Annotated in this window: 104 protein-coding genes, 1 other RNA gene and 1 pseudogene (2 of these 106 only partly in view); 70 read left to right on the plus strand and 36 right to left on the minus strand. The window is 60.2% G+C overall.

Features of this window, described 5'->3' with window-relative positions; translation table 11 throughout:
* Positions 1-351, plus strand: partial view of a glutathione S-transferase family protein gene (locus tag AC1ROI_RS06445; RefSeq protein WP_010465081.1) — the 3' portion only. It extends 309 nt beyond the left edge of the window; only the last 351 of its 660 coding nucleotides appear in the window; the start codon falls outside the window, past its left edge; the stop codon is at positions 349-351.
* Positions 352-472: 121 nt separating this feature from the next.
* Here AC1ROI_RS06445 and argH read toward each other — a convergent pair whose 3' ends face one another.
* A complete protein-coding gene (gene argH / locus AC1ROI_RS06450) occupies positions 473-1,867 on the minus strand; it encodes an argininosuccinate lyase (protein WP_010465079.1) in 1,395 nt (464 codons plus the stop codon).
* A 461-nt stretch (positions 1,868-2,328) separates the two neighbouring features.
* On the opposite strand from argH, the gene AC1ROI_RS06455 reads away from it, so the two are divergent.
* From AC1ROI_RS06455 to AC1ROI_RS06485, 7 genes are all read left to right on the plus strand, one after another.
* Complete coding sequence (locus tag AC1ROI_RS06455; RefSeq protein ID WP_010465077.1) at positions 2,329-3,075, plus strand: LytR/AlgR family response regulator transcription factor; 747 nt, start codon at positions 2,329-2,331, stop codon at positions 3,073-3,075.
* A gap of 138 nt (positions 3,076-3,213) precedes the next feature.
* Positions 3,214-4,155 carry a hydroxymethylbilane synthase gene (gene hemC / locus AC1ROI_RS06460; protein ID WP_010465075.1) on the plus strand — a complete coding sequence of 314 codons (942 nt, stop codon included), beginning with the start codon at positions 3,214-3,216 and terminating at the stop codon, positions 4,153-4,155.
* Positions 4,152-4,919 (plus strand): uroporphyrinogen-III synthase, encoded by a 768-nt coding sequence (locus tag AC1ROI_RS06465; protein ID WP_102595296.1) that lies wholly within the window; start codon positions 4,152-4,154, stop codon positions 4,917-4,919. The genes hemC and AC1ROI_RS06465 overlap by 4 nt, the downstream gene beginning before the upstream one ends.
* A 16-nt stretch (positions 4,920-4,935) precedes the next feature.
* Complete coding sequence (locus tag AC1ROI_RS06470) at positions 4,936-6,078, plus strand: uroporphyrinogen-III C-methyltransferase (RefSeq protein ID WP_010465071.1); 1,143 nt, start codon at positions 4,936-4,938, stop codon at positions 6,076-6,078.
* Positions 6,075-7,313, plus strand: coding sequence for a heme biosynthesis protein HemY (locus AC1ROI_RS06475; protein WP_010465069.1), 1,239 nt, complete (start codon positions 6,075-6,077; stop codon positions 7,311-7,313). Before AC1ROI_RS06470 ends, AC1ROI_RS06475 begins: the two co-directional genes overlap by 4 nt.
* Positions 7,314-7,672: 359 nt before the next feature.
* Positions 7,673-8,224 carry a disulfide bond formation protein B gene (locus AC1ROI_RS06480; protein ID WP_077747152.1) on the plus strand — a complete coding sequence of 184 codons (552 nt, stop codon included), beginning with the start codon at positions 7,673-7,675 and terminating at the stop codon, positions 8,222-8,224.
* Between the two features lie 177 nt (positions 8,225-8,401).
* Positions 8,402-8,860, plus strand: coding sequence for an Rsd/AlgQ family anti-sigma factor (locus AC1ROI_RS06485; protein ID WP_007899333.1), 459 nt, complete (start codon positions 8,402-8,404; stop codon positions 8,858-8,860).
* Between the two features lie 59 nt (positions 8,861-8,919).
* On the opposite strand, the gene AC1ROI_RS06490 is transcribed toward AC1ROI_RS06485, so the two are convergent.
* Positions 8,920-9,585: an FKBP-type peptidyl-prolyl cis-trans isomerase gene (locus AC1ROI_RS06490; RefSeq protein WP_010465064.1), complete on the minus strand. Its 666-nt coding sequence runs from the start codon at positions 9,583-9,585 to the stop codon at positions 8,920-8,922.
* Positions 9,586-9,777: 192 nt separating this feature from the next.
* On the opposite strand from AC1ROI_RS06490, the gene AC1ROI_RS06495 reads away from it, so the two are divergent.
* Positions 9,778-10,935, plus strand: coding sequence for an AlgP family protein (locus AC1ROI_RS06495; RefSeq protein WP_102595297.1), 1,158 nt, complete (start codon positions 9,778-9,780; stop codon positions 10,933-10,935).
* Here the strand turns inward: AC1ROI_RS06495 and AC1ROI_RS06500 are convergent.
* Positions 10,932-11,396, minus strand: a complete 465-nt coding sequence (locus tag AC1ROI_RS06500; protein ID WP_083375486.1) for a TIGR02444 family protein — start codon at positions 11,394-11,396, stop codon at positions 10,932-10,934. The two genes, AC1ROI_RS06495 and AC1ROI_RS06500, sit on opposite strands and share 4 nt — an antisense overlap.
* Positions 11,397-11,446: 50 nt before the next feature.
* On the opposite strand from AC1ROI_RS06500, the gene AC1ROI_RS06505 reads away from it, so the two are divergent.
* The 5 genes from AC1ROI_RS06505 to AC1ROI_RS06525 all read left to right on the plus strand — a co-directional run bounded on the left by AC1ROI_RS06505 (position 11,447) and on the right by AC1ROI_RS06525 (position 17,409).
* Positions 11,447-13,357 carry an ATP-binding cassette domain-containing protein gene (locus tag AC1ROI_RS06505; RefSeq protein WP_102595298.1) on the plus strand — a complete coding sequence of 637 codons (1,911 nt, stop codon included), beginning with the start codon at positions 11,447-11,449 and terminating at the stop codon, positions 13,355-13,357.
* Positions 13,357-13,938 carry a mechanosensitive ion channel family protein gene (locus AC1ROI_RS06510; RefSeq protein ID WP_010465057.1) on the plus strand — a complete coding sequence of 194 codons (582 nt, stop codon included), beginning with the start codon at positions 13,357-13,359 and terminating at the stop codon, positions 13,936-13,938. The genes AC1ROI_RS06505 and AC1ROI_RS06510 overlap by 1 nt, the downstream gene beginning before the upstream one ends.
* 208 nt (positions 13,939-14,146) lie before the next feature.
* Positions 14,147-14,779: a homoserine/homoserine lactone efflux protein gene (gene rhtB / locus AC1ROI_RS06515; protein WP_010465055.1), complete on the plus strand. Its 633-nt coding sequence runs from the start codon at positions 14,147-14,149 to the stop codon at positions 14,777-14,779.
* A gap of 150 nt (positions 14,780-14,929) precedes the next feature.
* Positions 14,930-16,828 carry an FTR1 family protein gene (locus AC1ROI_RS06520; protein WP_102595299.1) on the plus strand — a complete coding sequence of 633 codons (1,899 nt, stop codon included), beginning with the start codon at positions 14,930-14,932 and terminating at the stop codon, positions 16,826-16,828.
* A 125-nt stretch (positions 16,829-16,953) separates the two neighbouring features.
* Positions 16,954-17,409: a YaiI/YqxD family protein gene (locus AC1ROI_RS06525; protein WP_010465051.1), complete on the plus strand. Its 456-nt coding sequence runs from the start codon at positions 16,954-16,956 to the stop codon at positions 17,407-17,409.
* 56 nt (positions 17,410-17,465) lie between these two features.
* On the opposite strand, the gene elbB is transcribed toward AC1ROI_RS06525, so the two are convergent.
* The gene (elbB, locus tag AC1ROI_RS06530) at positions 17,466-18,134 is read right to left on the minus strand and encodes an isoprenoid biosynthesis glyoxalase ElbB (RefSeq protein WP_083375489.1); all 669 of its coding nucleotides are present in this window, start codon (positions 18,132-18,134) and stop codon (positions 17,466-17,468) included.
* Between the two features lie 116 nt (positions 18,135-18,250).
* Between elbB and AC1ROI_RS06535 the strand changes: the two genes are divergently transcribed.
* On the plus strand, positions 18,251-19,486 hold the full coding sequence (locus AC1ROI_RS06535) for a sterol desaturase family protein (protein ID WP_102595300.1): 1,236 nt from the start codon (positions 18,251-18,253) through the stop codon (positions 19,484-19,486).
* Here AC1ROI_RS06535 and AC1ROI_RS06540 read toward each other — a convergent pair.
* Positions 19,467-20,090: a DedA family protein gene (locus tag AC1ROI_RS06540; protein ID WP_077747159.1), complete on the minus strand. Its 624-nt coding sequence runs from the start codon at positions 20,088-20,090 to the stop codon at positions 19,467-19,469. The genes AC1ROI_RS06535 and AC1ROI_RS06540 overlap by 20 nt on opposite strands.
* Positions 20,091-20,296: 206 nt before the next feature.
* Between AC1ROI_RS06540 and hemB the strand changes: the two genes are divergently transcribed.
* Together hemB and ppk1 are read left to right on the plus strand one after the other, a co-directional pair.
* Positions 20,297-21,310: a porphobilinogen synthase gene (hemB, locus tag AC1ROI_RS06545; protein WP_010465043.1), complete on the plus strand. Its 1,014-nt coding sequence runs from the start codon at positions 20,297-20,299 to the stop codon at positions 21,308-21,310.
* A gap of 18 nt (positions 21,311-21,328) precedes the next feature.
* A complete protein-coding gene (gene ppk1, locus AC1ROI_RS06550; RefSeq protein WP_010465040.1) occupies positions 21,329-23,551 on the plus strand; it encodes a polyphosphate kinase 1 in 2,223 nt (740 codons plus the stop codon).
* A 195-nt stretch (positions 23,552-23,746) separates the two neighbouring features.
* Here the strand turns inward: ppk1 and ppx are convergent, their stop codons facing one another.
* From ppx to AC1ROI_RS06575, 5 genes are all read right to left on the minus strand, one after another.
* Positions 23,747-25,249: an exopolyphosphatase gene (gene ppx, locus AC1ROI_RS06555; protein ID WP_010465038.1), complete on the minus strand. Its 1,503-nt coding sequence runs from the start codon at positions 25,247-25,249 to the stop codon at positions 23,747-23,749.
* Positions 25,250-25,492: 243 nt separating this feature from the next.
* Positions 25,493-26,230 (minus strand): amino acid ABC transporter ATP-binding protein, encoded by a 738-nt coding sequence (locus AC1ROI_RS06560; protein ID WP_010465037.1) that lies wholly within the window; start codon positions 26,228-26,230, stop codon positions 25,493-25,495.
* The gene (locus AC1ROI_RS06565; protein WP_010465035.1) at positions 26,217-26,867 is read right to left on the minus strand and encodes an amino acid ABC transporter permease; all 651 of its coding nucleotides are present in this window, start codon (positions 26,865-26,867) and stop codon (positions 26,217-26,219) included. The genes AC1ROI_RS06560 and AC1ROI_RS06565 overlap by 14 nt, the downstream gene beginning before the upstream one ends.
* The gene (locus AC1ROI_RS06570; RefSeq protein ID WP_010465033.1) at positions 26,864-27,532 is read right to left on the minus strand and encodes an amino acid ABC transporter permease; all 669 of its coding nucleotides are present in this window, start codon (positions 27,530-27,532) and stop codon (positions 26,864-26,866) included. Before AC1ROI_RS06570 ends, AC1ROI_RS06565 begins: the two co-directional genes overlap by 4 nt.
* Positions 27,533-27,553: 21 nt before the next feature.
* Positions 27,554-28,339 carry a transporter substrate-binding domain-containing protein gene (locus AC1ROI_RS06575; RefSeq protein WP_102595424.1) on the minus strand — a complete coding sequence of 262 codons (786 nt, stop codon included), beginning with the start codon at positions 28,337-28,339 and terminating at the stop codon, positions 27,554-27,556.
* A gap of 257 nt (positions 28,340-28,596) precedes the next feature.
* Between AC1ROI_RS06575 and AC1ROI_RS06580 the strand changes: the two genes are divergently transcribed.
* The 7 genes from AC1ROI_RS06580 (at position 28,597) to AC1ROI_RS06610 (ending at position 36,804) form a co-directional block, all read left to right on the plus strand.
* On the plus strand, positions 28,597-29,304 hold the full coding sequence (locus tag AC1ROI_RS06580) for a FadR/GntR family transcriptional regulator (protein WP_010465028.1): 708 nt from the start codon (positions 28,597-28,599) through the stop codon (positions 29,302-29,304).
* A 120-nt stretch (positions 29,305-29,424) separates the two neighbouring features.
* On the plus strand, positions 29,425-29,754 hold the full coding sequence (gene trxA / locus AC1ROI_RS06585) for a thioredoxin TrxA (protein WP_008150340.1): 330 nt from the start codon (positions 29,425-29,427) through the stop codon (positions 29,752-29,754).
* Positions 29,755-30,002: 248 nt separating this feature from the next.
* Positions 30,003-31,262, plus strand: coding sequence for a transcription termination factor Rho (rho, locus tag AC1ROI_RS06590; RefSeq protein ID WP_007942421.1), 1,260 nt, complete (start codon positions 30,003-30,005; stop codon positions 31,260-31,262).
* A gap of 144 nt (positions 31,263-31,406) precedes the next feature.
* Positions 31,407-33,407: an acyltransferase family protein gene (locus AC1ROI_RS06595; RefSeq protein ID WP_102595425.1), complete on the plus strand. Its 2,001-nt coding sequence runs from the start codon at positions 31,407-31,409 to the stop codon at positions 33,405-33,407.
* 69 nt (positions 33,408-33,476) lie between these two features.
* A complete protein-coding gene (ubiD, locus tag AC1ROI_RS06600) occupies positions 33,477-34,943 on the plus strand; it encodes a 4-hydroxy-3-polyprenylbenzoate decarboxylase (RefSeq protein WP_102595426.1) in 1,467 nt (488 codons plus the stop codon).
* Entirely contained in the window at positions 34,943-35,911 is a 969-nt protein-coding gene (locus tag AC1ROI_RS06605; RefSeq protein WP_010465021.1) for a CDP-6-deoxy-delta-3,4-glucoseen reductase, read from the plus strand. The genes ubiD and AC1ROI_RS06605 overlap by 1 nt, the downstream gene beginning before the upstream one ends.
* 221 nt (positions 35,912-36,132) lie before the next feature.
* A complete protein-coding gene (locus AC1ROI_RS06610; RefSeq protein ID WP_010465019.1) occupies positions 36,133-36,804 on the plus strand; it encodes a gamma-glutamylcyclotransferase in 672 nt (223 codons plus the stop codon).
* On the opposite strand, the gene glpT is transcribed toward AC1ROI_RS06610, so the two are convergent.
* A complete protein-coding gene (glpT, locus tag AC1ROI_RS06615) occupies positions 36,777-38,129 on the minus strand; it encodes a glycerol-3-phosphate transporter (protein ID WP_102595427.1) in 1,353 nt (450 codons plus the stop codon). The genes AC1ROI_RS06610 and glpT overlap by 28 nt on opposite strands.
* A 240-nt stretch (positions 38,130-38,369) precedes the next feature.
* Positions 38,370-39,347, minus strand: a complete 978-nt coding sequence (locus tag AC1ROI_RS06620) for an NADPH:quinone oxidoreductase family protein (RefSeq protein WP_010465014.1) — start codon at positions 39,345-39,347, stop codon at positions 38,370-38,372.
* A gap of 150 nt (positions 39,348-39,497) precedes the next feature.
* On the opposite strand from AC1ROI_RS06620, the gene AC1ROI_RS06625 reads away from it, so the two are divergent.
* Positions 39,498-39,905 carry a flagellar basal body-associated protein FliL gene (locus AC1ROI_RS06625; protein WP_010465012.1) on the plus strand — a complete coding sequence of 136 codons (408 nt, stop codon included), beginning with the start codon at positions 39,498-39,500 and terminating at the stop codon, positions 39,903-39,905.
* A gap of 90 nt (positions 39,906-39,995) precedes the next feature.
* On the opposite strand, the gene AC1ROI_RS06630 is transcribed toward AC1ROI_RS06625, so the two are convergent.
* The 4 genes from AC1ROI_RS06630 to AC1ROI_RS06645 all read right to left on the minus strand — a co-directional run bounded on the left by AC1ROI_RS06630 (position 39,996) and on the right by AC1ROI_RS06645 (position 45,370).
* Positions 39,996-41,114 (minus strand): ABC transporter permease, encoded by a 1,119-nt coding sequence (locus tag AC1ROI_RS06630; protein WP_077747165.1) that lies wholly within the window; start codon positions 41,112-41,114, stop codon positions 39,996-39,998.
* Positions 41,114-43,837: a ribosome-associated ATPase/putative transporter RbbA gene (gene rbbA, locus AC1ROI_RS06635; protein WP_102595428.1), complete on the minus strand. Its 2,724-nt coding sequence runs from the start codon at positions 43,835-43,837 to the stop codon at positions 41,114-41,116. The genes AC1ROI_RS06630 and rbbA overlap by 1 nt, the downstream gene beginning before the upstream one ends.
* Positions 43,834-44,799, minus strand: coding sequence for an HlyD family secretion protein (locus AC1ROI_RS06640; protein WP_077747167.1), 966 nt, complete (start codon positions 44,797-44,799; stop codon positions 43,834-43,836). Before AC1ROI_RS06640 ends, rbbA begins: the two co-directional genes overlap by 4 nt.
* A 121-nt stretch (positions 44,800-44,920) precedes the next feature.
* Complete coding sequence (locus tag AC1ROI_RS06645; protein WP_077747168.1) at positions 44,921-45,370, minus strand: EVE domain-containing protein; 450 nt, start codon at positions 45,368-45,370, stop codon at positions 44,921-44,923.
* Between the two features lie 201 nt (positions 45,371-45,571).
* Between AC1ROI_RS06645 and AC1ROI_RS06650 the strand changes: the two genes are divergently transcribed.
* Positions 45,572-45,724 (plus strand): hypothetical protein, encoded by a 153-nt coding sequence (locus AC1ROI_RS06650; protein WP_007942433.1) that lies wholly within the window; start codon positions 45,572-45,574, stop codon positions 45,722-45,724.
* 35 nt (positions 45,725-45,759) lie between these two features.
* Here AC1ROI_RS06650 and AC1ROI_RS06655 read toward each other — a convergent pair whose 3' ends face one another.
* The 4 genes from AC1ROI_RS06655 to AC1ROI_RS06670 form a co-directional block, all read right to left on the minus strand.
* Positions 45,760-46,365, minus strand: a complete 606-nt coding sequence (locus tag AC1ROI_RS06655; RefSeq protein WP_010465002.1) for a 5-formyltetrahydrofolate cyclo-ligase — start codon at positions 46,363-46,365, stop codon at positions 45,760-45,762.
* A gap of 86 nt (positions 46,366-46,451) precedes the next feature.
* A non-coding RNA gene (ssrS, locus tag AC1ROI_RS06660) (6S RNA) lies at positions 46,452-46,630 on the minus strand.
* Between the two features lie 30 nt (positions 46,631-46,660).
* Positions 46,661-46,978 carry a cell division protein ZapA gene (locus tag AC1ROI_RS06665; RefSeq protein WP_007942435.1) on the minus strand — a complete coding sequence of 106 codons (318 nt, stop codon included), beginning with the start codon at positions 46,976-46,978 and terminating at the stop codon, positions 46,661-46,663.
* Complete coding sequence (locus tag AC1ROI_RS06670; RefSeq protein ID WP_003213954.1) at positions 46,975-47,184, minus strand: TIGR02449 family protein; 210 nt, start codon at positions 47,182-47,184, stop codon at positions 46,975-46,977. The genes AC1ROI_RS06665 and AC1ROI_RS06670 overlap by 4 nt, the downstream gene beginning before the upstream one ends.
* Positions 47,185-47,308: 124 nt before the next feature.
* On the opposite strand from AC1ROI_RS06670, the gene AC1ROI_RS06675 reads away from it, so the two are divergent.
* From AC1ROI_RS06675 to gcvP, 10 genes are all read left to right on the plus strand, one after another.
* Positions 47,309-47,869 carry a YecA/YgfB family protein gene (locus AC1ROI_RS06675; RefSeq protein WP_010464994.1) on the plus strand — a complete coding sequence of 187 codons (561 nt, stop codon included), beginning with the start codon at positions 47,309-47,311 and terminating at the stop codon, positions 47,867-47,869.
* Positions 47,870-47,895: 26 nt separating this feature from the next.
* Entirely contained in the window at positions 47,896-49,230 is a 1,335-nt protein-coding gene (pepP, locus tag AC1ROI_RS06680) for a Xaa-Pro aminopeptidase (RefSeq protein WP_102595429.1), read from the plus strand.
* Entirely contained in the window at positions 49,227-50,414 is a 1,188-nt protein-coding gene (ubiH, locus tag AC1ROI_RS06685; RefSeq protein WP_083375501.1) for a 2-octaprenyl-6-methoxyphenyl hydroxylase, read from the plus strand. Before pepP ends, ubiH begins: the two co-directional genes overlap by 4 nt.
* Positions 50,407-50,892 carry a DUF4442 domain-containing protein gene (locus AC1ROI_RS06690; protein WP_010464988.1) on the plus strand — a complete coding sequence of 162 codons (486 nt, stop codon included), beginning with the start codon at positions 50,407-50,409 and terminating at the stop codon, positions 50,890-50,892. The genes ubiH and AC1ROI_RS06690 overlap by 8 nt, the downstream gene beginning before the upstream one ends.
* A 9-nt stretch (positions 50,893-50,901) precedes the next feature.
* Positions 50,902-52,119, plus strand: coding sequence for a 2-octaprenyl-3-methyl-6-methoxy-1,4-benzoquinol hydroxylase (locus AC1ROI_RS06695; protein ID WP_169857240.1), 1,218 nt, complete (start codon positions 50,902-50,904; stop codon positions 52,117-52,119).
* Positions 52,120-52,339: 220 nt separating this feature from the next.
* Positions 52,340-53,344, plus strand: coding sequence for an extracellular solute-binding protein (locus AC1ROI_RS06700; protein ID WP_083375503.1), 1,005 nt, complete (start codon positions 52,340-52,342; stop codon positions 53,342-53,344).
* Positions 53,345-53,555: 211 nt separating this feature from the next.
* Positions 53,556-55,172, plus strand: a complete 1,617-nt coding sequence (locus AC1ROI_RS06705) for an ABC transporter permease (protein WP_102594811.1) — start codon at positions 53,556-53,558, stop codon at positions 55,170-55,172.
* A gap of 155 nt (positions 55,173-55,327) precedes the next feature.
* On the plus strand, positions 55,328-56,410 hold the full coding sequence (gene gcvT, locus AC1ROI_RS06710; protein WP_010464981.1) for a glycine cleavage system aminomethyltransferase GcvT: 1,083 nt from the start codon (positions 55,328-55,330) through the stop codon (positions 56,408-56,410).
* A 49-nt stretch (positions 56,411-56,459) separates the two neighbouring features.
* On the plus strand, positions 56,460-56,843 hold the full coding sequence (gene gcvH, locus AC1ROI_RS06715; RefSeq protein WP_083375505.1) for a glycine cleavage system protein GcvH: 384 nt from the start codon (positions 56,460-56,462) through the stop codon (positions 56,841-56,843).
* A gap of 173 nt (positions 56,844-57,016) precedes the next feature.
* Positions 57,017-59,890 carry an aminomethyl-transferring glycine dehydrogenase gene (gene gcvP, locus AC1ROI_RS06720; RefSeq protein ID WP_102594798.1) on the plus strand — a complete coding sequence of 958 codons (2,874 nt, stop codon included), beginning with the start codon at positions 57,017-57,019 and terminating at the stop codon, positions 59,888-59,890.
* A 175-nt stretch (positions 59,891-60,065) separates the two neighbouring features.
* On the opposite strand, the gene AC1ROI_RS06725 is transcribed toward gcvP, so the two are convergent.
* The 3 genes from AC1ROI_RS06725 to AC1ROI_RS06735 form a co-directional block, all read right to left on the minus strand.
* Positions 60,066-60,386, minus strand: coding sequence for a DUF2388 domain-containing protein (locus AC1ROI_RS06725; RefSeq protein ID WP_169857239.1), 321 nt, complete (start codon positions 60,384-60,386; stop codon positions 60,066-60,068).
* A gap of 69 nt (positions 60,387-60,455) precedes the next feature.
* Positions 60,456-62,240, minus strand: coding sequence for a type IV pilus assembly ATPase TfpB (gene tfpB, locus AC1ROI_RS06730; protein ID WP_077747176.1), 1,785 nt, complete (start codon positions 62,238-62,240; stop codon positions 60,456-60,458).
* 90 nt (positions 62,241-62,330) lie between these two features.
* Positions 62,331-62,669, minus strand: coding sequence for an ACT-like domain-containing protein (locus AC1ROI_RS06735; RefSeq protein WP_010466649.1), 339 nt, complete (start codon positions 62,667-62,669; stop codon positions 62,331-62,333).
* 125 nt (positions 62,670-62,794) lie between these two features.
* On the opposite strand from AC1ROI_RS06735, the gene AC1ROI_RS06740 reads away from it, so the two are divergent.
* On the plus strand, positions 62,795-63,259 hold the full coding sequence (locus AC1ROI_RS06740; protein ID WP_046045137.1) for an Lrp/AsnC family transcriptional regulator: 465 nt from the start codon (positions 62,795-62,797) through the stop codon (positions 63,257-63,259).
* A 121-nt stretch (positions 63,260-63,380) separates the two neighbouring features.
* Here AC1ROI_RS06740 and AC1ROI_RS06745 read toward each other — a convergent pair whose 3' ends face one another.
* Positions 63,381-64,748, minus strand: coding sequence for a CYTH domain-containing protein (locus AC1ROI_RS06745; protein WP_102594799.1), 1,368 nt, complete (start codon positions 64,746-64,748; stop codon positions 63,381-63,383).
* A 157-nt stretch (positions 64,749-64,905) separates the two neighbouring features.
* On the opposite strand from AC1ROI_RS06745, the gene argE reads away from it, so the two are divergent.
* Together argE and argA are read left to right on the plus strand one after the other, a co-directional pair.
* Positions 64,906-66,075, plus strand: coding sequence for an acetylornithine deacetylase (gene argE / locus AC1ROI_RS06750; RefSeq protein WP_102594800.1), 1,170 nt, complete (start codon positions 64,906-64,908; stop codon positions 66,073-66,075).
* 233 nt (positions 66,076-66,308) lie between these two features.
* Complete coding sequence (argA, locus tag AC1ROI_RS06755; RefSeq protein ID WP_102594801.1) at positions 66,309-67,607, plus strand: amino-acid N-acetyltransferase; 1,299 nt, start codon at positions 66,309-66,311, stop codon at positions 67,605-67,607.
* Between the two features lie 347 nt (positions 67,608-67,954).
* Here the strand turns inward: argA and tauA are convergent.
* Positions 67,955-68,146 (minus strand): annotated as a pseudogene (tauA, locus tag AC1ROI_RS06760) (taurine ABC transporter substrate-binding protein); the annotation flags it as partial.
* Positions 68,147-68,509: 363 nt separating this feature from the next.
* Between tauA and AC1ROI_RS06765 the strand changes: the two are divergent.
* The 9 genes from AC1ROI_RS06765 to AC1ROI_RS06805 all read left to right on the plus strand — a co-directional run bounded on the left by AC1ROI_RS06765 (position 68,510) and on the right by AC1ROI_RS06805 (position 77,553).
* Positions 68,510-69,838, plus strand: coding sequence for an OprD family porin (locus tag AC1ROI_RS06765; RefSeq protein WP_010466659.1), 1,329 nt, complete (start codon positions 68,510-68,512; stop codon positions 69,836-69,838).
* A gap of 373 nt (positions 69,839-70,211) precedes the next feature.
* On the plus strand, positions 70,212-71,555 hold the full coding sequence (locus AC1ROI_RS06770; protein WP_010466661.1) for an OprD family porin: 1,344 nt from the start codon (positions 70,212-70,214) through the stop codon (positions 71,553-71,555).
* Between the two features lie 293 nt (positions 71,556-71,848).
* The gene (locus tag AC1ROI_RS06775) at positions 71,849-72,487 is read left to right on the plus strand and encodes a peroxiredoxin (RefSeq protein WP_077747179.1); all 639 of its coding nucleotides are present in this window, start codon (positions 71,849-71,851) and stop codon (positions 72,485-72,487) included.
* Between the two features lie 315 nt (positions 72,488-72,802).
* Positions 72,803-73,396: an NADPH-dependent FMN reductase gene (ssuE, locus tag AC1ROI_RS06780; RefSeq protein ID WP_102594802.1), complete on the plus strand. Its 594-nt coding sequence runs from the start codon at positions 72,803-72,805 to the stop codon at positions 73,394-73,396.
* A gap of 101 nt (positions 73,397-73,497) precedes the next feature.
* A complete protein-coding gene (locus AC1ROI_RS06785; protein ID WP_010466667.1) occupies positions 73,498-74,463 on the plus strand; it encodes a sulfonate ABC transporter substrate-binding protein in 966 nt (321 codons plus the stop codon).
* A gap of 25 nt (positions 74,464-74,488) precedes the next feature.
* Positions 74,489-75,637, plus strand: coding sequence for an FMNH2-dependent alkanesulfonate monooxygenase (gene ssuD / locus AC1ROI_RS06790; protein ID WP_083375510.1), 1,149 nt, complete (start codon positions 74,489-74,491; stop codon positions 75,635-75,637).
* Positions 75,638-75,644: 7 nt separating this feature from the next.
* Entirely contained in the window at positions 75,645-76,427 is a 783-nt protein-coding gene (gene ssuC, locus AC1ROI_RS06795) for an aliphatic sulfonate ABC transporter permease SsuC (RefSeq protein WP_010466671.1), read from the plus strand.
* Positions 76,424-77,230 (plus strand): aliphatic sulfonates ABC transporter ATP-binding protein, encoded by an 807-nt coding sequence (ssuB, locus tag AC1ROI_RS06800; protein WP_077747183.1) that lies wholly within the window; start codon positions 76,424-76,426, stop codon positions 77,228-77,230. The genes ssuC and ssuB overlap by 4 nt, the downstream gene beginning before the upstream one ends.
* 107 nt (positions 77,231-77,337) lie before the next feature.
* A complete protein-coding gene (locus tag AC1ROI_RS06805; protein WP_003229256.1) occupies positions 77,338-77,553 on the plus strand; it encodes a TOBE domain-containing protein in 216 nt (71 codons plus the stop codon).
* A gap of 202 nt (positions 77,554-77,755) precedes the next feature.
* On the opposite strand, the gene AC1ROI_RS06810 is transcribed toward AC1ROI_RS06805, so the two are convergent.
* Positions 77,756-78,394, minus strand: a complete 639-nt coding sequence (locus tag AC1ROI_RS06810) for a TetR/AcrR family transcriptional regulator (RefSeq protein ID WP_102594803.1) — start codon at positions 78,392-78,394, stop codon at positions 77,756-77,758.
* 263 nt (positions 78,395-78,657) lie between these two features.
* Complete coding sequence (locus AC1ROI_RS06815; RefSeq protein ID WP_010466681.1) at positions 78,658-80,034, minus strand: glutamine synthetase family protein; 1,377 nt, start codon at positions 80,032-80,034, stop codon at positions 78,658-78,660.
* A gap of 278 nt (positions 80,035-80,312) precedes the next feature.
* Here AC1ROI_RS06815 and AC1ROI_RS06820 point away from each other — a divergent pair, with 278 nt between their 5' ends.
* The 8 genes from AC1ROI_RS06820 to AC1ROI_RS06855 all read left to right on the plus strand — a co-directional run bounded on the left by AC1ROI_RS06820 (position 80,313) and on the right by AC1ROI_RS06855 (position 89,134).
* Positions 80,313-80,693, plus strand: a complete 381-nt coding sequence (locus AC1ROI_RS06820; protein ID WP_077747185.1) for a glutamine amidotransferase — start codon at positions 80,313-80,315, stop codon at positions 80,691-80,693.
* Positions 80,694-80,730: 37 nt separating this feature from the next.
* Entirely contained in the window at positions 80,731-82,089 is a 1,359-nt protein-coding gene (locus AC1ROI_RS06825) for a glutamine synthetase family protein (RefSeq protein ID WP_010466683.1), read from the plus strand.
* Positions 82,090-82,148: 59 nt separating this feature from the next.
* Entirely contained in the window at positions 82,149-83,513 is a 1,365-nt protein-coding gene (locus AC1ROI_RS06830) for an aspartate aminotransferase family protein (protein WP_102594804.1), read from the plus strand.
* A gap of 169 nt (positions 83,514-83,682) precedes the next feature.
* The gene (locus AC1ROI_RS06835) at positions 83,683-84,795 is read left to right on the plus strand and encodes a polyamine ABC transporter substrate-binding protein (RefSeq protein WP_010466686.1); all 1,113 of its coding nucleotides are present in this window, start codon (positions 83,683-83,685) and stop codon (positions 84,793-84,795) included.
* 188 nt (positions 84,796-84,983) lie between these two features.
* Positions 84,984-86,081: a polyamine ABC transporter substrate-binding protein gene (locus tag AC1ROI_RS06840; protein WP_077747186.1), complete on the plus strand. Its 1,098-nt coding sequence runs from the start codon at positions 84,984-84,986 to the stop codon at positions 86,079-86,081.
* 73 nt (positions 86,082-86,154) lie between these two features.
* On the plus strand, positions 86,155-87,297 hold the full coding sequence (locus tag AC1ROI_RS06845) for an ABC transporter ATP-binding protein (RefSeq protein ID WP_010466690.1): 1,143 nt from the start codon (positions 86,155-86,157) through the stop codon (positions 87,295-87,297).
* 35 nt (positions 87,298-87,332) lie between these two features.
* A complete protein-coding gene (locus AC1ROI_RS06850; RefSeq protein ID WP_169857238.1) occupies positions 87,333-88,214 on the plus strand; it encodes an ABC transporter permease subunit in 882 nt (293 codons plus the stop codon).
* Positions 88,211-89,134 carry an ABC transporter permease subunit gene (locus AC1ROI_RS06855; protein ID WP_492573975.1) on the plus strand — a complete coding sequence of 308 codons (924 nt, stop codon included), beginning with the start codon at positions 88,211-88,213 and terminating at the stop codon, positions 89,132-89,134. The genes AC1ROI_RS06850 and AC1ROI_RS06855 overlap by 4 nt, the downstream gene beginning before the upstream one ends.
* On the opposite strand, the gene AC1ROI_RS06860 is transcribed toward AC1ROI_RS06855, so the two are convergent.
* Positions 89,106-89,747, minus strand: coding sequence for an HD domain-containing protein (locus AC1ROI_RS06860; RefSeq protein ID WP_102594805.1), 642 nt, complete (start codon positions 89,745-89,747; stop codon positions 89,106-89,108). The two genes, AC1ROI_RS06855 and AC1ROI_RS06860, sit on opposite strands and share 29 nt — an antisense overlap.
* Before the next feature lie 336 nt (positions 89,748-90,083).
* Here AC1ROI_RS06860 and AC1ROI_RS06865 point away from each other — a divergent pair, with 336 nt between their 5' ends.
* Positions 90,084-91,049, plus strand: coding sequence for a GlxA family transcriptional regulator (locus AC1ROI_RS06865; protein WP_010466698.1), 966 nt, complete (start codon positions 90,084-90,086; stop codon positions 91,047-91,049).
* A gap of 109 nt (positions 91,050-91,158) precedes the next feature.
* Here the strand turns inward: AC1ROI_RS06865 and AC1ROI_RS06870 are convergent, their stop codons facing one another.
* Positions 91,159-93,567 carry a penicillin acylase family protein gene (locus AC1ROI_RS06870; RefSeq protein WP_102594806.1) on the minus strand — a complete coding sequence of 803 codons (2,409 nt, stop codon included), beginning with the start codon at positions 93,565-93,567 and terminating at the stop codon, positions 91,159-91,161.
* Between the two features lie 102 nt (positions 93,568-93,669).
* Complete coding sequence (locus AC1ROI_RS06875; protein ID WP_083375517.1) at positions 93,670-94,248, minus strand: DUF6436 domain-containing protein; 579 nt, start codon at positions 94,246-94,248, stop codon at positions 93,670-93,672.
* A gap of 98 nt (positions 94,249-94,346) precedes the next feature.
* Here AC1ROI_RS06875 and bipL point away from each other — a divergent pair, with 98 nt between their 5' ends.
* On the plus strand, positions 94,347-95,294 hold the full coding sequence (gene bipL, locus AC1ROI_RS06880; RefSeq protein WP_010466703.1) for a phospholipase BipL: 948 nt from the start codon (positions 94,347-94,349) through the stop codon (positions 95,292-95,294).
* Positions 95,295-95,344: 50 nt separating this feature from the next.
* On the opposite strand, the gene AC1ROI_RS06885 is transcribed toward bipL, so the two are convergent.
* Positions 95,345-96,097, minus strand: a complete 753-nt coding sequence (locus tag AC1ROI_RS06885; protein WP_010466707.1) for a DUF2059 domain-containing protein — start codon at positions 96,095-96,097, stop codon at positions 95,345-95,347.
* Positions 96,098-96,220: 123 nt separating this feature from the next.
* Between AC1ROI_RS06885 and AC1ROI_RS06890 the strand changes: the two genes are divergently transcribed.
* Together AC1ROI_RS06890 and AC1ROI_RS06895 are read left to right on the plus strand one after the other, a co-directional pair.
* Positions 96,221-96,853 carry a 2OG-Fe(II) oxygenase gene (locus AC1ROI_RS06890; protein WP_102594807.1) on the plus strand — a complete coding sequence of 211 codons (633 nt, stop codon included), beginning with the start codon at positions 96,221-96,223 and terminating at the stop codon, positions 96,851-96,853.
* Positions 96,854-96,855: 2 nt separating this feature from the next.
* Positions 96,856-97,341, plus strand: coding sequence for a 2-thiouracil desulfurase family protein (locus tag AC1ROI_RS06895; protein ID WP_102594808.1), 486 nt, complete (start codon positions 96,856-96,858; stop codon positions 97,339-97,341).
* Between the two features lie 125 nt (positions 97,342-97,466).
* Here AC1ROI_RS06895 and AC1ROI_RS06900 read toward each other — a convergent pair whose 3' ends face one another.
* The gene (locus AC1ROI_RS06900) at positions 97,467-98,051 is read right to left on the minus strand and encodes a transporter substrate-binding domain-containing protein (protein ID WP_102594809.1); all 585 of its coding nucleotides are present in this window, start codon (positions 98,049-98,051) and stop codon (positions 97,467-97,469) included.
* Between the two features lie 136 nt (positions 98,052-98,187).
* Here AC1ROI_RS06900 and AC1ROI_RS06905 point away from each other — a divergent pair, with 136 nt between their 5' ends.
* Positions 98,188-98,613, plus strand: a complete 426-nt coding sequence (locus AC1ROI_RS06905; protein WP_010466714.1) for a DUF4399 domain-containing protein — start codon at positions 98,188-98,190, stop codon at positions 98,611-98,613.
* A 60-nt stretch (positions 98,614-98,673) separates the two neighbouring features.
* On the opposite strand, the gene serA is transcribed toward AC1ROI_RS06905, so the two are convergent.
* Positions 98,674-99,903, minus strand: a complete 1,230-nt coding sequence (gene serA / locus AC1ROI_RS06910; RefSeq protein WP_010466716.1) for a phosphoglycerate dehydrogenase — start codon at positions 99,901-99,903, stop codon at positions 98,674-98,676.
* 363 nt (positions 99,904-100,266) lie between these two features.
* Between serA and AC1ROI_RS06915 the strand changes: the two genes are divergently transcribed.
* The 4 genes from AC1ROI_RS06915 to AC1ROI_RS06930 all read left to right on the plus strand — a co-directional run bounded on the left by AC1ROI_RS06915 (position 100,267) and on the right by AC1ROI_RS06930 (position 104,556).
* A complete protein-coding gene (locus AC1ROI_RS06915; protein ID WP_010466719.1) occupies positions 100,267-101,661 on the plus strand; it encodes an FAD-binding oxidoreductase in 1,395 nt (464 codons plus the stop codon).
* A gap of 22 nt (positions 101,662-101,683) precedes the next feature.
* Positions 101,684-102,349 carry a fumarylacetoacetate hydrolase family protein gene (locus tag AC1ROI_RS06920; protein ID WP_010466720.1) on the plus strand — a complete coding sequence of 222 codons (666 nt, stop codon included), beginning with the start codon at positions 101,684-101,686 and terminating at the stop codon, positions 102,347-102,349.
* A 254-nt stretch (positions 102,350-102,603) separates the two neighbouring features.
* Positions 102,604-103,533 carry an SdiA-regulated domain-containing protein gene (locus tag AC1ROI_RS06925; RefSeq protein ID WP_102594810.1) on the plus strand — a complete coding sequence of 310 codons (930 nt, stop codon included), beginning with the start codon at positions 102,604-102,606 and terminating at the stop codon, positions 103,531-103,533.
* A gap of 105 nt (positions 103,534-103,638) precedes the next feature.
* On the plus strand, positions 103,639-104,556 hold the full coding sequence (locus AC1ROI_RS06930; RefSeq protein WP_010466724.1) for an SdiA-regulated domain-containing protein: 918 nt from the start codon (positions 103,639-103,641) through the stop codon (positions 104,554-104,556).
* Between the two features lie 123 nt (positions 104,557-104,679).
* On the opposite strand, the gene rpiA is transcribed toward AC1ROI_RS06930, so the two are convergent.
* Positions 104,680-105,351, minus strand: a complete 672-nt coding sequence (rpiA, locus tag AC1ROI_RS06935; protein ID WP_102595075.1) for a ribose-5-phosphate isomerase RpiA — start codon at positions 105,349-105,351, stop codon at positions 104,680-104,682.
* 301 nt (positions 105,352-105,652) lie between these two features.
* Between rpiA and ilvA the strand changes: the two genes are divergently transcribed.
* A complete protein-coding gene (ilvA, locus tag AC1ROI_RS06940) occupies positions 105,653-107,167 on the plus strand; it encodes a threonine ammonia-lyase, biosynthetic (RefSeq protein ID WP_010466728.1) in 1,515 nt (504 codons plus the stop codon).
* 39 nt (positions 107,168-107,206) lie between these two features.
* Positions 107,207-107,632, plus strand: coding sequence for a DUF2269 domain-containing protein (locus AC1ROI_RS06945; protein ID WP_077747195.1), 426 nt, complete (start codon positions 107,207-107,209; stop codon positions 107,630-107,632).
* A gap of 120 nt (positions 107,633-107,752) precedes the next feature.
* Here the strand turns inward: AC1ROI_RS06945 and AC1ROI_RS06950 are convergent, their stop codons facing one another.
* On the minus strand, positions 107,753-108,409 hold the full coding sequence (locus AC1ROI_RS06950) for a histidinol-phosphatase (RefSeq protein WP_010466731.1): 657 nt from the start codon (positions 108,407-108,409) through the stop codon (positions 107,753-107,755).
* A 143-nt stretch (positions 108,410-108,552) separates the two neighbouring features.
* Between AC1ROI_RS06950 and AC1ROI_RS06955 the strand changes: the two genes are divergently transcribed.
* Together AC1ROI_RS06955 and ptsP are read left to right on the plus strand one after the other, a co-directional pair.
* Entirely contained in the window at positions 108,553-109,032 is a 480-nt protein-coding gene (locus AC1ROI_RS06955; protein ID WP_007945562.1) for an RNA pyrophosphohydrolase, read from the plus strand.
* A gap of 22 nt (positions 109,033-109,054) precedes the next feature.
* A complete protein-coding gene (ptsP, locus tag AC1ROI_RS06960) occupies positions 109,055-111,334 on the plus strand; it encodes a phosphoenolpyruvate--protein phosphotransferase (RefSeq protein ID WP_010466735.1) in 2,280 nt (759 codons plus the stop codon).
* A gap of 105 nt (positions 111,335-111,439) precedes the next feature.
* On the opposite strand, the gene AC1ROI_RS06965 is transcribed toward ptsP, so the two are convergent.
* Positions 111,440-112,186, minus strand: coding sequence for an NRDE family protein (locus tag AC1ROI_RS06965; protein ID WP_102595076.1), 747 nt, complete (start codon positions 112,184-112,186; stop codon positions 111,440-111,442).
* A gap of 134 nt (positions 112,187-112,320) precedes the next feature.
* Between AC1ROI_RS06965 and AC1ROI_RS06970 the strand changes: the two genes are divergently transcribed.
* Positions 112,321-112,885, plus strand: the 5' portion of a protein-coding gene (locus AC1ROI_RS06970) for a sulfite exporter TauE/SafE family protein (protein WP_077747197.1). 218 nt of this gene lie beyond the right edge of the window; the window shows 565 of its 783 coding nt (coding positions 1-565); it begins with the start codon at positions 112,321-112,323; its stop codon lies beyond the right edge, outside the window.

Below are 112,885 nucleotides of genomic sequence, written 5' to 3' on the forward strand. Positions count from 1 at the left end.
GCTCGCGCCTGTTATCCCCAGGCATTTTTCGGCATGCAGGTGCCGGACGCGATCAGGGACAAGACCAAGACCGAGCTGCTGGCAGGCTTTGCCGCGTTGGGCAGGCACGGCAAGTTCGCCCCTTATGTGGCAGGGGACAGTCTGAGCATTGCGGATTTGTACTTCCTGTACAGCGTTCCACTGGCCTGTGCGGTGGCGCATAAGCTGTTCGATATCGATCTGCTGGCCGAGATGCCGGCGGCCAGGGCGCTGTTGGAGCGACTGGAGCAGAACCCGAACGTGCAGCGGATTGCGGCGGACAAGGAAGCGGCGATGCCGGCATTTATGGCGATGGTCGCTTCCAAGAAGTAGGGTTTTGTAGCGTTCTTGAGTCAGTCTTCGCGGGCAAGCCTCGCTCCTGCGGGATCGGTGTCGTTCGCGCAATTGCGGGGCGACACAGATCCCGTAGGAGCGAGGCTTGCCCGCGAAGCTTTTAGCGGCTGGCGAGCAATGCCTGACCGCGCGCCACGGCCTTCTTCACCTGCGCCGGCGCAGTCCCGCCGATATGGTCGCGGGCGTTCACCGAGCCTTCCAGGGTCAGCACGGCGAATACGTCCTGATCGATCTGGTCGCTGAACTTGCGCAGCTCCTCCAGGCTCATTTCCGCCAGGTCCTTGCCGCTTTCCACGCCGTACTTCACGGCATGGCCAACGATTTCGTGGCAATCACGGAACGGCAGGCCGCGGCGTACCAGGTAGTCAGCCAGGTCAGTCGCGGTGGAGAAACCACGCAGCGCCGCTTCGCGCATCATCGCGTGCTTGGGCTTGATCGCCGGGATCATGTCGGCAAAGGCTCGCAGCGAATCGCGCAGCGTATCGGCCGCGTCGAACAGCGGTTCCTTGTCTTCCTGATTGTCTTTGTTGTAGGCCAGTGGCTGGCCCTTCATCAAGGTCAGCAGGCCCATAAGCGCGCCGAAGACACGGCCGGTCTTGCCACGCACCAGCTCTGGCACGTCCGGGTTTTTCTTTTGCGGCATGATCGAGCTGCCGGTGCAGAAACGGTCCGGCAGATCGATGAATTGGAACTGGGCGCTGGTCCACAGCACCAGCTCTTCGGAGAACCGCGACAAGTGCATCATCGCGATGCTCGCGGCCGAGCAGAACTCGATGGCGAAGTCGCGATCAGACACGTTGTCCAGCGAGTTGCCGCCCACGGCATCGAAGCCCAGCAACTGAGCTGTGAACTCGCGGTCGATCGGGTAAGTGGTGCCGGCCAGCGCGGCGCTGCCCAGCGGCATGCGGTTGGTGCGCTTGCGGCAGTCGACCAGGCGCTCATAGTCGCGGCTGAGCATTTCGAACCAGGCCAGCATGTGGTGCCCGAAAGTCACCGGCTGCGCGGTTTGCAGGTGGGTGAAGCCCGGCATGATGCTGCCGGCTTCGCGCTCGGCCTGCTCCAGCAAGCCTTTTTGCAGGCGGGTGATTTCGCTGAGGATCAGGTCGATCTCGTCACGCAGCCACAGGCGGATGTCGGTGGCGACCTGGTCGTTGCGGCTGCGCCCGGTGTGCAGTTTTTTACCCGTGACGCCGATGCGGTCGGTCAGGCGCGCCTCGATGTTCATGTGCACGTCTTCGAGGTCGATGCGCCAGTCGAACTGACCGGCCTCGATTTCACCCTGGATGGTCTTCAGGCCATCGGTGATGCTGTCGCGCTCGGCGTCTGTCAGCACGCCGACCTTGGCCAGCATGGTGGCGTGGGCGATCGAGCCCATGATGTCGTGGCGATACAGGCGCTGGTCGAAAGTGACGGAGGCGGTGAAGCGGGCGACGAAGGCGTCGACGGGTTCACTGAAGCGGCCGCCCCAGGACTGATTGGTCTTGTCAGTGCTCATGAATTCGCTCGTGTCGGCTGAAGAAAAAATGACGGTGGAAGCTGCCGCGGATAATAACAGGGTTGCCAATCCTGTCGCTGACGCTGGTCGACAGGTTTTTTTCACAAGGCGGGGTCCATACTCGGGACATGCCTTGTGGGAAATTGCGCAACGATATTTTCCGATTGAGCAATATCGTCCCTGCAACCGTCTACAGTTGGACAATAGGAACAGCGCACTTCTCGGCGCTGCGGCTGACTATAAGAAGAGGGGGTGTTCATATTGTGTATCGGCAAACCCTACGGCGATACCTCGCTTATGCGGGCCAGAGCCTCCAATCAATTGGCAGATGAAAATTTAGCCGCCGGTCTCGCGGCACTTTTTGGCCCTCGCGCTAGTCTTAGCGTGGATCGCGGTGACGGACGTCACTTCACCTGTCTACGCTATCCTTGTGCGAGACTCACGCAGGAATCCAGCGCAATATGAATGTCCTGATCGTTGATGACGAACCCCTAGCCCGCGAGCGCCTGAGCCGAATGGTTGGCGAACTCGAGGGATACACTGTCCTGGAGCCCAGCGCCACGAACGGCGAAGAGGCGTTAGCGCTGATCGACAGTCACAAGCCGGATATCGTGTTGCTCGATATCGGCATGCCAGGCCTTGATGGCCTGCAAGTGGCTGCCCGGTTGTGCGAACGCGAAACCCCGCCCGCCGTGGTGTTTTGCACCGGGCCCGATGAATTTGCCGTGGAAGCCCTGCAGGCCAGCGCCGTGGGCTATCTGGTGAAGCCTGTGCGAACCGAACATTTACATGATGCATTGAAAAAAGCCGAGCGGCCCAATCGCGTCCAGCTCGCCGCCCTGACCCGTCCAGCCGCCGAAAGCGGCAGCGGCCCCCGCAGCCACATCAGTGCCCGAACACGTAAAGGCATTGAGCTGATCCCGTTGGGTCAGGTGGTCTACTTCATTGCCGATCACAAATACGTGACCTTGCGCCATGAAGGCGGCGAAGTGCTGCTGGATGAACCGCTCAAGGCCCTGGAAGATGAATTCGGCGACCGTTTCGTGCGCATTCACCGCAACGCTCTGGTCGCCCGCGAACGCATCGAACGCTTGCAGCGCACGCCGCTGGGGCATTTTCAGCTGTTCCTCAAAGGCCTCAATGGCGATGCCCTGATCGTCAGCCGTCGCCATGTGGCCGGCGTACGAAAAATGATGCAACAGCTTTGATTCGCTGATCAGAAGCGAACTTCACACCCGTTTGTTGGACGTCCGGGGCCAGGGAGGCCACGTAGTTTCTGATACAAGTCAAAGTGGATTTGGCTGAGCTGTTATTATCCGCCGTATCTATTCAGTACGGATTGATCCATGTCCTCTCGCGAAATCCGCATCGCCACCCGCAAAAGTGCTCTTGCCCTGTGGCAAGCCGAATACGTCAAGACACGTCTGGAACAGGCTCATCCGGGCTTGCTTGTGACGCTGGTGCCCATGGTCAGTCGTGGCGACAAGCTGCTCGACTCGCCCCTGTCGAAAATCGGTGGCAAGGGCCTGTTCGTCAAGGAACTCGAAACCGCGTTGTTGGAAAACGAAGCCGACATCGCCGTGCACTCGATGAAAGACGTGCCGATGGATTTCCCCGAAGGCCTTGGTCTTTTCTGCATCTGCGAGCGTGAAGACCCGCGCGATGCGTTCGTTTCCAATACCTACGCCAGCCTGGATGAGTTGCCGCAAGGCAGCATCGTCGGCACCTCCAGCCTGCGCCGTCAGGCTCAGCTGCTGACTCGCCGCCCGGACCTTGAAATCCGCTTCCTGCGGGGCAACGTCAACACGCGCCTGGCCAAGCTTGATGCCGGCGAATACGACGCCATCATCCTCGCGGCTGCCGGCCTGATTCGTCTCGGCTTCGAAGATCGCATCACCTCGGCAATCAGTGTCGACGACAGCTTGCCGGCCGGTGGCCAAGGCGCGGTCGGCATCGAATGCCGTAGCGCCGACAGCGTAATTCACGCCCTGCTGGCGCCGTTGCATCACCAGGACACCGCCACCCGCGTGACCGCGGAACGTTCCCTCAACAAACATCTGAATGGTGGCTGCCAAGTGCCAATCGCCTGCTACGCCGTGCTTGAAGGCGAGCAGATCTGGTTGCGCGGTCTGGTGGGCGATCCGAGCGGCGGCCTGCTGCTCAACGCCGAGGCTCGTGCGCCAAGGGCCGATGCAGAAGCCTTGGGTGTGCAAGTCGCTGAAGACTTGCTGAGCCAGGGCGCCGCCGACATTCTGAAAGCGGTCTATGGCGAGGCAGGTCACGAGTGACGGGCTGGCGCCTGCTGCTGACGCGCCCCGCAGATGAGTCGGCGGCGCTGGCCAGCGTTTTGTCGCAAGCGGGGATTTTCAGCAGCAGTTTGCCGCTTCTGGAGATTGAGCCGATTGCTGTCTCTGACACAATGCGCGAGGTGATTCAGGGACTGGATCGTTACTGTGCGGTGATCGTGGTCAGTAAACCGGCCGCGAGAATGGGCGTTGACCTGCTCAATCAGTATTGGCCACAGCCACCGTCCCCACGCTGGTTCAGCGTGGGCGCGGCGACGGCGCAGATCCTGACGGATAACGGGCTGGACGTGAGTTTCCCCGCCGAGGGCGATGACAGCGAAGCCTTGCTTGAGTTGCCCTCGTTGCGCGAGGCGATTGCCCGACCCTATCCGCGGGTGCTGATCTTGCGCGGGGAGGGCGGGCGCGAGTTGCTGGCTGAGCGTTTGCGCGAGCTTGGTGCTAGTGTCGAGTATCTGGAGTTATACCGTCGTGGACTGCCTCACTACCCGTCGACGGTGCTGCCTGACCGGATCGAAGCGGAACGCTTGAACGGGCTGGTGGTCAGCAGTGGACAGGGTTTTGAGCACCTGCGCCAATTGGCAGGCAATGCCTGGACTGAAATGGCGCAGTTGCCGTTGTTTGTTCCAAGCCCCAGGGTCGCCGAGCTGGCACGTGCCGCCGGGGCCCAAACAGTTGTGGATTGTCGTGGCGCCAGTGCCACGGCTTTGCTGACGGCGTTACGGGAGCATCCCGAACCCGTTCTCTAATGCAAAGGATGGATACGTGAGCGAAACAGCCTTGCCTAAAGATGACGTGCTGCCGGTGCTTGAAGCGCCGGTTGAAACTCCACCACCTGCCACAGTGCAGCGCCGGGGCAATGGGCTGGCAATCGTCGCGCTGCTGTTGGGCGCCGCCGGTGTTGCCGTGGGCGGTTGGGGTGTCTGGCAGGTGCGTCACCTGCAAGCCAACACTCAGCAGCAGTTGAGCCAGGTCCAGGCGTTGAGCGATCAGGCGCAGAGCCTGAAACTCAATGAACAGCGCTTGAGCGCGCGCCTTGAACAAATGCCTGCAGCCGAAGAACTGGACGCTCGCAGCCGTTTGGTGGCGCAGTTGCAAGGCGATCAGCAACGCTTGAATCAGCGTCTGGAGACGGTCCTCGGTGCGAGTCGCAAGGATTGGCGTCTGGCCGAAGCCGAGCACTTGTTGCGTCTGGCCAGCCTGCGCCTTTCTGCGCTGCAGGACATCAGCAGCGCCCAGGCCCTGGTGCAGGGTGCCGATGAAATTCTGCGTGAACAGAACGATCCCGGTGCCTTCGCAGCTCGCGAGCAAGTGGCCAAAACCCTGGTGGCGCTGCGCAGCACAGAACAGCCGGATCGCACCGGGTTGTTCCTGCGATTGGGCGCACTGCGCGATCAGGTCATCAACCTCACCGAGCTGGCCCCCGAGTACAAGGATCGTGGCGAATCGCTGTTGGGCCTGACGGCCGATGGCGACGGAGCCAGTCGTTGGGCGCAGTGGTGGGATCAGATTTCGCGCTACATCCGCATCGACTTCAATGCTGACAAAAATGTTCGCCCATTGCTGGCAGGGCAGAGCCTGAGTCAGGTGCGTCTGGCGCTGAGCCTGGCGCTGGAGCAGGCGCAATGGGCCGCGCTCAATGGCCAGGCAGCGGTCTACACCCAGGCGCTGGCTGAGGCGCGTGACGTATTGACGGGCAACTTCAACCCGGACAACCCTCAAAGCAAAGTCATGCTTGAGCAGGTGGGCGAGTTGAGCAAGCAGCCGGTCACTGTGGTCACGCCGGACCTGACCGGGACATTGAGTGCGGTTCAGGGGTATCTGGAGCGGCGTAACGTCAACGCCGAAGATTCGATCAAACCGATGGCAAAACCGGCCGCGAACACTGCGCAGGAGGCCACGCCATGAAACGCCTCTATGTGATCGTGTTTCTGGTCATCGCCGCAGCCGCTGCACTGGGCCTGGCGATCGCCGAGCATTCCGGTTACGTGCTGATTGCCTACAAGACCTTCCGTTATGAAGCGAGTCTGTGGGCCACCCTGGCGTTGGTCGCGGTGCTCTGGCTGGTGTTCTGGGGCATCAAGGCGTTGGTTGAGCTGGTGATGACGTCCAGCGGCGTGGTCAATCCGTGGTCGCGGCGCAATCGCAGCCGTCGGGTGCAAGTGGCGATCGAACACGGTCAGCTGGACCTGGCGGAAGGTCGCTGGGCCAGTGCGCAGCGTCATTTGCATCGCGCCGCCGAAGCCGAGCGCCAGCCGCTGCTCTACTACCTTGGCGCCGCACGCGCCGCCAATGAACAAGGTCACTACGAGGAATGCGACAACTTGCTGGAGCGCGCCCTCGAACGCCAGCCCCAGGCGGAGTTGGCGATTGCCTTGAGTCACGCCCAGTTGCAGAACGACCGTGGCGACACCGAAGGCGCCCTGGTGACCCTGCAAGCCATGCACGAGCGTCATCCTCATAACGTCCAGACCTTGCGCCAGTTGCAGCGTCTGCATCAGCAGCGCGGCGACTGGTCGGCGGTGATTCGCCTGCTGCCGGAGCTGCGCAAGGATAAAGTCTTGCCTCCCGCCGAGCTGGCCGATCTGGAGCGACGGGCGTGGGGTGAAAACCTTTCCCTGGCGGCGCATCAGGAAGCGGACGGCACGGTGGGTTTGCAATCGCTCAATCGCGCCTGGCAGCAACTCACCTCGGCTCAGCGCCAGGAGCCTCAGTTGGTGCTGGCCTATGCCGAGCAACTGCGGCAACTGGGAGCACAGGTCGAAGCGGAGGAGGTTCTGCGCACAGCGCTGAAGCGCAAGTACGACAGTCATCTGGCGCGTCTCTACGGTCTGGTGCGTGGTAGCGATCCGGCTCGTCAACTGCAAACGGCCGAGGGTTGGCTCAAGGATCATCCGGCCGACCCAAGCCTTCTGCTGACACTCGGCCGCCTGTGCCTGCAAAGCAGTCTGTGGGGCAAGGCGCGGGACTATCTGGAAAGCAGTTTGCGGGTCCAGCGCAACCCGGAAGCCTGTGCGGAACTGGCGCGGTTGCTCGCTCAGCTCGGCGACACAGAGCGCAGCAATCAGCTGTTTCAGGAAGGTCTGGGCCTGCTGGATGAGCGCCTGCTGGCGGCACCACTCCCAGCGCCCGTTTACGCCTGACGTATTCCTTCTGTAGCAGCTGGCGCAGCCTGCGTCCGGCTGCGAAGCTGTTGTAAAGCGAGCACCACGGTTTCATCAGGCCAATCGCGTTTAAATGTATGACGACTGCTCAGCAGCCGGATGCAGGCTGCGCCAGGGGCGGGAGTCGTTCCTGGGCGCGATCCGGCCGCTCGAATTTCGCTGAATGTTTAGCTTTGTAATCCCTGATCGGCTTTGTCCTACACGGGACTTCATCAAGTCCTCCCGACGCTGTCGGGAATTCCCTACACTTCTGGTGAAGTGTCCGTGCCGGCCTGCCTTGAAAGGCTGGCGCGCTTTCCTCTACCGTAACCGCCTGTCTCTACTGTTACGGATAAGCCATGTTTTTGGCCTGCTCACGCTCCTTGTTTTTCATGGCTTTTATTGCAGGTGCCTTGGCCTTGGGCGTTTCCTATTACCTGGAATACGCAATCGGCCTCAAGCCTTGCGGGTTATGCCTTTTGCAGCGAGTCTGCCTGGCGTTGTTCACCGGTGTCTGCCTGACAGCTTCGGTGCATGGCCCCGGCCGCTTCGGGACTTTTCTTTATTGGCTGCTCGGTTTGTCATGCAGTCTCGCCGGTATGGTCGCGGCGTGGCGGCAAGTCTTGTTGCAAAGCGATCCGGCGCATCAGCTATCGACCTGCTCTACCAATCCGCAGGCCTTATACGAGAACGTGCCCTGGCTGTGCAAAGTGACGCGGATGTTCAAAGGGGACGAAGATTGCGCAGAAATCTCCTGGACGCTGTTCGACCTGAGCATCCCGGAGTGGAGTCTGCTGCTCTTCATGGCGGTGACAATTCTGAGTGTTTATCTGCTGCTGCGCGTTGTCTGGCTTGCCTGCAAGCGACCGCTCAGCGGCGTGTCGTCGCACCGGGGGCTGGCGGGTGATTAAACACTTGTATGAACTTTATCTCCTGCGTACCTTGAAGCCATTGTCGCGCGGGCATAATCTGGCCCGCACGTGTCATTGGAATTATGTTGCTCGATGGCGCTCTGCCTGGCCGATTCTTGATTATCAAGACTGCGACAGGTGTAGGGCAGCATGACCCACAAGGGAAGAGAGATCACCATGCTCGAAAGTTGTCAGAATGCTCAGGAACGTTGGGGTGGAGTGCATCTGCTGATCGATCGCTGGTTGCAGGAGCGTCACGAACTGGTTCGAGCCTACGATGCTCTCGGTGCCAAGCCAGAGGCTTTGGGCGAAAACCGAAAGCCGTTGCAGGAATTCTGCGGCGTGCTGGTCGACTACGTGTCTGCCGGGCACTTCGAAATCTACGAACAGCTGACCGGCGAAGCCAAGGCTTTTGGCGATACTCGCGGGCTGGAGCTGGCCGAGACGATTTACCCGCGCATCGACGTCATCACCGAGAAGCTGCTGGCGTTCAACGACCTGTGTGATGCAGGCAAGTGCGTGGCAGAGAAATTCAAGGAGCTGGGCGGGCTGTTGCACGAACGCTTCGAACTGGAAGATTGCCTGATCGAAGTGCTGCACACTGCTCACAAGGAAGAGGACTCGGTTCAGGCCTGAACCTCTCCTGCAAGACTAAAAAACGGTGCGCTATGCGCGCCGTTTTTCGTTCTCGGTTTTCAGCTTGTGGCACCGCGCAATTCGACTTCGAACACCAGCGGCGTAAACGGAGCGATCAGGTCGCCGGCACCGTCCGCGCCATAGGCTTGCGACGACGGAATCACCAGGCGCCATTTCGCACCGACCGGCATGTTTTGCAATGCGCTGCGCCAGCCACTGATTACGCTATCCAGACTGAACCACTGCGGCTTGCTGTTCTGATCGAACACGGTGCCGTCGGGAAGGCGTCCGACATATAAAACTTCGACCTTGCCATCAGGGCCTGCCTTGGCCCCCGTGCCCGGTGCCAACTCGGTCAGCAAAATGCCATCCGCCAATTCACGAACACCCGGTTTGGCTTTTTCCTCGGTGAGAAAGCGCTGCTCTTTTTCCAGCGCGACTTCACTTTGTGGCAGGGCGGGTTGCTCGGCGACCTGGGCTTCGTGCTCGGCCAGAATCTGTTCGATCTGCTCGTCTTTCAATGCCAGTGGCTTGCCTTGATAGGCTTGTTGCAGACCGTCGAGCAATGCCTGGAGTTGCAGATCCGGCACCTCTTGGCGCAAGCGTTCACCCAGGCTCGCACCTAGGCTGTAAGCAAGATCGTGGGCCTCGTTCGGGGTGGTTTTTTCGGCGGCCTGGGCCACGGAAAAACACACACACAACGATAAAAAAAAGTAGCGCGACATGGGCACACTCCGATCTGAGATGCGGTGGATTATGCCAGTGTGAGTGCGCTCAAAGGTGAACTGGTTTTGCACCCGCGCAGAAGAATTTCAATCTGTTGCAACGCAGCGCTTTCGATACTGTCAACATGCCCTAGCGGCGGTGTCATCAGAGGTCTAGTATGAGCCGCACCCACGTCAGCCAGGAGGTAAACCATGTCGGCCACCAAGAAGCCTGTAAATACCCCGTTGCACTTACTCCAACAACTCTCGGGCAGCCTGCTCGATCATTTGGAAAACGCTTGTTCCCAAGCCTTGGCTGATGCTGAAAAGCTGCTCGCCAAACTGGAAAAGCAGCGCGGAAAAGCGCAGGAGAAATTGCACAAATCCCGTACCAAGTTGCAGGACGCCGCAACTGCCGGTAAAGCCAAGGCACAAACCAAAGCGAAGGGTGCGGTGAAAGAACTTGAGGACTTGCTCGATGCCCTCAAGGATCGTCAATCCGAAACGCGCAGCTACATTCTGCAACTCAAGCGCGATGCTCAAGAAAGCCTGAAACTGGCCCAGGGTATCGGTCGTGTACAAGAGGCTGTCGGCAAGGCGTTGTCCCTGCGTTCGGCCAAGCCTGCTGCGGCACCTGCCAAGAAAGCCGCTGCCAAACCGGCGGCTGCCAAAGCACCGGCCAAGCCTGCTGCCAAACCTGTCGCCAAAGCGCCGGTGAAAGCCGCAGCAAAACCTGCGGCGAAAAAACCGGTTGCTGCCAGCGCTGCAAAACCAGCGGCTAAATCGACGACTGCCAAAACGGCCGCCAAGCCAGCTGCTGCCAAAACGGCCACCGCTAAACCTGCTGCAAGAACCGCTGCTGCGAAACCGGCTGTGGCGAAAACCGCAGCGGCAAAACCAGCTGCAAAATCGGCTGCTGCGAAGCCTGCTGTAAAACCTGCCGCTGCAAGAACTGCTACCGCCAAGCCAGCCGCAAAACCTGCCGCGGCTAAAACCGTTGCCGCAAAACCGGCTGCAAAAGCTGCGGCCAAACCCGCTGCTAAACCCGCTGCCAAAGCTGCCGCCGCGAAACCCGCTGCCGCCGCCAAGCCAGCTGCTGCAGCGAAACCAGCAGCCAAACCAGCTGCAGCAAAACCTGCTGCCGCGAAGCCAGCTGCCGCGAAGCCAGCTGCAAAACCTGCCGCCAAACCGGCCGTGAAAAAGCCTGCCGCTGCTGCCAAGCCAGCTACTGCGCCAGTTACCAAACCAGCGACTCCAGCTGCATCGGCTTCGCCAGCGGCAGCAGCAGCAGCCACCCCCTCGACCCCATCGACTGCGCCAACGCCAGCCGCACCGTCGAGCACCAGCACCACCCCAGCCAGCGCTTCTTAAGTGCCGGTTGCCGCGACGCGCAGCTGATGCAGCGCGTCGCGGTTCAGGTGGGCGGCGCCTGCCGCCACACCTTCCAGCCAGGCCGTTGAATCGGTCACCTCATACTGCGGCCAACTCTGCGCCACACGTTCCAGTCGCAACAGCAGATGCCGTTCGGCTTCCATCTCCAGTGCTTTCACTTGTTCGCGCAGATCATCCAGTCCGGCATCCTCGCTGGCGGCGGCTTTCCATTGCATTCGCAAGGCGCGCAACGGTTGCACGACATCTGCGTCCCAAGGTCCGGCTATATCGCGAAGCAACTGCAAGCGTTGTTCGTTACAGGTGACGCCCCGTTCTCCCAGCCACAACCCGCATAGCAGCAAGCACACGTTCACACCCGCCGACTGCAACGTCAGGCACGCGTCTTCAATGCCGGGACGCGCGTAGGTGGTAAGGGAAAAGCTCCACAGGTCAGAGGACATAGTGCTACTCGCGCCAGTTGCGAGCGAAGCTGGTAGACTCCGCCGCCATTATGATTCGACTTCAGAACCTGACTTTACAGCGTGGCCCTCAACGTCTGCTAGAAGACGCTGAGCTGACCCTGCACGCCGGCCACAAAGCCGGCCTCATCGGTGCCAACGGCGCCGGCAAATCGAGCCTGTTCGCCTTGATCCGGGGCGAACTGCACCCGGACTCGGGTGACTGCTTCCTGCCGGCCGACTGGCGCATCGCCCACATGCGCCAGGAAATCGAGACCCTCGAACGCCTGGCGGTCGACTACGTGCTCGATGGTGACCTGCGCCTGCGTGAGGTGCAACGCGACCTCGCCGCGGCTGAAGCCTCCCATGACGGCGCGGCTCAGGCCCGCCTGCACTCGGAACTCGACAGCGCCGACGGGTACACCGCCGACGCTCGTGCCCGCAAGCTGCTGGCCGGCCTTGGGTTCACCAACGAGCAGATGGATCGTCCGGTAGGAGATTTCTCTGGTGGCTGGAGGATGCGTCTGAACCTGGCGCAGGCTTTGATGTGCCCCTCGGACCTGTTACTGCTCGACGAACCGACCAACCACTTGGACCTCGACGCCATCATCTGGCTCGAAGATTGGCTGAAAAGCTATCCGGGCACCTTGCTGCTGATTTCCCACGACCGGGACTTCCTCGACGCCGTGGTCGATCACGTCGCCCACGTTGACCAGCGCAAGATCACTCTGTACCGCGGTGGTTATAGCGCCTTCGAACGTGCCCGAGCCGAACGCCTGGCCCAGCAACAGCAGGCCTACGAGAAGCAGCAGGCGCAACGTGCGCACATGGAAAGCTACATCGCCCGCTTCAAGGCCCAGGCCACCAAGGCCCGTCAGGCCCAGAGCCGGATCAAGGCACTGGAGCGAATGGAAGAGCTGTCCGCCGCCCACGTCGATTCGCCGTTCGACTTCGTCTTCCGTGAATCGCAGAAAATCTCCAGCCCGTTGATCGATCTGTCGGATGCTCGCCTGGGTTATGGCGACAAAGCCGTGCTGGAGAAGGTCAAGCTGCAACTGACCCCCGGTGCGCGGATCGGTTTGCTTGGCCCGAACGGTGCCGGTAAGTCGACCCTGATCAAGAACCTCGCCGGTGAACTCTCGCCGTTGGCCGGGCGCCTGACCCGTGGTGAGAACACCGTCGTCGGCTACTTCGCCCAGCATCAGCTCGATTCCCTCGATTCCAAGGCCAGCCCTTTGCTGCACTTGCAGCGTCTGGCGCCGACCGAACGCGAGCAGACCCTGCGCGACTTCCTCGGCGGTTTCGACTTCCGTGGCGCGCGTATCGACGAGCCGGTGCTGAATTTCTCCGGTGGCGAAAAGGCCCGTCTGGCCCTGGCATTGATTGCCTGGGATCGGCCGAACCTGTTGCTGCTCGACGAACCGACCAACCACCTGGACCTCGAAATGCGCCTGGCGCTGACCATGGCCCTGCAGGAATTCAGTGGCGCGGTGCTGGTGGTCTCTCACGATCGTCATTTGCTCAAAAGCACCACCGATAATTTCTATCTGGTGGCCGACGGCAAGGTCGAGGAGTTCGACGGCGATCTGGAAGACTACGCCCGCTGGCTGGTCGACTACCGTCAGCGCAATGCGCCGGTCAGCAACACCCCGGTCAACCCGGACAAGACCGACAAGAAGGCCCAGCGCCAGGCCGCTGCTGCGTTGCGTCAGCAACTGGCACCGCACAAGCGTGAGGCTGACAAGCTCGAAACCGAGTTGGGCAAGCTGCACGAGAAACTGGCGAAGATCGATACCAGCCTCGGCGACAGTGACATTTACGAACCGGCGCGCAAGAACGATTTGCGCGATCTGCTGGCTGAACAGGCCAAGTTGAAGGTGCGTGAAGCCGAACTCGAAGAAGCCTGGATGGAAGCCCTGGAACTGCTCGAAAGTATGCAGGCGGAGCTGGAGGCGCTGTCTTGATGGAAGCCTTCAAGCTGCCGCTGCCGGCGGGGTGGGGCGAGCCGATCTGGTTCGCTGCGCAAATCCTGCTGATTCTGTTGGCGGGTTACCTTGCCCAGCGCTTCGTTGCTAAATGCCTGACGCGCCTGGGCGAGCGCTACCCGTTTCCACCGCAACTGCTGATGCCGCTGCGCGGAGGTTTGCGCTGGCTGATCATGGGCAGTGCGCTGATTTTCGTACTCGAACGCCTCGGAGTCTCGGCCACCGTGCTCTGGACCGCGTTGTCCGGGTTTGTTGCGGTCGCGGCAGTGGCGTTCTTCGCCATGTGGAGCGTGCTGTCCAACCTGCTGTGCGCGATCCTGATCTTCACCGTCGGCCCGTTCCGCATCGGTGACGTCGTCGAGTTGGTGGACACCACCGACAAGCCCGGCGTCAAAGGCCGGGTGGTGGCGATCAATCTGCTTTACACCACGTTGATTGAAGCGGAAGAACTGGGTACCGGCAGCGCCATGGTGCAAGTGCCCAACAGCCTGTTCTTCCAGCGTTCGGTTCGGCGCTGGCGCGGGAGTGATGTGTTTCCGTTGAGCGGGATCGAAAAGTAAACCTTCTGTTGCCGGACACACCGCTATCGCGAGCAGGCTCCTCCCATAGGGGAACGTATTTCAACTGTGGGCGTGAGCCGGCTCGCGATGGGGCCAAAAGTCATAAAACGTTGGTCGGCAGTCGCTCTATCCTTCAAAAAATCGGTAGTCATCAGCCCAAAGCCGCATTAGCTTAGACGTCTGTCACAAGTCTGAGTCGAGGTGTGCAATGGAGCTTCAAACATGGCTGGCGTTTTTTGCCGCCTGTTGGGTGATCAGTCTGTCTCCCGGTGCCGGCGCCATTGCGTCGATGTCCAGCGGTCTGCAATACGGTTTCTGGCGCGGTTACTGGAACGCCCTGGGCCTGCAATTGGGCCTGGCGGTACAGATCGCGATTGTCGGCGCCGGTGTGGGCGCGATTCTCACGGCATCAGCCACCGCTTTCTATGCGATCAAATGGTTCGGTGTGGCCTACCTCGTTTATCTCGCGGTCAAGCAATGGCGCGCGCTGCCCAGCGACATGAGCGACGACGCGGCCGTGCGTCAGATCGGCAAGCCGCTGGCTTTGGTGTTCCGTGGGTTCCTGGTCAATATCAGCAATCCCAAGGCTCTGGTGTTCATGCTGGCGGTGTTGCCGCAGTTCATTGATCCTCACGCACCGCTGCTCGCTCAGTACCTGATCATTGGTGTGACCATGGTCTGCGTCGACCTGATCGTCATGGCCGGGTACACCGGGTTGGCGTCGAAGGTGCTGCGCCTGTTGCGCACGCCCAAGCAGCAAAAACGCATGAACCGGACCTTTGCCGGGCTGTTCATCGGTGCGGCGGCGTTTATGGCGACATTGCGCAAAGCTGCGGTTTAAAGCACCAAAGAACACAAAAGGCGACCTCCGAGGTCGCCTTTTTCATGTCCGGAGCCCCTGCAGAAACGCCGGTACTTGCTAACAAAGCTTGAGTGAAAGTCATTGGAAGTGAACAATGTGTTACTTCGTATTTCCAATTGAGATTCATTCATGACTGCCCCGTCCCGTTTCCTGGCCTGGCTGGTGTTGCCGCTGTTTGCCTTGTGCAGTTTCAATCTGCTGGCGGACACCGTGGAAGGCGCGCCGCAAGCTCTGCATTTGCTCGATTACATCGGCGCGGATTACCCGCAGACGGTGCAAGCGGGCAAGGTCATCGACGAGTCCGAATACCGCGAGCAGCTGGAATTCATCAAGGTGCTGCAAGGCTTGATCGCGGCGATGCCGGCCAAGCCGGAAAAAGTCGGGCTGGAGCAGGGCGTCAGCACGCTGCGCAGCGCCATCGCTGCCCGTCAGGACGGCGCGGATGTGGCCCGGCAGGCTCGGCAACTCGGCGCGAAACTGGCCGTGGCCTATGAAGTCAGTCAGGCGCCGATCATTACCCCGGATCCGACCCGTGGTGCACCGCTTTACGCCCAGCATTGCTCGGTCTGCCACGGCGATACGGGGGCCGGTGACGGCCCGGCGGGTGTCGGTCTGACGCCGCCGCCAGCCAATCTGCGTGACACGGCGCGCCTGGATCACCTGAGTCTGTACGCGATCTACACCACAGTGGGCCTGGGCGTCGAAGGCACGGACATGCCGGCCTTCGCCGATCAACTGGACGATCGCCAGCGTTGGGACCTGGCAACCTACATCGCCGGTTTCAGCGCCGATCCGGCCGCCGCCACATCCGAAAAGACCTACAACATCGCCGACCTCGCTCGTCAGACGCCAGCCGAAGTGCAGGCCGCCGATGGCCCGCAAGCCGCCGCGACGTTCCGTGCGCAGCGGGCGCAACCGCCGCAGGTCAAGCGTGGCCCGGCGCAGTTGCTCGACTACACCGCCGCCACCCTGGACAAGAGCCTCGCGGCCTACCGTGCCGGTGATCATGATCAAGCCTATGACTTGTCGGTAGCGGCGTATCTGGAAGGCTTCGAACTGGTCGAGAGCTCGCTGGACAACGTCGACGCCAACGTGCGCAAGGACACCGAAAAGTCCCTGATGGCGTACCGTCAATCGTTGCAGGACGGTTTGCCGGTGGCCCAGGCCCAGCAGCGTCTGGACGCGGCCAAGGCCAAGTTGAAGGAGTCCGCCGGGCTGCTGGGCAGCGACGGCTTGAGCTGGTCCTTGAGCTACATCTCCGGTTTGCTGATTTTGCTGCGTGAAGGCCTCGAAGCGATTCTGGTGCTGGCGGCGATCCTGGCGTTCCTGCGCAATACCGGCCAGCAATCGGCGGTGCGCAGCGTCAACGTCGGTTGGGGCCTGGCGTTGTTGGCGGGTCTGGCGACCTGGGCACTGGCGGCCTATGTGATTGATGTCAGCGGTTCGCAGCGTGAATTGCTGGAAGGTGCGACAGCGTTGTTTGCCGCCGTCATGGTGCTCTGGCTGGGCGTGTGGATGCACGACCGTCGTCACGCGGCAGCCTGGCAGGACTACATCAAGAGCAGCCTGGTGGGCGGCGGCGGACGCTTCGGCTTTGCGACGCTGGCGTTTTTCTCGGTGTATCGCGAGCTGTTTGAAGTGATTCTGTTCTACGAAACCCTGTGGCTGCAGGCGGGGCCTGCGGGGCATAACGCAGTGTTGGCCGGTGGTGCAACGGCGCTGGTGTTGCTGGTCGGGCTGGCGTGGGTGATCCTGCGTGGCTCGCAGAAACTGCCGCTGTCGTTGTTCTTCAGCATCAACGCCGGTTTGCTCTGCGCGCTGTCGGTGGTGTTCGCCGGGCATGGCGTGAAGGCGTTGCAGGAAGCCGGAATCTTCGGCACCCGGCCGGTGCCGTTCTTTGACTTCGACTGGCTGGGGATCCACGCGGATGCGTATTCGCTGAGTGCCCAGTGCTTGGCGATCGTTGCGATTGTGGTGCTGTATGGCCGTAGCTGGATGGCGGAGAAGCGGCGGGTGCAGGTTTCTTAAGAGCATTCGCTGCGCTCATATTCGCGGGCAAGCCTCGCTCCTACAGGTTGTACGCGGCCCCAAATAACGCGCGAATCCTGTAGGAGCGAGGCTTGCCCGCGAAGCTTTTAACGGAGGGAAACACAATGCGCGTATGGATCGATGCCGACGCCTGCCCACGGGCGGCGAAGGATCTGGTGGTGAAGTTCGCTCTCAAGCGCCAGTTCGAAGTGGTGCTGGTGGCGGGGCAGCCACAGATCAAACCTGGCCTGGCTCTGGTGAAGCTGATCGTGGTGCCCAGCGGCCCGGATGCCGCCGATGACTATCTGGTGGAACACGCGGTGCCAGGAGAGCTGGTGATTTGCAGCGATGTGCCGCTGGCCGATCGGCTGGTGAAAAACGGCGTTTCAGCGCTGGACCCACGGGGCAAGGAATTCGATGCGCAGAACATGGGCGATCGGTTGGCAGTGCGTAACCTGTTCACCGATCTGCGTGAACAAGGCCAGATGAGCGGCGGGCCGGCGCCATTTGGTGAGCGCGAGAAGCAGGCGTTCGCCAATGCGCTTGACCGGATACTCACTCGGCTGACCCGTAAAGCCTGAGCCTTACTCAAATCAAAGGTGGGCGCGAGCAGGCTCACTCCCACAATTTGACCGCGTTAAGCGTCGTTTTCGTGGGTCAGTTCGAGGACACGGTCGACCAGTTTGTTGATCCCCGAGGCGGCTTCGCTGATGCTCTGGGCCAGCATATAAGCCGGGGTGCAGACGAGTTTGCGCGCCTTGTCTTCGACGATGTCGCTCACTGCGCAATCCTGGTGAGTGGCGCCCATCTTGTTCATGGCGGCGGCGGTATCGGCGTCGCTGCCAATGGTACAGGTCACGCCCGGCCCATAGATTTTCGCCGCCAGCGCCGGCGAAATGCACATCAACCCCACCGGTTTGCCCGCTTCGGCAAACGCTTCGGTCAACGCCAGGACGTCCGGTTGGACGGTGCAACCGGCGCCTTCGATGGCGAAGTTCGACAGGTTCTTGGCCGCGCCAAACCCGCCCGGCACGATCAGCGCGTCGAAGTCTTCTACGCTCGCCTCACGAATGTCCTTGATGTTGCCCCGGGCGATCCGCGCCGATTCCACCAGCACGTTGCGTGACTCGGGCATTTCGTCGCCGGTCAGGTGATTGATCACATGCAATTGCGAGATATTGGGGGCAAAGCACTGCACCTCGGCGCCACGCTGGTCCAGGCGCAGCAAGGTAATCACGCTTTCGTGGATCTCGGCGCCGTCGTACACGCCACAGCCGGAAAGGATCACTGCAATTTTTTTGCTCATGGGTTTTTCTCCAGATTCATGGCGTTAAATGTCCACTAATTTGTCACTCGTTGCCATAGGGTTAATTCGCGGCTACACCTAGCATCTGTCCTCAAGATTCCGATCAGGGCGCGTCAATGGACTTCATTCTGTATGCGGTGCCGTTTTTCTTTGTGCTGATTGCCGTCGAGCTGCTGGCGGACCGTTGGCGCGGGTTGAGCAATTATCGGCTGGCGGACGCGATCAACAGCATCAGCACCGGGGTGTTGTCGACCACTACCGGCCTGTTGACCAAAGGCGTCGGCCTGGTGACCTATGCGTTTGCCCTCCAGCACCTGGCGCTGTTCGAACTGTCGGCCGACAGCGTTTGGGTCTGGGTGTTTGCCTTTGTCCTCTATGACTTCTGCTACTACTGGCTGCACCGTATGGGCCATGAGCGCAACATCCTCTGGGCCGCGCACTCGGTGCATCACCAGAGTGAGGACTACAACCTCTCCACGGCCCTGCGCCAGACCAGTACCGGCTTTCTGCTGAGCTGGATTTTCTACCTGCCGATGGCGGTGCTCGGCGTGCCGTTGCTGGTGTTCATCAGCGTTGCCGCGCTCAACTTGCTCTATCAGTTCTGGGTGCATACCAAACACATTCCCAAGCTCGGCTGGTTCGAGTGGTTCTTTGTCACGCCGTCCAATCATCGGGCTCACCATGCACAGAACGCTCTCTACATGGATCGCAACTACGGCGGGGTGTTCATTATTTGGGACCGTCTATTCGGCTCGTTCCAGGAAGAGGACGACAACGAGCCGGTGATTTTCGGCGTGACCACGCCGTTGGCAAGCTGGAATCCGTTGTGGGCGAACGTGCAGTTTTACGCACAGCTTTGGGATGACGCGCGACGGGCTGAAAGCACATGGGACAAGCTGCGGATCTGGTTCATGCGCACCGGCTGGCGGCCGGCGGATGTGGCGGCCAAGTACCCGATGAACAAACCGGACCTGAGTCAGTTCCGCAAATTCGAGGTGCCGCTGGACGGGCGTCAGCAGGTGTATGTGGCGTTGCAGTTCTGCGTTTACATCGCGCTGGGCAGCTATTTGATGAACCTTGAGCCACGTTTGCCGACTGCCGCGCTGGTGTTGGGCTGGGGCGCAGTGGCGTTCGGCTTGTTTACGTTGGGCATGGCCCTGGAGAATCGCCCGCAGGCGTTGAAACTGGAGCTGCTGCGCTTGGCATCGAATGTGCCGCTGGTGTGGCTGGCGCCCGTGGTCGGGCTGTGGCCTGCCAGCGCAGTGGGCTGGATCGGCCTGTTCAGCTACAGCCTGCTCAGCGGCATCGGTCTCTACTGTTGCAGGGACCGCTTCACTCGGTTGGCGTCTTAGTCTCGGCGGCCTTGGCCAGCTCGGCTTGCTCGTCGGCGTAGATCTTCTTCGCCAGACGGGCATTCTTGAAACGCCGGCGCAGCCACAAGCCCAGGCCCAGTACCAGCAGGGCACCAAGCACCCACAGCTCGTACTTCTTGACGCTGCCCAGCATGCCCTCAAGCACCGCGCCGAAGTGATACGCCGCTGCGGCCAGTGCGGTCGCCCAGATCGCAGCACCAATCCCGTTGAGCAGCAGATAACGCCCCGGCGGATATCCCGACAGGCCGATCGCCACCGGCATGACCGTGCGCAATCCATAGACGAAGCGGAAACTCAGCACCCAGATGTCCGGGTGTTTGCGGATATGTTCCAGCGCCCGGTCACCCATCAGTTGCCAGCGTGGTTTGCGCGCCAGCAATTTGCGACCGTGTTTTCGCCCGAGGAAATACCACAGCTGATCGCCGGCATAACTGCCACAGAACGCCACGATCGTGACGATCTTGATGTCCATGTATCCGCGGAACGCGAGGAAGCCTGCGAGCACCAGAATGGTTTCGCCTTCGAAGAACGTGCCGAGAAAGAGGGCGAAGTAGCCGAATTCCTGAAGAAATTGTTGGAGCATTGTCTGGATGCTGGCGAAATGAACGCGCAGCCTAACCCTTCGTGAACATTCATGAAAGTGTCCAAATGTGTCTCGACGTGAACATTTCCTACAAGGACAATGGAATGCGACTACCTGCCGCAGGGGTGCACATAACTGTAATACCACGGTCATAATGGCCGCTTATAACTGTCACGCTCGCACGCCAGCGGGCTCAGGAGTCTGCCGTGAGCTTTACCCCCGCCAACCGTTTGTTTCCTGCAACCCGCCTGCGTCGCAATCGCCGTGATGATTTTTCGCGTCGACTGGTCCGTGAAAACGTTCTGACCGTCGACGATCTGATCCTGCCGGTGTTCGTGCTGGACGGTGAAAACCGTCGCGAAGCAGTCGCGTCGATGCCGGGGGTTGAGCGTCTGACCATCGATCTGTTGCTCGAAGAAGCGGCCAAGTGGGTCGAACTGGGGATTCCGGCAGTGGCGTTGTTCCCGGTCACGCCCCCGGAGCTCAAGTCCCTGGACGCCGCTGAAGCCTGGAACCCGAACGGCATCGCCCAACGCGCCACCCGCGCCTTGCGTGCGCAGTTCCCGGAACTGGGTGTGATCACTGACGTCGCTCTGGACCCGTTCACCACCCACGGCCAGGACGGCATTCTCGACGAAGAGGGCTATGTGCAGAACGACATTACCGTCGATGCCCTGGTCAAGCAGGCGCTATCCCACGCCGAGGCCGGCGCACAGGTAGTGGCCCCGTCGGACATGATGGACGGTCGCATCCAGGCCATTCGCGAAGCGCTGGAGCTGGCCGATCACGTCAACGTGCGGATCATGGCTTACTCTGCCAAGTACGCGAGCGCCTATTACGGCCCGTTCCGCGATGCGGTAGGTTCGGCGCTGAACCTGGGCAAGGCCAACAAGGCCTCCTATCAGATGGACCCGGCCAACAGCAACGAAGCCCTGCACGAAGTGGCGGCGGACTTGTCAGAAGGCGCGGACATGGTCATGGTCAAGCCAGGCATGCCGTATCTGGACATCCTTTACCGGGTCAAAGAAGAATTTAAAGTGCCGACATTTGTTTATCAGGTCAGCGGTGAATACGCCATGCACATGGCGGCCATCCAGAATGGCTGGTTGAGCGAAGGGGTTATCCTCGAATCCCTGACCGCTTTCAAACGTGCAGGAGCTGATGGCATCCTGACTTACTTTGCCGTGCGCGCCGCTCAATTGTTACGAGAGCAGAAATAGCCCTCCCAGGAACATTCCATGAATACCGAAGGACTCACTGAAGTTGCCGTAAAAGAAGCTCAACCCGTGGTCGAGCAAATCGCCGAGACGCCGCCGGAGCTGGAACCCGCTCCACCCGCGGCGGTGACCGAAACCGCAACAGCGGCGCCAGCGATTGCGATTCCCGGTCTGGATGACAGCAGCCTGTATATCCATCGCGAGCTCTCGCAACTGCAGTTCAACATCCGCGTGCTGGAACAGGCGCTGGATGAGTCCTACCCGTTGCTTGAGCGGCTGAAGTTCCTGCTGATCTTCTCCAGCAACCTGGACGAGTTCTTCGAGATTCGCGTGGCTGGCCTGAAGAAGCAGATCACCTTCGCCCGTGAGCAGGCCGGTGCCGATGGTCTGCAACCGCATCAGGCCCTGGCCCGCATCAGCGAGCTGGTACACGGTCACGTCGACCGTCAGTACGCGATCCTCAATGACATTTTGTTGCCGGAACTGGAAAAACATCAGGTCCGCTTCATCCGTCGGCGTCACTGGACCACCAAGATCAAGACCTGGGTGCGCCGCTATTTCCGCGACGAGATCGCACCGATCATCACCCCGATCGGCCTCGACCCGACGCACCCGTTCCCGTTGCTGGTGAACAAGAGCCTGAACTTCATCGTCGAGCTCGAAGGCATCGACGCCTTCGGTCGCGATTCCGGTCTGGCGATCATCCCCGCGCCACGCTTGCTGCCGCGCGTGATCAAGTTGCCGGAAGAAGTGGGCGGCTCGGGCGACAACTATGTGTTCCTGTCGTCGATGATCCACGCGCACGCCGATGACCTGTTCCAGGGCATGAAGGTCAAGGGCTGCTACCAGTTCCGCCTGACCCGAAACGCTGACCTCGCGGTCGATACCGAAGACGTGGAAGACCTGGCCCGCGCCCTGCGCGGCGAGCTGTTCTCCCGTCGCTACGGTGACGCGGTGCGCCTGGAAGTGGCCGACACGTGCCCGAAACACCTGTCCGACTACTTGCTCAAGCAGTTCAACCTGCACGAGACCGAGCTGTATCAGGTCAACGGTCCGGTCAACCTGACCCGCCTGTTCAGCATCACCGGCCTGGACAGTCAGCGAGCGCTGCAATACACGCCGTTCACCCCGCAGATCCCGAAACTGCTGCAGAACAGCGAGAACATCTTCAGCGTGATCAGCAAGCAGGACATCCTGCTGCTGCACCCGTTCGAGTCCTTCACTCCCGTGGTCGACCTGCTGCGCCAGGCCGCGAAGGACCCGCATGTATTGGCGGTCCGCCAGACTCTGTACCGCTCCGGCGCCAACTCGGAAATTGTCGATGCGCTGGTGGATGCCGCGCGTAACGGCAAGGAAGTCACCGCGGTAATCGAGTTGCGTGCGCGCTTCGACGAAGAGTCCAACCTGCAACTGGCCAGCCGTCTGCAAGCGGCCGGTGCGGTGGTGATTTACGGCGTGGTGGGCTTCAAGACCCACGCCAAGATGATGCTGATTCTGCGTCGCGAAGCCGGTGAGATCGTGCGTTACGCCCACTTGGGTACCGGCAACTACCACGCGGCCAACGCCCGCCTGTACACCGACTACAGCTTGCTGACCTCGGACGACGCCTTGTGCGAAGACGTTGGCAAACTGTTCAGCCAGCTTATCGGCATGGGGAAAACCCTGCGCATGAAGAAGCTGCTGCACGCGCCATTCACGTTGAAGAAGGGCATGCTCGACATGATTGCCCGGGAAACCCAGTTCGCCCTCGATGGCAAACCGGCGCACATCATCGCCAAATTCAACTCGCTGACCGATCCGAAGATCATCCGCGCGCTGTACAAGGCCAGTCAGTCCGGGGTGCGTATCGATCTGGTGGTGCGCGGCATGTGCTGCCTGCGTCCGGGTATCGCCGGGGTGTCGCACAACATCCATGTGCGCTCGATCATCGGGCGTTTCCTGGAGCACACCCGGGTGTTCTACTTCCTCAATGGCGGTGAAGAGCAGATGTTCCTGTCCAGCGCCGACTGGATGGAGCGCAACCTCGACAAGCGCGTAGAGACTTGCTTCCCGGTCGAGGGCAAGAAGCTGATCATGAGGGTCAAGAAAGAGCTGGAGCTTTATCTGACCGACAACACCCACAGCTGGAGCCTGCAGGCGGACGGTCGCTACATCCGCAACACGCCGACCGGCAACCAGAACCCGCGCAGCGCGCAGGCGACCTTGCTGGAGCGGCTGGGCAGCCCGATTCTCGCCGTTCGCTGACGCAGATTCGGTTGGGCAAAAAAAGGGCGATCCACATGGATCGCCCTTTTTGGTTTCAGCTTCCTACCTGTGGCGAGGGAGCTTGCTCCCGCTGGACTGCGTAGCAGTCCCCTTCTTTTCAGGGATAGACGGGGGCGCTTCGCACCCCAGCGGGAGCAAGCTCCCTCGCCACAGGGAATGTGTTCGCTGCAGTTTTTAGCGCACGTTCAGCGTGAAGCTGACTCGGGTGAGCCATTCCGCTTCGAGAGCGAAGTCGGCCTGGGTCAGTTGGTTTTCGTCCAGCCAGTTTTCAGGGAACAACACATCGAGGCTGTCGCGTTTGGCGTGCAACACCACCTGAGGCATTTCCTGGGTGCCGCGGATGTGATGGAACAGGATCGCAAAGCGCAGCAGCACGCACAGGCGAATCAGCTTGATCCCGTCCTCGCCGAAATCGGCAAACCGGTCCCGGGGAATGTTGCGTCGGTGACCGCGCACCAACAACGCGAGCATCAGTTGGTCTTCACGGGAGAACCCGGCCAGGTCCGAGTGCTCGATCAGGTAGGCGCCGTGCTTGTGGTATTGATAATGAGCGATGTCCAGGCCCACTTCATGGACCTTGGCCGCCCAGCCGAGCAGTTCGCGCCAGACGCCGTCATCCAGTTCCCAATCCTTGGCCACCTGATCGAAGGCATGCAGGGCTTTGCGCTCGACCCGCGCCGCTTGTTCCAGATCGACGTGATAACGCTCCATCAACGAGCTGAGCGTGCGCTCACGGACGTCTTCATGGTGATGACGGCCCAGTAGGTCATAGAGCACGCCTTCGCGCAGGGCGCCTTCACAGTGATCCATGCGCTGCAGTTCTAGGGCGTCGAAGATCGCTTCGAGAATCGCCAGGCCGGCGGGGAAAATCGCGCGGCGGTCAGGCTTGATGCCTTCGAAGTCGATTTTCTCGACATCGCCCAGCTTCATCAGTTTGCGCTTGAGCCAGGCCAGGCCTTCGGCGTTGACCTCGCCCGTGCCATGACCGCCCGCCTTCAGCGCCAGGCCAATGGCGCGGATGGTGCCCGAGGAGCCGATGGCTTCATCCCAGGTCAGGCGATGCAGCGCGTGTTCGATGCTCATGATCTCCAGCCGTGCTGCGGTGTACGCCTGGGCGTAGCGGGCCGGGGTGATCTTGCCATCCTTGAAATAACGCTGGGTATAACTGACGCAGCCCATCTGCAGGCTTTCGCGCAGCAGCGGTTCGAAGCGCTGGCCGATAATGAATTCGGTACTGCCGCCGCCAATGTCGGCCACCAGGCGTTTGCCCGGGGTGTCGGCGAGGGTGTGGGACACGCCGAGGTAGATCAGGCGCGCTTCTTCACGGCCGGAGATGACTTCCACCGAGTGGCCGAGGATTTCTTCGGCGCGGCGGATGAATTCACCGCGGTTGCGGGCTTCACGCAGGGCGTTGGTGCCGACGATCCGCACGGCACCGGGCGGCATACCGTTGATCAGTTGGGCAAAACGCTTCAGGCAATCGAGCCCGCGCTGCATGGATTCTTCGTTGAGCTGACGCTCTTCGTCGATGCCGGCGGCCAGCTGAACTTTCTCCCCGAGGCGCTCGAGAATACGGATTTCGCCGTTCTGGGCCTTGGCCACGACCATGTGAAAGCTGTTGGAGCCCAGGTCGATTGCGGCGATCAGGGACAGATTCTTGGCTTGGGATTGCGGCATGGTCATGGGGTCTCGGTCGATAACCTCGACATCCTGCCACGATCAAACGCTGCCGCCAACGCGCAGCGTTCAAAGCCTTGATCCAGAGCACGGACGGCATGAGTTCCTGTGGCGAGGGAGCTTGCTCCCGCTCGACTGCGCAGCAGTCGCAAAACCTGCACATGCGATCCAGTGAAAACGAGGTGATAATTTTTAGGGCCGCTGCGCAGCCCAGCGGGAGCAAGCTCCCTCGCCACAAAAGGGTTAGCCTGCTGCTTCAACTGTGCCGATGAAGTTCGCCAGCTCCGCCGTCTGCGGGTTCGCAAACAGAATCTTCGGATCCCCCACCTCATGCACCTTGCCCTGATGCATGAACACCAACTTATCCCCAACCTCCCGGGCAAAGCGCATTTCATGGGTGACCATGATCAGTGTCATGCCTTCCTTGGCCAGTTGCCGGACCACGCTCAGCACTTCATTGACCAATTCCGGGTCCAGCGCTGACGTGATTTCGTCGCACAGCAAGACTTTGGGAGACATTGCCAACGCCCGGGCAATCGCTACGCGCTGCTGCTGCCCGCCCGACAGCCGGTCCGGGAAGGCATCAAACTTCTCGCCCAGCCCGACCCGCTCCAGCATCTCCCGCGCCAGCTCGACCGCTTTGGCCTTCGGCACTTTTTGCACCACTTGCGGCGCGAGCATCACGTTCTCGCCCACGGTCAGGTGCGGGAACAGGTTGAACTGCTGGAACACCATCCCGACTTTCTGCCGCAAGGTGCGCAAATCGGCGCGAGCGGCATCGAGGTATTCGCCGTCGACCTCAATTACGCCGTCGTTGATCGACTCCAGGCCGTTGAGGGTGCGCAGCAAGGTGGATTTGCCCGAGCCGCTGCGGCCGATGATCGCCACCACCTGGCCTTCCTCGACGCTCAGGTCGATGCCTTTGAGCACATGGTGGTCGCCGTAATATTTATGCAGGGCGGAAATTCTAAGCAGAGGCATGCAGTCTCCTTTCCAGGTAGCGCGCACTGAGGGACAAGGGGTAGCAAAGCAGGAAGTAGCCGAGGGCGACGAGGCCGTAGACCATGAAGGGTTCGAATGTCGCGTTGGCGAGCATGCCGCCGGTCTTGGTCAGTTCGGTGAAACCGATGATCGAGGTCACGGCGGTGCCTTTGACCACTTGCACCGAGAAGCCCACGGTGGGTGCCACGGCGATCCGCAGCGCTTGCGGCAGAATCACGTAGCGCAGTTGCTCCAGCGGGTTGAGCGCCAGGCTTGACGAGGCTTCCCACTGACCATTGGGAATCGAATCGACGCAGCCGCGCCAGATCTCCGCCAGATAGGCGCTGGTAAACAGCGTCAGGGCCAGCGCCGCCGCCATCCACGGCGAAATCTCCACACCGGCCAGCGCCACGCCGAAAAACACCAGAAACAGCTGCATCAACAGCGGCGTACCCTGGAACAGCTCGATGTAAGTGCGGGCAATGTTACGCGGCAGAGGCTTTTTCGAGATGCGCATGACCATGATCAGCAAGCCGATCAGCCCGCCGCCGATAAACGCCACCAGCGATAACGCCAGGGTCCACTGCAGGCCGGTGAGCAGGTTGCGCACGACGTCCCAGAAGGTGAAATCGCTCATTGGCTGCTCCTTGATATGTAGCGACGGCCGATCCAGTTCAGCAGTTGGCGGATCAGCAGCGCCATGCACAGGTACAGCAGCGTGGTCAGGGCATAGGTTTCAAAGGCGCGGAAGTTGCGCGACTGAATGAAGTTGGCGGCAAAGCTCAATTCTTCGGTGGCGATTTGCGAACAGACCGCCGAGCCGAGCATGACGATGATGATCTGGCTGCTCAGGGCCGGCCAGACCTTGCCCAGCGCTGGCAGCAGCACCACGTGGCGGAACGCTTCGAATCGACTCATCGCCAAGGCCGCTGCGGCTTCCAGCTGTCCTCGGGGGATCGCCTGGATACCGGCGCGAATGATTTCGGTCGAGTAGGCACCGAGGTTGATCACCATCGCCAGCACCGCCGCCTGCCATTCGGAAATCTGTACTCCCAGCGACGGCAAGCCGAAGAAAATGAAAAACAGCTGCACCAGAAACGGCGTATTGCGAATCAACTCGACGTAGACCCCGAAGATCGCCGAGAACGGGCGAATGTTCCACGCCCGCACCAGCGCCCCGACGATGCCCAGCCCCACACCCAGCACCGCGCCGATGGCCGTCAGTTCAAGGGTGAACAAGGCACCGCGCAGTAGCAGATCGGTGTTTTGCACCACCGGCAGAAAGTCGAACTGATAGGCCATATCAAATCTCCCGAGCGACGATCAGAGGTCGGCCGGCAATGGCTCTTTCAGCCAGGTCTGGGAGTTTTTCTCCAGTGCGCCGTCGGTTTTGGCGGTGGCGAGGATCTGATTGACCTTGCTCAACAGCGCCGGCTCGTTCTTGTTCACGCCGACATAGACCGGCGAGTCCTTGAGCTTCACTTTCAACGCTGGAATGCGTTTAGAGTTCTTCTCGCTGATCGCGACCATCACCACGTTGCCGCTGGCGATGAGGTCGACTTGCCCGGCGATGTAGGCGGCAATGGTCGAGTTGTTGTCTTCGAAGCGTTTGATGGTCACACCTTCGGGAGCGACTTTGGTCAGCTCGATGTCTTCGATGGCGCCCCGGGTGACGCTGACGGTTTTACCCTTGAGGTCGTCCAGGCCTTTGATGTCGGCATCCGGCGGACCGAACACGGCGAGGTAGAACGGCGCATAGGCGCTGGAGAAGTCGATGACTTTCTCGCGCTCGGGGTTCTTGCCCAGGCTGGAGATCACCAGGTCGACCTTGCCGGTGGTCAGGAACGGAATGCGGTTGGTGCTGTTGACCGGGGTCAGTTCAAGTTTGACCTTGAGTTGCTCGGCCAGCAGTTTGGCGGTGTCGATGTCGAGGCCGCGGGGTTTCATGTCCGGGCCGACCGAGCCGAACGGCGGAAAGTCCTGAGGCACGGCGACCTTGAGGACGCCGCGTTTGACTACATCCTCCAGGCCGTCGGCGTGAGCGGGTGCCTGGCTCAACATCAGGCTGGCAAACAGGGCAGTGAGAAGGGCGCTGTAACGCAGGGTCATGGCGAATCTCCGAATCGACGAGGAATGAATTCTGCGGATCGACAGAGCACGGGCCATGCCAAGAAGCGGATTTGGGGGCCGCAGGCCACGGTTTTACTGGATTCTTTCGGTCTTACTGGTCTGAACAGTGGATGGGCATTTCGCACCCTCATGGCGCATCCGTGAAACGTGCCGAACCCCCATGGGGCACGACTTGCCGAGGGCTGCGAATAGCTTTACAACTAGCCGCTCATTGTCCTGGTTCGTCTGAAAAAACCATGAATTCGATTTCCAGAGCCGTACCTGAAGTGGCGCTGCAAGCCATCCGTAAACTGATCACCGAACAGGGTTTCGCGCCGGGCGATGCCTTGCCTTCGCAGCGAGATCTGGCGGTGCAATTGGGGGTGAGTCGGGCGTCCCTGCGTGAGGCGCTGTCGTCGTTGAGTGCGTTGGGCGTGATCAGCATCCAGCCGGGCAAGGGCGTATTCGTGCAGTCGCCGGTGGATTTGCCGCGCGGCGATGCGGCACTGAGCTGGCCCTTCGCAGCCCAGGCATCGCCGTTGGATATTTTCCAGTTGCGTTATGCCCTGGAAGGTTTTGCCGCCGGTTTGGCCGCGGTGACTCTGAGCACTCACGAGCTCGATACGCTGGAAGACAACGTGGCCGCCATGCGCAACGAATTGAAGGCAGGTGACTTCGAGGCGGCGGCACGACTGGATTTCGATTTTCACCGACGCATCCTGCTGGCCAGCGGTAATCAGGCAATGCTGAGCATCCTCACGGCCAGCGCCGACATCTTTCTGGAGAGCCAGAAGCTACCGTTCATCCGGGCCGAACGCGCCATGGAAACCTGGCAGGAACACCGCAAAATCCTCCGTGCGCTAGCCCGGCGTTCGTCCGGCGCGGCGCAGAAAGCCATGCAGGAACATGTACGCAATGCAGCCCTGCGTACCGGAATTGCCTTCGTCGCTCCCGCCACCCCGTGACTTGAGCTATACCCAAAGTCATGCGCCACCATAGCGAGACTCAATCAACTGCACCTTCCTGAACGAGGGAAGGGCGGCTATGATGGGCCACGTTTTTTTGCTTACAACCTGGAGACTTCCATGAGCAGCGATCTTATCAAACACGTCACCGACGCTAGCTTCGACGTCGACGTCCTCAAGGCCGAAGGCGCTGTACTGGTCGACTACTGGGCTGAATGGTGCGGCCCTTGCAAAATGATCGCTCCTGTCCTGGACGAAATTGCTGAAACCTACAAAGGCAAACTGACCGTTGCCAAGCTGAACATCGACGAGAACCAGGAAACCCCGGCCAAGCATGGCGTGCGTGGTATCCCGACTCTGATGCTGTTCAAGAACGGCAACGTTGAAGCGACCAAGGTCGGCGCACTGTCGAAGTCGCAACTGGCGGCCTTCCTCGACGCCAACATTTAAGCGTTGTTATAAAGCGTCAGGAAAAGGCCCCGCATATTGCGGGGCCTTTTCGTTATTGAGGGCTAGACGCTCCGAAACTCAGGTGGTACATTCGGCCCCGCACTGGTTTCTCCATTGCCCCCTGCTAGCCGTCGCCGACGCACTCCTTTTCGAATAAGTACGCGATCCTGTCGCCTTCTCTGCGGCGCGGCCTCATTAAGCCAAAAGCTTAATTTCCCCCCCTCCATAAATGATTACGTCATTCCTATATGAATCTGACTGAACTCAAGCAAAAGCCGATTACCGAACTGCTCGAATTGGCCGAACAGATGGGCATAGAAAATATGGCCCGTTCGCGCAAGCAGGACGTGATTTTCTCCCTGCTCAAAAAGCACGCGAAAAGCGGCGAGGAAATCTCCGGTGATGGCGTGCTGGAGATTCTCCAGGACGGCTTCGGCTTCCTGCGCTCCGCTGACGCTTCCTATCTCGCCGGCCCAGACGATATCTACGTCTCGCCGAGCCAGATCCGTCGCTTCAACTTGCGCACCGGTGACACCATCGTTGGCAAGATCCGCCCTCCGAAGGAAGGCGAGCGTTATTTCGCGCTGCTCAAGGTCGACACGATCAACTACGATCGTCCCGAGAACGCGAAAAACAAGATTCTCTTCGAGAACCTGACCCCGCTGTTCCCGACCGTGCGCATGAAGATGGAAGCCGGCAACGGTTCCACCGAAGACTTGACCGGTCGTGTCATCGACCTGTGCGCCCCGATCGGCAAAGGCCAGCGCGGTCTGATCGTTGCACCGCCGAAAGCCGGTAAAACGATCATGCTGCAGAACATCGCCGCCAACATCGCCCGTAACAACCCTGAAGTTCACCTGATCGTATTGCTGATCGATGAACGTCCGGAAGAAGTGACCGAAATGCAGCGCACCGTGCGCGGCGAAGTGGTTGCCTCGACGTTCGATGAGCCGCCAACCCGCCACGTGCAGGTTGCAGAAATGGTGATCGAGAAGGCCAAGCGCCTGGTCGAACACAAGAAAGACGTGGTGATCCTGCTCGATTCCATCACCCGTCTGGCTCGTGCCTACAACACCGTGATCCCGAGCTCCGGCAAAGTACTCACCGGTGGTGTCGATGCCCACGCACTGGAGAAACCGAAACGTTTCTTCGGCGCCGCGCGGAACATCGAGGAAGGCGGTTCGCTGACCATCATCGCCACCGCGCTGGTTGAAACCGGCTCGAAGATGGACGAAGTGATCTACGAAGAATTCAAAGGCACCGGCAACATGGAACTGCCTCTGGACCGTCGTATCGCTGAAAAACGCGTCTTCCCGGCCATCAATATCAACCGTTCCGGCACCCGCCGCGAAGAGTTGCTGACGGCCGACGACGAGTTGCAGCGCATGTGGATTCTGCGCAAGCTGCTGCACCCGATGGACGAAATTGCGGCCATCGAGTTCCTGGTCGACAAGCTGAAAACGACCAAGACCAACGACGAGTTCTTCTTGTCGATGAAGCGTAAGTAAGGCGGTTTTTACATCCGCTTAAAATGGCGTCCTTCGGGGCGCCATTTTTTTTGCCAGAAAAATGGGAGGTTTGTGATTAACTCCGGTCAGTTAGAAAACAAAAAAACGATCGTAAAAACAATCAACTGACTGGCCTTACTGTTTATGAGCACGCTTGCTTATCGAAGGGATATCGACGGTTTACGCGCAATCGCCGTGATTGCCGTGGTGCTGTTCCATTTTGGCGTTCCAGGGTTTACCGGCGGGTTCGTCGGCGTCGACATCTTCTTTGTGATTTCCGGCTACCTGATCACCTCGATCATCTGGAACCAGCGTCAGGCTGGGCGTTTCAGCTTTGTCGACTTCTGGGCCCGCCGTGCCCGGCGAATCCTCCCCGCGCTGTTTGCCATGATCATTGCCGTGCTGGCGGTGGGCTGGTTTCTGTTAGCGCCCAAGGACTATGAAGAACTGGGGCGCTCGGTGCGTTACCAGGTGATGTTTGTCTCCAACATCCTGTTCATGCGTCAGGACGGCTACTTTGACGTTGCTTCCGACCTCAAGCCGTTGCTGCATACCTGGTCGCTGGCGGTTGAAGAGCAGTTCTATATCGTTTTCCCGCTGTTGCTGACGCTGTTGTCGAGTCGCCTGAAAGCCTGGCGTCTGGCGCTGTTCGCCGTATTGCTGGTGTCTTTCGGGCTCAGTGTCTGGGCCGTTGCGCATCACCCTGAGAAAGCGTTTTTCCTGTTGCCGATGCGCGCCTGGGAGTTGTTGGCCGGCGCCATGCTGGCCGTGGCGCCCAGAAGCCAATGGCGCCTGACCACCGCCGGGGCTCAAGTGGTCAGCCTGGCCGGGTTCGGGTTGATTCTGCTGGCGATAGTGGGTTACGACAAAAGCACGCCATTTCCCGGTGTCGCGGCGTTGTTGCCGACCCTGGGCGTGGTTGCACTGATCTGGGCCAATGGACACCGGCAGACCCTGGTGGGTGGGCTGCTGGCCAGTCGCGTACTGGTCGGCGTCGGGCTGATTTCCTATTCCTGGTACCTGTGGCATTGGCCGGTGTTTGTCTTCGCCAGTTACGCCAGTGTCGAGGAGCCCGGCCCGTTTGATATTGCCGGCTTGATTCTGCTCACCCTGGTGCTGGGCTACTTGTCGTGGAAATTTGTCGAGACGCCGTTCCGTGAACGACGGCTGCTGGCGGGGCGTCGGCAGATGCTGCTGGCGGCGGGCGTCGGTGTACTGGTGCTGGGGCTGGCCGGGCAAACGTTGCGCTGGACCCATGGCTTGCCTTCGCGCCTGTCCGATCAAGCGTTGCAGTACGCCAAGGCGAAGGAATGGCGTCCGGAACTGATGCGCTGTTTGGCCGACGACCAAACCCCTGACGACAAGCTCTTCTGTCACTACGGGGCGCCGGCGTTGTCGTCACGGGTGCTGGTCTGGGGCGACAGTCACGCCACCGCGCTGATTCCGGTATTCGATGAGGGGGCGCAGAAGCATGGCGTCAGCGTGATTCTCGCCAGTTCAACGGGCTGCCTCCCGGTGGAAGGGCTTGAGCACGATCAACGGTGCGCCCGTTTCAATCGCCGGGTCGAGCAGGAGTTGAAGCCGCAGTCGGTGGGCGATGTGGTCCTTGTCGCGCGCTGGAGCCTGTATCTCTATGGTGATGCGAAAGGCGATCTCGGGCATGCACTGAAAGATGCCCATGGTCGTTACGAAAGGGCCAATGCCGAGCAGCAACTGGCGGAAGGGTTGCAGGCGACCATCCGGCAATTGCGCAATGGCGGGCATCGCGTCTGGCTGATCAAGGAAGCGCCGTTGCAACCCTTCAGCCCGCCTTACCGCCTCAGCCGCCTGGCCATGCTGCATCGTCCGACCGATGACGTCGGGTTAGCAGTGGCTGAGCACTTCAAGCGCCAGGCGTTCATCAGCCAACTGTTCGCGCAGATAGCGGCGGCGAACCCCGGCGTGACCGTGGTTGATCCGGCGCCATTGCTGTGCGATCACGCGGGCCTGTGCCGCGCCGAACTCGACGGTCATTCGCTGTATACCGACGACAATCACCTGTCGGAAGTCGGTGCGCGCTTTATCGCGCCGGTGCTTGAGCCGCTGTTCAAGCGCTTGCAAGCCCGCACGACACTGGGCAATGGCAACGCAAATGCGGCCAAGTAAGCAGCGATAAGCTGCCAGCGGGCGGCAGAGCAGGTAGGATGTACGCCTATTTTAGGGGTGCCATCGTCAATGAAATTCAAGGATCTTCGGGATTTCGTGCAGCAGCTTGAGCAGCGCGGAGAGTTGAAACGCATCCAGATCCCCGTCTCTCCAGTGCTGGAGATGACCGAAGTCTGTGATCGCACGCTTCGGGCAAAAGGCCCGGCGCTGTTGTTCGAAAACCCGACCGGCTACGACATTCCGGTGCTCGGCAACCTGTTCGGCACCCCCGAGCGGGTGGCGATGGGCATGGGCGCCGAGGCGGTCAGCGAGCTGCGCGAGATCGGCAAGCTGCTGGCCTTCCTCAAAGAGCCCGAGCCGCCGAAGGGCTTGAAAGACGCCTGGTCCAAGCTGCCGATCTTCCGCAAGATCATTGCGATGGCGCCGAAAGTCGTGAAAGACGCGGTGTGCCAGGAAGTGGTCATCGAAGGCGACGACGTCGATCTGGCGATGCTGCCGGTGCAGACCTGCTGGCCCGGCGACGTCGGCCCGCTGATCACCTGGGGCCTGACCGTCACCAAAGGTCCGAACAAAGACCGCCAGAACCTCGGCATCTACCGTCAGCAAGTGATTGGCCGCAACAAGGTCATCATGCGCTGGCTGAGCCACCGGGGCGGCGCGCTGGATTACCGTGAGTGGTGCGAAAAGCATCCCGGCCAGCCGTTCCCGGTCTCCGTGGCCCTGGGCGCTGACCCGGCGACCATCCTTGGCGCCGTGACGCCGGTACCGGACAGCCTCTCCGAATACGCCTTCGCCGGTCTGCTGCGCGGCAACCGCACCGAACTGGTGAAGTGCCGCGGCAACGACCTGCAAGTGCCGGCCACCGCCGAGATCATCCTTGAAGGCGTGATCCATCCGGGCGAGATGGCCAACGAGGGCCCTTACGGCGATCACACTGGCTACTACAACGAAGTCGACAGCTTTCCGGTGTTCACCGTCGAGCGCATTACCCATCGGATCAAACCGATCTACCACAGCACCTACACCGGCCGTCCGCCGGATGAGCCGGCGATTCTCGGCGTGGCGCTGAACGAAGTGTTCGTGCCGATCCTGCAGAAGCAGTTCCCGGAAATCACCGACTTCTACTTGCCGCCGGAAGGTTGCTCGTACCGCATGGCCATCGTGACCATGAAGAAGTCGTATCCGGGCCACGCCAAGCGGGTAATGCTCGGTGTCTGGTCGTTTTTGCGACAGTTCATGTACACCAAGTTCGTTATCGTCACAGACGACGATATCAATGCGCGAGACTGGAACGACGTGATCTGGGCCATCACCACGCGCATGGACCCCAAGCGCGACACGGTGATGATCGACAACACGCCGATCGACTACCTCGACTTCGCCTCGCCGGTCTCCGGGCTGGGTTCGAAGATGGGGCTCGATGCCACGCATAAATGGCCGGGCGAAACCACTCGCGAGTGGGGCCGGGTGATCGTCAAGGACGACGCCGTGACCCAACGGATCGATGCCATCTGGAATCAGTTAGGAATAGATTGATGCGTGTAACCTTGCAGCCTTCCGGAGCAGTGCTAGAGATTCTGCCCGGCGAGCGTATTCTCGATGGCGCGCGGCGCCTGGGCTATGAATGCCCGCAAAGCTGTCGTAACGGCAATTGCCACGTGTGCGCGGCGTTGCTGGTGGAAGGCCGGGTCGAACAGGACGGCGGTGTGCGTGACCATGGCGAGTTCTACACTTGCATAGCAGAGCCGCTGGAAGACTGCATCGTGCTGTGGGATGGCGTGCTCGCGCTGGGAGAACTGCCGGTGCGCAGCTTTTCGTGTCAGGTCATTGAATGCAGGGACGTCGGCGGCGATACCTTTCGCGTGCATCTGCGGGCGCCAGCCGGCAAGCCACCGCGTTATCACGCCGGCCAGTATTTGATGATCGAACGTGAAAACGGCGAGAAATCCGCCTTCTCCCTGGCCTCGGCACCGCATTCCGGCCGCGACCTGGAAATTCATGTGTTGGCGCGCGAAAGCAGTGCGCTGAGCCTGATCGAACAACTGCAACGCAACCCGATGGTGCGGATCGAGATGCCGTTCGGCGATACCCATCTGGCGGAATTGCCGGACGGTCCGCTGGTGCTGATTGCCGCCGGCACCGGCATGGGCCAGATCCACAGCCTGATCGAACATTGCCGGGCCGCGGGTTTTAAACATCCGGTGCATCTGTATTGGGGGGTTCGTCGGCCTGAAGACTTTTATGAAATCGAACATTGGGATGAGTGGCTGAAACTGCCCAATCTGTTCCTGCATAAAGTCGTCAGCGATCAATGCGGCTGGCAGGGGCGTTGCGGCATGTTGCATGAGGCAGTGTGTGAGGACTTCCCTGATCTGAAAGCGCTGCACGTATATGCCAGCGGCTCACCGGCCATGGTCTACGGCACGCTGGATGCGTTGGTTGAAGCGGGGATGGATGCCCATCAAATGCGTGCCGACGTCTTTGCGTACGCGCCGCGATCTTGATCCACGATCTTGATCCGCGATTCTAATCGTTATAACTCCCTATATAGCCGATCGGTATTTATAAATTTATATAAATGCCGGTAGGTTATATCCAAGGAAGGCAATTATTTAAGAACTGTGCCATGGCACTTAAATTGCCTGAAAACATATGTGCCTTATTGTTACAGCGGTGCGTTCTATTTAGTAATTCTTTATCCGCGGGGAGCTGAACGCTATTCGCCATGAGCGCCATTGAATCTTCATTTTTGAATCTGGCTTACCCTCCGCGGCTCGATCTGGGGCCGCAGCTTACGCACGAACAATTACTCAGCTCGATGCAGTCGACCATGGCTCGACACAAGGGCGGGCCCGTCTGGTTATTCGCTTATGGTTCGCTGATCTGGCGCCCTGAATGTGCGGCGGTGGAGCGAGTGCGCGGCCGAGTGCATGGCTACCATCGCGGGTTATACCTGTGGTCCCACGAACATCGCGGCACGCCGGAAGTCCCTGGTCTGGTCTTTGGCCTGGATCGTGGCGGCTCTTGCAGCGGTTTCGCTTACCGTTTGCCCGAAGAACAACTGGAAGCCTCGCTTTATGCGCTTTGGCAGCGCGAAATGCCGTTCCCGTCCTATCGCCCACACTGGCTCAACTGCCGTCTCGAAGACGGAAGCCAGGTTCAGGCCTTGGGATTTGTGTTGGAGCGACACTTGCCCAGCTATGCCGGCAACTTACCGGATCATGTGCTGAGCCATGTGTTCGAAAACGCTTGCGGGCGTTACGGCACCACTCGCGATTATGTCGAGCAGACCGCTAACGCCCTGCGTAGCCACGCCATGCCAGACCGGAATCTGGAGGCGCGGCTCAAGCGCTGCCAATCAAAAGCCGATCAGGCGATCGCTTCTTCGCGGGTCTGACTGGCGATTTGCTTGTGCCCCAGCGTGGGCGCCAGGAACGCCATTGCCAGCAAGCAGGCGGCGACCAACAGGATGAAGCCGCCATCCCAGCCGAAGTAGTCCACGGTGTAGCCCATCAGCGCACTGGCCGCGACTGACCCGCCCAAGTAACCGAACAGACCGGTAAAGCCCGCGGCGGTACCGGCGGCCTTTTTCGGTACCAGTTCCAGCGCTTGCAAGCCCACCAGCATCACCGGGCCGTAGATCAGGAAGCCGATCGCGAACAGCGAGATCATGTCGACCATCGGGTTACCCGGCGGATTTAGCCAGTACACGATCGTCGCAACGGTCACCAACGCCATGAACACCATGCCGGTCAGGCCACGGTTGCCACGGAAAACCTTGTCCGACATCCAGCCGCACAGCAACGTGCCCGGAATGCCTGCCCACTCATAGAGGAAATACGCCCACGAACTCTTGTCGAAGTCGAAGTGCTTGACCTCTTTGAGGTAAGTCGGTGCCCAGTCCAGGATGCCGTAGCGCAGCAGGTAGACGAAGACGTTAGCCAGGGCAATGAACCAGAGCATTTTGTTGCGCAGCACGTATTTGACGAAGATGTCCTTGGCGCTGAATTCTTCTTCGTGGCTGGCGTCGTAGCCTTCCGGGTAATCGTTCTTGTACTTCTCGATCGGCGGCAGGCCTGTCGATTGCGGCGTGTCGCGCATCGCAATGAACGCAAAGACCGCAACCAGCAGCGCCACGGCGGCCGGGACGTAGAACTTGCTGTGCCAGTCGTTGAACCAGCCCATGCCGAGAATCGCCAGCGGGCCGATCAAGCCACCGCCGACGTTATGCGCGGTGTTCCAGATCGACACCACTTGGCCACGTTCTTTCTGCGACCACCAGTGCACCATGGTGCGGCCACTTGGCGGCCAGCCCATGCCTTGCGCCCAGCCGTTGATGAACAACAGGATGAACATCATGGTCACGCTGGACGTCGCCCACGGTGCGAAACCGAAAACGAACATCACCCCGGCGGAGACCACCAGGCCGAAGGGCAGGAAGTAACGCGGGTTGGAGCGGTCGGACACGATGCCCATCAAAAACTTGGACAGACCGTAGGCGATGGCAATCGCCGACATGGCCACACCCAGTTGACCCTTCGTATAGCCTTGGGCGATCAGATCAGGGAACGCCAGGGTGAAGTTCTTGCGCAGCAGGTAGTAACCCGCATACCCGATGAAAATCCCGGCGAAGATCTGCCAGCGGAGGCGTTTATAGGTGTCGTCTATTTTTTCTTCAGGCAATGGAGCCTGATGTGCGGCAGGACGAAAGAAAGCAAACATTCAAGAGCTCCAGATTTCTTGTTTTGACTGCGGATGCGAATGTTACAGTTTCGTTACCGAAAATAGCACCGGTTCGCATCGACCAAACAGCGGAAATGTGGGCAGTCGCGTGTTCCTTTATGAACATGTCGCACAGGTATAAGTGAAGGGCGTTATGGGAATGGTCCTGGGCGGCGGTTGATGAGGCATTTCAAGCGTCCTGAAAAAGCGGCCCGAACAATCCGGCCCGCTTTTTAAGGTTCAGCGAACCTGTACCACCACTTTCCCGACCGCCTTGCGCTGGCCAAGATCATTGATCGCCTGCGCCGCATTGCTCAGCGGATACACCTGCGAAACCAACGGCCTCAGTTTGCCCTCGGCAAACCAGCCAAATAACTGCTGGAAGTTCGCCGCGTTGTCCTGCGGCTGGCGTTGGGCAAACGAACCCCAGAACACGCCGACTACGGCCGCGCCCTTGAGCAGCGCCAGGTTCACCGGTAGTTCTGGAATGCGTCCGCTGGCGAAACCGACCACCAGCAAGCGGCCATTCCAGGCGATGGCGCGGATGGCCTGGTCGAACAGATCGCCGCCGACCGGGTCGTAAATCACGTCGGCACCCTGGCCGTCGGTCAGGCGTTTGATTTCGTCCTTGAGGCTGGTTTCGCTGTAGTTGATCAGTTCATCGGCGCCGGCTGCCTTGGCCACCGCAAGTTTTTCGGCGCTGCTGGCGGCGGCAATCACGCGGGCGCCCATGGCTTTGCCGATTTCCACGGCGGCCAGGCCAACACCGCCGGAAGCGCCGAGCACCAGCAGGGTTTCACCCGGTTGCAGGTTGGCCCGTTGCTTGAGTGCGTGCATCGAGGTGCCGTAAGTCATGCTGAACGCGGCGGCGGTGTTGAAGTCCATCGAGGGCGGGATCGGCAGCACGTTGTAGCCCGGCACGGCGACCTGCTCGGCGAAACTGCCCCAGCCGGTCAGGGCCATGACCCGGTCACCGACCTTGAGGTGGCTGACTTTTTCGCCCACTGCACTGACCACACCGGCCGCTTCGCCACCCGGGGAAAACGGGAAGGGCGGCTTGAACTGGTATTTGCCCTCGATGATCAGCGTGTCCGGGAAATTCACCCCGGCGGCATGCACGTCCAGCAGGATTTCATTCTTCTTCGCGACAGGGCTGGCGACGTCTTCCAGCACCAGCGATTCGGCAGGGCCGAAGGCTTTGCACAGCACGGCTTTCATCAGGGCTATTCCTTTGGGAGTGATGGCCGATAAGTGTAGGTGTGTGAGTCGATGGGTCAACGAGCATGCCCGACCCTGATAGTCATCCATAAGCTTGTGCTTGAGCGGCGGGTCGTTATGCTAGGCCGCAAACCGGATAAGGAGCGAATTGTGAAAGCGTGGATCATGTTGTTGCTGGCCCTGTCTCTGCCTGTGGCAGCGATGGCCGAAGAAGCCAAAGAAGGTGAAGCTCCGAAGGTCAATTACATCACCCTGAGCCCGCCGTTCGTGGGCAACTATGGGCTGGACGGTACGCCGAAGCTCAAGGTCTACAAGGCCGATGTGGCATTGCGCGTGACCGGTGAGGAGGCGACCAAGGCAGTGAAGGCCAACGAGCCGTTGATCCGCAATCAGTTGGTGGCGTTGTTTGCCCAGCAGACGACCGAAGCGATGAGCAACGTTGAAGCCAAGGAAAAGCTGCGTCAGGAAGCCTTGAAGCAGACTCAGCAAGTGATGAACGATGAGACCGGCAAGCCGATGGTTGAGGATTTGTTGTTCAACAACCTCATCATTCAGTAAGTCTCTCGCTGCCCGGCCCGGCTTCTTCGCGAGCAATCCCGCTCCCACAGGACCTGAGCAGAACCCTGTGGGCGCCGGCTTGCCCGCGATTCAGGACGCCAGGCTCTTGCGAAACCGCATCAGCGCCACGCTAAAAAACAGCAGGCCAATGGCGCTCAATGCCAGCAAGTCCGGCCACACCACATTGATCCCCGCGTCGCGAAACAGTATCGCGGCGCTGAGGCTGACGAAGTGGGTCGATGGCGAGCCCTGCATGACCCATTGCAGCCATTGCGGCATGCTGTCGAGCGGCGTACTGCCGCCGGAGAGCAGCAACATCGGGATGATCACCGGAATCGCCAGCAGGCCGAATTGCGGTGTCGAGCGGGCGAGGGTCGCAAGGAATATCCCCAGCGCTGTGCTGGCGAACAGATAAACGGCCGTCACCATCAGGAACAGGGTCATGGAACCGGCCAGCGGCACGCCGAGTGCACCTTTGACGATCACCTCCAGCGAGATCCAGGTGCACAGCACCACCACCAGCATGTTGCTCCAGATTTTCGCCAGCATGATTTCAAGCGCCGTGAGGGGCAGCACCAGCAAATGGTCGAGGGTGCCGTGTTCGCGCTCACGCAACAACGCTGTGCCGGTCAGGATGATGGCGAGGATGGTGATGTTGTTGACGATTTGAATCACCGCCAGGAACCAGCCGCCCTCCAGATTGGTATTGAACAGCGCTCGGGTGGTCAGCAGCACGGGGGCTTTGCTCGCTGCATCGCCTTGTTCACTGTAGGTCTGCAGTTCGCGCTGGAAAATCCGTCCGATGTAGCCCGCCCCCATGAACGCCTGGCTCATGGCTGTGGCGTCGACGTTGACCTGCACGGCTGGCTGGCGGCCAGCCAACAGATCTGCCTGGAAATTGGCCGGAATATTGATGACGAAGGTGAATCGACCGCTGTCCAGCACATCGTCCAGTTGTTCATAGGGCAACGACACCGGCGCCTGGAATTCCGGCGGCTGCAGGGCTTGCGCCAATTGTCGTGACAGGTGGCTGTGATCTTCATCGACCATGGCCACGCTGGCGTTGTGCACGCCAATCACCGAGCCCGCGGCCGGCATGTAGATCGCGACGGTGAAGGCATAGAACAGGAACAGTAGCAACACGCTGTCGTGTCGCAGGCTGGTGAGTTCCTTGAGGCCAAGTCGCAGGATGTGCGCAAGCTTGTGCATCAGGCCTCCTGCTTTTTCAGCATGGCCAGGCTAAGGCCGGTAAACCCCAGGAAAAACCCGAACAGTGCCAGGCATTGCGGCCACAACTGCCGGATATCCAGGGCCTTGGTAAACGTGCCAACGGCAATATCGAGGAAGTAACCCGCCGGGAACAGCATCCCCATGACAGCGGCCGCGCCATCGAGTGACGAGCGCGGCACGATCAAGCCGGAGAACTGAATGGTCGGCAGACTGGTAATGATCATGGTGCCGAGAATGGCGGCAATCTGGGTTCGGGTGAACGCCGAAATCAACAGGCCCATGCTGGTGGTCGCCAGCACGTAGAGCAGCCCGCCGAAGGCCAGGGTCAGGCCGCTGCCCTTGAAAGGCACGCCGAACAGCCAGCGATTCATGGCCGTCAGGACGGCGAGGTTGATCAGGCTGATGGCCAGATACGGCGCTTGTTTACCTAGCAGGAACTCCAGTCGCGTCAGCGGTGTGGCATAGAAGTTGGTGATCGAACCCAGTTCTTTCTCCCGCACGATGCCCAGCGCCGTCAGCATGGCCGGGATGAACGCCAGGATCAGCGCCATCACCCCGGGACCGATGGCGTTGACGCTGACGACATCCTGGTTGTAGCGGAAGCGGGTTTCCAGTTGGGCTGCCGCTTGCCGGTTCAGTGCGGGGCTGGACTGCTCGGCCAATTGCACCAGGTTGCCCTGGTGTACCGCTTCCACGTAATTGCGGCTGGTTTCGGCGCGGAACGGCATGCCGCCATCGAGCCAGGCCGCGACAGCGGGTTGGCGACCGGCGAACAAGTCCCGGCCGAATCCCGGCGGGATTTCCAGCGCCAGTTTGATTTCCGAGCGCTGTAATCGTCGATGCAATTGCGCCGGATCGCTGATGGGCGGTTGTTCGTCGAAGTAACGGGAGCTGCGGAAAGCCTCCAGATACGCCCGGCTTTGTGGCGTCTGGTCCTGGTCGTAGACCGCGAAGGCGAGTTTTTCCACATCCAGGGAAATGCCGTAGCCGAAAATCACCATCATGAACATCGCCCCGAGCAGGGCAAAGGCCATGCGCACTTTATCGCGCAGCAACTCCTTGCCTTCACGACTCGCCAGCGCCCGCAACCGTCCAAAACTGAAGCGGCTGTCTTGCATCGGGGCGACGGGGGCGAGCGTCGTGTCGATGGGCGTTGGTGGCGCCGCCGTTGCGATCGGGCCCTGGGCCTGCTCCAGGCAGGTGACGAACGCCGCCTCCAGAGTCTGGCCCTTGAACTGCAGTTGCAGAGCCGCCGGGGTGTCGCAGGCCAGGACCTTGCCGGCGTGCATCAACGAGATGCGGTCACAGCGCTGGGCTTCGTTCATGAAATGCGTGGAGAGGAAAATCGTCACGCCCTGTTCGCGAGACAGTTCGATCAGCAGCCGCCAGAAATCATCCCGTGCGGCCGGGTCGACGCCGGACGTCGGTTCGTCGAGGATCAGCACTTCGGGGCGATGTAGCACCGCCACCGCCAGGGATAAGCGTTGGCGCAGGCCCAGTGGCAGTCCTCCGGACGGCTGATGAGCGACGCTGCCCAGGTTGAAGCGCTGGATCAGCTCATCGATGCGCTGTGCGCTCTCGGCCTTGGGCAAATCGAACAGTCGGGCGTGCAAGTCCAGATTCTGCCGCACGCTGAGTTCGCCATAGAGCGAGAAGCTCTGGGACATGAAGCCGACGCGCTTGCGGGTAGCCAGATCCTTGGCATTCACTGGATTGCCCAGCAGCGTGGCGCGGCCTTCGCTGGCCGGGATCAGCCCGGTGAGGACTTTCATGGTGGTGGTTTTGCCGCAGCCATTGGAGCCCAGAAACCCGAAAATCTCGCCGCGGCCGATGGCGAAGCTGACCTTGTCCACCGCCGTGAAATCGCCGAAGCGCAGGGTCAGGTCATGGGCTTCGATGGCGATGTCGGCCGTGGCGTTGGTTCGGGCAGGGATCACCAGCGGCTGGTTGTCACGGCCGCTGTCGCCCTGAAAGTGAGTAAAGGCCTCATCGAGCTTGCCGCTGGGGGTCGCTGCCCCGAGGTCGCGGGTCAAGCCGGCGGCAATCAGTTTGCCGCCATCGAGCATCAGGCAGTGTTCGAATTGCTCGGCCTCTTCCATGTACGCGGTGGCAACCAACAGCGTCAATTGCGGACGTTGACGCCGGACGTCATCAATCAATTCCCAGAAGCGCCGCCGGGACAGCGGATCGACGCCGGTGGTCGGTTCATCGAGGATCAACAGGTCGGGTTCATGAATCAGCGCACAACAGAGGCCCAGCTTCTGTTTCATGCCGCCCGATAACTTGCCCGCCGGGCGCTCGGCAAACCGCTGCAGGTCGGTGGCCAGCAACAGACTTTGCATGCGCTGATCGCATTCGGCTCCGGACAGGCCGAACAAAGTGGCGAAGAAGTGAATGTTTTCGCTGATCGAAAGCTCGGGATACAGGTTGCCGCCCAGGCCTTGAGGCATGAACGCAATTCGCGAATAGAGGCTGATACGGTGGCGCCGGTCCTGGATCGAGCCGCTGAGCACGTCCAGTTGGCCGTCTTGCAGCGTCTTCACACCGGCAATCAATCCCAGCAGGCTGGATTTCCCGGCGCCGTCCGGACCGATCAAGCCGCACCGGGTGCCGGCGGGCAGGCTGAACGTGATGTCGGTCAGCACCTGCTGTTGGCCGTATCGGTGCTGAAGGCCGGTGGCTTGCAGCGCCAGGCCGGTCATTGAAGATTGGCCGGCCAGCCAATGGGCGCGGTGCGCACGTAGCCGTTACCGGGCATCCCCGGTTTGGCCTGGGGCACGCTGCTGGGTTGGGTCAGGCGCAGCTTGACCCGAAACACCAGTTTCTGACGTTCGTCGCGGGTCTCGACTTCTTTGGGGGTGAATTGCGATTTGGCTGCCACGAAGCTGATTTTCGCCGGCAACGGCTGGCCGGGCAGGGCGTCCAGCAGGATCCGCGCTTCATCACCGACCGCCAGGCGTCCCACTACGGATGTGGCGAGATAGAGGTTCATGTACTGATCGTTCGGATCAATCAGCAACAACACTCGCCCACCGGCACCGAGGACTTCACCGGGTTCGGCCATGCGCAGCTGAATCACCCCGTCAATGGGCGCCCGCAGGCTGCTGTCGTCAATCTCGCTGGTCAGCTGAGCGACTTGTGCCTGCGCCGCGCCAATGGCGGCGCCGACGGCGGACACCTGCGCACGGGCCGCGGTGACGGCCGCGTTGCTCGTTTCGAAGCGAGATTGTTGCTGATCGATGGTCTGGCCACTGGAGAAGCCACGCTTGAACAATTCCTGAGAACGGCTGAGCTCTTGGTGGGCAAGCCGTTGCTCGCTCTGGCGAAGTTGCACATTGGCCTGGGCGGCATTGAGGTTTTCCCGGGCGCGTATCACTTCGGCTTCGGCCTGGTTGCGCTGGGCTTCGAGGGTCCGGGTGTCCATGCGTGCCAGCAGTTGACCCTTGGTCACCTTGTCGCCTTCATCGACCAGGACTTCGGCCAGCCGGCCGGCTGTTTTGCTGGCGATCTGTACTTCAGTGGCTTCAAGTCGGCCATTACCGACATACAACCCTTCGGGCAGTCGGCTAAGGGTCGACTTCCAATAACCAAAACCCCCAGCGGCCAGTAACACTGCCCCCAGTAAAAAGGCGAAAAAAAGTGAAGAGCGGCGGTGAATCGACATGTCGGCATCCTGCGTCTGTAGCGTCGTAGTCTGACAGGCAAGCGGCGGGGCGACTTGATATCCGTCAACGGGGTGTCACGTCTGACCGATCCAGGCCAGAGCGTCGGGCGGTTCAGCTTGTTTAGCGCAGGCCGAGCACCGCTGTCCATTGCTCGGCGGTAACCGGCATCACCGACAACCTTGAGCCTTTCTGCACCAATGGCATCTCGGCCAACGCCGTCTGCTGCTTCAAGTAATCCAGCTTCAACACCTTGGAAAACGTCTCGACATGCGCAACATCAATCGCGCTCCAGGCGTTTTTCTCTGGCGTGGCCTTTGGATCGTAGTAATGACTTTCCGGCTCCAGCGCCGTTGGGTCCGGATACGCCGCTTGAATAATCTTTCCGATCCCGGCAATCCCGGGCTCCGGGCAGCTGGAGTGATAGAAGAAAAACTCGTCGCCCACCGCCATCGTCCGCAAAAAGTTACGCGCCTGATAGTTGCGAACCCCATCCCAGCGCGCTTTGCCAAGCTTCGCCAGGTCTTTGATCGAGAGTTCATCGGGCTCGGATTTCATCAGCCAATAGGCCATGGTTTTTGCTCCTTGCGAGGTGATTGGGCAAGTTGTCGGGCAATTTTATGACAAACCGACAGTCGGTTGACGCCAGCGTTTGCGTGTCAGTTCACGTTGCCGCAAAATGCCGGCCTTCTAAGCTTGACGCTGCTGCACGGCCTACACCTACAACGGAAACCGCTGCTGTCATCGTGTTGATGTGCCTTTGGGGGGCAATCGATGAAACGCAAACCGGATTTACTATGGATTTTGGTTATTTTGTTCGGCCTCGGCGTCGTGACCACCGGCTATGCCCAAAGCCTGTGGAACAACAAGACTGACGCGCCAATCGAAATCGCACAGCAACAACAGCCGTCGGCCTTCAAGCGCTGAGCCTGTTTTTCGGGCGCCGCTGATTCCAGTGGCGTCTAGCCTGCGAAATACCACGCCTTGTCGGTAACCGTTCCTTGCAACGGCACATCCCAGCTCGCCTGAGCCAATCGTTCTACCTTCTGACATTCATGGGCCAGGCCCAGCAGCGTCGGCTTGCGCCAGTTTTTTCGCCGCGCCAGGTAGGCGAGGCTTCGATCGTAGAAACCGCCGCCCATTCCCAGGCGGCCGCCGACGTCGTCAAATCCCACCAATGGCAACAGTACCAGGTCCAGCGCCCAGACTTTGCGCTGGCGGGCGAGGTTGTGCCGGGGTTCGAGAATACGAAAGCGGTTGGGTTTGAGTTTTTCACCGGGACGAATCCGCTGGAACACCATTTTGGTCCGCGGCCAGGCACTGAGTACCGGTAGATAAGTCGCCTTGCCCCGACGTTGCGCCGCGCGCAGCAACAGGCGCGGGTCGATTTCACCGTCGGTGGGCAGGTAGAGGGAGATGTGTTTGGCCCGGCGAAACAACGGCTGCTGAGCCAATTGCTTGTACAGCCCGCGAGCAGCCTGGCGTTGCTGACTGGGGGTCAGTGCGCGGCGGGCCTTGCGCAGCATGCGTCGAAGTTGCGGGCGGGGCAGCAGCGCAGGTTCGGTCATGGATTCAGGCTTCGACAGGACGGATACGTAAAGCGTACCCGTAAAAAAGCCGATGCCGGTATTTAAACCGGCATCGGACTGGAATCAGGCTCCCCGGATGAACCGCTGCTGACTTAGCCCTTGAACCCGAAAGTTCAAGGTGGAAGATGCAGTAGGCTTTAAGGCTTTCCGTCTAGCGGACATGCACACCAGCCCAACGTGCAGCCTCCAGGGTAGTGCGAATCGGCTCAGGGACGTGGTCAACTGGCAAGCACCCCAGGGAGTGATGCGAGTATACCCCAAGCGGTTTCGTGTTTCAGCCCTTGGTGACGTCCGGATCGGTGGCGAGCACCAGATCGACGCGATCCAGCAGGTCGCGAACCTGCTCGCGAGTCGAGCCACTGGCCTGCACATCCGGGCGTTCTTCCTTGTGCAGAAGATCGTGCGTGATGTTCAGCGCGGCCATCACGGCAATGCGGTCGGCGCCGATGACTTTGCCGCTGCTGCGGATTTCACGCATCTTCCCGTCCAGGTAACGGGCGGCGCTCACCAGGTTGCTGCGCTCTTCCTGGGGGCAGATGATCGAATATTCTTTATCGAGGATCTGCACGGTAACGCTATTGCTTGAACTCATGAGTCTTGCTCCAGGGCCTTGAGGCGCGAAATCATTGATTCGACCTTACGCCGGGCGATTTCGTTCTTTTCAATGAGGTGAGCGCGTTCCTCGCGCCAGGTTTTTTCCTGAGCTAATAGGAGTCCGTTTTGACTCTTAAGTTGCTCGACCCGATTAATTAGCAGTTCGAGTCTGGCCATCAGCGCTTGCAGGTCGGTGTCTTCCATTGTGTCCACTGAATAGTCTGATGGGGGTAACGGGCGGACAGCCTTTAATAGTCTTGGCGAGTCTGTCGATGTAGGATACAAGGCCTTCATTCTAGACATAGCGCCGTCTGGCGCCTAGCTGCCCATGCCCATTCAGAATTCCCCGTATCAAGCCTTCGCCACCCTGCTGACTTCCAGCGGTCATAACGTCTCGCCTGCCGAACTGCACGGCCTGCTGCTCGGCCGCAGCTGCGCCGGTGCCGGTTTCGATGCCGAAGGCTGGCTGGTCGATGCCGCCGAACTGCTCGAAACTGAGCCCCAGGATAATGTCCGCAATGCCTTGATCGGCTTGCAGGAGATGGTCAAGGGCGAGCTCACCGGCGACGACGTCACTGTCGTTCTGCTGCTGCCGACCGATGACGCGCCACTGGCTGACCGTGCCGCGGCACTGGGCCAATGGTGCCAGGGCTTTCTCAGCGGTTTCGGCCTGAACTGCCGTGACAGCAGCATGCTGAGCACCGAAGCCACCGAAGTGTTGCAGGATCTGGCGGCTATTTCCCAGGTGCAAGACGCCCTGGAAGAGTCCGAAGACGGCGAAAGCGACTACATGGAAGTGATGGAATACCTGCGCGTTGCGCCGCTGCTGCTGTTCTCCGAAACCAAAAAAGCGGAAGAGCCGGCTGCGGCCAAGCCGTCGCTGCATTAATTGTTGCCAGGGAACGCCATCTGCCCATGATTCATATCCCGAAATCGGAATACAGCCGTCGCCGCAAGGCCCTGATGGCGCAGATGGAACCCAACAGCATCGCCATCCTGCCCGCCGCCGCAGTAGCCATACGCAACCGCGACGTCGAGCACGTCTACCGGCAGGACAGCGACTTCCAGTACCTCAGCGGCTTCCCCGAGCCTCAGGCCGTCATCGTACTGATGCCCGGTCGCGAACATGGCGAGTACATTCTGTTCTGCCGTGAACGCAACGCCGAGCGAGAACTGTGGGACGGCCTGCGCGCCGGCCAGGAAGGCGCGATCCGCGACTTCGGCGCCGACGATGCGTTTCCCATCACCGACATCGACGACATCCTGCCGGGCCTGATCGAAGGACGCGACCGGGTGTATTCGGCCATGGGCAGCAACCCGGAATTCGACCGGCACCTGATGGAGTGGATCAACGTGATCCGCTCTAAAGCGCACCTCGGCGCCCAGCCGCCGAACGAATACGTTGCCCTGGATCATCTGCTGCACGACATGCGCCTGTATAAATCGGCGGCAGAAGTGAAGGTGATGCGCGAAGCCGCACGGATTTCCGCCCAGGCGCATATCCGGGCGATGCAGGCCAGCCGGGCCGGGCTGCACGAGTTCAGCCTCGAAGCCGAACTCGATTACGAGTTCCGCAAGGGCGGGGCGAAGATGCCGGCCTACGGTTCGATCGTTGCCGCGGGGCGCAACAGCTGCATCCTGCATTACCAGCAGAATGATGCCGTGCTCAAGGATGGCGACCTGGTGTTGATCGATGCCGGTTGCGAGATCGACTGCTACGCCAGCGACATCACCCGCACCTGGCCAATCAACGGCAAGTATTCAGCGGAGCAGAAAGCGATTTACGAGTTGGTGCTGGCGTCGCAAGAAGCCGCATTCGCCGAAATCGCCCCGAACAAACACTGGAATCAGGCGCACGAAGCCACGGTCCGGGTGATTACCTCCGGTCTGGTGAAGTTGGGCCTGTTGCAGGGCGACGTCGACGAGTTGATCGCCAGCGAAGCCTATAAAGCGTTTTACATGCATCGTGCCGGCCATTGGTTGGGCATGGATGTGCATGACGTCGGCGAATACAAGGTCGGCGGCGAATGGCGGGTGCTGGAAGTCGGCATGGCGCTCACTGTGGAACCGGGCATTTACATTGCCCCGGACAACCAGAACGTAGCGAAGAAATGGCGCGGCATTGGCGTGCGCATCGAGGACGACGTGGTGGTCACCAAAAACGGTTGTGAAATCCTGACCCAAGGCGTGCCGAAAACAGTCGCCGAGATCGAGGCCTTGATGGCTGCTGCGCGGACACAAGCGGCATGAGTCGAGTCAATCTGGCAATTATCGGTGGCGGCCTGGTGGGCGCCAGCCTTGCATTGGCGTTGCAGGCCGGGGCCAAGGCCCGTGGCTGGAAGATCGTGCTGATCGAGCCATTCGCCCCGGGCGACACCTATCAACCGAGCTACGACGCCCGCTCTTCGGCGCTGTCCTACGGGGCCAAACAGATTTATCAACGGTTGGGCGTGTGGCAGGAAATCTCCCGCCGCGCCGAGCCGATCAAGCAGATTCATGTCTCCGACCGTGGACGTTTTTCCACCGCACGTTTGTCGGCGATGGAAGAGGGCGTGCCGGCGCTGGGTTATGTGGTGGAAAACGCCTGGCTCGGCCAATGCCTCTGGCAGGGCCTGGACAAGGATGTGGTCACTTGGCGTTGCCCGGCGGAAGTCACGCGCATGGAACCGCTGACCGATGGCTATCGCCTGACCCTCAACGATGAAACCACCCTGGAATGCGACCTTGCGGTGCTCGCTGATGGCGGCCGTTCGGGCCTGCGCGAGCAATTGGGCATCGGCATCAAAAAGCGTCCGTACAACCAGAGCGCACTGATTGCCAACATCACCCCGAGCGAAGCGCATAACGGCGTGGCCTTCGAGCGCTTCACCGATGACGGCCCGATGGCGTTGTTGCCGCTGCCGGACAACCGCTGCGCCCTGGTCTGGACCCGCTTGGGGATGGACGCGCAACGACTGGCGGCGCTGGATGAGCGCAGTTTCCTCAGCGAGTTGCAGGGCGTGTTCGGTTATCGCCTTGGCACCCTGAAGCAGGTGGGCGCGCGGCATCTGTACCCATTGACGCTGATCGAAGCCGAAGAGCAAGTGCGTCCGCATCTGGCCATCCTCGGCAACGCCGCCCACAGCCTGCACCCGATTGCCGGCCAGGGCTTCAATCTGTCGTTGCGTGATGCTCAAGCCCTGGCCGATGCGCTGCTGGCGAGCGACACGTCCCCCGGCGACTTCGCGACCTTGCAGGCTTATCGCGAGCGTCAGCGCATGGATCAGAACCTGACTGTGGGTTTCTCCGATCAGGTGACCCGTTTGTTCGGCAGCACCCAGCCACTGGTTTCGCTGGGCCGCAACATCGGCCTGCTCGGGCTCGATCTGCTGCCGCCGGCCAAGCGCTGGTTCGCCCGGCAAGCCATGGGCCTGGGTACGCGTCCCGATGCTTAAGTGGCTGACTGATACGTTCGGTAAAGCGCGGTTGATGCGGTGGTTCATGACCTTCTACCCGCCGTACCTCGGTGCCGGGGTGCGGGTGCAGCACATCAGCGATGACTTCCGGGACATTCAAGTGTCCATGGGACTGAGTTGGTACAACCGCAATTACGTCGGTACCCAGTTTGGCGGCAGCCTGTATTCGATGGTCGACCCGTTCTACATGCTGATGCTGATGGAAAACCTCGGTCGTCAGTTCATTGTCTGGGACAAGGCTGCCGACATCGATTTCATCGCGCCGGGCAAAGGCCCGGTGTTCGCCCGCTTCAGCATCGACGAGACCTTGCTCGACGAGATCCGTCGACAGACAGCGAACGGCGAAAAATACCTGCCGCAGCTGCAGGTTGATATTCATGACGGTGCTGGCGCCCTGGTGGCGCGGGTGCAGAAAACCCTTTACGTGCGGCTCAAACCGCAAGCGAGACAGGCTTAAAGCATGGAAATGCGCGCAGATCTGCTGATTGTCGGGGCCGGAATGGTCGGCAGCGCCCTGGCGCTGGCGTTGCAGGACAGCGGGCTGGAAGTCCTGTTGCTGGACGGCAGCCCGATGAGCGTCAAACCCTTTGATGCCCAGGCGCCGTTCGAACCGAGGGTGAGTGCCTTGTCGGCGGCCAGCCAGCGCATTCTCGAGCGCCTGGGCGTGTGGGACGGCATCGCCAATCGCCGCAGCAGCCCTTACACCGACATGCAGGTCTGGGATGGCAGCGGCACCGGGCAGATTCGTTTCTCGGCCGCCAGTGTGCATGCCGACGTGCTGGGCCATATCGTCGAGAACCGCGTGGTTCAGGATGCCTTGCTGGATCGTCTGCACGACTGCGACCTCGGGATGCTGGCCAATGCGCGTCTGGAGCAGATGCGCCGCTCCGGCGATGACTGGCTGCTGACCCTGGCCGATGGTCGCACCTTGCGCGCGCCCCTGGTGATAGCGGCGGATGGCGCCAATTCGGCGGTGCGGCGCCTGACCGGCGTGGCCACGCGCGAGTGGGACTATCTGCACCATGCGATCGTCACCAGCGTGCGCAACTCCAAACCTCATCAAATGACCGCGTGGCAGCGCTTCACCGACAACGGTCCATTGGCGTTTCTGCCGTTGGAGCGGGACGGTCAGCAGGATTGGTGTTCGATCGTCTGGTCGACCACGCCGAGCGAAGCCGAACGCCTGATGGCGCTGGACGACGGCGCTTTCTGTCTCGAATTGGAACGCGCCTTTGAAGGCCGGCTCGGCACGGTGCTCAGCGCCGACCCGCGTTTGTGCGTGCCGCTGCGTCAGCGGCATGCCAAGCGATATGTGGCTGAAGGTTTGGCGTTGATCGGTGATGCGGCGCATACCATTCACCCGCTGGCCGGGCAGGGCGTCAACCTCGGTTTCCTCGACGCCGCTGTGCTGGCCGAAGTGCTGCTGCAAGCGGCAGAGCGCGGCGAGCGATTGGCGGATGTGAAGGTGCTGAGTCGTTACGAGCGTCGGCGCATGCCGCACAACCTGGCGTTGATGGCGGCGATGGAAGGCTTTGAACGCTTGTTCCAGGCGGATCCGTTGCCGGTTCGCTGGTTGCGTAATGCCGGGTTGAAGATGGTTGACCAGATGCCGGAAGCCAAGGCGTTGTTCGTGCGCGAAGCGCTGGGGTTGATCGGGGATTTGCCGGCGCTGGCCAAGGCCTGACATCTTCATTGCGGCAGACGGCCTCATCGCGAGCAGGCTCGCTCCCACAATTGAAATGCATTCCCCTGTGGGAGCGAGCCTGCTCGCGATGGCGTTGGTACATTCACCCCCCATGTCGACCATGCAACATTTGGTAACGCCTCCGCGAACTGTTCGATTGAGAAGCTAAATGTGAGTCCTTATCATTTGCCCTCAATTTTCCAATCGAGAGATCGCTCCCATGTTGGCACCGAAGCGTCTACTGACTGCACTCGCCCTGACCCTGATCGGTAGCACCACTGCCCAGGCCGCCGACGAGGTGGTGGTTTACTCCTCGCGTATCGACGAGCTGATCAAGCCGGTCTTCGATGCCTACACCGCGAAAACCGGTGTGCAGGTGAAGTTCATCACCGACAAGGAAGCGCCGTTGATGCAGCGGATCAAGGCCGAGGGCGAGAACGCCACCGCCGACCTGCTGCTGACCGTCGATGCCGGCAACCTCTGGCAGGCGGAGCAGATGGGCATCCTGCAACCGTTCACCTCCAAGGTGATCGACGCCAACATCCCGCTGCAATACCGCTCCTCGGCTCACGCCTGGACTGGCTTGAGCCTGCGGGCCCGGACCATCGCCTACTCCACCGCGCGGGTGAAACCGGGCGAGCTGACCACTTACGAAGCGCTGGCCGATAAAAACTGGGAAGGTCGCCTGTGCCTGCGCACGGCGAAGAAGGTCTACAACCAGTCCTTGACCGCTACCATGATCGAAGTGCACGGCGCCGAAAAAACCGAGAAGATCCTCAAAGGTTGGGTCAACAACCTGTCCACCGATGTGTTCTCCGATGACATCGCGGTGCTGGAAGCGATCAACGCTGGCCAATGCGACGTCGGCATCGTCAACACTTACTACTATGGCCGCCTGCACAAACAGAAGCCTGACCTGGCCGTGAAGCTGTTCTGGCCGAACCAGGGCGATCGCGGCGTACACGTGAACCTGTCGGGCATCGGCCTGACCAAGCATGCACCGCATCCAGAAGCCGCCAAAGCCTTGGTTGAATGGATGACCACCCCTGAAGCGCAGAAGATCTTCGCTGACGTGAACCAGGAATTCCCGGCTAACCCTGCGGTTCAACCGTCTGCGGAAGTGGCGAGCTGGGGCAAGTTTGTGGCGGATACGCTACCGGTGGAAATTGCCGGCAAGCGTCAGGCTGAAGCGATTCGCATGATGGATCGGGCTGGCTGGAACTGACTTCACCGTTATTGTGGCGAGCGGCTACCTGTGGCGAGGGAGCTTGCTCCCGCTGGGCTGCGAAGCGGCCCTGTTGGCGTCGACAGGTCAGGATCGAGATGATCTGATAACCTCCTGCGGCTGCTTCGCACCCGAGCGGGAGCAAGCTCCCTCGCCACAAAATGGAGCCGACTTCAGGTTAGAGTCGGCCCATATTTTCTAGAGAATCCCCTTGGCCCACCCCGCCCAACGCCGCTGGTATCCCCTGGTCTTCGCCATCGCCGCGCTGGTCCTGCTGCCCCTGAGCGTCCTGTTCTTCTCCTGGCAAACCATCGATCAGCAAATCTGGTCCCACCTCTGGGACACCCAGATGCCGCGCCTGCTGGGCAATACCCTGACCCTGGTGTTCGGCGTCGGTATCGGCGTCACGCTCCTGGGTGTGAGCCTCGCCTGGCTCACCAGCCTCTGCGAATTTCCCGGCCGGCGTTGGCTGGACTGGGCGCTGATGCTGCCATTTGCCATTCCTGCTTACGTGCTGGCCTTCGTCTTCGTCGGCCTGCTGGATTTCGCCGGCCCCGTGCAAACCTTGCTGCGCGAATGGTTCGGCACCGAGCTGCGATTGCCGAGAGTGCGTTCCACCGGCGGCGTCATCCTTGTTCTGGTGCTGGTGTTTTATCCCTACGTTTACCTGCTGGCGCGCACTGCGTTCCTGGCCCAAGGCAAAGGCCTGATGGAAGCGGCGCGGGTGCTGGGGCAATCACCGTGGCAGGCGTTCTGGCGAGTGGCCTTGCCCATGGCGCGGCCGGCGATTGGTGCCGGTGTGGCCTTGGCGCTGATGGAAACCCTGGCGGACTTCGGTGCGGTGTCAGTGTTCAACTTCGACACGTTCACCACGGCCATCTACAAAACCTGGTACGGGTTTTTCAGCCTCTCCACCGCCGCGCAACTGGCCAGCCTGTTACTGCTGGTGGTGATGGTCGTGTTGTACGGCGAACGGCGTGCTCGCGGGGCCAACCGCACCAGCAATGAACGACCTCGCATCAAGGCGCTGTATCACCTGCGGGGTTTCAAGGCGTTGGCGGCCATGACTTGGTGTGGCCTGGTGTTCGCCTGTGCCTTCGTCATTCCGATGCTGCAACTGGTGGTGTGGTTCTGGCAGCGTGGACGCTTCGACCTGGATGAGCGTTACGCCGGTCTGATCGTCCACACCTTGTACCTGGGCGGCATGGCCGCGCTGATCACCGTCAGCGTTGCCCTGGTGCTGGCATTTGCCCGGCGCCTGGCACCGACCCGGGCGATCCGCTCCGGTATCAGCCTGGCCAATCTCGGCTACGCCCTGCCGGGTTCGGTGCTGGCGGTGTCGATCATGCTGGCGTTCAGTTATCTGGATCGCGAGCTGGTCATCCCGCTGTCGGGCTGGCTCGGTGGCGCGGGCAAGCCATTGCTGCTGGGCAGTCTGTCGGCGTTGTTGCTGGCCTATCTGGTGCGTTTCATTGCAGTGGCTTACGGGCCGTTGGAAAGCAGCCTGGCGCGAATACGGCCATCTTTGCCCGAAGCGGCACGTAGCCTTGGGGTCAGTGGGCCACGACTGTTTTTCAAAGTGTATCTGCCGTTATTGCTGCCCGGCACCTTGAGCGCCGCGTTGCTGGTGTTCGTCGATGTGCTCAAGGAAATGCCCGCGACCCTGCTGATGCGCCCGTTTGGCTGGGACACGCTGGCGGTTCGGATCTTTGAAATGACCAGCGAAGGGGAGTGGGCGAGAGCTTCGTTGCCGGCCTTGACTCTGGTTTTGGTCGGGCTGTTACCGGTCATCGGATTGATTCGACGTTCGGCGCATCGAAACGCCTAGGTGTCAGTCCTACACCTTGAGGCTACAATGCGCGGCATTCGGTGCGGTCCGTCCTACGGACCTGGTAGCTGACATCGGCTCAAAGCCTTCTATTTCAAGGCTTTCGCCCGTAAAGCACCGGCCCGCACCTTCGCCACGCCCGGAAGGAGAAACCCATGGGACAGCGCACGCCTCTGTATGACCTTCATCTCGCCCTTGGCGCGAAGATGGTCGATTTTGGCGGTTGGGATATGCCTCTGCATTACGGATCGCAGGTCGAGGAACACCATCAGGTGCGCCGCGATTGCGGGGTTTTCGATGTATCCCACATGACCGTGATTGATGTCACCGGCCCCCAGGCCAAGGCCTGGCTCCAGCATTTGCTGGCCAATGACGTCGAGCGCCTGCACAGCCCTGGCCGTGCCTTGTACAGCACCATGCTCAACGAGCGCGGCGGCATCGTCGACGACATGATCGTCTACCGTCTCGAGGACGGTTATCGGCTGGTGGTCAACGCCTCCACCCGCAATCAGGACCTCGCCTGGATGCAGGCCCATCTCGATGGTTTCGATGTGCAGCTCAACGAGCGCTCCGAACTGGCGATGCTGGCGATTCAAGGCCCCCATGCCCGGCACAAGATTTCCGAACTGGTGACCCAGTCCCGCGGCAACCTGATCCAGATGCTCAAGCCTTTTGAAGGCCAGCCTGACGGCGACTGGTTCATCGCGCGCACCGGATATACCGGTGAAGATGGCCTGGAGATCGTTCTACCCGCCAATCAGGCGCCAGGGTTTTTCAACGACCTGGTGGGCGCGGGCATTTCTCCTATCGGCCTGGGTGCCCGGGATACCTTGCGTGTCGAAGCCGGCATGAACCTGTACGGCCAGGACATTCATCAAGACGTTTCACCGCTGGCCTCGAACATGGCCTGGAGCATTGCCTGGGAACCGGCCACTCGCCAGTTCATTGGTCGCAGCGCCCTGGAAGCCGAGCGGGCGGGTGGTGTGCAGCACAAACTGGTCGGTCTGGTCCTTGAGGAACGTGGGGTTTTGCGCGCTCATCAAGTGGTCCGTATCGCCAATGTTGGCGAAGGAGAGATCACCAGTGGTAGTTTCTCTCCTACGCTTAGCAAGTCGATAGCACTGGCGCGCGTGCCGATGGCAACTGCCGACCGCGCAGAAGTGGAAATCCGTGGCAAGTGGTACCCGGTCCGGGTGGTCAAACCGACCTTCGTCCGCCATGGCAAAACCTTGATCTAACCTTTTTGGCGGGCAACGACCGCTGACAATTCTCTTGAGGACACAGAACATGAGCGATATCCCTGCCGACCTGCGTTTTGCCGAAAGTCACGAATGGGCCCGTCTGGAAGCCGATGGAACCGTTACCGTGGGCATCAGCGATCACGCTCAGGAAGCCTTGGGCGATGTGGTGTTCGTTGAGCTGACTGAAGTTGGAAAAGTTTTCGCTGCCGGTGATGTTGCCGGTGTGGTCGAGTCGGTCAAAGCCGCTTCCGATATCTATTCTCCTATCGGTGGTGAAGTGACCGCTGTCAACGACGCTCTGGGTGACTCTCCGGAAAGCCTCAACTCTGACCCATACAGCGCGTGGATCTTCAAACTCAAGCCGAGCGACAAGGCTGAGCTGGACAAGCTGCTCGATGCAGCCGGCTACAAGGCCGCCATCGGCGAGTAAGCCTTCAGCGTCATCCCAAAGCCCCGACGTGTCGGGGCTTTTTTTCGCCTGACGGATTTCCCTGTGGGAGCGGGCAAGCCTCGCTCCTGCACGGGTTCGCTGTTGGCAGCGGCTGCTATGCTGGTTTGACCGTGTTGCATCGACGTTGAGCGCCAGCCTAGAGAGAGCCCGTCATGTCCCAGTTGCCGTCCTTGAGCCAGTTACGCGATCCCAATGCCTTCCTTCGCCGCCACCTTGGCCCCGATGCTGCCGAGCAACAGGCGATGCTCGACAGCCTCGGCCTCGGCAGCCGGGTCGAACTGATCGAACAGACGGTACCGCCGGGAATCCGCCTGAACCGCGAGCTCGATTTGCCGCCGGCCCTCGACGAAGAGGCTGCGCTGGTGAAGCTGCGCGGGTACGCCGAGCAAAACCAGGTCTGGACCAGCCTGATCGGTATGGGTTACCACGGCACCATCACGCCGGCCGTCATTCTGCGCAACGTGTTGGAAAATCCCGGTTGGTACACCGCCTACACCCCTTATCAGCCGGAGATTGCCCAGGGGCGGCTCGAAGCGCTGCTGAATTTCCAGCAATTGACCATCGACCTCACGGGCCTCGAACTGGCCAACGCTTCGCTGCTCGATGAAGCCACGGCGGCGGCGGAAGCCATGGCGTTGGCCAAGCGGGTCGCCAAGTCCCGGAGCAATCTGTTCTTCGTCGATGAGAACTGCCATCCGCAAACCATTTCCGTGGTGCAGACCCGGGCCGAAGGGTTCGGTTTCGAGCTGATCATCGACGCTGTGGATAACTTGAAACAGCACGAGGTGTTTGGCGCGTTGCTGCAATATCCCGACACCCACGGCGAGATCCGCGACCTGCGTCCGTTGATCGATCATCTGCATGCCCAACAGGCGCTGGCCTGTGTCGCGACGGATCTGCTGAGCCTGCTGTTGCTGACCCCGCCTGGGGAGTTGGGCGCCGACGTGGTGTTCGGCTCGTCCCAGCGCTTCGGTGTGCCGATGGGGTACGGCGGGCCGCACGCGGCGTTTTTTGCCAGTCGCGATGAGTACAAACGGGCGATTCCCGGGCGGATCATCGGCGTGTCGAAAGATGCTCGCGGCAATGTCGCGCTGCGCATGGCCCTGCAAACCCGTGAGCAACATATCCGCCGGGAGAAAGCCAACTCGAACATCTGCACCGCTCAGGTGCTGCTGGCCAACATCGCCAGTTTCTATGCGGTCTACCATGGTCCGGAAGGACTCAAACGCATTGCCCAGCGCGTCCATCGGTTGACCTGCATCCTCGCCGCTGGCCTGGAGCGTCACGGCATCACTCGCCTCAACACCCACTTTTTCGACACGCTGACGCTGGAGGTTGGTGGTACTCAGACCGCAATTATCGAAAGCGCCCAGGCAGCACAGATCAACTTGCGCATTCTCGGGCGCGGGCAGTTGGGGCTGAGCCTCGACGAAACCTCTGACGAATCCACGGTAGCGAAACTGTTTGATGTGTTCCTCGGTTCCGATCATGGGCTGAACGTCGACGAACTGGACGCTCAAACCCTTGCTTCCGGTATTCCGGCAGGTCTGCTGCGCACCTCGCCTTATCTGCGTCATCCGGTATTCAGCGCCCATCACAGCGAAACCGAGATGCTGCGTTACCTCAAGCAACTGGAAAACAAAGACCTGGCGCTCAACCAATCAATGATCCCGCTGGGCTCCTGCACCATGAAACTCAATGCCACCAGCGAGATGATCCCCATCACCTGGCCGCAATTCGCCAACCTGCATCCGTTTGTACCGAAAGAGCAGGCGGTGGGTTATTCGCTGATGATCGAAGAGCTGGAACGCTGGCTCTGCGCAATCACCGGTTTCGACGCGATCTGCATGCAACCCAATTCCGGCGCTCAAGGCGAGTACGCCGGGCTGCTGGCGATCCGCAAATATCACGAGAGCCGTCATCAGGGGGCGCGAGAGATTTGCCTGATTCCGTCCTCGGCCCACGGCACCAACCCCGCCTCGGCGCAGATGGCCGGGATGCGCGTGGTGATCGTCGAGTGCGACGAGGCCGGCAACGTCGATCTGGATGACCTGAAAGGCAAGGCCGCGGACGCAGGCGACAAACTCGCCTGCCTGATGGCGACGTATCCGTCGACCCATGGCGTGTACGAGGAAGGCATCAGCGAAATCTGTGAAGTTATCCACAGCCACGGCGGCCAGGTGTACATGGACGGCGCCAACCTCAACGCGCAGGTGGGATTGGCGCGGCCGGCGGACATTGGCGCCGATGTCTCCCACATGAACTTGCACAAGACGTTCTGCATTCCCCATGGCGGCGGCGGGCCGGGCATGGGGCCGATAGGCGTGCGCGCGCATTTGGCGCCGTTCGTCGCCAATCACCCGGTGGTGCCGATTGAGGGACCGCTGGCGCAGAACGGTGCGGTCAGCGCAGCGCCCTGGGGCAGCGCGAGCATTTTGCCGATCAGCTGGATGTACATTGCGATGATGGGCCCGCAATTGGCGGATGCCAGCGAGGTGGCGATCCTCGCTGCGAATTATCTGGCGCAACATTTGTCCGGGGCGTTTCCAGTGCTCTTCACCGGGCGCAATGAACGGGTGGCGCACGAATGCATCCTCGATTTGCGGCCATTGAAGGCGCTGACCGGGATCAGTGAAGAGGACGTGGCCAAGCGTCTGATGGATTACGGCTTCCATGCGCCGACCATGTCGTTTCCGGTGCCAGGGACACTGATGGTCGAGCCGACCGAGAGCGAATCAAAGGCCGAACTGGATCGGTTTATCGGGGCGATGCTGAGCATTCGCGCGGAAATCACCGAGGTGCAGAACGGTAACTGGCCCGCCGAAGACAATCCGCTGAAGCGAGCGCCGCACACCCTGGCCGATATCACCGGGGTCTGGGAGCGGCCTTACAGCATCGAGCAAGCGGTGACGCCGGATGCGCACACCAAGGCGCACAAGTATTGGCCGGTGGTGAATCGGGTGGACAACGTCTATGGCGACAGGAATCTGTTCTGTGCCTGCGTGCCCGTCGATGATTACCGCTGATCACCCGGACTACGCAAATCCAATGTAGGAGCGAGCCTGCTCGCGACAGCGGTGCAACAGTCGCTGAAATGTTGACTGATCCACCGCTGTCGCGAGCAGGCTCGCTCCTGCAGGGTTTTGTGTCGGGCAAAAAAATGCCGCTCATGGGAGCGGCATTTTTATTCAGCTGAACAGCTTATTCCGAAGCCACGGCATTCTTTGCCAGGATCGCATTCGCCAGCTCCATGTCCGTCGCCTGCAGGCCCGGATTGTCGGCGCGGACTTTCTGCATTGCGGCTTCCAGATAAGGACCGCGGATGCCGCCGTCACTGGCGACGAAGCTGCCGGCATCGTCCTGCGCGGCAACGATCAGCTTGTGATCCTTGAAGGTCAGGTAGGTCGAACCGGTGGTGGCACCGGACGAAATGACGTTACGCCAAAAGCTATCGGCCATCGCCGAACCGACTGGAAGGGACAACAACGCGATGGTAGCGACAGCAAGTTTGAGACGCATGATGGGGTGACTCCACTGGTTAACTACGGCGTTGGATGCCTTTCCCCCCATCCAGTTCCGTGACGGCCGTGCCTACTTTTGTTCGCTCTGCGGCGTCACGCGCAAGACTTCCTCGATGGTCGTCAGGCCGGCCGCCACTTTCTGCGCCCCCGACAGCCGCAGGCTGCGCATGCCTTCCTTGAACGCCTGGCGCCGTACCGCCAGCAGATCGGTGTCGGGATTGATCAGCGCCTTAACACCATCCGTCAGTTGCATGATTTCGTAGACCCCGGCGCGGCCGCGGTAGCCGGTGTCGCGGCATTCCAGGCAGCCGATGGCGCGCTGGGCGTTGGTGGGCAGTGGCGCTTGCCAGGGTTTGGTCAGGGTTTGCCAGTCTTCTTCACCCAACGTCAGCGGTGCCTTGCAGTGCGAGCACAAGGTTCGCACCAGGCGCTGGGCCATGACGCCGAGCACCGTGGCTTTGATCAGGTAATGCGGCACGCCGAGTTCCAGCAAGCGGCTGATCGCGCTGGGCGCGTCATTGGTGTGCAAGGTCGAGAGCACCAGGTGACCCGTGAGCGCAGCCTGGATCGCCATTTCTGCGGTTTCGAGGTCGCGAATCTCGCCGATCATGATGATGTCCGGATCCTGCCGCATCAGTGCGCGAACACCGGCGGCGAAGGTCAGGTCGATGTTGTGCTGGACCTGCATCTGATTGAAGGCCGGCTCGACCATTTCGATCGGGTCTTCGATGGTGCAGAGGTTGACCTCCGGCGTCGCCAGTTTCTTCAGCGTGGTGTAAAGCGTGGTGGTTTTGCCCGAACCCGTCGGCCCGGTCACCAGAATGATGCCGTTGGGCTGGCGGGTCATGTCCTGCCAGCGGCGCAGGTCTTCGGCGGAGAAGCCCAACTGATCGAAGTCCTTGAGCAGCACCTCCGGGTCGAAGATCCGCATGACCATTTTTTCGCCGAATGCCGTCGGCAAGGTCGACAGCCGCAGCTCGACCTCACCGCCGTCCGGGGTTTTGGTCTTCACCCGGCCGTCCTGGGGTTTGCGCTTTTCCGCCACGTTCATCCGCCCGAGGCTTTTCAGGCGGCTGACGATGGCCATGGTCACTTGCGGGGGGAATTGATAGACGTTGTGCAGCACGCCGTCGATGCGAAAGCGCACCGTGCCTTGCTCGCGTCGAGGTTCGATGTGGATATCACTGGCGCGCTGCTGGAAGGCGTACTGGAACAGCCAGTCGACGATGTTGACGATGTGCGCGTCGTTGGCGTCCGGTTCCTGGTCGCTGGCGCCGAGGTTGAGCAATTGTTCGAAATTGCCCAGGTTGCTGGCCTGCTGATCGTTGTTGGTCGCACCGCTGACCGATTTGGCCAGCCGGAAAAACTCGACGCTGAAGCGCTGGATGTCCACCGGGTTGGCCACTACGCGTTTGATCGGCAGTTTCAGCACATGAGTCAGGTCAGCTTCCCAGCCGTTGACGTAAGGCTGGGCGCTGGCCACGGTCACCGCGTCGCGGTCGATGGACACCGCCAGAATCTTGTGACGCTGGGCGAAGGCGTAGGACATCAGCGGCGTAATCGCCGCCACGTTGATTTTCAGCGGATCGATGCGCAAGTAAGGCTGGCCCGCTTGCTGCGACAGCCACAGGGTCAGGCTTTCCAGGTCGAGGTGTTTACCGGGACGGCTGAGGTCGTCCAGGTGCTGGCTGGCGATGAATTCCAGGGGATGCATCTGGCCATGGGTGGCGTGGCGGCGGCGGGCATTGAGCGCGTGTTCGGCCGAGTCCTGGCTGATAAAGCCCTGGGCGACCAGTTCACGCAGCAAATCATTGAGATCCAGCCAGCGGTCCTGAATGGCAAGTTGAACGGACATGCGGGCTCCTCATGAACAACAGTTCGCAAAGGATAGTCGCGGACCCGCCGACCGTTGGGCCACTACCCGACGAAGCCGTGTCGAGGTTTGTCAGCCCGCCGCCTGAACAGGCGCTTCCCGCAGGGAATCAGCCGCTTGCAGCTCCACCGAACACACGTTGATCAGGTTACGTAATTTTTCCGCAATCACTTCGGCGCGATGCCAGCTCAACCCGTCCATGACGATGTCGATCGACATCAGATCGTCCATCCGCTGCGCGCTGACCTGTTGCGGCGTCAGAAACTGCAAAGCGAACAGGTTGAGCGCCCGGCACAGCAGGTCCGGCTCGGCTTCGGCCAGCAGTTGGTAATGAACGCGGCAGTGCGCGTTGCCGGCGTGCCAGACATCGGCGCGGATAGGCGAGGTGTTCACAGCTTCCAGGTGCGGCATGGTCGGTCTCCAAATCTATGGAGAAATTTTTACATTCGGCGCCGGGCATTTCTTATCTATGATGGGGCTTATTGGCTATTTTTCGAATTGTTTGATTCGGTCAGCTATCAATTACGGGTTTATTTATGCACAGCGAGCTGGATGGCTACGACCGCAAGATTCTCGCGTTGCTGCAAGAGGACGCTTCGCTGTCCAGCGCGCAGATTGCCGAGCAGGTAGGGCTCTCGCAGTCGCCGTGCTGGCGGCGGATTCAGCGGATGAAGGAGGAGGGGATCATTCGCGGGCAGGTGACCTTGCTCGACCGGAAGAAGATCGGGCTTAACACGCAGATCTTTGCCGAGATCAAACTCAACGCGCATGGGCGTTCGAACTTCACTGAGTTTACCGAGGCGATTCGCGGCTTTCCCGAAGTGCTGGAGTGTTATGTGCTGATGGGGTCGGTGGATTTTTTGCTGCGGATCGTCACGGCGGACATCGAGGCGTATGAGCGGTTTTTCTTTGAAAAGCTGTCGATGGTGCCGGGGATTCAGGAAGTGAACTCGATTGTGGCGTTGTCGGAGATCAAGTCGACGACGAGTTTGCCTGTCTAGGGTATGCGGTGAATGTGCTGGCCTCTTCGCGGGCAAGCCTCGCTCCTACAGGTTTGAGTCGGCCGCCGAATTGGGGTCAACGAAAATACTGTAGGAGCGAGGCTTGCCCGCGAAGGCGGTGTTACATGCGCAGCAGCATTTTCCAGGCACGATTCTGATAAACCGCAATGGCCTGCTGCTTGCGCGCATCCAGCGATTCATCGGTGATCGGCTCGTTCGCCAATTGGGCAAGCTGCTTCAGCTCGCCGTACAGGCGGTCCATTTCCGGGATGTCCAGCACGCCACGGGCATGGTGCAGCCAGGCCTGGATGCGCTCGATGCGCGGCAGCTGCTCGGCCAGGTCTTCCGGCTGTTGCTGATAACGCTGCAATTGCAGGGAGGTCGCTTCTTCACCCAGCAAACGCGGCAACCAGCTACCCAATTGCGCAGCACCCTGGCGATTGCCACGGACGTTGCGATCAGCTGCCCAGGTGCGGGCCAGCAACCAACGCGACGTGTTCAGCGAGAACAAGCCCCAGCGCGGGTCTTCCAGTTCTTCGAGGAATTGCTCCGGCGCGGCTTTGCGCACGTCTTCGTCGTCGATACCGGCTTGCACCAGAGGGCGCCAGTCTTCGAGCAAGGCATCCAGAGCAACGCGCAGATCGTGGGTCGACTGACGCGGTGCGGCCTGGCCCAGGCTGCTCAGCAAGGCACGCAATTCGGCCAGGTTCTCGACCCAGTCCTGCAACAAGCGCCAGTGGCCATTGAAGCGATACTGCTCGGCCAGACGCTGGCTGCTGCTCAGCAAATGCCAGCTCAGCGCGGCGAATGCATCGTCCAGCGGCGTTTCAGCGGTGATTTGCGGTGCCGGCAGGCTCAACGAATAGCTGTTGGCGTCGTACAAGCGATAACCGCGCTCGGCCTTGCTGATGTCACACGGCATCAGGGCCAGGGTCGCGGCCAGTTCGGCGGCCAGTTCCAGCAGGGCAGCCGGCTCGCCTTCGCGCAGTTCCAGTTCCAGCTCGCAGATTTCTTCTTTCTGCTTGCCGACCACCACGTGGCCCAGGTCCAGTGCGGCTTCGATGACCACTTTGGTCTTGCCGCGGCCCCAAGCGATTTCAGCGCGTTCGCGAACGAAATCGGTGGTGAAGATCGGTTTCAGGGTTTTCTTGTCCAGTTCGGCAAGTTCTTCGGGCCAGCATTCACCGTCGAGTTTCTTGATGTCGAGCTTGGCTTTGGGCAGGTTCCAGTCGTATTCGTTTCGCTCGGACAGACCGGCGACGCTCTGGCCTCGGGTCTTGAGGGTCTGAATCACTTCTTCGCCGTCCTTGCGCAGGCGCAGGGCAACCTTGGCGCGGGCCAGGTCGCGCTCAGGCGTGTCGAAGTATTGGTTCATCAACTCACGGCGTTCCCAGCCACTTTTGTTGCGTTTTTTCAGGAGCGGGTGCTCGCGCAGGGCTGCGAGGGTTTCGCGGCTGACGCGGAGTTTGATTTCGGTTTCTTTCTGCATGGCCGGAAAATCCAGGATCGGGAGCGCAGCCGGGGGAAATGTGTGGCTGCCAAGGCCGTGCAGTGTACAGGACTCCTTAGTCCTACGTGCCGCGGCGGTTTATTCCTGTCGCCAGATGGTTCTATGATGGACTTCAATTCGCGAGTTGGAGTCAGCGATGCCTTTGCCGCCCATGAAAGATCAGTTCGCTGCGCTGATTGCCGCGCCGACGGTCAGCTGTACCCAGCCCAGCCTTGATCAATCCAACCGTCCGGTCATCGACTTGCTGGCGACGTGGCTCGGTGACCTTGGTTTCGCCTGCGACATCCAGCAGGTCAGCCCCGGCAAGTTCAACTTGCTGGCCAGTTTCGGCTCCGGCCCCGGTGGCCTGGTGCTGGCCGGGCATAGCGATACGGTGCCGTTCGATGGCGCACTGTGGCAGACCGATCCGCTGAAACTGACCGAAGTCGACGGCCGCTGGGTGGGCCTTGGCAGTTGCGACATGAAAGGCTTTTTTGCCCTGGCCATCGAGGCGGTGATTCCGCTGCTCGATCAGCCTTTCAAGCAACCGCTGCTGATCCTCGCCACGTGCGATGAAGAAAGCTCGATGTCCGGCGCTCGTGCCCTGGCCGAAGCCGGCCGTCCGCTGGGGCGTGCGGCGGTGATTGGCGAGCCGACCGGACTGAAGCCGATCCGCATGCACAAAGGCATCATGATGGAGCGCATCGACATCCTCGGGCAGAGCGGCCATTCCTCGGACCCGCGCCTGGGACATAGCGCCCTTGAGGCCATGCACGATGCCATCGGCGAGCTGCGTGGCCTGCGCCTGTTGTGGCAGCGTGAATTCCGCAATCCGCAATTCGGCGTGCCGACACCGACCATGAACTTCGGCTGTATCCATGGCGGCGACAATCCCAACCGCATCTGCGGCCAGTGTTCACTGGAATTCGACTTGCGGCCGTTGCCGGGCATGGACCCCAAAGCCCTGCGCGCGGCCATTCTGCAGCGGCTCAACCCGATTGCCGAACGCCATCAGGTGAAGATCAATTACGCGCCGCTGTTCCCCGAAGTGCCGCCGTTCGAGCAGGCCGAGGACGCCGAATTGGTCCGGGTCGCCGAAAAGCTCACCGGCCATCGCGCCGAAGCAGTGGCGTTCGGCACCGAAGCGCCTTATCTTCAGCGTCTTGGCTGCGAAACACTGGTACTCGGCCCGGGTGATATCGCCTGTGCGCACCAACCGGGTGAATACCTCGAAATGTCACGTTTGCAGCCTACCGTGCATCTATTACGTCAATTGATTGAACATTACTGCCTGACACCGGCCCAAACGCCAATGTCAGGTGGTTGAACCTGTAGGAGCCGGCTTGCTGGCGATGAACGATGACGCGGTTCACCTGATGAACCACGGCGCCTGCATCGCCAGCAAGCCGGCTCCCACAGGTGTAAATTGCCAGTGTCCCAACCCGTATTCATGAGGAGAGCGCGCGTGTCGCCAAGCCTGTTCCGACGATAACCATCAGCCCGCTGTGCGTTTTCAGTTTCGCCCATTTTTTGGCTGCTATTTATTACAGGCCCAGGTTCATGCCCGAATACGTTAATTGGCTTCGTCACGCTTCGCCTTACATCAACGCTCACCGCGATTGCACCTTCGTCGTCATGCTGCCCGGCGACGGCGTTGAGCATCCGAATTTCGGCAACATCGTCCACGACCTGGTGCTGCTGCATAGCCTCGGCGTGCGCCTGGTGCTGGTTCACGGTTCCCGTCCGCAAATCGAAACCCGGCTCGCCGCACGCGGCCTGACCCCGCATTACCACCACGGGATGCGCATCACTGATGCCGCGACCCTGGAGTGTGTGATCGATGCGGTCGGCCAGTTGCGCATCGCCATCGAAGCGCGGCTGTCGATGGACATGGCCTCGTCGCCGATGCAGGGCTCGCGCCTGCGGGTGGCCAGCGGCAACCTGGTGACGGCACGGCCGATCGGCGTGCTGGAAGGCGTCGACTATCACCACACCGGCGAAGTGCGCCGGGTTGACCGCAAGGGCATCAATCGCCTGCTGGACGAGCGCTCCATCGTGCTGCTGTCGCCATTGGGCTACTCGCCGACCGGGGAGATTTTCAACCTCGCCTGCGAAGACGTTGCCACGCGCGCGGCCATCGACCTGGGTGCGGACAAACTGCTGCTGTTTGGTGCTGACCTTGGCTTGATCGATGAAAACGGTCGGCTGGTGCGTGAGCTGCGTCCGCAACAAGTCCCGGCGCATTTGCAGCGTCTGGGCAGCAACTATCAGGCGGAACTGCTGGATGCCGCGGCTGAAGCGTGCCGGGGCGGCGTTGCCCGCAGCCATATCGTCAGCTATGCCGAAGACGGTGCGCTGCTGACCGAGCTGTTCACCCGCGACGGTGGCGGTACGCTAGTGGCCCAAGAGCAATTCGAGATCGTGCGCGAAGCGGCCATCGAAGATGTCGGTGGTTTGCTGGACCTGATCAGCCCGCTGGAAGAGCAAGGGATTCTGGTGCGTCGTTCCCGCGAGGTGCTGGAACGCGAGATTGAGCAGTTCAGCGTGGTTGAGCGCGAAGGCATGATCATCGCTTGTGCGGCGTTGTATCAGATTGCCGATTCGGACGCTGGCGAGTTGGCGTGTCTGGCGGTGAACCCGGAATACCGCCATGGCGGTCGCGGTGATGAGTTGCTGGAGCGCATCGAAACCCGCGCCCGGGCCCAGGGCTTGAAAACCCTGTTCGTGCTGACGACCCGGACCGCTCACTGGTTCCGCGAACGTGGGTTCGTGCCGAGCAGCGTCGAACGCCTGCCGTCGGCGCGAGCGTCGCTGTACAACTATCAGCGTAATTCGAAGATCTTCGAAAAAGCCCTGTAACTGCGGGCTTTTGTGGCGATGGAGCTTGCTCCCGCTGGAGGCCGAAGGACTCCCAAACCCGGCAACTCGGTCTATCAGACATAACGCGTTTACCGGGTTTGGGGGCGCTCCGCAGCCCAGCGGGAGCAAGCTCCCTCGCCACAGGGTTTGTGTTACTCCTGCACGAACTTCGCGCTGACATACGCCGAATAATCCGGCAGCACCGTCTCGACCCTTCCCTTCCTCCTTCAAGAACTTCGCCGTCTCGCCAATGGCCTTGGCCGTGCCGCCGTCCAGCAGCGCCACGCTTGCAGGCGGCAGCGATTTCCGCCGGTTGCAGTTCACCACTTTGACCTTCGAGGCATCCAGGCCCTGAAACGACGCCAGTCGATTTTTCACCGACGGTCTTTTCGTAAACACCGTCCGCTTGGGGGGCTTTGCTGGGGTCGATACCGGTTTGATAGCCGACCGTGAGGTTCGCCGTTTGAGCGCTGAGTGAAAAATAATAGCGATACACAAACTGTAACAATTGGTCTGGATAGTGCGCGTTTGGTCGCCATGGCGTGGCCGTTCGGGAGGGGATTTTTTCCGAATGGCGTCAAAGCTGATCGATCTAAAAAACAGCTAAAAAATACCTTTTAGGAATTAACTTTCGAGCCAGCCGCTCTGGCCCGGGACGAAGAATGGAGCGGAGCTTCATTCCTAAAAGGTATTAAAAAGAACAGACCAATTCTTTTTGGGTTTGTGACGAACGCACGACCCTGCAAGGACCAAAAAAAACGGGGATTAGACCATGGTCGTAGACACACATAGTTACGATTGACTTGTGAGTCACGGTCTGGCGCTAATCGCGCATCTTAGGATCCCGGGCATTCGACTCAGGGCCAGGAATACAAGAATTAGAAACGAGAGGAGCTAAAACAATGAACAAGTCCACCTTGGCCTTGGCCGTGGCCGTAGGGGTTTTGGCGCAGCAGGCAGGCGCCGCGGGTTTTATCGAAGACAGCAAGGCATCCGTCAGTTCCCGCACCATGTATTACAACGCGGACACCCGCGAAGGGACTGCGAACGATCAAAGAGAGACCGCTGAAGGTCTCAAGTTCGATTACCAGTCTGGTTTCACTCAGGGTGTTGTTGGATTCGGTATCGATGCCCAGGCGGTCGTTGGCATTCATCTGGACGGTGGCCGTGGTCACCACCCGGATAACAACTCCTTCTTCCCAAGCGATTCCGACGGTTCGGCGTCGGACCCATGGAGTCGCGCAGCCGCCAACGTCAAGGCGCGTTTCTCGAAGACCGAGGCTCACCTGGGCGGCGCTCTGCAACCGAACATGCCGATTCTGGTCGCGAACGACAGTCGTCTGCTACCACAGAGCTTTGAAGGTGGCACCATCACCTCGAAGGAAATCGACAACTTCACCTTTAACGTCGGCCAGTTTGAGCACGCAGCGGGTCGCGCCTCGTCGAACACCACCGGCCTGGCCGTGGCAGGCGGTACCGAAGAAAGCAACAAGTTCCGGTATGCCGGTGCGGACTGGAAGGTCACCAAAGACCTCACCCTGCAGTACTACTACGCGAACCTGGAAGACTACTACAAGCAGAACTTCCTCGGTCTGGTGCACGTCTACACGATCGCACCCAACCAGTCGTTCAAGACAGACCTGCGCTATTTCGACAGCAGCTCCGACGGCAAGAACGGCGATGCGGGCTATCGGTTCAATAACAACGGTGGTTTCGCCAAGAACCCGGGCGAGGTCGATAACAAGACCTGGAGCGCCATGTTCACCTACACCCTGGGTGCCAACGCCTTCCTGCTCGGCCATCAGCGTGTCAGCGATGACGGTGGCTTCGTTTACCTGAACCAGGGCAACGTGGTCGACAGCAACGGTCGCAACGAAGGCGCGGGAGGTACGAGCTTCTACCTGTTCACCGACGCCATGGTTAACGGCTTCGTCCGTGCTGGTGAGAACACCACTTTCGGTCAGTACACCTACGACTTCGCTTCTCTGGGTGTTCCTGGCCTGAAAGCCTCGGCCGCCTACCTGCGTGGCGATAACATCAAGGCTACCAACGGCGTGGGTAAAGACCAGACCGAGTGGGAACGCGACCTGCGTGTGGATTACGTGATCCAGACAGGTGCGCTTAAAGGCTTCGGCACGACGTTGCGTCACGGTACCTACCGCGGCGATACCAACATCTCTGCGCAAGACCAGACCCGTCTGATCTTCAACTACACCTACAGCTTCCTGTAACACCCACCAGAAATAGCCTCGCCTCAGGGCGGGGCTTTTTTTCGCGTTTTATTTGATATTCCAAATAGACCTTAAATAGTAATTTATTATTCTTTTTGGATTTTTATCCGGGCGCCTAAAGTGGCAAGCCAAGGAGCCGATACCCTGTGTTCGGCGCGCATAGCTATATTCCGAAATGGCATTAAAAATAATGAAATAAATGTTTTCCGGTTTTACCATGCGCCCCCCAAAAAATCACAGCGGGTAGGCCGCGACCGTAGATGCGCGTTGTCACGATGACATGCGGTCTGGCGCTAACCGCGCTTTTCAGGATCCAGGGCATCCGACCCAGGACCAGAAGCATAAAAAATTAGAAACGATAGGAGCGAAACAAATGAACAAGTCCACCTTGGCCCTGGCCGTGGCCGTAGGGGTTTTGGCGCAGCAGGCAAGCGCCGCCGGTTTCATCGAAGACAGCAAGGCCACTCTGGGTCTGCGTAACTTCTACATCAACACCGATAACCGTGATGGTTCGGGCGCGAACAAAAACGAAGAGTGGGGCCAAGGCTTCGACCTGCGTTTCATCTCCGGTTACACCCAAGGCACTGTCGGCTTCGGTATCGATGCGATCGGCCTGTTGGGCGTGCGTCTGGATTCGGGCGGTGGTACCAACGGTGCCAGCAATAACTCGTATGGCGGCACGGTATTCCCAAGCGAGTCCAACGGCGAAGCAGTTGATAACTTCTCCAGCCTGGGCCTGACTGCAAAAGCCAAGATCTCCCAGACCGAACTGAAGCTGGGCACGTTGCAGCCAAAGAACCCGGTTATCGTGACCAACGACGGTCGTCTGCTGCCACAAACCTGGCAGGGTGGTCAGATCACTTCTGGCGAGATCAAGGACCTGACGCTGGTTGGCGGTCAGATCGAAGCCGTGAAAGGACGTAACTCCAGCAACAATGAGCAGCTGAGCATCGGCGGCGCCAACGCTCGTACCGCCAGCGGCCGCGACAGCAACAAGTTCATCTATGCCGGTGGTGATTACAAAATCACCAAAGACCTGACTGCCCAGTACTACTACGGCAATCTGGAAGACTTCTACAAGCAGCACTTCCTGGGTCTGGTACACAACTGGGCTATCGGCCCTGGCGTGTTGAAGTCTGACTTGCGCTACTTCAACAGCTCGGATGACGGCGCAAACGGTCACGACCCGCTGTACTACAGCTCCGGCAACTACAGCAGCACCTCCAATGGCAAAGGCAAGGTCGACAACAATCTGTACAGCGGCTTGTTCCTGTACACCGTTGCCGGTCACACCTTCGGTGGTGGCTATCAGGTCAGCAACGGCAGCAGCGACTTCCCTTGGCTGAACCAGGGCGACGGTTCGTCGAACTACACCATCACCGACATGCAAATCCAGAAGTTCGGCCGTGCCGGCGAGCGCACCTGGCAAGCTCGCTACTCGTTTGACTTCGCCAAAGTCGGTGTGCCTGGCTTGACCGCTGGTATGGTTTATCTGCGTGGCGACGATATCGACACCAATCGCACCTCTACTGCTGCAGCCGGTAATAACAGCACCGAGTGGGAACGCGACCTGACTGTCGGTTACGTCGTACCGGAAGGCCCGTTGAAGAACGTTGGCTTGATGTGGAAAAACGCCACCTGGCGCACCAACATCCCGGGCGTTCGCTCCCAGGACGAAAACCGTCTGATCGTCAGCTACTCGATTCCGCTGTTGTAACAGCGCTCGCGTAACCGCTGAAAAAAAAGCCCCGCCCGGCATCTCGCCGGGCGGGGCTTTTGCGTTTTCAAGGCGGGGTCACCCCCGTAATCCCGCCGTGAAAACTCCCTCTTTGCAGCAACTCAAGGCCTTCTCGAACCTTGTCGGCGATGTTCGTCCTGATGTTCCTGGAGGTCCAGTGAATAGATATTTAATATTCATTTATGATCTAAATTCATCGATATTTATTCTTTTTAATTCATAAGGAACACAGGCAAAGTTGAGCCCGACAAGCACTCATCAGGAGCAGCACCATGAGCCTCAGACTGGGCGATATCGCCCCCGACTTCGAACAGGATTCCAGCGCCGGCACCCTCCGTTTCCACGAATGGCTGGGCGATAGCTGGGGCGTGCTGTTTTCCCATCCGGCGGACTTCACGCCGGTGTGCACCACCGAACTGGGCTTCACTGCCAAGCTCAAGGATGAGTTTTCCAATCGCGGCGTCAAAGCCATCGCCCTGTCCGTGGACCCGGTGGACTCGCATCACAAGTGGATCGAGGACATCAATGAAACCCAGAACACGGTCGTCAATTTCCCGATCCTGGCCGACGCGGACCGCAAGGTCTCCGACCTCTATGACCTGATCCACCCGAACGCCAATGACACCCTGACCGTGCGCTCGCTATTCGTGATCGACCCGAACAAAAAGATTCGGCTGACCATCACCTACCCGGCGAGTACCGGGCGCAATTTTCACGAGATCCTGAGGGTGATCGACTCGCTGCAACTTACCGACAACTACAAGGTGGCCACCCCGGCCAACTGGCAGGACGGTGATGAAGTGGTGATCGTGCCGTCGCTCAAGGACGAAGACGAAATCAAGCAGCGCTTTCCCAAGGGTTACCGCGCGGTAAAGCCGTACCTGCGTCTGACGCCGCAGCCCAACAGGTAAGCCATCAGCATTTTCGGTGTGGCTGGTATCGCCATCATGAGCAGGTAAAACGCTATCCACTGTGGGAGCGAGCCTGCTCGCGATGACAGAATTGCAGGCACCGCAGAAAGATTGACCATATCCATAAAGCAGGGGATTTCAGGCCGTTTCGACGGCCTTTTTTTCGCCCGCAGGAAGTGTCTTCTTATATATCTTATGTGCATAACCAAATGAACAAATATGATTTATGGATATAACAATCACCTGTTAAGGTCACCTCCATTACAGCGAGATCGCAAACCGCGAATCGCCAACACCGTGCAAGGAATCATTTGAATGCTGGTCGTCTCACTCGGTGGCAGTCCCAGCCAACGTTCCCGCTCCGGGGTGCTGCTGGAGCGCTCCCAACGCTGGTTGCAGGAGCAGGGTGTGGAAGTGATGAGTTACCAGGTGCGGGACTTCCCGGCCGAAGACTTGCTTCATGCACGCTTCGACAGCCCGAAGGTGATCGACCTGCTGCAACAGATTGAAAATGCCGATGGCCTGTTGATCGCCACTCCGGTCTACAAGGCGTCGTTCTCCGGCGCACTGAAAACCGTGCTGGATTTGCTGCCCGAGCGCGCGTTGGACCACAAAGTGGTTTTGCCCATGGCGACCGGCGGCAGTATCGCCCACATGCTGGCGGTGGATTACGCGCTCAAGCCGGTGCTGTCGGCGTTGAAAGCCCAGGAAATGCTCCATGGGGTTTTCGCGGTAGACAGCCAGATCGCTTACGGCGAAGGCAGCGCCCAGGCGCAGTTGGCGCCAGAGCTGGAACAACGACTGAAGGAATCGCTGGAGCTGTTTTTCAGCGCCATGGCCCGACGGCCCAAGCCGATCGATCCGAAGCTGTTGAATGAACGTTTGTTGAGTGCTCGCTGGAGCATTTAAGTCAGCACTAAAGCCACACCTGAAATTGATGTACTGGCCTTACTCGCCCGCTAACGGGCAAGCAGGTGCAGCCAAAACCCAACTGCAAAAAGGAGAGCGCCATGCGCACTGTCATTTTGCGTCGTGGTCTGGTCGCTCTGTTTGCAGCGGCTGTCACCTTCGGCGCCATTACTCAAGCTCAAGCCGAGACGTTGCGAATCGGTTATCAAAAGTACGGCACCCTGGTGCTGCTCAAAGCCAAAGGCACGTTGGAAAAACGCCTCGCCGCCCAAGGCGTGGACGTGCAATGGACTGAATTCCCCGGCGGCCCGCAATTGCTTGAAGGCCTGAACGTCGGCTCGATCGACTTCGGCGTCACCGGCGAAACCCCACCAGTCTTTGCTCAAGCCGCCGGCGCCGATCTGCTCTACGTCGCCTACGAACCGCCAGCGCCACACAGCGAAGCGATCCTGGTGCCGAAGGATTCACCGATCAAATCGGTGCAGGACCTCAAGGGCAAGAAAGTCGTCCTGAACAAAGGCTCCAACGTCCACTACTTGCTGGTCCGCGCACTGGAAGACGCCGGTCTCAAATACACCGACATCCAGACCGTATTCCTGCCGCCGGCCGATGCCCGCGCTGCGTTCGAGCGTGGCAGCGTCGATGCGTGGGTGATCTGGGACCCGTATCAGGCTGCCGCCGAACAGCAACTGCAAGCGCGCACCCTGCGCGATGGCCAGGGCATCGTCGACAACCACCAGTTCTATCTGGCGACCAAGCCTTACGCACAGAAAAACCCTGAGGTGATCAAGACCCTCGTGGAAGAAGTGCGCGCCGTCGGCGAGTGGTCCAAGGCCAATCCAGTCGAGGTGACCCAACAGGTTTCGCCACTGCTCGGCTTGCCGGCGGACATCACCCTGACCTCGATGAAACGTCAGGGTTACGGCGCGTTGTTCCTCACGCCTGAAGTGGTCGCCGCCCAACAGAAAATCGCCGACAGCTTCTACCAGCTCAAGCTGATCCCGAAACCGTTGAGCATCAAAGACGTGATCTGGACGCCACCGGCAGCCGTTGCCAAAACGCAGTAATTCGATTCCCCAAGGAGACCACTCCATGAGCCTCAATATTTTCTGGTTCCTGCCTACCCACGGCGATGGCCATTACCTTGGCACCGCCGAAGGCGCCCGCGCCGTCGACCACGGTTACCTGCAACAAATCGCCCAGGCGGCGGATCGCCTGGGCTTCGGTGGGGTGTTGATTCCCACCGGTCGCTCCTGCGAAGACTCGTGGCTGGTGGCGGCGTCGCTGATTCCAGTGACTCAGCGTTTGAAATTCCTTGTCGCGCTGCGCCCCGGGATCATTTCCCCGACGGTGGCCGCGCGTCAGGCGGCGACCCTGGATCGCCTGTCCGGCGGTCGTGCGTTGTTCAACCTGGTCACCGGCGGTGATCCGGAAGAATTGGCCGGCGACGGTTTGTTCCTGACTCACGAAGAGCGCTATCAAGCCTCGGTGGAATTCACCCGCATCTGGCGTCGCGTACTGGAAGGCGAAACCGTTGATTACGACGGTCAGCACATCAGCGTGAAAGGCGCCAAGTTGCTCTATCCACCGATCCAGCAACCGCGTCCGCCGCTGTACTTCGGCGGTTCGTCGGAAGCGGCGCAAGACCTCGCGGCCGAGCAGGTGGAAATGGTCCTGACCTGGGGCGAGCCACCGGCCGCCGTCGCCGAGAAGATTGAACAAGTGCGAGCCAAAGCCGCGAAGCTGGGTCGCACCGTGCGTTTCGGCATTCGCTTGCACGTGATCGTCCGAGAAACCAATGCCGAAGCCTGGCAAGCGGCGGATCGGCTGATCTCCCATCTCGACGATGAAATCATCGCCCGAGCCCAGGCTTCTCTGGCCCGGTTCGATTCGGTCGGCCAGCAACGCATGGCCGCGCTGCATGGCGGCAGCCGCGACAACCTGGAAGTCAGCCCCAACCTGTGGGCCGGTGTCGGCCTGGTACGTGGCGGCGCCGGTACGGCGTTGGTGGGCGATGGTCCGACCGTGGCTGCCCGCGTGAAGGAATACGCGGACCTGGGCATCGATACCTTCATCTTCTCCGGTTATCCACACCTGGAAGAGTCGTACCGGGTTGCGGAATTGCTGTTCCCGCACCTCGACATCGAACGTCCGGAACTGCCCCAAGGCGCCAATTACGTCAGCCCGTTCGGTGAGATGGTCGCCAACGACATTCTTCCCAAAGCCGCGTCCCAGAGCTGAGGCGCGCATGAAGAGACTTATCCACAACCTCGCGCCCTGGGCGTTGCCGGTGTTGCTGCTCGCGGTGTGGCAGTTGTCAGTGTCGGCGGGCTGGTTGTCGACACGGATTCTGCCGGCGCCGGTCGCGGTCATCGAGGCCGGCGTGAGCCTGGTGCGCAGCGGCGAAATCTGGACGCACCTGGCAATCAGCGGCTGGCGTGCTGCGCTGGGCTTCACCATTGGCGGCGGCATCGGCCTGGCCTTGGGTTTCATCACCGGTCTGTCGAAATGGGGCGAACGCCTGCTCGACAGTTCGGTGCAGATGATCCGCAACGTGCCGCACTTGGCGCTGATTCCCTTGGTGATCCTGTGGTTCGGCATCGACGAGTCGGCGAAGATTTTCCTGGTGGCGTTGGGCACGTTGTTCCCGATTTACCTCAACACCTATCACGGTATCCGCAACGTCGATCCGGCGTTGGTGGAAATGTCGCGCAGTTATGGCTTGTCCGGTTTCAGCCTGTTTCGCCAGGTGATTCTGCCGGGGGCGCTGCCTTCGATTCTGGTGGGTGTGCGCTTCGCGCTGGGCTTCATGTGGCTGACGCTGATCGTCGCGGAAACCATTTCCGCGAGCGCCGGCATTGGCTACCTGGCGATGAATGCCCGGGAGTTTTTGCAGACCGACGTGGTGGTGCTGGCGATTCTTCTGTACGCCGTGCTCGGCAAACTCGCCGACCTCGCGGCCCGCGGGCTTGAGCGCGTGTGGTTGCGCTGGCACCCAGCCTATCAAGTTGTTAAAGGAGGTGCGGCATGACGGCTCAACAACCTCCACGGTTGCAGCGCGGGATCCCGCTGGTGGTGCGTAAGCTGCAAAAAACCTACGGCTCTCGGCAGGTGTTGCGTGAGATTGACCTGCACATTCCAGCGGGTCAGTTCGTTGCCGTGGTGGGTCGTAGCGGTTGCGGCAAAAGTACCTTGCTACGGTTGCTCGCCGGTCTCGACAAACCCACCGGGGGTGAATTGCTCGCCGGCTCCGCGCCGCTGAACGATGCCCGGGAAGACACCCGATTGATGTTCCAGGAAGCGCGTCTGCTGCCGTGGAAAAAGGTCATCGACAACGTCGGCCTCGGGCTCAAGGGCAACTGGCGGCCACAAGCGCTGGAAGCCTTGGAATCGGTCGGCCTGGCGGATCGCGCCAATGAATGGCCCGCCGCATTGTCCGGTGGCCAGAAACAACGGGTGGCCCTGGCCCGCGCGCTGATCCATCAACCGCGCTTGCTGTTGCTCGACGAACCCCTGGGTGCGCTGGACGCCCTGACCCGAATTGAAATGCAGCAGTTGATCGAACGGCTCTGGCAGACGCACGGCTTCACCGTGTTGCTGGTAACCCACGACGTCAGCGAAGCCGTGGCGATTGCCGACCGGGTGATCCTGATCGAAGAGGGCGAAGTCGGCCTCGACCTGCCCGTTGAATTGCCCCGCCCACGCGTGCGCGGCTCCCATCGGCTGGCGGCGCTGGAAACCGAAGTGCTCAATCGCGTGCTGGCGCTGCCCGGCCAACCGCCGGAACCGGAACCTGTTTCACCCTTGCCCACGCAATTGCGCTGGGCGCAATAGACGCAGCGGCGAGTTGCAAGCTTCAAGCTGCAAGAAGAAGCAGGGCGCTTTTACTTGCCACTTGTAGCTTGCCACCTGCAGCTCATTTCGACCTCAGGAGAAATCGTATGACTATCAAAGCCATCAACGTTCGCAACCAGTTCAAAGGCTCGATCAAGGAAATCGTATTGGGCGACGTGCTGTCGGAAATCGACGTACAGACCGCTTCCGGCATCGTCACTTCGGTGATCACCACGCGTTCAGTGAAGGAGCTGGAACTGGTGGTCGGCAGTGAAGTGATCGCGTTTGTGAAATCCACCGAGGTGTCGATCGCCAAGTTGTAAGGGCATGCCGTGCAGACAACCCCGGAGGGTGTGAACCCTTCGGGGTTTTTTATGTGTTTGGATCAGTGAGTTTAGCGGTGCGGCCTTCGCGAGCAGGCTCGCTCCCACAGGGAGTTGTACCGTACACAGACGCTATGCCCGCTGAAGATCCAATGTGGGAGCGAGCCTGCTCGCGAAGAAGCCATCGCAGGCACCGCAGAAATCAGGCGTAAATGGGGCGCTTCGGCAGGTACGGCGGCAGATAAAGCCCCAGGTATGCATCAAACACCCGCATCCCTTCCTCTGCCATGCGCGGCGTGATCTGCCCATGCTGCTGCACTGAACGGGCGTAGACGCGGTCGCCGAGCTCCATCGCCAGGGCAAACACATCGACATCGCTCGGCAATCTAGGCAACTCGAAGTGATGATCGAACAGCTTGTGCATCAGGTCGCCGAGTTCGATGTCGTGCTGACGGTCGGCCTGGGTGACTTCGGTGAGTCCGTGCTGGGCGAGGATCAGTTGCCGGGCGGCAGCGTCTTCGTCGTAGATGTCGAGCATGCGCTGCTCGACGATTCGCGACAGGTCGCGCCAACCGTTGAGGGCTTCGTGGTCGATGGGCGCTTGCAGACAGGCCCGGAACGCGGCGTGGACGTCGGCCGTCAAGGCTTCAAGCAGCGCCGGGACGCTGGCGAAGAAATGGTAGACGGAGGAGGGCGGGATCTCCGCGCGTTCGGCGACGCTGTAGATCGACAGACTGGCCACGCCTTCGGCCGCCAGCAGCGTGCGGGCGGCATCGAGTATCGAATCGATCCGGGCCTGGCTGCGGGCGCGGGGTTTGCGAACGGTGGCGGTGCGCGTCATTGGAGTCCTCCTGCGGGGCAGCGGGCATTGTACGCAGAGCGGGCACATGTTCCATATCCCCTGTGGCGAGGGAGCTTGCTCCCGTTGGAGGCCGAAGGACTCCCTGTAACAGCGATACGGTTCTGTCAGACACACCTCATTGACTGTTTTGGGGCCGCTTCGCAACCCAGCGGGAGCAAGCGCCCTCGCCACAGGTTTGATGTTGGCCATAAAAAAACGCCGCAGGCTTCAATAGCCGGCGGCGTTGTTTTTACGGCAACCGCTTACACGGTATGCAGGTACCAGTTGTACTCAAGGTCGGAGATGGAGTGTTCAAACTCCTCCAGCTCGCTCTCTTTGCACGCGACGAAGATATCGATGTATTTCGGATCGATGTACTTGGCCATGACTTCGCTGTCGTCCAGCTCGCGCAATGCATCGCGCAGGTTGTTCGGCAGGCTCTGCTCGTTCTGCTCGTAGGAGTTGCCTTCCACGGGGGCGCCCGGCTCGATCTTGTTGGTCAGGCCGTGATGCACGCCTGCCAGGACCGAAGCCATCAACAGATACGGGTTGGCGTCGGCACCGGCCACACGGTGTTCGATGCGCACGGCATCGGAGGAACCGGTCGGTACGCGGATCGCCACAGTACGGTTGTCCAGGCCCCAGCACGGCGAGTTCGGCACGTAGAACTGTGCGCCGAAACGACGGTAGGAGTTGACGTTCGGGCAGAGGAAAGCCATCTGCGCCGGTAGGGTCTCGAGCACACCGCCGATCGCGTGACGCAGTGCGGCGTTCTGCTCGGGATCCTCGCTGGCAAAAATATTCTTGCCATCTTTATCAAGAATCGAGATGTGGACGTGCAGACCGTTACCCGCCTGGCCTGGATAAGGCTTGGCCATGAAGGTGGTGTCCATCTCATGGTCGTAGGCGATGTTCTTGATCAGACGCTTGAGCAGGACCGCATAGTCGCAGGCCTTGATCGGGTCAGCCACGTGGTGCAGGTTCACTTCGAACTGCGCCGGAGCACTTTCCTTGACGATCGCGTCGGCAGGGATGCCTTGCTCTTTCGCACCTTCCAGAATGTCCTGGAGGCAGTCGACGTATTCGTCGAGGTCGTCGATCAGGTAAACCTGGGTCGAATGCGGGCGTTTGCCGGAAATCGGCGAGCGCGGAGGTTGTGGGCGACCGTTCACGTTCTCCTGGTCGATCAGGTAGAACTCAAGTTCGAACGCGGCGCAGATGGTCAAACCCATCTCGTCAAACTTGGTAACAACTTGACGCAAGACTTCACGGGGATCCGCGAAGAAAGGTTCACCTTCGAGTTCGTGCATGGTCATTAACAGTTGCGCAGTCGGGCGCTTCTGCCAGGGTTCATTGCACAGGGTGTCGGGGATTGGATAGCAGATTCGGTCAGCATCACCGATGTCCAGGCCCAGGCCGGTGCTTTCCACCGTCGAGCCATTGATATCCAGAGCAAATAGAGAGGCCGGCAGGTTGATGCCTTTCTCGTAAACCTTGTGGAGACTGGTGCGTTCAATGCGCTTGCCGCGCACCACACCATTCATATCCGCAATCAGAAGGTCAACGTACAGAACCTCAGGATGTTCCTTAAGGAACGCGTTCGCTTCGTTAAGCTGAACGGCACGCGGGGGTACCGACATGATGCAACACCTTTGTTGTTAAAAATATCAATCATTGATCTCTTCGGGTTTCAGTCAACCCGAACGGCATGCCGAAGTCAAGCGAGGCCTTTTTTGCCCTAAAAAAGCGCTCGTAGGGCTTTTTTGAGGCAGTTTGGGGCGTTTTTATGCCTTTGAGCGCTTTAGCGCCCGCGAGCTTGAGCGGGCCGTGTTGTATTTTTTACGGGGGTGTTGTGTAAAAAAATGAACAAGGCTAAGCTCGATTCAAACCCATAACAGCAATAATACCGGGGTGCTTCATGTCTCGCCTGCCGTTAATCGGCGTCGCCATCTGCTCAAGGCAGATCGGTCTGTATGCTTATCACATCAGTGGCGATCGTAGCGTCCACGCCAAGGCAAGCGTTGCCCAAGGCGTGCCGTCGACTCTTACTTCCCCGGCGAACCTGCTGGCACCGTCCGATATTCTGGACGGTCTGCACGACATTCTCTTGACTGCCTCTTTATCCAATATAGTTCCGTTTCGCCCTGGCAGCCCGACCAACGCGTCGGCTTCTGCTCATGATTCTGCACGCTCCACTACGCTCTCACTGACCCACGCCATTACCCGTGTGGGTACTTGTGCGCGGCTATTGCAGTGGCAATCTGTATCACGCGACGCCCGTGCGTCAAACAACGCCTGACTTATAAGAGTCAGGAAACTCAGCCTAAGAGGCATTTATGAGTAACAACCTCGACCAGCTCACCGATTGGTTGAAAGACCACAAGATCACAGAAGTCGAATGCATGATCGCCGACTTGACCGGGATCACCCGGGGCAAGATTTCGCCGACCAACAAGTTCATTGCTGAAAAAGGCATGCGCCTGCCCGAGAGCGTTCTGCTGCAGACCGTGACGGGCGACTATGTCGAAGACGACATCTATTACGAACTGCTCGACCCGGCCGACATCGACATGATCTGCCGCCCCGATCAGAACGCGGTGTTCCTGGTGCCTTGGGCCGTCGAGCCCACCGCGCAGGTGATCCATGACACCTATGACAAGCAAGGCAACCCGATTGAGCTGTCGCCTCGCAACGTACTCAAGAAAGTGCTCAAACTCTATTCCGAGAAGGGCTGGCAGCCGATCGTTGCGCCAGAAATGGAGTTTTACCTGACCAAGCGCAGTGACGATCCGGACTACCCGTTGCAACCGCCTATCGGCCGTTCCGGGCGCCCGGAAATCGGTCGTCAGTCGTTCTCCATTGAAGCCGCGAACGAATTCGATCCGCTGTTCGAGGACGTCTACGACTGGTGCGAATTGCAGGAGCTGGACCTCGACACGCTGATCCACGAGGACGGCACGGCGCAGATGGAAATCAATTTCCGTCACGGCGATGCCCTGTCCCTGGCCGACCAGATCCTGGTGTTCAAACGCACCATGCGCGAAGCCGCGCTCAAGCACGACGTGGCGGCCACCTTCATGGCCAAACCCATGACCGGCGAGCCCGGCAGTGCCATGCACTTGCACCAAAGCATCATCGACCTCGAAACCGGCAAGAACGTCTTCTCTAATGAAGACGGGACCATGAGTCAGCTGTTCCTGCACCACATCGGTGGCTTGCAGAAGCTGATCCCCGAGCTGTTGCCGCTGTTCGCACCCAACGTCAACTCGTTCCGCCGCTTCCTGCCGGACACATCGGCACCGGTGAACGTGGAGTGGGGCGAAGAGAACCGCACCGTGGGCCTGCGGGTTCCGGATGCCGGGCCGCAAAACCGTCGGGTGGAAAACCGCCTGCCGGGCGCCGACGCCAACCCGTACCTGGCGATTGCCGCTAGCCTGCTCTGCGGTTACATCGGCATGGTCGAAGGCTTGAACCCGAGTGCGCCGGTGGTGGGTCGTGGCTATGAACGCCGCAACCTGCGCCTGCCACTGACCATCGAAGACGCGCTGGAACGCATGGAAAACAGCGCGACTATCGAGAAATACCTGGGCAAGAAATTCATCACTGGCTACGTCGCGGTCAAGCGGGCCGAGCATGAAAACTTCAAGCGCGTCATCAGCTCATGGGAGCGGGAATTCCTGCTCTTCGCCGTCTGATACGCCGGGCGCCGTCGTTGTCGGGCGGCGCTTTCACCTGATTTTTTTTGGAGATTGGTATGACTAGCAACAATCCGCAAACCCGTGAATGGCAAACCCTGAGCAACGATCACCACCTGGCCCCGTTCAGCGACTTCAAGCAGCTGAAAGAGAAAGGCCCGCGGATCATCACCAGCGCCAAAGGCGTTTACCTCTGGGACAGCGAAGGCAACAAGATCCTCGACGGCATGGCCGGCCTGTGGTGCGTTGCGATTGGCTACGGTCGCGATGAACTGGCCGATGCCGCCAGCAAACAGATGCGCGAACTGCCTTACTACAACCTGTTCTTCCAGACGGCCCACCCGCCGGTGCTGGAACTGGCCAAGGCCATCGCCGACATCGCACCGCAAGGCATGAACCACGTGTTCTTCACCGGTTCCGGGTCCGAAGGCAACGACACCATGCTGCGGATGGTCCGCCACTATTGGGCGATCAAGGGCCAGCCGAAGAAGAAAGTCATCATCAGCCGCAAGAATGGCTATCACGGTTCCACCGTGGCCGGCGCGAGCCTGGGCGGCATGACCTACATGCACGAACAAGGCGACTTGCCGATCCCGGGCATCGTCCACATCGCCCAGCCGTACTGGTTCGGCGAAGGCGGCGACATGACACCGGAAGAGTTCGGTGTGTGGGCGGCCAATCAGCTGGAAGAAAAGATTCTGGAACTCGGCGTGGACAACGTCGGCGCCTTTATTGCCGAGCCGATCCAGGGCGCTGGCGGCGTGATCATTCCGCCAGACACCTACTGGCCGCGCATCAAGGAAATCCTCGCCAAGTACGACATCCTGTTCGTGGCAGACGAAGTGATCTGTGGTTTCGGCCGCACCGGTGAGTGGTTCGGTACCGATTTCTACGACCTCAAGCCCGACATGATGACCATCGCCAAGGGCCTGACCTCCGGCTACATTCCGATGGGTGGCCTGATCGTGCGTGACGAAGTGGTCGCCGTGCTCAACGAAGGTGGTGATTTCAACCACGGTTTCACTTATTCCGGACACCCGGTGGCCGCGGCGGTGGCACTGGAAAACATCCGCATCCTGCGCGAAGAAAAAATTATCGAGCGTGTTCATGCCGAAACGGCACCCTATTTGCAAAAGCGTCTACGGGAACTGAACGATCACCCGTTGGTGGGGGAAGTGCGTGGGGTCGGTCTGCTGGGGGCAATCGAGCTGGTGCAGGACAAGGCCACTCGCAAGCGTTACGAAGGCAAGGGCGTCGGCATGATCTGCCGCCAGTTCTGCTTCGACAACGGCCTGATCATGCGCGCCGTGGGGGACACCATGATCATTGCTCCGCCGCTGGTGATTACCAAGGCTGAAATCGATGAGCTGGTAACCAAGGCACGCAAGTGCCTGGACCTGACCCTGAGTGCGTTGCAGGGCTAAGTGCTAGGCTCTGGGCGGGAGTCATGAAACTTTCGCTCAGAGCAGCTCTAAAGGAGGCCTTTCCTTGAAAGACCGCCTCGGATCTTGCCAGACTAGCCGCGGTTCCAGTTGTCCGGATTCGGCCGCTGAACAAAGTGGTTCAAAAAAGAAAAAATTTGGAGCATTACGCATGAAGGCATTAGGAAAAAAGCTTGCTGGCAAGACACTTCTCGCCATGTCCCTGATGGGCATAATGGCGGGTGCGGTTCAGGCGGACGACAAGGTGTTGCACGTCTATAACTGGTCCGACTACATCGCGCCGGACACCATCAAGAAGTTCGAAACCGAGTCCGGCATCAAGGTTGTCTACGACGTATTCGACAGTAACGAAACCCTGGAAGCCAAGTTGCTGGCAGGCAAGTCCGGTTACGACATTGTCGTACCGTCGAACAACTTCCTGGCCAAGCAGATCAAGGCCGGCGTTTACCAGAAGCTGGACAAGTCCAAGCTGCCTAACTGGAAAAACCTGAACACTGACCTGCTCAAGGCTGTGTCGGTGAGCGACCCGGGCAACGAACACGCTTTCCCGTACATGTGGGGTTCGATCGGCATTGGCTTCAACGCCGAGAAGGTCAAGGCTGCACTGGGTGCGGATGCACCAACCAATTCCTGGGACCTGCTGTTCAAACCTGAAAACGCCGCGAAGTTGAAGTCGTGCGGTATCAGTTTCCTCGATTCGCCAACCGAGATGATTCCGGTGGCGTTGCACTACCTGGGCTATCCAACCGACAGCCAGGACAAAAAACAACTGGCCGAAGCCGAAGCGCTGTTCCTGAAGATTCGTCCTTCGGTGGGCTACTTCCACTCGTCCAAGTACATCTCCGACCTGGCCAACGGCAACATCTGCGTGGCCGTGGGTTACTCGGGTGACATCTACCAGGCCAAGTCCCGCGCGGCTGAAGCCGGTGACAAGGTGAAAGTCAGCTACAACATTCCGAAAGAAGGTGCCGGTAGCTTCTACGACATGGTCGCCATCCCTAAAGATGCCGAAAACGTCGAAGGCGCCTACAAGTTCATGACCTTCCTGCAGAAGCCGGAAATCATGGCTGAAATCACCAACGCCGTGCGCTTCCCGAACGGTAACGCGGCCGCCACCGCCTTGGTTGATAAAGAAATCACCGCCGACCCGGGCATCTACCCGCCGGCAGAAGTGCTGGCCAAGTTGTACGCGATTGCCGACTTGCCGGCCGCGACCCAGCGGATCATGACGCGCAGCTGGACCAAGATCAAATCGGGTAAATAAGCCGTTTTGAGGCAACAACCTGTTGCCGTCGCCTGCGCGGTGACGGCAACAGGTGTAATTAAATGACAGAAAGTTTTGCTGGAACGGTTTTTCGAGGGTAAGTTGCGCGCCGGTTTTGTTGCTGGGCAGCCATGCCTGTCATGTAACGCGGGGCAACTTGGGCCCAACTAATTTTAGAGGACCTCCACTTGCCTATTTTTTCTTTGTTGCGCAATGCCATGCTGGTCGGCGCCGGGCTGACACTCGCTGTCAGTGTCCAGGCCGCCGGCACTGTGCATATTTATAACTGGTCGGACTACATCGGCCCGACGACGCTGGCCGACTTCCAGAAAGAGACCGGCATCAAACCGGTTTATGACGTCTTCGATTCCAACGAAACCCTGGAAGGCAAGTTGCTGGCCGGGCGCACCGGTTACGACGTGGTCGTACCGTCCAACCACTTCCTGGGCAAACAGATCAAGGCGGGCGCCTTCCAGAAGCTCGACAAGTCGAAGCTGCCTAACTATGCCAACCTCGATCCGGTACTGCTCAAGCGTCTTGAGCAAAACGATCCGGGCAACTTGTACGCCGTGCCTTACCTGTGGGGCACCAACGGCATCGGTTACAACGTCGACAAGATCAAGGCGGTACTGGGCGTCGACAAGATCGACTCCTGGAGCGCGGTATTCGAACCGCAGAACATCAAGAAGCTGCACGCTTGCGGCGTCGCGTTCCTCGATTCCGCTGATGAAATGATGCCCACCGTCCTCAACTACATGGGCCTCAACGCTAACAGCACCAACCCCGAAGACTACAAAAAGGCCGAAGCCAAGTTGCTGGCGGTGCGCCCTTACGTGACGTACTTCCACTCCTCCAAATACATCGCGGACCTCGCCAACGGCGACATCTGCATCGCCATCGGTTTCTCCGGTGACATGTTCCAGGCCAAGGCCCGGGCATCCGAGGCCGGCAAAGGCGTGAATGTGGCCTATACCATTCCCAAGGAGGGCGGTGCGCTGTGGTTCGACATGCTTGCGATTCCGAAGGATTCGAGCAACGTCAAAGAGGCCCACGCCTTCATCAACTATTTGTTGAAACCCGAGGTGATCGCACAGGTCAGTGATTCTGTTGGCTATGCGAACCCCAACCCTGGCTCGGACAAGTTGATGGAACAGTCCATCCGCACCGACGAGTCGGTCTATCCACCGCAAGCCGTTCTCGACAAGACCTATGTGTCCGTCGAGTTACCACCAAACATTCAACGTTTGATGACCCGCAGCTGGACCAAGGTCAAGTCGGGTAAATAGCGACAAGGCTCAAACTATCCAAGGTTGGCTCACCTTGAGCGAACTGCACTCTTTTTTTCTGGGAGTTTCGTAAATGGCAGTTGCCTCCGGCGCCTATAAGAAAGCCCTCGAGGGCGACCAGACACCTAAACAGGTGCTGGTCAAAATCGACCGGGTCACGAAGAAGTTCGACGAGACGATTGCCGTGGACGATGTGTCCCTGGAAATCAAGAAAGGCGAGATTTTCGCCTTGCTCGGCGGTTCTGGATCGGGCAAATCCACGTTGCTGCGCATGCTCGCAGGCTTCGAACGGCCCACGGAGGGGCGCATTTACCTCGATGGCGTAGACATCACTGACATGCCGCCATACGAGCGGCCGATCAACATGATGTTCCAGTCCTACGCGTTGTTCCCGCACATGACCGTGGCGCAGAACATCGCCTTCGGCCTCAAGCAGGACAAGCTGCCCGCCTCTGAAGTCGATGCCCGTGTCGCAGACATGCTCAAGCTGGTTCAGATGACCCAGTACGCCAAACGCAAGCCGCATCAGTTGTCCGGTGGCCAGCGTCAGCGTGTGGCCCTGGCGCGCTCGTTGGCCAAGCGGCCGAAGCTGTTGCTGCTCGACGAGCCGATGGGTGCGCTGGACAAGAAGCTACGTTCGCAAATGCAGCTGGAACTGGTCGAGATCATCGAGCGCGTCGGCGTGACCTGCGTCATGGTGACCCACGATCAGGAAGAGGCCATGACCATGGCCGAGCGCATTGCGATCATGCACCTGGGCTGGATCGCTCAGATCGGCAGCCCGATCGACATCTACGAAACCCCGACCAGCCGCCTGGTCTGCGAGTTCATCGGCAACGTCAACATCTTCGACGGTGAAGTGATCGATGACGCCGAGGGGCACGCGATCATCACCTGCAAGGACCTCGACCGGAAGATCTACGTGGGCCACGGCATCAGCACCTCGGTGCAGGACAAATCCGTGACCTACGCGATCCGTCCGGAAAAACTGCTGGTGACCCCGACCATGCCGACCTGCGAATACAACTGGTCCAGCGGCAAGGTGCACGACATCGCCTACCTCGGCGGTCACTCGGTGTTCTACGTCGAGCTGCCGAGCGGCAAGATCGTCCAGTCGTTCGTCGCCAACGCCGAGCGCCGTGGCCAGCGCCCAACCTGGGGTGACCAGGTCTACGTGTACTGGGAAGACGACAGCGGCGTGGTACTTCGCTCATGAACATGCGCAAATTCAAACGCCGCCTCAATCGAATAATTCCCGGTGGCCGCCAGCTGGTCATCGGGGTTCCGTTTATTTGGCTGTTCCTGTTCTTCATGCTGCCGTTCTTCATCGTCCTGAAGATCAGCTTCGCTGAAGCCGACGTAGCCATTCCTCCGTACACCGAGATCTACAGCTACATCGACCAGAAGGTGCAGTTGCTGCTTAACCTGAGCAACTACGCGATGCTGGCCGGCGACGAGTTGTACATCGCTGCCTACCTTGGCTCGCTGAAGATGGCGCTGATCAGCACCGTCCTCTGCCTGCTGATTGGCTACCCGATGGCCTATGCCATCGCCAGTGCCCGTAAAGAGCTGCAAACGGTGCTGGTGCTGCTGATCATGATGCCGACCTGGACGGCGATCCTGATCCGCGTGTATGCGTGGATGGGCATCCTCAGCAACAACGGCCTGCTCAACGGTTTCCTGATGACCATGGGCTGGATCGACGAACCGCTGCAGATCCTCAACACCAACCTCGCCGTGTACATCGGCGTCGTCTATTCGTATCTGCCGTTCATGATCCTGCCGCTTTACGCCAACCTGGTGAAGCACGACAACAGTCTGCTGGAAGCCGCGTCGGACCTGGGTTCGAGCACGTTCAACAGCTTCTGGAAGATCACTATTCCGCTGTCGAAGAACGGCATCGTCGCCGGCTGCATGCTGGTGTTCATTCCGGTGGTGGGCGAGTTCGTGATCCCGGAACTGCTGGGCGGTCCGGAAACCCTGATGATCGGTAAAGTGCTCTGGCAAGAATTCTTCAACAACCGCGACTGGCCGGTGGCGTCCGCCCTGGCGGTTGTGATGCTGGCGATCCTGATTGTGCCGATTATTCTGTTCAACCGCAGTCAGGCCAAGGAAATGGAGGGTAAAGAATGAAGCGCTTCCGTTTCTCGAGTTTCATGCTGATCGCGGGCTTGCTGTTCATCTACGCGCCGATGCTGATCCTGGTGATCTACTCGTTCAACGCCTCGAAACTGGTGACGGTGTGGGGCGGCTGGTCGATCAAGTGGTACGTCGGTTTGATGGACAACACTCAATTGATGGGCTCGGTGGTGCGCTCGCTGGAAATCGCCTGCTACACGGCGGTGGCGGCGGTGGCACTGGGTACGTTGGCGGCATTTGTGCTGACCCGTATCACCCACTTCAAGGGTCGCACGCTGTTCGGTGGCCTGGTCACCGCGCCGCTGGTGATGCCCGAAGTGATCACCGGTCTGTCGCTGTTGCTGCTGTTCGTGGCCATGGCGCAGATGATCGGTTGGCCACAGGAACGCGGCATTGTCACCATCTGGATCGCTCACACCACGTTCTGTGCGGCGTATGTGGCGGTGGTGGTGTCGGCGCGCTTGCGTGAGCTGGACCTGTCCATCGAAGAGGCGGCCATGGACCTCGGTGCGCGGCCATGGAAGGTGTTCTTCTTGATCACCATCCCGATGATCGCGCCATCCCTGGGTGCCGGCGGCATGATGTCGTTCGCCCTGTCCCTGGATGACCTGGTGTTGGCGAGCTTCGTGTCGGGCCCGGGCTCCACGACCCTGCCGATGGAAGTGTTCTCGGCGGTGCGCCTTGGGGTTAAACCCGAGATCAACGCCGTGGCCAGCCTGATTCTGCTGGCGGTTTCGCTGATGACCTTCCTGGTCTGGTTCTTCAGCCGCCGTGCCGAAGAAGCGCGCAAGCGTGCGATCCAGCAGGCGATCGAAGAAAGCGCGGCCGACTCCTGGAAACAACCGGACGTGCGTCGCGCCCAGCAGGCTCGCTCCCACAGTTGTTTTAGGACATCCAGGGAGACTTGCGGATGATCTCGACGAAGTTCATCGGCTTGAACCCCGGCTCGCTGTCCACCAGCACATCTGCGTTCACCGTGCCGAACGTAGTGTCCGGCTTGTGTTTGACGCCATTGGCGAACGCGCACAGGATGCATTCCTTGAACCCCTCGCCCCGTGGGTGCGCATGCACCACTTCCTCACGCTGCACGGTGGGAAACGCGGCGTAATCGATACCCAGCACATCCATTTCCACACCGGCCGTGACCAATGCCACGTTAGGCCGCAAGTGTTGCGGTACGCCCGGCGTGGTGTGCAGGGCAATCGAAAGCCACACCTGCTCGATATCGCCATCCGACAACCCATACGGCTTGAGGAACGCTTTGGCGGCGTTGGCGCTATCGACTTCGAAGCGCTCGTTGTCCGTGCGATGACCGTCCACCAGGCCCAGGTCATGGAACATGGCGCCGACGTAGAGCATCTCTGGATCGTAGGCCAACTGCTTGCGCTCACCGCTCAAGGCGCCGAACAGAAACACCCGGCGCGAATGGTGGTAAAGCAAATCGGACTCGGCGTCGCGAATGTATTCGGTGGTGGCCTTGGCCAACGCGCTGTCGGGGATTTTGATACCGGCAATGATGCTGCTCATGGTGCTTTCCTCGTGGGGAACGCCGTGGCGGCGCTGATGGAACAAGTCTGTTCCGGCCTCCAAAACCGGACAATCGATCCATGGCTGCGATCCCGGCCAATGAGCATGCAAATCGCGCCAACCTCGCTTGTTGCGCCCGGGTTGGCTAAGTTTGGTACCGGCGAATACGCTTTTGTGGCGAGGGAGCTTGCTCCCGCTGGGCTGCGAAGCGGCTCCAAAACCTGCAACTCAATTACACCAGGCAAACAGTAGTGACAGGAATGGGAGTGCTGCGCACTCCAGCGGGAGTAAGCTCCCTCGCCACAGGTAAGTGTGACCCGTAGAGGCAATCCAACCATGAGTAAAACCGTTGCCATCGTAGTGTTCGCTGGCGTCCAGTCGTTGGACGTCACCGGTCCCATGGATGTGTTTTGCGAAGCCAATCGCTTCCTCGAACCGCATGACCATTACCGGCTAGAGGTTATCGGCGTCGAGCACGGGATGATGGCGTGCTCCAACGGTTTGTCGCTCAATGCCCATCGGCATTTCAGCGAAGCGCTGGAGGCTTATGACTTGCTGCTGGTGGCCGGCGGGCCGCAATTGCCGTTCCTGGATTTTGGCGCGGCCTTCGATGGCTGGTTGCGCGATGCCTGTGCGCGGGCGCAACGATTTGGTTCGATCTGCAACGGCGCGTTCATGCTGGCCCGGGCCGGATTGCTCGAAGGACGGACCGTCACCACCCATTGGGATGATGCCGCGGCGTTGGCGACAGCGTGCCCATCGACTCAGGTCGATGCCGATCGCCTCTACGTTCAGGACGGTGAGCTCTTCACCTCGGCCGGCGTCACGGCGGGGATTGATTTGTCGTTGTACCTGTTGGCCCGGGACCATGGGCCGGAAGTGGCGTTGAGCGTGGCCAAGCGGCTGGTGGTGTTCACCCAACGCTCGGGCGGGCAATCACAGTTCAGCCCGTTCCTCACACCCCACGCCGAACCGACGTCGGCGGTGGCACTGGTGCAACTCTACGTCCTGGCCAACCTGACCGGCGACCTGACCATTGCCGATCTGGCGAACGCGGCCAACATGAGTGCCCGCAACTTTTCCCGGGTGTTCGCCAAGGAGGCGAAAATCACTCCGGCGGAATTCGTCGAGCGGGCGAGGGTGGACGCGGCGCGGGTGCTGCTTGAAAGCACCCATTCACCGCTCAAAACGGTGGCGTATCAATGCGGGTTTCGCGATGCCCAGCACATGCGCACGGTGTTCAGTCGCCGATTGGGAGTGACGCCGCAGCAGTTCAGGCTGAATTTTGCGGCGATGGTTTGAGCCATGAACAGGCGTTGTTCTTGCGGGCCTCATCGCCAGCAGGCTGGCTCCCACAATGGATCTGCGTGTACAGGATCACTGTGGGAGCCAGCCTGCTGGCAATACAAAACTATTGAGCACTTCGCGCCGGCAACAGCTTCAACGTACTGCGCGTATTGGCCGTGACTTCTTCGTTATTGAAGTGCGCCTCGTAGTAAATCCCTTCGACATACGCTTCGGCCTGGTCTTCGTAATGGCTGTCGAACGGCACGCCGCTCTGGCCGACCGGGTTGATGGTCAGGCTGTGGGCCGGGTCGGCAAAGTCGACCAGGCGCCGCGTCGACGGGCCATACGTCACCGGCCACGGCGCCGGGCCGATCTTGGCCGAGAGGTTGTTCGGCACTTCATGGGTGCCGGGCGCCGCGAACGGGCCGACGTTGAAGATTCGGTCCAGCGGCTTCTGCACGCCCAAGGGGTGATCGTGGGTCAGGGTGTGCGCCTTGCCCCACTGCCAGTGCGCGACGTCAGGGCCAAGGGTGGTCTTGAGGTGGGCGATGCTCGCTTGCCAGGCCACTTTCACTGTATCGGCGCGGGTTTCCTTGCCGAGGGTGTTGCGGTTGTCCCACCACGGCGAATCGGCCGTCGCGGCCAGGCGGGGTAGCGCAGCGTCGATCACGCGAGTCGAGAGCAGGGTCTCGAAAAAATCATTCCCCAGCTCATCGTGCATCGTCGCGTCGGCCAGGTTGAACAGGAACTGGTTGAACAGCGTGGCGCTGGTGGAATCCAGCGGGTAATCGCCTTTCCATTGCGCCAGTTGCTCGACCAGTTTCAGTTCGGCGGGATCGCTCACCCCTTCACGCAGTACCGGCAACAGCGGCGCCAACAGACGCGGGCCGTAGGCGGTGGTGGTGCCCAGTTGCAGCTTCTGGTTGGCCTCGTTGTCCCATTTCACGCTCTTGTCGCTGAGCTGATGATTGAGTTGCTGGCCGCGATCGGCGAGGTTGTAGTAACCGGGAATCTCCATGCCAGTCGGCGACACGGGCTGAAAGTTCGCCGAGACGATGTAGCCGCGCGCCGGATTTTCTTCCTGCGGGTTGGCGCTGAACGGGTAGAAACCCTCCTTGTCCGCCTGATTGGTGCTGCCGTCGAGGATGAAACCGGGCTTCACCCCGGCCGCACGTTTGGGCAGCAGCGCCGAGGCCCACCAACCGATGTCGCCCTTGGCGTTGGCGTAGACGATGTTCAATCCCGGTGCCTGAACCTTGGCCGCTGCGGCGCGGGCCTTGGCCAGGGTGTCGGCGCGGTTGAGCTGGTAGAAACCTTCGAGGATCGGGTTCGGCGTTTCAAGGAACGCCCACCACATGGACACCGGTGTCTTGCCGGCGGCGCTGCCCAGCACATCGTTGATGATCGGGCCGTGGGGCGACTGGCGCAGCTTCAGGGTGACCGGCGCCTGGCCTTTCACCGCGATCTGTTGCTCGGTGTTGACCATGTCGACCCATTTGCCGCGATACCAGACCTGGTTCGGGTTGTCCGGGTTGATCTTCTCGGCGATCAGGTCGAGGTCGTCGTTCTGGAACATCGTCAGGCTCCAGCCGAAGTCCAGGTTGTGGCCGAGAAAGGCAAACGGCACCAGCGCCTGATGATGACCGTAGAGCTCGAAGCCCGGCGCCGACAATTGCGCCTCGTACCATACCGACGGCACCGAGAAGCGAATGTGCGGGTCACCGGCCAGCAGCGGCTTGCCGCTTTTGCTGCGGTTGCCGGCAATCACCCAGGCGTTGCTGCCTTCGAACTGCGGCAGGCCGTTGTCGGCCAAGGCCTGTTCGCTCAGGCGGGCGAGGGCGTTCAGGTCTTTCCAGTCACCGGCAGCGAGGGCGGGGCCGGGTGTGCGCGTCTTGGCCAATACGCCTTTGGGCTGCCAGTCGAGTTCGAAAACACTCAGGTACTCGACGCCCAGTTGGTCGCGCACAAACGTCAGTAAAGGCTCGGTGCGAAACGCGGCGGCAAAACTGTACGCCATGTAACCGGCGACGCTGATGCTGTCTTCGGCGGTGAACGGGCGCTTGTGGATGCCCAGCACGTCGAACTCCATGGGCGCCGCGTGAGTGTCCTGATACTGGTTGATGCCATCCAGATAGGCTTCCAGCGCCTTCCATGCCGGTGACTGACGATCCAGTGCGGCCACATAACTCTCGGCGCGCTCCCGGATACGCAAGCTGCGGAACAGTTTGTCGGTGTCGATCAGTTTCGGTCCGAGGATTTCGGCCAGCTCACCCCGGGCGAGGCGGCGCATGGCTTCCATCTGGAACAACCGATCCTGAGCCTGCACGTAGCCGAGGGTGCGGTAGAGGTCGGTTTCGTTTTCGGCGCGGATATGCGGCACGCCGCGCTCGTCGTAACGCACGGTCACCGAGCCCTGAAGATGCTGCAACTCCACCTGGCCCTGGCGCGTCGGCTGCTTGATGTACACGTACCCGCCGACCCCGATGACGAGCGTGACGATCAGCAATACAAGTACGGTCAGGACGCGTTTCATGGTGACTCCTTGTTCTTCGGGATTGCCGCCCGTGCGGGCTGCAAACATGTAGCACAGACCTTCTGTGCCGGGCATCGCGGTCCTGGAAAAGTCAGGATTGCCTTACTTCGCTTCCTCCGGCCAAGGACAGTAGCAACCGACCGCCAGCGTATGGGTGGCGCCCACCGCACGACCTTCGCTGAGTGCTTGCAGGATGGGCTCGATAAAGCTGTTGTTCGAATTGCAGGTCAGGCCTTCGCTGTACGGGCCGAAGTAGGCCAGTTTGCCGCTGCGGTCCCAGATCGCCACCGCCGGGCTGGCGGGGATCTGTTCGGAACCCGGGAGAACGGTGATGGTTTTCAGGCGGCTCAAGGTGCTGGGCAACTGACCGTGGCTGCCGGGTTTTTGGACCGCGTAAAACTCCACGCCCTGCGGTACGTATTGATCGACCAGTTCAGTCAGGTGTTGCTGGTTGCCGACATTGCACGGGCAGGCCGGGTCCCAGAAGTGCACCAGGCGTATGGCGCCGGGGCCGGCGAGGTCGGCGGGCAGGCGCAGCGGATCACCGGAAAATAACGCGGTGTGTGAACTGAAGGCGCGCAGGTAGCGCCCCTGAAACCAGTCATAGGCCGCCCACAAGACGCCGGCACACACGAGGGCGAGCAGGCTGGCAAGCAGTGTGGTGCGGTAGGCCGGGCGCATGGGTTTCAATCCTCGAAGGTCGGCTAGCTTGCCATGCTTGCCGCGACAGATGAATATCGCAGGCCCATAAAGTCTGTTTAACGCTCTGGAAATAGCTCATGTCTGCCACTTTCGACCCCGATCATTTGCGCGCCAGCCTGCGGCCATTGGCCGAATGGCAGCCGCTTTCGGTGGAAGCGCTGGCCTATCAGCGGTTTTACGGGCTGGATTTTCCGGGGCGAATGCTGCGCCGCGGATTGGGGCGTTTCGGGGTCGATGGCTATGAAGTGGTCAGCCAGGTCTGGTGGCCTGACCAGGCGAAGGCGACCCTGTTTATGTTCCATGGCTTCTACGATCACACCGGGCTCTACCGACATGTGATCGAGTGGGCGCTGGATCAGGGCTTCGCAGTGATTGCCTGCGACTTGCCGGGGCATGGTCTGTCCAGTGGCGAGCGGGCGAGCATCAAGGATTTCGCCGAGTATCAGCACACCCTGGAAGGGTTGCTTGCCGAGGCGCAGTCGCTTGACCTCCCACAGCCGTGGCATCTGTGCGGGCAAAGTACTGGCGGGGCGATCGTGATCGATCATGTACTTAACCACGGTGCAGACAGTCCGGCCCAGGGGCAGGTGATTCTGCTGTCACCGCTGGTTCGGCCGCGCGCCTGGGGCTGGTCGCAGCTCAGTTATTACCTGCTCAAGCCTTTCGTGAACGGCATTGCCCGGCGCTTCAGCGAGAACTCCAACGACCCTGAGTTCCTGTCGTTCCTGCAAGCCGATCCGTTGCAAGCGCTGCGACTGCCAACGGCGTGGGTCGGTGCGTTGGCGCGGTGGATCAAGCGAATCGAGGCGGCACCGAACAGTCCACGGCGACCGCTGATTGTGCAGGGGCAGTCGGACATGACGGTGGATTGGGAGCATAACCTTGAGGTGTTGAAGGCCAAGTTTGATCGGCCGCAGGTATTGATGCTGCCGGAGGCGCGGCATCATCTGGCGAATGAGACGGTTGGGTTGCGGCGGGAGTATTTCGGGTTTTTGACCAAGCGGATCAAGGGGCGGAATCTTTAGCGCAAGTGAGGGCCGCATCGCGGGCAAGTCGGTGTATCAGGCGCTAAAGATTACTGACTGAGATTCGCCGGATCCTGCCCCACCGCCAACCCCGCCCGAATGGCTGCCAGCGCTGCCTGGTAATACGCCTTGCCCTCGGTGGACTCGGCAAACGTGGCGAACTCTTCCAGTTCTTCATCCGACAGATCGCGATACACATACAACAGCGTGTTGTTCAGATCAGCACCAATCTGTTCCATCAAACGCTGGCGCTGTCCGTTCAACACCCCTTGCGCCTGACCGCCACCGAGCAACCCCGGGATCATCGAACTCAGGCTGTCAGCCGCGACACCGGCGATCGCCAGGCTGACTTCCGCACCAGCCTCGCGGGCGGGCAGGGCCTGGGCCAGGTGGCCGATGATCAGCAGACGGCTGTCACTGGCCTGAATCTTCGGCAAACCCTTGGCGTTTTTCGCCAGTTGATCGCGACGGGTCGCCAGCAATTCGGCGGCGACGATTTTCTTGCCCAGGGGCGATTGAAAGAAGGTCAGCGCAGGTTGCGGATCGGCGAGGCTTTTGCGCAATTGAGCTTCGGCGCGCTGGTCCACGGCCTGGGAGGCGAAACGTTGATTGCTGTTGTTCACCAAGGCTTGAAACACCGCCGGTGGCAGGCTGTTCTGATAGCGCTGCTGAGCGGCAGAGAGGGCGTCGTTAAAATGCGCGCGCTGATCTGGCCAACCGGCGACCTTGTACAACTGGTCGTGGCCGTCTGCCCAAGCGGGCAACACACAGAGCATCAGCAATGAAAAAAACAAACGGCGCATAGGGACTCCTGTCAGCAGGCGACTATTCTCCGTGCGGCTTTCGTACTTGTCGAGAATTCGTATCAGTAATCCGACAAATCCTCCGCCGCGCGGCTCTGTCGGATTTGCAGGCACAGGAATACTATGCGCGCCATGCAAATATCCTCTGATCACCCGCTGCTGTTACGTATCGTCGACGACCTGGCCGAGCGCGGCTGGTCGCAGCAGAATATTTTCCTGCCTCTGGGTCTGACCCTGGAACTGGCGGCTGAGTGCCGTAAACGTGCAGCTGAGGGCGAACTGGCCCCGGCGGCCGTGGGGCGAGGGCCGACGTCGGAGATTCGCGAGGGGATCCGCGGCGACCACATCCAGTGGATCGAGCCCGGCCAGGCGTTGGCGTGCGACAGTTACCTGAGCTTGATGGACAGCCTGCGCGAGGCGATGAATCGCGGGTTGTACCTGGGCCTCGAAGATTTCGAAAGCCATTTCGCCCTGTACCCGCCCGGTGCGTTTTACCTCAAGCATGTCGATCGTTTTCGGGATGACGACCGGCGCATGGTTTCGGCGGTGATCTACCTCAATGACGGCTGGCTGCCCGAGCACGGAGGCCAGTTGCGCATGTATTTGGAGGACGGCGTCGAACACGACGTGGTGCCCACTGGCGGATGCCTGGTGGTGTTTCTGTCAGGCGAGGTGCCTCACGAAGTCCTGCCCGCGACCCGGGATCGCCTTTCATTGACGGGCTGGTTCCGGCGCCGCGGTAACGAGCCGTTCTGATCATGCAGAAGATTCTGGTAAGCCGCTGCCTGCTGGGCCATCGCGTGCGTTACGACGGCGGGGCGAGCGGGCCGTTCGATCAGCTTCAACAGTGGCTCGATGAAGGTCGCGTGGTGCCGTTGTGCCCGGAGGTTGCCGGTGGTTTGCCAACACCCAGGGCCGCAGCGGAAATTCCGGGCGGGCAGGGCGGTGAAGTGCTGGATGGCCACGCCTCCGTCATCACTACCGAGGGTGAGGACGTCAGCGCCGAGTTTCTCTCGGGGGCTTATCAGGCGCTGGAGTTGGTGCGAAAGCACGGCATCCGCATCGCCGTGCTCAAGGCCAACAGCCCGTCGTGCGGGAACTTGCTGACGTATGACGGGAGCTTCAGCGGTGTGAAGGTCAGCGGCGAGGGGGTGACGGCGGCGTTGCTCAAGCGCCATGGTGTGCAAGTCTTCAGTGAGTTGGAGCTGGCCGAAGCGTCCGCTGCATTGACCGCGCAAGACTAACCACCTACACACCCTGCAGGAGTGAGCCTGCTCGCGATGAGGCCATACCAGTCAACGGTGATGTTGAATGTTAGGCCGCTATCGCGAGCAGGCTCACTCCTATAGGGTTGGTCGTCAGTCCGGGATCAGGGTTTGGGCGTCACACTCGCATCCGCCCCAAACCACTTCTGCTCCAGCGCCTCCAGTCGACCATCCGCCTTGATCCGCTTCAACGCAGCTTCCAGGCTGGCGTGAAACGCCGGGTTACCCTTCTGAAACGGAATCGCCAAATCCACAGCCGGGGCGGTTTTCGGCTTTTCTTCCGTCAGCGACTGCACCAACAGGATCGAACGCGGCTCTTCTTTCTGCGCGATCAATTGCGCATTGGTTTGAATGTAAGGCTCGGTGAAGTCGAAACGATCCTTGAGATCCGGGGTCATTGCTATGTGGTTGATGGCGATGTCGTACTTGCCGGTTTCAACGCCGGACAACAGGTCGCTGGAATCGGTCACGACGAAGTCGGCCCGCACGTCCAGTTCGTTGGCCAGCTGTTGGCCCAATTCCACTTCGAAGCCGGTGAGTTTGCCCTCGTCCTTGAAATTGAAGGGGGGTGTATTAGCCTCAAGGGCAATACGCAGTTCGCCCCGATCGTTTACATCGTCAATCAGTTCGGCATGGGCCAAAGGGCTCAAAAGGGGTAGCAGGCAGATCAGGCCAGGCAAAAAGCGCATGGTCACTCCTTTGAATACATTTATCGCGATGCTCTGATTCAGGCTCGCTTTGCTATGGTTGTCGAGGTCCTTCGACAACAAATGGCCGTGAAGTTGTCTCGGCCACGCGGATTTTACGGAAAAACTGGAGAAGAGAATGAAAACGTTTATGTCACGAGCAGCATTCGCTGGGCTGCTGCTGAGTGCTTCGATGCTGGCAACGGCTGCGACTCCGGCGCCCAAGGGTGCAGAAGTGTTTATCGTATCTCCCGCAGACGGCGCCACTGTCCCGGAAACCTTCACCGTCAAATTCGGCGTCAAGGACATCGCCCTGGCACCGGCCGGGGATGTCACCAAGAACACCGGTCACCACCACTTGCTGATCGATGTCGACAAACTGCCGGCCGCCGGCGCACCGATTCCGCTGGATGCCAACCACATGCACTTCGGCAAGGCGCAGACCCAGGCCGAAATCAAACTGGCCCCGGGCAAACACACCTTGCAGCTTGAGCTGGGCGACAGCGGACACATGCCGTTCGATCCGCCCATCGTGTCGAAGAAGATCACCGTCAACGTCAAATGACACGGTAGCGCATGAAAAAGGAGCCCCGAAGGGCTCCTTTTTTTGTCGCTCAAGTCACTGTCAGAACAACACGCGGCAACGAATAGTGCCGTTGATGTGCTGCAGTTTCTCCTGGGCGATTTCCGAGTAATCGGCGTCTACGTCGATGACCACGTAGCCGACTTTCTCGTTGGTCTGCAGGAACTGACCGGAGATGTTGATGCCGTTTTCGGCGAAGACCTTGTTGATCTCGCTCATCACACCCGGAATGTTCTGGTGGATGTGCAGCAGGCGGTGCTTGCCAGGGTGAGCCGGCAGGGCCACTTCCGGGAAGTTCACCGACGACACCGAGGTGCCGTTGTCGCTGTACTTGACCAGTTTTTCTGCCACTTCCAGACCGATGTTGGCCTGCGCCTCGGCGGTGGAACCACCGATGTGCGGGGTCAGGATCACGTTGTCCAGGCCACGCAGCGGGCTTTCGAACTCTTCGTCGTTGGAGCGTGGCTCCACCGGGAACACGTCGATGGCCGCGCCGATCAGGTGCTTGTCCTTGATCGCGTCCGCCAGGGCGTCCAGTTCGACCACGGTGCCGCGTGCGGCGTTGATCAGAATGCCGCCCTTCTTGATGGCGCGGATTTCCTTCTCGCCGATCATCCACTGGGTCGCCGCGGTTTCCGGAACGTGCAGGGTAACGATGTCGGACATGCCCAGAAGCTCGGTCAGGTTACCGACCTGGGTTGCATTGCCCAATGGCAGCTTGGTCACGGTGTCGTAGAAGTACACCTGCATGCCCAGGCCTTCCGCCAGGACCGACAGTTGAGTGCCGATCGAGCCGTAGCCGACGATGCCCAGCTTCTTGCCGCGGATCTCGAAGGAGTTGGCCGCGCTCTTGATCCAGCCGCCACGGTGGCAGGATGCGTTTTTCTCAGGAATGCCGCGCAGCAACAGGATCGCTTCGGCCAGCACCAGCTCGGCAACGGAGCGAGTGTTGGAGTACGGGGCGTTGAACACCGCGATGCCGCGTTCGCGCGCCGCGTTCAGGTCGACCTGGTTGGTGCCGATGCAGAAACACCCCACAGCCACGAGCTTCTTCGCGTGATCGAAGATCTCTTCGGTCAGTTGAGTGCGAGAGCGAATGCCGATGAAGTGCGCATCAGCGATCTTTTCCTTCAGCTGGGCTTCCGGCAGAGAACCAGTGAGGTACTCGATGCTGGTGTAGCCCGCCGACTTGAGGACGTCGACAGCCGATTGGTGGACGCCTTCGAGAAGAAGGAACTTGATCTTGCTCTTATCGAGAGAAGTCTTGCTCATCTGCGTAAACCTGTATCCCGGAGAAAAATGGCAGGAAATAGTCAGGGTGCCCTGTCTTATACGTACTGATCCTTTTTGACGGCGTCTGTTGCCGTCATGCTGCGTTGCCGCTCCTCGCCATAGCGGGCTATGACTCGTCGCGGCGCCTTGCCTGACGACAACAGCCACTCGTCAAAAGAGGATCGTACGTATAAAACAGGGCACATAACGCTGACCCGGACGGCAAGAATGCCGTCACCGCAGAATAGCCGTTGGGCACTACCCTGCGGGGTCGGTATGCTAGCATACGCACCCCGCTAAACACTCATTCCTGCGACGTGAAGCGTTCTCAGGATGACCATGAATTGTTCGAGAGTTCTGTCGATGACCAATCCTGCCCTGATTGATGAGCTGAAGACCCTGGTTGAGCCTGGCAAGGTGTTGACCGACGCCGACTCCCTGAATACTTATGGCAAGGATTGGACCAAGCATTTCGCCCCGGCCCCGACCGCCATCGTGTTCCCCAAGACCACCGAGCAGGTCCAGGCCATTGTCCGTTGGGCCAACACGCACAAGGTGGCGCTGGTGCCGTCCGGCGGTCGTACCGGTCTTTCCGCCGCTGCGGTGGCAGCCAATGGTGAAGTGGTCGTGTCGTTCGACTACATGAACCAGATTCTCGACGTGAACCTGACCGACCGCACGGCCGTGTGCCAGCCAGGCGTGGTCACCGAGCATCTGCAGAACGTGGCTGAAGAAAAAGGCCTGTATTACCCGGTGGATTTCGCGTCGGCGGGTTCGAGCCAGATTGGCGGCAATATCGGCACCAATGCCGGCGGAATCAAGGTGATTCGCTACGGCATGACACGCAACTGGGTAGCCGGCATGAAAGTCGTCACCGGCAAGGGCGATCTGCTGGAACTGAACCGCGACCTGATCAAGAACGCCACCGGCTACGACCTGCGTCAGCTGTTCATCGGCGCCGAAGGCACCCTCGGTTTTGTCGTCGAAGCGACCATGCGCCTGGACCGCGCGCCGAAAAACCTCACCGCGATGGTCCTCGGCACCGCCGATTTCGACTCGATCATGCCGGTGCTGCACGCGTTCCAGAGCAAACTCGACCTGACCGCCTTCGAGTTCTTCTCCGACAAGGCCCTGGCCAAGGTCATGGCCCGCGGCGACGTGCCGGCGGCGTTTGAAACCGATTGCCCGTTCTACGCGCTGCTGGAATTCGAAGCGACCACCGAAGAAGTGGCCAACCACGCCCTGGAAACCTTTGAGCACTGCGTCGAGCAGGGCTGGGTGCTGGACGGCGTCATGAGCCAGAGCGAAACCCAGCTGCAGAACCTGTGGAAACTACGCGAATACATTTCCGAAACCATTTCCCACTGGACGCCATACAAGAACGACATTTCGGTCACCGTGTCGAAAGTCCCGGCATTCCTGAAGGAAATCGACGCGATTGTCGGCGAACACTACCCGGATTTCGAAATCGTCTGGTTCGGCCACATCGGCGACGGCAACCTGCACTTGAACATCCTCAAGCCGGAAAACCTGAGCAAGGACGAGTTCTTCGCCAAGTGCGCCACCGTCAACAAGTGGGTGTTCGAAACCGTCGAGAAGTACAACGGCTCGATTTCCGCCGAACACGGCGTGGGCATGACCAAGCGTGATTACTTGACCTACAGCCGCTCGCCGGTCGAGATCGAGTACATGAAAGCCGTCAAGGCGGTGTTCGACCCGAACGGCATCATGAACCCGGGCAAAATCTTCGCTGTTTGAATCAACGGAACAGGAGTCGGTAATGAGCTATCAGCACCAGTATGTCGACGGTACGCGTATTCACTTCCCGCTGGGGAAAGTGGTGTGCATCGGCCGCAACTACGCCGAACACGCCAAGGAACTGGACAATCCGGTGCCTACCGAGCCGCTGCTGTTCATCAAGCCAGGCAGTTGCGTGGTGCCGCTGGAAGGCGGTTTCAGCATTCCGACCGAGCGCGGTTCGGTGCATTACGAAGCGGAAATCGCGGTGTTGATCGGCAAGCCGTTGTCGACCAAGCCAAGCCGTGAAGAAGTGCTGGATGCGATTTCCGGTTTCGCCCCGGCCCTGGACCTGACGTTGCGCGACAAGCAGGCCGAGCTGAAATCCAAGGGCCTGCCGTGGGAAATCGCCAAGTCCTTCGACGGCGCGGCGGTGATTGCGCCGTTCGTGTCCGGCAGCACCTTTGCCGACCTGACTGACATTGGCATTCGCCTGACCATCAATGGCGAAGTGCGCCAGGATGGCAACAGCAGCGCCATGCTCAACCCGATCGTGCCGATGATCCAGCACATGGCCGGTTGCTTCTCGCTGCAGGCCGGGGACGTGATCCTGACCGGCACGCCAGTGGGCGTTGGCCCGCTGAATGTCGGTGATGAACTGGTGATCGAACTGTCCGGCGCGAGCAGTTTCACCAGCAGCGTCCGTTAACCCAAACACCGCAAAACCCTGTAGGCGTGAGTCTGCTCGTGATACCGGCCTGTCATTCGACATCTCTGTTGACTGACACGCCGGTATTGCGAGCAGGCTCGCTCCGACATCGGTTTGTGGTGGCCCGCAGAAGGGCAATCCCGCCATTTCCCGTTTTTTTCACATCTTGTCTGGATAATTCCGCGGATTCCGGCGTCTGAGCCGGTCCCAATTGTGCTATTACCCGTAGCCTGAATTTCTGGAACGCATCCTGAATGGCCACCCGACCGCTGCCCACTGTCAAAACTGCCCGCCGCTCGCGCTTTGTCATGCGTTGGTATTCCTGGCTTTTGCTGGTGGCCGTCGCCGTTTATGGCCTCGCCTTTGCGATGCATTGGGACGATCGAGGTGTGCTCTGGCTGCATGAGCGTTTTGAAAGCCCGGCCGAGCGTCAGGAAAGTATCTGGCTACCGGATTACCGCGCAGTGATCGACGCCAAGCTGCTGCCGGGCATGGAGAAGGACGAAGCGTCGGACCTGGCTTACAACCCGCACACCAAAACCCTGTTTTCGGTCATGGGCAAAAACCCGATCCTCGTTGAGCTGACCTTGCAAGGCGATGTCCTGCGCAAGATGCCGCTGGTGGGCTGGAGCAACCCTGAAGGCCTGACCATGATGGGCAATGGTCTGCTGGCCATCGTCGATGAGCGTGAGCATATGCTCTCCATCGTCAAGGTCGATGCCGAAACGCGTGAACTGAACATCGCCAACTTCCCTAAATACGACCTTGGCCCTTCGAAAGACCAGAACAAGGCCTTCGAAGCCATCGTCTATGACCCGCGCAATCAGCAAATCCTCCTGGGTGAGGAACGCCCGCCGGCGCTGTTCAGCTGGAAAAGCGACGGCAGCCAGACCCTCAAGGGCGACAAGCAGAAACTCGCCAATGACGAACTCGACATCCGCAACCTCTCGGGACTGGCCATCGACCCGCGCACAGGCCACACCCTGGTGCTGTCCGCCGATTCCCACTTGTTGCTGGAACTGGACGAGAAGGGCGAGCAGGTCAGCTTCATGACCTTGCTGGGCGGCTTCAACGGCTTGAAGAAGACCATTCCCCGTGCCGAAGGCGTGACCATGGACGAGGCGGGCACGCTGTACATGGTGAGTGAGCCGAACCTGTTCTACCGTTTCGAAAAGCAGAAATAGGCGCTCAGAATCCAGGCGTTGTGGTCAAAGGCAACTGGCCATTAAGCTTGAATTCATACAGGCGTGATATTTCATCCGCCTGTTTCTGTTTCCGAGCCCGCCTGAATGCGCCGACTTGCCCGTCCCAAACCCCTTATTTTGATCCTGACAGTCATTGCACTGGTCGCGCTGATTGCGGTTGGCCAATACATGCGTCTGTTCGAGCGCGCCTGGTTCAACCTGCACACCCTCTGGCAACCTTTAAGCAGCGAGTCCATTGGCCTGGATCAATACCGGGTGGAGATCGAAGCCCGGGTCATTGACGGGCTGAACGACGACGTGTCGGCGCTGACCTTCGATCCGGTGCGCAAAAGCCTGTTTACCGTCACCAACAAAAACGCCGAGCTGATCGAACTGTCGCTGGACGGGCGGATCGTCCGACGTATTTCGCTGGTCGGCTTCGGTGATCCGGAGGCGGTGGAGTTCATCAGCGCCGACACTTACGTGATCACCGATGAACGCCAGCAGCGGCTGATCAAGATTCATCTGGATAAGGACACGACGTTCCTCGACGCGGCGGACGCCGAGCAGATGACCCTCGGCGTGCACATGAGCGGCAACAAGGGTTTCGAAGGCCTGGCTTACGATTCGGTGGGCAAGCGCCTGTTCGTCGCCAAGGAGCGCGACCCGATGCTGATCTACGAAGTGCAGGGCTTCCCACATTACAACCCGGAGAAATCCTACGCGGTGCATGTGGTCAACAACCCCAAGCGCGATGCCGGGATGTTCGTGCGAGACCTGTCGAGCCTGCAATACGACGAGCGCAGCGGCCATTTGCTGGCGCTGTCCGACGAGTCGCGGCTGATTCTGGAGCTGGATGTGGACGGGCGACCGCTGAGCACCATGTCGCTGAGCAAGGGGCGACAGGGGTTGCAGAAGACCGTGCCGCAAGCGGAAGGCATCGCCATGGATGACGATGGCACGATGTACCTGGTGAGCGAGCCGAACCTGTTCTACGTCTTCAAAAAACCAGCGCAGAACTAACAAACACCGCAAAACCTATTGTCGGAGCGAAGCTTGCTCGCGAAGAGGCAGTCACATTCAACATCGCTGTCGATTGTTGCGGCCTCTTCGCGAGCAAGCTTCGCTCCTACTGGGAGTACGGGGTCAGGCCTTGAGGGTTTTCACGCCTTCGCTAGTGCCCAGCAGCAGCAAATCCGCCGGACGCGCCGCGAACAAACCATTGGTGACCACGCCCACAATGGCGTTGATCTGCGTCTCCAGCTCCACCGGGTTGGTGATCTGCATGTTGAACACGTCGAGGATGATGTTGCCGTTGTCGGTCAACACGCCTTCACGGTAGACCGGGTCACCGCCGAGCTTCACCAGCTCGCGGGCCACATGGCTGCGGGCCATCGGGATCACTTCGACCGGCAGCGGGAACGCGCCGAGCACCGGCACCAGTTTGCTGGCGTCGGCGATGCAGATGAAGGTCTTGGCCACGGCCGCGACAATTTTCTCGCGGGTCAGGGCCGCGCCGCCGCCCTTGATCAAGTTCAGGTGCTCGTCGCTTTCATCGGCGCCGTCGACATAAAACTCCAGGTCGCTGACGGTGTTCAGCTCATACACCGGAATGCCGTGGCCCTTGAGGCGAGCGGCGGTGGCTTCGGAGCTGGCGACCGCGCCGTCAAACGCGCCTTTGTGCTTGGCCAGGGCGTCGATGAAGCAGTTGGCGGTGGAGCCGGTGCCGACCCCGACAATGCTCTTGTCGTCGAGTTTCGGGAGGATGAAGTCGACGGCGGCCTGAGCCACTGCCTGTTTGAGTTGATCCTGGGTCATGCGGGCTCCGAGGTGCCGAAGGAGGGAACGAAAGGCCAGCATTATAGGCTTCGGGGCAGGGAAGGTCATTGCCCGATTGGCGGGCCCCGACCTTTACCTGTAGGAGCGAGGCTTGCCCGCGAAAGCGATCGTACCGCCAACATTTATGTTGGATGTGACGGCCTCTTCGCGGGCAAGCCTCGCTCCCACAGGTTCATGATCCCTTCCATGGACGGTAAAACCACCTGTTTAGTGTGGTCGTCCGGCCGAAAGCCGGGTTAGACTCCTTGGCCCTGCCCAACCCGCTCAGTGATGCTTTCCGATGCTCGAACAGTACGTCAAAAAGATCCTCACCTCGCGCGTTTATGACGTTGCCGTAGAAACCCCGTTGCAGACTGCTCGCCAGCTCTCCGAGCGGCTGGGCAATTCCATTTGGCTCAAGCGTGAAGACTTGCAGCCGGTGTTCTCGTTCAAGATTCGCGGCGCCTACAACAAGTTGACGCAGTTGAGCGATGAAGAGCGCGCTCGCGGTGTGGTCACCGCCTCGGCGGGCAACCACGCGCAGGGCCTGGCCCTGGCGGCAAAAGTGCTGGGCGTGAAAGCCACCATCGTCATGCCCAAGACCACCCCGGAAATCAAGGTCGAAGGCGTGCGCTCCCGTGGCGGCAAAGTCGTGCTGCACGGCGATTCGTTCCCGGAAGCCCTGGCCTACTCGCTCAAACTGGTCGACGAAAAAGGCTACGTCTACATTCATCCTTACGACGATCCCCACACTATTGCCGGGCAGGGCACCGTGGCGATGGAGATTCTGCGCCAGCACCCCGGGCGTCTGGATGCGATCTTCGTTCCGGTGGGCGGCGGCGGGTTGATCGCCGGGATCGCGGCGTATGTGAAATACCTGCGCCCTGAAATCAAAATCATCGGCGTCGAACCGGACGACTCCAACTGCCTGCAAGCGGCCATGGCGGCCGGCGAGCGCGTGGTACTGCCGACCGTGGGCCTGTTCGCCGATGGTGTCGCGGTGGCGCAGATCGGTCAGCACACCTTCGATATCTGCAAAGACTACGTCGATGAAGTGATCACCGTCAGCACCGACGAAATCTGCGCGGCGATCAAGGACATCTACGACGATACCCGCTCGATCACCGAACCTGCCGGCGCCCTGGGCGTGGCCGGGATCAAGAAGTACGTCGAGCAACGCGGTGTCACCGGGCACACCTTTGTCGCCATCGATTCCGGCGCCAACGTCAACTTCGACCGTTTGCGCCACGTTGCCGAGCGCGCCGAGCTGGGCGAGGGCCGCGAAGCCATCATCGCCGTGACCATTCCCGAGAAACCGGGCAGCTTCAAGGCGTTCTGCGAAGCCATCGGCAAGCGCCAGATCACCGAATTCAACTACCGCTACAACACTGGCAGCGAAGCGCATATCTTCGTCGGCGTGCAGACGCATCCGGAAACCGACCCGCGCAGTGCGCTGATCGCCAGCCTCAGTGAGCAGGGTTTCCCGGTGCTGGACCTGACCGATAACGAACTGGCCAAGTTGCACATACGTCACATGGTCGGTGGCCGCGCGGCCCAGGTCGTCGATGAAGTGGTGCTGCGCTTTGAATTCCCGGAACGTCCGGGTGCGCTGTTCAACTTCCTCAACAAGCTCGGCGGGCGCTGGAACATCTCGATGTTCCACTACCGCAACCACGGCGCGGCGGATGGCCGTGTGGTCGCGGGCCTGCAAGTGCCTCACGACGAACGTCATCTGGTTCCTGCGGCGCTTGAGGAAATCGGTTACCCGTACTGGGATGAAAGCGACAATCCGGCCTATCAGCTGTTTCTCGGCTGAGCGGCTACGCTGATGGGCAGTCTCTAAGGAAGTCGAACAATGGAAACGTTAACCGCCCTGAAAATGGCGCACACCGCGGCGACGGCAATATTGTTGGGCTGTGCGCTGGGCTTGGGGATATGGTTTTGGCAAACGCGGCGTCGTGGTGATGCGACTGCTGCAGCGCGCACGTTGCAACGGCCTCGGGTGTTCGTTTGGCTGTTGATGGGCCTGGCGCTGCTGAGCATGCCATTCACCGGCTGGTGGATGGTGCATCTGGTGGGCTGGCCGTTGGGGCAGACGTGGTTGCTCGCGTCGAGTGTGCTTTACACCCTGGCAGCATTGGGGTGGTTCTGGTTGTTGGTGCGGCTGAACAAGCTGCGTACTGCGCCGGGCGGCAGCGGCAAGTTCACCTTTGCTCTCGCGCTGTTCAGCTTTGTCTGCTTTATCGCCATCGCGGGGTTGATGGGCGCCAAGCCGGTTTAAGGCTTGAAACCGAGGCGATCCCTTCGCGGGCAAGCCTCGCTCCTACAGGTGATGTGTCGAGTCTGTAGTCGGCTACCACCACAAATCCTGTAGGCGCGAGGCTTCCCCGCGAAAGCAATTTCAGTCGCGCAACGAAATTACCGGCCAGCCACGCTGCTCGGCCTCGGCGCGCAAATTCGGATCAGGATCGACCGCCACCGGATTCGCCACTTGCTCCAGCAACGCAAAATCATTCATCGAGTCGCTGTAGAAATAGCTGTCTTCCAGCGAATGCCCGGTCTCTTCCAGCCAACGATTCAACCGCGTGACCTTGCCTTCGCGGAAGCACGGAACATCGGTGCTGCGCCCGGTATAACGGCCATCAACCATCTCGCATTCCGTGGCGATCAGGGTTTCAACCCCCAGGCGCTGGGCAATCGGCCCGGTGACGAAGCGGTTGGTCGCGGTGATGATCACCAATTTGTCGCCAGCCTCGCGGTGCTTGGCCAGCAAATCGATAGCCTTGGGCAGCACAATCGGCTCAATGCAATCGCGCATGTAATCCAGGTGCCATTGATCCAGTGTGGCCATCTCGGTGCGGCCGAGGACTTCCAGGCAAAAGTTCAGATAAGCATCGTTATCCAGCTTGCCGGCCAGGTAATCCTGATAGAACTCGTCGTTGCGTGCCTTGTAGGCGACGGCATCGAGGAAGCCGCGCTCGCACAGGTAATCGCCCCAGGCGTGGTCACTGTCGCCGCCCAAAAGCGTGTTGTCCAAGTCGAATAAAGCCAGCCGCATTGCAGTTACTCGCTGAAAAGTCTGTAGAAAGGCGTCCAGAATACGGACTTTTCACAAGAGTGCACATAAGGTAGGTCGGCTCGTTGCTGCCTTCACAACCTTTGTGGAACAATGCGGCGACATGCGTTTGCGAGGTTGTTGCCGTGATCGACCCCGATGGTTTCCGCCCCAATGTCGGGATCATTCTCACGAATGATGCCGGACAGGTGCTATGGGCTCGCCGTATCAATCAAGATGCCTGGCAGTTTCCACAGGGCGGGATCAACCCCCAGGAGACGCCGGAAGACGCCTTGTACCGCGAGTTGAACGAAGAAGTGGGTCTTGAGCGCGAAGATGTTGAAATTCTCGCCTGCACCCGGGGCTGGTTGCGCTATCGTTTGCCGCAACGTCTGGTCAGAACACACAGCCAACCGCTGTGCATCGGCCAGAAACAGAAATGGTTTCTCCTGCGCCTGATCTCCAACGAGCAGCGGGTGCGGATGGATTTGACCGGTAAACCGGAGTTCGATGGCTGGCGCTGGGTCAGTTATTGGTATCCGTTGGGCCAGGTGGTGACATTCAAGCGCGAGGTGTATCGACGCGCTCTCAAAGAGCTTGCCCCGCGCCTTTTAACGCGCGACTGACGACGGAGTTCGACCCCGAGCCATGCTCAATACGCTGCGCAAGATCGTCCAGGAAGTTAACTCCGCCAAGGATCTCAAGGCGGCGTTGGGGATTATTGTGTTGCGCGTCAAAGAGGCCATGGGCAGCCAGGTCTGCTCGGTCTACCTGCTTGACCCCGAGACCAACCGCTTCGTGCTGATGGCGACCGAGGGCTTGAACAAGCGCTCGATCGGCAAAGTCAGCATGGCACCCAACGAAGGTCTGGTTGGCCTGGTCGGCACGCGTGAAGAACCCCTGAACCTCGAAAACGCCGCGGATCACCCGCGCTACCGCTACTTCGCCGAGACGGGCGAGGAGCGCTACGCCTCCTTCCTCGGGGCGCCGATCATTCACCACCGCCGCGTCGTCGGCGTGTTGGTCATTCAGCAAAAAGAACGCCGCCAGTTCGATGAAGGTGAAGAAGCCTTCCTCGTGACCATGAGCGCGCAACTCGCCGGCGTTATCGCCCACGCCGAAGCCACCGGTTCGATCCGTGGCCTGGGTCGTCAGGGCAAAGGCATTCAGGAAGCCAAGTTCGTCGGTGTACCGGGTTCGCCGGGTGCGGCGGTCGGGACCGCGGTGGTCATGCTGCCGCCGGCCGACCTGGACGTGGTGCCCGACAAGACCATCTCCGATATCGCCGCCGAACTCGGGCTGTTCAAGACCGCCATCGAAGGCGTTCGCGCCGACATGCGTGCCTTGTCCGCCAAATTGGCGTCGCAGCTGCGCCCCGAAGAGCGGGCCTTGTTCGACGTCTACCTGATGATGCTCGCCGACGAAGCGCTGGGTAACGAAGTGACCACGGTGATCAAGACCGGTCAGTGGGCCCAGGGTGCGTTGCGTCAGGTGGTCACCGAGCACGTCAACCGTTTCGAATTGATGGACGACGCGTACCTGCGTGAGCGCGCCTCGGACGTCAAGGACCTTGGCCGCCGTTTGCTCGCCTACTTGCAGGAAGAGCGTCAGCAGAATCTGGTCTATCCGGAAAAAACCATTCTGGTCAGTGAAGAACTGACGCCGGCCATGCTCGGCGAGGTGCCGGAAGGCACGCTGGTCGGTCTGGTCTCGGTCCTCGGTTCGGGTAACTCCCACGTCGCGATCCTCGCCCGGGCGATGGGCATCCCGACGGTGATGGGCCTGGTCGACCTGCCCTATGCCAAGGTCGACGGCATCGAATTGATCGTCGATGGTAATCGCGGCGAGGTCTACACCAACCCCAGCGACGTGCTGCGCAAGCAGTTCGCCGAAGTGGTGGAAGAAGAGAAACAGCTGGCGCTGGGTCTCGACTCTTTGCGCGACTTGCCGTGCGTGACCCTCGATGGCCACCGCATGCCGCTGTGGGTCAACACCGGTCTGCTGGCGGACGTGGCGCGAGCGCAGAAGCGTGGTGCCGAAGGGGTCGGTCTGTACCGCACCGAAGTGCCGTTCATGATCAACCAGAGGTTCCCGAGCGAAAAGGAGCAGCTGGCGATCTACCGCGAGCAACTCGCCGCGTTCCATCCGCAACCGGTCACCATGCGTAGCCTGGACATCGGCGGCGACAAGTCGCTGTCGTACTTCCCGATCAAGGAAGACAACCCGTTCCTCGGCTGGCGCGGCATTCGCGTTACCCTCGACCACCCGGAAATCTTCTTGGTGCAGACCCGCGCCATGCTCAAGGCCAGCGAAGGCTTGAACAACCTGCGGATTCTGCTGCCGATGATCTCCGGCACCCACGAACTCGAAGAAGCCCTGCACCTGATTCACCGGGCATGGGGCGAAGTCCGCGACGAAGGCACCGACGTGCCAATGCCGCCGATTGGCGTGATGATCGAGATTCCGGCGGCGGTGTATCAGACCAAGGAACTGGCGCGGCAGGTGGACTTCCTGTCGGTCGGCTCCAACGACCTGACTCAATATCTGCTCGCGGTGGACCGGAACAACCCGCGTGTAGCCGACCTTTACGATTATCTGCACCCGGCGGTGCTGCAAGCGTTGCAGAACGTGGTGCGTGATGCCCACGCCGAAGGCAAGCCTGTGAGCATTTGCGGCGAGATGGCCGGTGACCCGGCGGCGGCGGTGCTGTTGATGGCGATGGGCTTCGACAGCCTGTCGATGAACGCCACCAACCTGCCGAAAGTGAAGTGGATGCTGCGTCAGATCAACCTGAGCAAGGCCCAGGAATTGCTGGCCGAACTGATGACCATCGACAACCCGCAAGTGATCCACAGCTCGCTGCAATTGGCGCTGAAAAACCTTGGGTTGGCGCGAATGGTCAATCCGGCTGTGGTCAAGGCTCTCTAAAAGGCTGATGGCCCCTTCGCGGGCAAGCCTCGCTCCTACAGGGATTACCTGACCCTTGTAGGAGCGAGGCTTGCCCGCGAAGACGTCCTCGAACACTCCAAAAATCTAAACCCAGATCTCCACTTCCCCCAAATGCCCCCCATACGGCCCGAAACTCCGTTCGACCATCCGCCGCGTCCCATCCGCCTGCACAATCAACGCCGTACTCGCACGCGTCCCATAAGTCGGACTGGCAATAAACACACTCGACAGCAACGTCTCGGTCGCCAACCCCACCCCGGTATCCGGCAACTCGGCGAAGGGTGCGGTTTGCGGATCTTTCAGCAACGCCAGTAACGCCTCTGGCTGCGGATCCTCCAGCACTTCCTCCAGCGCCGCCCGTGCCTTGAGCAATTTCGGCCACGGCGTATCCAGCCCGGCATTCGACAGCCCATAAACCCCAGGCGCCAGCATCACCGCCTCAGACTCCCGCGCATTGAAGTGCCACAGCTCGTTGGCATTGCCGATCAGCAGATTAAATCCGGCATATTCCAGCGAACGTCCGACAACGTCGCTTAAGTAATCATCAATTGGCATATTGCCCAAGAGAAAACCCGCCACCAGCTCACCTCGGGATTTTCGCGATGGCGACTGATTCGGATCACGAATATTGGTCAGCGCAGCAAAACGCCCATTGGCACCAATACCGAGCCAGGTGCCGCCGGCTTCGAGGTCGAGACCGGCGTAGACATGCGGTGCGTGCGGCCATTGCGCCAGGGGCTGGCTGGGCCGGGCATAGAACTCGTCGCGGTTGGCCGCCACAATCAGCGGCTGGGCGTGACCCGGTCGCCAGGCAAAAACAATCAGGCACATAAGGTGGTCCTTGTGTGTTTTTTGCCCACTCTACGCAGTCGTCGCCTGTCGTTCCATTGCCATCCGCAGTGGAGCCCGAGGCCACGCATCCGTTACCATGCCGCTCCGGTTTTGCCTAAGCATTGGGATCGTCCATGGAATTTCTGCTCTATCTGGCGCTGGGCGCCTGCGCAGGCGTGCTGGCCGGGCTGTTCGGGGTAGGTGGCGGGATCATCATCGTCCCGGTGCTGGTGTTCAGTTTCACCTTGCAGGGCTTCGACGCCTCGATCCTGACCCACCTGGCGGTCGGCACGTCCCTGGCAACGATCATCTTTACGTCGGTCAATGCCGTCCGCGAACATCATCGTCGTGGCGCCGTGCGTTGGCCGATATTCGTGTGGATGACCGTCGGAATTCTGATGGGTGCCGGTTTCGGGGCGCTGACGGCCGAAGCGATCTCCGGCCCGAATCTGCAGAAAATCATCGGTGTGTTTGCGCTGATCATCGCCGCGCAACTGGCGCTGGACGTCAAACCCAAGGCCAGTCGAACGGTGCCCGGCAAACTCGGTCTCACCGTGGCCGGCAGTGTGATTGGCTGGGCCTCGGCGATTTTCGGCATTGGCGGCGGCTCGTTGACCGTGCCGTTCCTGACCTGGCGCAGCGTGCCGATGCAGCAAGCCGTGGCGACTTCGTCGGCTTGCGGCCTGCCCATCGCCTTGG

The sequence above is a fragment of the Pseudomonas sp. GW823-FHT02C02 genome (assembly GCF_058797635.1).

What these genes read in the sequence shown, in the direction of transcription:
- argH (WP_010465079.1), bottom strand. Translation starts at nt 1,867, where the DNA reads ATGAGCACTGACAAGACCAATCAGTCCTGGGGCGGCCGCTTCAGTGAA.
- AC1ROI_RS06455 (WP_010465077.1), top strand. Translation starts at nt 2,329, where the DNA reads ATGAATGTCCTGATCGTTGATGACGAACCCCTAGCCCGCGAGCGCCTG.
- hemC (WP_010465075.1), top strand. Translation starts at nt 3,214, where the DNA reads ATGTCCTCTCGCGAAATCCGCATCGCCACCCGCAAAAGTGCTCTTGCC.
- AC1ROI_RS06475 (WP_010465069.1), top strand. Translation starts at nt 6,075, where the DNA reads ATGAAACGCCTCTATGTGATCGTGTTTCTGGTCATCGCCGCAGCCGCT.
- AC1ROI_RS06480 (WP_077747152.1), top strand. Translation starts at nt 7,673, where the DNA reads ATGTTTTTGGCCTGCTCACGCTCCTTGTTTTTCATGGCTTTTATTGCA.
- AC1ROI_RS06485 (WP_007899333.1), top strand. Translation starts at nt 8,402, where the DNA reads ATGCTCGAAAGTTGTCAGAATGCTCAGGAACGTTGGGGTGGAGTGCAT.
- AC1ROI_RS06490 (WP_010465064.1), bottom strand. Translation starts at nt 9,585, where the DNA reads ATGTCGCGCTACTTTTTTTTATCGTTGTGTGTGTGTTTTTCCGTGGCC.
- AC1ROI_RS06495 (WP_102595297.1), top strand. Translation starts at nt 9,778, where the DNA reads ATGTCGGCCACCAAGAAGCCTGTAAATACCCCGTTGCACTTACTCCAA.
- AC1ROI_RS06500 (WP_083375486.1), bottom strand. Translation starts at nt 11,396, where the DNA reads ATGTCCTCTGACCTGTGGAGCTTTTCCCTTACCACCTACGCGCGTCCC.
- AC1ROI_RS06505 (WP_102595298.1), top strand. Translation starts at nt 11,447, where the DNA reads ATGATTCGACTTCAGAACCTGACTTTACAGCGTGGCCCTCAACGTCTG.
- AC1ROI_RS06510 (WP_010465057.1), top strand. Translation starts at nt 13,357, where the DNA reads ATGGAAGCCTTCAAGCTGCCGCTGCCGGCGGGGTGGGGCGAGCCGATC.
- rhtB (WP_010465055.1), top strand. Translation starts at nt 14,147, where the DNA reads ATGGAGCTTCAAACATGGCTGGCGTTTTTTGCCGCCTGTTGGGTGATC.
- AC1ROI_RS06520 (WP_102595299.1), top strand. Translation starts at nt 14,930, where the DNA reads ATGACTGCCCCGTCCCGTTTCCTGGCCTGGCTGGTGTTGCCGCTGTTT.
- AC1ROI_RS06525 (WP_010465051.1), top strand. Translation starts at nt 16,954, where the DNA reads ATGCGCGTATGGATCGATGCCGACGCCTGCCCACGGGCGGCGAAGGAT.
- elbB (WP_083375489.1), bottom strand. Translation starts at nt 18,134, where the DNA reads ATGAGCAAAAAAATTGCAGTGATCCTTTCCGGCTGTGGCGTGTACGAC.
- AC1ROI_RS06535 (WP_102595300.1), top strand. Translation starts at nt 18,251, where the DNA reads ATGGACTTCATTCTGTATGCGGTGCCGTTTTTCTTTGTGCTGATTGCC.
- AC1ROI_RS06540 (WP_077747159.1), bottom strand. Translation starts at nt 20,090, where the DNA reads ATGCTCCAACAATTTCTTCAGGAATTCGGCTACTTCGCCCTCTTTCTC.
- ppk1 (WP_010465040.1), top strand. Translation starts at nt 21,329, where the DNA reads ATGAATACCGAAGGACTCACTGAAGTTGCCGTAAAAGAAGCTCAACCC.
- ppx (WP_010465038.1), bottom strand. Translation starts at nt 25,249, where the DNA reads ATGCCGCAATCCCAAGCCAAGAATCTGTCCCTGATCGCCGCAATCGAC.
- AC1ROI_RS06560 (WP_010465037.1), bottom strand. Translation starts at nt 26,230, where the DNA reads ATGCCTCTGCTTAGAATTTCCGCCCTGCATAAATATTACGGCGACCAC.
- AC1ROI_RS06565 (WP_010465035.1), bottom strand. Translation starts at nt 26,867, where the DNA reads ATGAGCGATTTCACCTTCTGGGACGTCGTGCGCAACCTGCTCACCGGC.
- AC1ROI_RS06570 (WP_010465033.1), bottom strand. Translation starts at nt 27,532, where the DNA reads ATGGCCTATCAGTTCGACTTTCTGCCGGTGGTGCAAAACACCGATCTG.
- AC1ROI_RS06575 (WP_102595424.1), bottom strand. Translation starts at nt 28,339, where the DNA reads ATGACCCTGCGTTACAGCGCCCTTCTCACTGCCCTGTTTGCCAGCCTG.
- AC1ROI_RS06580 (WP_010465028.1), top strand. Translation starts at nt 28,597, where the DNA reads ATGAATTCGATTTCCAGAGCCGTACCTGAAGTGGCGCTGCAAGCCATC.
- trxA (WP_008150340.1), top strand. Translation starts at nt 29,425, where the DNA reads ATGAGCAGCGATCTTATCAAACACGTCACCGACGCTAGCTTCGACGTC.
- rho (WP_007942421.1), top strand. Translation starts at nt 30,003, where the DNA reads ATGAATCTGACTGAACTCAAGCAAAAGCCGATTACCGAACTGCTCGAA.
- AC1ROI_RS06595 (WP_102595425.1), top strand. Translation starts at nt 31,407, where the DNA reads ATGAGCACGCTTGCTTATCGAAGGGATATCGACGGTTTACGCGCAATC.
- ubiD (WP_102595426.1), top strand. Translation starts at nt 33,477, where the DNA reads ATGAAATTCAAGGATCTTCGGGATTTCGTGCAGCAGCTTGAGCAGCGC.
- AC1ROI_RS06605 (WP_010465021.1), top strand. Translation starts at nt 34,943, where the DNA reads ATGCGTGTAACCTTGCAGCCTTCCGGAGCAGTGCTAGAGATTCTGCCC.
- AC1ROI_RS06610 (WP_010465019.1), top strand. Translation starts at nt 36,133, where the DNA reads ATGAGCGCCATTGAATCTTCATTTTTGAATCTGGCTTACCCTCCGCGG.
- glpT (WP_102595427.1), bottom strand. Translation starts at nt 38,129, where the DNA reads ATGTTTGCTTTCTTTCGTCCTGCCGCACATCAGGCTCCATTGCCTGAA.
- AC1ROI_RS06620 (WP_010465014.1), bottom strand. Translation starts at nt 39,347, where the DNA reads ATGAAAGCCGTGCTGTGCAAAGCCTTCGGCCCTGCCGAATCGCTGGTG.
- AC1ROI_RS06630 (WP_077747165.1), bottom strand. Translation starts at nt 41,114, where the DNA reads ATGCACAAGCTTGCGCACATCCTGCGACTTGGCCTCAAGGAACTCACC.
- rbbA (WP_102595428.1), bottom strand. Translation starts at nt 43,837, where the DNA reads ATGACCGGCCTGGCGCTGCAAGCCACCGGCCTTCAGCACCGATACGGC.
- AC1ROI_RS06640 (WP_077747167.1), bottom strand. Translation starts at nt 44,799, where the DNA reads ATGTCGATTCACCGCCGCTCTTCACTTTTTTTCGCCTTTTTACTGGGG.
- AC1ROI_RS06645 (WP_077747168.1), bottom strand. Translation starts at nt 45,370, where the DNA reads ATGGCCTATTGGCTGATGAAATCCGAGCCCGATGAACTCTCGATCAAA.
- AC1ROI_RS06650 (WP_007942433.1), top strand. Translation starts at nt 45,572, where the DNA reads ATGAAACGCAAACCGGATTTACTATGGATTTTGGTTATTTTGTTCGGC.
- AC1ROI_RS06655 (WP_010465002.1), bottom strand. Translation starts at nt 46,365, where the DNA reads ATGACCGAACCTGCGCTGCTGCCCCGCCCGCAACTTCGACGCATGCTG.
- AC1ROI_RS06665 (WP_007942435.1), bottom strand. Translation starts at nt 46,978, where the DNA reads ATGAGTTCAAGCAATAGCGTTACCGTGCAGATCCTCGATAAAGAATAT.
- AC1ROI_RS06670 (WP_003213954.1), bottom strand. Translation starts at nt 47,184, where the DNA reads ATGGAAGACACCGACCTGCAAGCGCTGATGGCCAGACTCGAACTGCTA.
- AC1ROI_RS06675 (WP_010464994.1), top strand. Translation starts at nt 47,309, where the DNA reads ATGCCCATTCAGAATTCCCCGTATCAAGCCTTCGCCACCCTGCTGACT.
- pepP (WP_102595429.1), top strand. Translation starts at nt 47,896, where the DNA reads ATGATTCATATCCCGAAATCGGAATACAGCCGTCGCCGCAAGGCCCTG.
- ubiH (WP_083375501.1), top strand. Translation starts at nt 49,227, where the DNA reads ATGAGTCGAGTCAATCTGGCAATTATCGGTGGCGGCCTGGTGGGCGCC.
- AC1ROI_RS06690 (WP_010464988.1), top strand. Translation starts at nt 50,407, where the DNA reads ATGCTTAAGTGGCTGACTGATACGTTCGGTAAAGCGCGGTTGATGCGG.
- AC1ROI_RS06695 (WP_169857240.1), top strand. Translation starts at nt 50,902, where the DNA reads ATGCGCGCAGATCTGCTGATTGTCGGGGCCGGAATGGTCGGCAGCGCC.
- AC1ROI_RS06700 (WP_083375503.1), top strand. Translation starts at nt 52,340, where the DNA reads ATGTTGGCACCGAAGCGTCTACTGACTGCACTCGCCCTGACCCTGATC.
- gcvT (WP_010464981.1), top strand. Translation starts at nt 55,328, where the DNA reads ATGGGACAGCGCACGCCTCTGTATGACCTTCATCTCGCCCTTGGCGCG.
- gcvH (WP_083375505.1), top strand. Translation starts at nt 56,460, where the DNA reads ATGAGCGATATCCCTGCCGACCTGCGTTTTGCCGAAAGTCACGAATGG.
- gcvP (WP_102594798.1), top strand. Translation starts at nt 57,017, where the DNA reads ATGTCCCAGTTGCCGTCCTTGAGCCAGTTACGCGATCCCAATGCCTTC.
- tfpB (WP_077747176.1), bottom strand. Translation starts at nt 62,240, where the DNA reads ATGTCCGTTCAACTTGCCATTCAGGACCGCTGGCTGGATCTCAATGAT.
- AC1ROI_RS06735 (WP_010466649.1), bottom strand. Translation starts at nt 62,669, where the DNA reads ATGCCGCACCTGGAAGCTGTGAACACCTCGCCTATCCGCGCCGATGTC.
- AC1ROI_RS06740 (WP_046045137.1), top strand. Translation starts at nt 62,795, where the DNA reads ATGCACAGCGAGCTGGATGGCTACGACCGCAAGATTCTCGCGTTGCTG.
- AC1ROI_RS06745 (WP_102594799.1), bottom strand. Translation starts at nt 64,748, where the DNA reads ATGCAGAAAGAAACCGAAATCAAACTCCGCGTCAGCCGCGAAACCCTC.
- argE (WP_102594800.1), top strand. Translation starts at nt 64,906, where the DNA reads ATGCCTTTGCCGCCCATGAAAGATCAGTTCGCTGCGCTGATTGCCGCG.
- argA (WP_102594801.1), top strand. Translation starts at nt 66,309, where the DNA reads ATGCCCGAATACGTTAATTGGCTTCGTCACGCTTCGCCTTACATCAAC.
- AC1ROI_RS06765 (WP_010466659.1), top strand. Translation starts at nt 68,510, where the DNA reads ATGAACAAGTCCACCTTGGCCTTGGCCGTGGCCGTAGGGGTTTTGGCG.
- AC1ROI_RS06770 (WP_010466661.1), top strand. Translation starts at nt 70,212, where the DNA reads ATGAACAAGTCCACCTTGGCCCTGGCCGTGGCCGTAGGGGTTTTGGCG.
- AC1ROI_RS06775 (WP_077747179.1), top strand. Translation starts at nt 71,849, where the DNA reads ATGAGCCTCAGACTGGGCGATATCGCCCCCGACTTCGAACAGGATTCC.
- ssuE (WP_102594802.1), top strand. Translation starts at nt 72,803, where the DNA reads ATGCTGGTCGTCTCACTCGGTGGCAGTCCCAGCCAACGTTCCCGCTCC.
- AC1ROI_RS06785 (WP_010466667.1), top strand. Translation starts at nt 73,498, where the DNA reads ATGCGCACTGTCATTTTGCGTCGTGGTCTGGTCGCTCTGTTTGCAGCG.
- ssuD (WP_083375510.1), top strand. Translation starts at nt 74,489, where the DNA reads ATGAGCCTCAATATTTTCTGGTTCCTGCCTACCCACGGCGATGGCCAT.
- ssuC (WP_010466671.1), top strand. Translation starts at nt 75,645, where the DNA reads ATGAAGAGACTTATCCACAACCTCGCGCCCTGGGCGTTGCCGGTGTTG.
- ssuB (WP_077747183.1), top strand. Translation starts at nt 76,424, where the DNA reads ATGACGGCTCAACAACCTCCACGGTTGCAGCGCGGGATCCCGCTGGTG.
- AC1ROI_RS06805 (WP_003229256.1), top strand. Translation starts at nt 77,338, where the DNA reads ATGACTATCAAAGCCATCAACGTTCGCAACCAGTTCAAAGGCTCGATC.
- AC1ROI_RS06810 (WP_102594803.1), bottom strand. Translation starts at nt 78,394, where the DNA reads ATGACGCGCACCGCCACCGTTCGCAAACCCCGCGCCCGCAGCCAGGCC.
- AC1ROI_RS06815 (WP_010466681.1), bottom strand. Translation starts at nt 80,034, where the DNA reads ATGTCGGTACCCCCGCGTGCCGTTCAGCTTAACGAAGCGAACGCGTTC.
- AC1ROI_RS06820 (WP_077747185.1), top strand. Translation starts at nt 80,313, where the DNA reads ATGTCTCGCCTGCCGTTAATCGGCGTCGCCATCTGCTCAAGGCAGATC.
- AC1ROI_RS06825 (WP_010466683.1), top strand. Translation starts at nt 80,731, where the DNA reads ATGAGTAACAACCTCGACCAGCTCACCGATTGGTTGAAAGACCACAAG.
- AC1ROI_RS06830 (WP_102594804.1), top strand. Translation starts at nt 82,149, where the DNA reads ATGACTAGCAACAATCCGCAAACCCGTGAATGGCAAACCCTGAGCAAC.
- AC1ROI_RS06835 (WP_010466686.1), top strand. Translation starts at nt 83,683, where the DNA reads ATGAAGGCATTAGGAAAAAAGCTTGCTGGCAAGACACTTCTCGCCATG.
- AC1ROI_RS06845 (WP_010466690.1), top strand. Translation starts at nt 86,155, where the DNA reads ATGGCAGTTGCCTCCGGCGCCTATAAGAAAGCCCTCGAGGGCGACCAG.
- AC1ROI_RS06855 (WP_492573975.1), top strand. Translation starts at nt 88,211, where the DNA reads ATGAAGCGCTTCCGTTTCTCGAGTTTCATGCTGATCGCGGGCTTGCTG.
- AC1ROI_RS06860 (WP_102594805.1), bottom strand. Translation starts at nt 89,747, where the DNA reads ATGAGCAGCATCATTGCCGGTATCAAAATCCCCGACAGCGCGTTGGCC.
- AC1ROI_RS06865 (WP_010466698.1), top strand. Translation starts at nt 90,084, where the DNA reads ATGAGTAAAACCGTTGCCATCGTAGTGTTCGCTGGCGTCCAGTCGTTG.
- AC1ROI_RS06870 (WP_102594806.1), bottom strand. Translation starts at nt 93,567, where the DNA reads ATGAAACGCGTCCTGACCGTACTTGTATTGCTGATCGTCACGCTCGTC.
- AC1ROI_RS06875 (WP_083375517.1), bottom strand. Translation starts at nt 94,248, where the DNA reads ATGCGCCCGGCCTACCGCACCACACTGCTTGCCAGCCTGCTCGCCCTC.
- bipL (WP_010466703.1), top strand. Translation starts at nt 94,347, where the DNA reads ATGTCTGCCACTTTCGACCCCGATCATTTGCGCGCCAGCCTGCGGCCA.
- AC1ROI_RS06885 (WP_010466707.1), bottom strand. Translation starts at nt 96,097, where the DNA reads ATGCGCCGTTTGTTTTTTTCATTGCTGATGCTCTGTGTGTTGCCCGCT.
- AC1ROI_RS06890 (WP_102594807.1), top strand. Translation starts at nt 96,221, where the DNA reads ATGCGCGCCATGCAAATATCCTCTGATCACCCGCTGCTGTTACGTATC.
- AC1ROI_RS06895 (WP_102594808.1), top strand. Translation starts at nt 96,856, where the DNA reads ATGCAGAAGATTCTGGTAAGCCGCTGCCTGCTGGGCCATCGCGTGCGT.
- AC1ROI_RS06900 (WP_102594809.1), bottom strand. Translation starts at nt 98,051, where the DNA reads ATGCGCTTTTTGCCTGGCCTGATCTGCCTGCTACCCCTTTTGAGCCCT.
- AC1ROI_RS06905 (WP_010466714.1), top strand. Translation starts at nt 98,188, where the DNA reads ATGAAAACGTTTATGTCACGAGCAGCATTCGCTGGGCTGCTGCTGAGT.
- serA (WP_010466716.1), bottom strand. Translation starts at nt 99,903, where the DNA reads ATGAGCAAGACTTCTCTCGATAAGAGCAAGATCAAGTTCCTTCTTCTC.
- AC1ROI_RS06915 (WP_010466719.1), top strand. Translation starts at nt 100,267, where the DNA reads ATGACCAATCCTGCCCTGATTGATGAGCTGAAGACCCTGGTTGAGCCT.
- AC1ROI_RS06920 (WP_010466720.1), top strand. Translation starts at nt 101,684, where the DNA reads ATGAGCTATCAGCACCAGTATGTCGACGGTACGCGTATTCACTTCCCG.
- AC1ROI_RS06925 (WP_102594810.1), top strand. Translation starts at nt 102,604, where the DNA reads ATGGCCACCCGACCGCTGCCCACTGTCAAAACTGCCCGCCGCTCGCGC.
- AC1ROI_RS06930 (WP_010466724.1), top strand. Translation starts at nt 103,639, where the DNA reads ATGCGCCGACTTGCCCGTCCCAAACCCCTTATTTTGATCCTGACAGTC.
- rpiA (WP_102595075.1), bottom strand. Translation starts at nt 105,351, where the DNA reads ATGACCCAGGATCAACTCAAACAGGCAGTGGCTCAGGCCGCCGTCGAC.
- ilvA (WP_010466728.1), top strand. Translation starts at nt 105,653, where the DNA reads ATGCTCGAACAGTACGTCAAAAAGATCCTCACCTCGCGCGTTTATGAC.
- AC1ROI_RS06945 (WP_077747195.1), top strand. Translation starts at nt 107,207, where the DNA reads ATGGAAACGTTAACCGCCCTGAAAATGGCGCACACCGCGGCGACGGCA.
- AC1ROI_RS06950 (WP_010466731.1), bottom strand. Translation starts at nt 108,409, where the DNA reads ATGCGGCTGGCTTTATTCGACTTGGACAACACGCTTTTGGGCGGCGAC.
- ptsP (WP_010466735.1), top strand. Translation starts at nt 109,055, where the DNA reads ATGCTCAATACGCTGCGCAAGATCGTCCAGGAAGTTAACTCCGCCAAG.
- AC1ROI_RS06965 (WP_102595076.1), bottom strand. Translation starts at nt 112,186, where the DNA reads ATGTGCCTGATTGTTTTTGCCTGGCGACCGGGTCACGCCCAGCCGCTG.